Below are 113,851 nucleotides of genomic sequence, written 5' to 3'. Positions count from 1 at the left end.
CTGAAGGAATTCGTGGCCGCCCATGGCGAACGTCAGGCATGGACAGATCAAATCGCGCTACTGGATGGACGACAGGTTGAATGCCAATTCGTGCCCATGGTCCGCGGCGCCACGATGGCGCGCTTCCACGTACGTCCCGCCCAGCGCAATCTTCAGCCTGCGCCGAATTCCGCCCTGTCTTTGACCCCCTGACACCAGGAGGGGTGATCCGGTCTTGCACCGACGCTCAGGGCGTCTAAAACTCGTGCCATGACGCACGCCTTTCACCTTGATCTTGCATTTCCAACCCCGGATCACACAACCACGTTTGCCGCCGCGTTGGCCCACCAGCTGACGCCGGGCGACGTGATCCTGTTGTCCGGCGGGATCGGGGCCGGCAAGACGCATTTTGCCCGTTCGGTGATCCAATCCCGTCTTGCCGCGCATGGGCTGGCCGAAGACGTCCCGTCGCCGACCTTTACGCTGGTCCAAACCTATGACGACACGACCTGCGAGATTTGGCATTCCGACCTCTACCGCCTGACCCATCCGGACGAAATCGAAGAGCTTGGCCTGATCGACGCGTTCGAGACCGCCATATGCCTTGTCGAATGGCCTGATCGCTTGGGCGATCTGATCCCTCAGAGCGCTCTGTCCCTAGAGTTTTCCACGGGCGATGCGTCAGATGACCCCGATCTAAGGCATGTTCAGATCTCAGGCCCCGCGGAAAACTGGGAAGCCCGCATTCAAAAGGCGCTGCCATGAGCGATGATCGCGCGCAGGATCGCCGCAGATTTCTGACCTCGACCGACTGGGCCGATGCACCCTTCCTGCCTCTGACCGGGGACGCTTCGTCCCGCCGCTATTTCCGCGCTCAGGGCACACATCCCGCGATCCTGATGGACGCCCCGCCATCGACCTGTGGCTCTATGCAATCCTTCGTCAGTATCGCGCAGCATCTGTCAGGGCTTGGCCTGTCCGCCCCGGCGATCTATGCGGCAGATCTTCAAAGCGGCTTCCTGCTGCTTGAGGATTTCGGAGACGACGACTTCGCGTCCATGATCGACGACGACGCATCACTTGAAAATAGTCTCTATTCCACCGCTATTGATGCTGTTCACGCGATTTTGGATGCCACACCCGCGCAGGTCGCCAACTATGGCATTCAGGAAATGGCGCAAGCCTGTGACATGGCCTTCCTGCACTATGCGCCCCAGCCCACTAATGTGATGAACGATGCACTGGGGGCCATCGAAAAGGCGCTTGCCCCGTTCGACACTGACCTGCGCACATCCCTGCGCGACTTCCATGCCCAGAACCTGCATTGGCTGCCGGAACGGTCTGGCAGCGCGCGTGTTGGGCTTCTGGATTTTCAGGACGCAGTGAACACCCTGCCGAGCTATGATTTGGTGTCGCTTTTACGAGATGTCCGACGCGACGTCTCGGACGAACTGGCCCGCTCAGCACTGAATGAGTTCGCCAAGCGACGCGGGATTGATCAACTCGCCTTTCAGGACGAGTTTCACATTGTCGCCGTCCAGCGCAACCTCCGCATCCTTGGCATTTTCGCCCGCTTGTCACAGCAGATGGGCAAGCCGCATTATGTGGACCTGATCCCAAGGGTCTGGACTCTGCTGCAAGCCGATCTCAGCCACCCGCCACTTGCGAAACTGCGCGATCAACTGAACGCGATCCTGCCCGAACCGACATCGACCCATCTTGAAAGGCTCAGACAGCCATGCCCGACACAGTGATGATCTTTGCCGCCGGGCGCGGCACCCGCATGGGCGCGCTGACTGAGGCACAGCCGAAACCGATGATTCCTGTCGCCGGAAAACCCCTTTTGGACCACGCGTTAGACATTGTGGACGGGGCCAATAGCGTCTCGCAGATCATCGTGAACACCCATTATCTGGCAGACCAGATCCACGCGCACCTGGCGGGCCGGGACATCCTTTTCTCGCACGAGGATACGCTTCTTGAAACGGGCGGAGGATTAAAACAGGCTCTAACCTTGCATGAAGCGGCCTCTCTGTTCACGCTCAATGCCGATGCGGTTTGGTCTGGGCCCAATCCGATGCAGAGCCTTCTGCAGGCCTGGGATCCCGATCGGATGGATGCCCTCATGCTTCTTGTTCCGCCGGAAAATGCCATCGGCCACTTGGGACAAGGTGACTTCACGATGGCCCCCGACGGTCAACTGACGCGCGGGCCGGGGCTGGTCTATACCGGGTGCCAGATCATCAAAACGCCCCCGGTGGCGCAGGTTGATGAGGATGTCTTCTCGTTGAACGTCGCGTGGGACGCCATTCGCCAAGCAGACCGCCTTTTTGGACTGCCGTATCAAGGCGCTTGGTGTGATGTTGGGCATCCTGACGGAATCACATTGGCGGAACAGATGTTAGGTGGTGCTGATGTTTAACCATTCGCCCACGGCGCGCGTCTTTGGTGTCCCACTGGGGGTCGACTTCCCCAAGGCGCTGGTCCACGGCCTGCGCTGCCGCATGGAAGGCCGCCCGCCACATGACATGGCGCGGGTCGAGCTGTTCGTGAACTCTCGTCGTATGTTGAACCGGGTACAGGGCCTGTTTGACGATCAGCCGGGCTTTGTTCCTCGACTAAGGCTGATCACCGACCTAGCACAGATGCCGCTCGACAGCTCGATCCCAACCGCGGTTGCGCCTTTGCGCCGTCAGTTGGAATTGCACCAATTGATCCTTGCCCTGCTTGAGCAAGAGCCCGATTTGGCCCCGAAAAGCGCCGCCTTTGATCTGGCCGACAGCGTGGCAACGCTGATGGATGAAATGCACGGCGAAGGCGTAAATCCTGCCGCGTTAGAGACGCTTGATGTCCAGGATATGTCCGAACATTGGGCACGCAGCCTGCGCTTTCTGTCGCTGATCAATCCGTTCTTCGATCCCGACGCTGGGCATGCCCCGGATGCGGAAACCCGGCAGCGGATGGTGGTCTCGAAGATCATCGAGGGCTGGCGGCAATCCCCCCCGGATCACCCGATCCTGATTGCTGGCTCAACAGGTTCGCGCGGCACCACCGCGCTTCTAATGCAGGCTGTGGCGCATCTTCCGCAAGGCGGTTTGATACTTCCTGGGATCGACACCGACCTGCCAAACCAGACATGGCACGCTTTGGAAGACGCCTTGTCAGCCGAGGATCACCCGCAATACCGCTTCGCAGCGCTTTTAAAGCGGTTGGATATCTCTAAAAGCGATGTTCAGGGCTGGTCGGACCTGACCCCCGTCGCGCCCGTGCGAAACAAACTGATCTCGCTTGCCTTGCGACCTGCCCCAGTGACCGATCAGTGGCAAATTGAAGGTCGCCAGTTTGAAAATGTCACCAAGGCCACCGAGGGCCTGACATTGGTTGAAGCCCAGAAACCCCGTGACGAGGCGCAGGCTATTGCCGCGCTTTTGCGACGCTCGGTCGAAGATGGGGTCAGTGTTGCTTTGATCACGCCCGATCGAAATCTGACGCGTCAGGTGTCGGCGGCATTGGATCGGTGGAGCATCGAACCAGATGACAGCGCGGGTCGACCGCTGGCCTTGTCGGCGCCGGGTCGATTCCTGCGCCAAATCACTGTCATGATGTGCGAGGCACCGGCAGCTGATCGATTGTTGGCGCTTTTGAAACATCCACTTACCAACACAGGCGGCGAGGCCCGCGGCGACCACCTGCGCTGGACCCGTGATCTGGAGCTTCAGGTGCTTCGCGGATCCGCATCGGTCCCGGATCGACAGGCGCTTTTGGACTGGGCACACAAGTTCGAAGAAGAACCTGACCGCGCAATCTGGGCGGATTGGGTGGCCAAGTTCTGTCTGGCCCCAGCCCTTGAAGGTGAGCTGCCGCTTCCCGACCTTCTGGCCCACCACCTAGATCTGACCCACGAAGTTGCGCGTGGTCCCAGCGGCGACGGAACAGGTGAGCTGTGGAACCGCGCCGCAGGACAGATGTGTCAAGAAATCGTCTCTAATCTTACTGAAAACGCGTCGCACGGCGGGGATCTGTCGCCCCTCGCCTATCGTGATCTGTTCCGCTCTATCTTGTCTAAGGGCGAGGTACGCGACCCAAACACACCCCATTCCGGCGTGATGTTCTGGGGTACGCTTGAAGCGCGTGTGCAAGGGGCGGAACGCGTCATCTTGGCGGGGCTGAATGATGGTATCTGGCCAGAACTGCCCGGCCCGGATCCGTGGTTAAACCGCCAGATGCGGATGCAGGTGGGTCTTCCGCTTCCGGAGCGCCGCGTGGGTCTGTCAGCCCATGACTTCCAACAGGCGATCGCCACGAAAGAGGTGATCCTGACCCGATCCGTCAAAGATGAAGACAGCGAAACCATCCCGTCCCGTTGGCTGAACCGCATCTGCAACTTGATGGCTGGAATGTCGTCAGAAGGCGAGCAGGCGCTGAAGGATATGCGCGAACGTGGGGCGCAATGGCTGGAGTTTGCGCGCCAGATTGATCAACCCAACGCGACTATTCCGCCTGAAAAGCGCCCCTCACCGTCCCCGCCCTTGTCCACGCGTCCCCGCCAACTTTCGGCGACCGGCGTAACCAAGCTTATCCGCGACCCCTTTGCCGTTTATGCAGACAAAGTGCTGCATCTGCGTGCGCTGGATCCGCTGTTGCGCGGATCGGATGCATTGATGCGCGGGACGGTATTGCACGATGTGTTCGAGAACTATGTGGCGTCTTTGCCAGACGTGCCGGACCCCGAACAGGAACAGGATCGCTTGCGCCAGATCGCGGATGAGATTCTGGCCGAGCACGTGCCAAACCTTGCGACGCGCATCCTTTGGAAAGCGCGGATTGACCGAATCGCGCCGTGGTTTGTTCAGCAAGAACTGTTGCGCCGCGATTTCTCGCATAATCTAGAGAACGAAATCTGGGGGCGCACGAAGTTTGATGACCCGGATTTCACCCTTGTGGCCAAGGCTGATCGGATTGACCGGCATCAGGACGGGTCGCTTCGGATCTATGACTATAAAACCGGTGCGCCTCCGAACGAGAAACAGCAAAAACACTTCGACAAGCAGTTGTTGCTTGAAGCTGTGATTGCCCATGCTGGCGGCTTTGAAAACATCAATGCCTCATCTGTTTCCCTTGTCAGCTATATCGGCCTGACGCCCCAGAAAGAGGTCTCGACCGATCTGGCGACCGCCGATATCGAGAGCACCAAAGAAGAGCTTTTGAGCCTGATTAGAGCCTATAATGACGATGCGCAGGGCTATACCTCGCGCCGTGCCATGCATATGCAGCGCTTCGCGGGCGACTATGATCATCTTGCTCGCTACGGCGAATGGGATGACAGCGACACCCCCGTGGTGAAGGAGGTCGGGCGATGAAGTTTGACGACGCAACCCTTGCCCAGATCCGGGCGGCGGACCCCACGGCCTCGACCTGGTTGTCCGCCAACGCGGGGTCAGGAAAAACCCGCGTTCTGACCGACCGCGTGGCGCGCCTGCTGCTGGACGGAGTATCCCCGCAGAACATCCTGTGCCTGACCTATACAAAGGCCGCCGCAAGCGAGATGCAGAACCGTCTGTTCAAACGTTTGGGCGAATGGGCGATGAAGGATGACGAGAGCCTGACCAAGGCTCTGGCCGAGCTTGGCGTCGAAGGCGCGCGTGATCTGTCGTTGGCGCGCCAATTGTTCGCCCGCGCAATTGAGGCGCCCGGCGGGCTGAAAATTCAGACAATTCACGCCTACTGTGCCTCGCTTTTGCGGCGCTTCCCAACCGAAGCGGGCGTATCCCCCCAGTTCACCGAGATGGACGACCGCGCCGCCAACGATCTGCGCGCCACCATTTTGGAACAGATGAGCGACGGCCCACATAAGGGCTTGGTGCAGAATCTCGCCCAATTGTTCACCGGTGAGGACCTGATGCGACTGTCGGCAGGCATCACTTCGGCCCGGATGTTGTTTGCTGAAGACAAGGACATGGCGCAGATCAATGGCTGGTTTGGGCTAGCTGCTGGGGATGAATTGAACGTGGTGCTTGAGAGGTGCTTTGCGCCCGAGGATTTGGATGTGTTGGCGAAGTTCCGTGCAGGATCCGCCACTGGCAGCGCACAAGATCAGAAACGCGCCGAAGCGCTTCAGGGGGCGGATCTTTCCCTGCCCAATCTGGATCTGCTCCAACGGCTCGAAAAAATGTTTCTGCTACAGAAATCGCCGTTTTCCGCCAAGATAGGCTCTGTTCCTACCAAATCTCTGCAGTCAGGGGCCTGCGCGCCCATCATGGATCAACTGAACGATCTGATGACCCGGGTCGAGGATGCGCGGCACAGGCGGTTGGCTCTGCACAATGCGCGACGCACGCAGGCTCTCTACCAGTTTGCCCATGTTTTCGTGCAGGAGTACGAGGCCGCCAAACTGGCCCGTGGGTGGCTGGACTTTGACGACCTGATCCTGAAAGCAGGCGGGCTTTTGACCGATCCGTCCGTGGCTGCTTGGGTGCTATTCAAGCTGGATGGCGGCATCGACCACATTCTGGTGGACGAGGCGCAGGATACCAGTCCCGTTCAATGGCGCGTGATCGACAGCCTCGCGCGTGAGTTTACCACCGGATCGGGCGCGCGGGATGATGTAGAGCGCACGATTTTCGTGGTGGGCGACCCAAAACAGTCGATTTATTCGTTCCAAGGCGCCGAACCGGCCGAGTTCCAGCGCATGCAACACAGCTTCGCAGATCGCTTGCAGCAGGTTGGGCGCGCCTTGGCGGTTCAGCCGTTGGAATACTCGTTCCGATCCTCGCCTGCGGTGCTCGGCTTTGTGGATATGGCGCTGGAGGGGCGGTCTGGCCTTGGTGGCGGATTCAAACACCGATCATTTTTCAACGACAAACCGGGACGCGTGGACCTTTGGCCGTCGATCGAGCCCGTGAAACACGAGGAAGACCGCGACTGGAACGATCCCGTTGATCGCCCGTCGCCGCGCGATCATCGCGTGCAGTTGGCGGATAATTTGGCGGATGAAATCCAACGGATGATCCACGAGGAGCGCCTGCCCGACGACAAAGGCGGGTCGCGCCCCGTTGACCCGGGCGACATTCTGGTGCTGGTCCGGTCTAGGAGCGAGCTGTTTCACGAGCTGATCCGCGCCTGCAAAGCGCGGGACATTCCGATTGCCGGGGCCGACCAACTGCGCATCGGGGCAGAGCTTGCGGTAAAAGATCTGACCGCGCTTTTGTCCTTCCTTGCGACACCCGAGGATGACCTGTCGCTGGCCGCTACGTTGCGCTCGCCCTTGTTTGGCTGGAGCGAGGATGATCTGTTCCGGCTGGCGCATTATCGCGGCAAGAAAACATTCCTGTGGCGGGCGCTGTCTGACCAGCCCGAGCGATATTCTGCAACGTTAGAGACGCTTCATGACTTGCGGGACCGTGCGGATTTTGTACGACCCTACGAGCTTTTGGAACGCATTCTGACCCGTCATGGCGGTCGCAGAAAGCTGCTGGCGCGGCTGGGCCAAGAAGCCGAAGACGGCATCGATGCACTGCTTCATCAGGCGATGAGCTATGAGCGGCTCGAGATCCCCAGCCTGACGGGCTTTATCACTTGGTTGGAAACCGGGGACATCACGATCAAGCGGCAAGTCGACAGCAAAGGGCATCTGGTGCGGGTCATGACGATCCACGGCTCAAAAGGGCTTGAGGCGCCAATCGTACTGCTTCCGGATTTGGCCGCGCGTCGGGCCTCGGACCCGCCTCAGGTTGGCAAGCTACCGTCGGATCGCCCGTTCTGGTTCCCCTCGAAAGCGGACCGGACCGAGGCGATTGACGAGGTGGCCGAGGGCCTAAAAGAGGCAGAGATCGAAGAGCGCACAAGGCTGCTTTACGTCGCAATGACCCGCGCCGAGCAGTGGTTGATCCTGACGGCCGCCGGAGACCTTGGGAAGGCCGATACCGGCTGGTATCGCGTTTGCGAGGCAGCAATGGAGCGTGCTGGTGGTGCGGATTATGTGTTCCCGACCGGCACTGGCAAGCGCTATGCCATGGGCGATTGGCCCGATCCGGGTGTAAACGACCCCACCGCGCAGGATGATCAGCAAAACAAACTGCCGGATTGGCTGGCCACAATTGCCACCCCTCCTGTCAGCGCGCCAAAACCCTTGTCGCCCTCCGATCTGGGTGGCGCAAAGGCACTTCCAGGCGAAGCCGAGTTGGCAGATGGGCAGGATCCGTTGATCCGCGGGCGACAAATCCATCTGTTGCTGGAGCATCTACCAAGTATCGCCCCAGAAAACTGGGACAGAGTCGCCCAGCATCTGCTGTCCAGCGGGCCAGATGCGGCAGACCCTAGTGTGATCCGTAACCTGACCGATGAGGTATCAGCGCTTCTGACCGACGCAGCGCTATCGCATCTATTCGATGCAAACAGCATCGCAGAAGCCCCCATCACCGGGCATGTGCCAAATGATCCGGGGCAGATCTTGCACGGATTCATCGACAGGCTGATTGTCACCGACGAACACGTGTTGGCCGTGGATTTCAAATCGAACCGTGCCATACCGGATCATCCCGCCCGAACCCCCGAAGGGCTGTTGCGTCAGTTGGGGGCCTATCGCTGGATGTTGCGCACCATTTACCCGGATCGACCGGTGCACACCGCAATCCTATGGACACAAGCGCGTGAGCTGATGCCGCTGGACGACCAACTTGTCGATGACGCATTTGGTCGCCTTGACGCTGGGGGTCTAGCTACCTAGGTTCTGAACAACCAAAAATTCAGGAGAATGCTAATGGCAACCGTCGCTGTCACCGATGCCACCTTTGATGAAGAAGTCCGCAACGCGGATGTTCCCGTTGTTGTAGATTTCTGGGCCGAATGGTGTGGCCCCTGCAAACAGATCGGCCCAGCTTTGGAAGAGCTGTCGACCGAATATGAAGGCAAGGTCAAAATCGTGAAGGTGAACGTGGACGAAAACCCGAACTCGCCGGCTCAGATGGGCGTGCGCGGCATTCCGGCGCTGTTCATGTTCAAAGACGGTCAAGTGATCTCGAACAAAGTTGGCGCCGCTCCGAAAGCGGCCCTGCAAAGCTGGATCGAAGAAAGCGTCTGATCCCGGCTTACTGCCAAAAGAAAAGCCCCGCAAATTGCGGGGCTTTTTCGTTCCTTCTGTGATCTTCGTTCAGATCAGTAGAACCTGCGCGCCGTTCTTCGTCAGCGCGAAAAGCTCGGCGATGTGTTCGTTATACAGTCCGATACAACCGTTCGACGACTGGCGCCCGATCTTGCGCGTGTCGTGGGTGCCGTGGATCCGATAGTATTTCCACCCCAGATACAGCGCGTGAGTACCCAGCGGGTTGTCCGGACCCGGGCCAACAAATGAGGGCCACTCCGGGTTGCGCTTGCGCATCGCAGGGGTTGGCGCCCAAGACGGGCCTTCGACCTTGCGGACCACACTTGTGCGGCCACGGCGGGTCAAATCTTCGCTCAGCGGGACGGATGTCGGGTACAGGCGATATGTCGCCTGATCCTCGGACCAATAGTGCAAACAGCGCGAGCTGATATCCACCAAGATCACACCCTTCTTGGTGTTGCTGAAATAGGGTCGCCAATCCAGCGTGCGGAAGCTGGAAATATTGCGCTTCACCACCTCGGTCAGGTCGCGCTCGACCGCGGTCGAGTTGTCAAACTGCGCAATTGCAGGCGATGCCACACCGCCCGCAGCAGCGGCGATGCCTGTCAGAAATGTACGACGGCCAAACTTTGTGCTGGGGGTGTCACTCATATTGCCACTCCAATGAACTTACTTTGTTAACGTAACCTATATTGCGCGACCGCATCAGTCGCAAATCAAACCGGCGTGAATCGGCAATATCGCGCACCCGTTATTTGAATTCGCCACATACTGTCTATAGTGAGGCGCTAGAACAAGATTATATTGATGAGAGTATCCATGCGCGCGATTTTGTTGGCATTGGCCACAGCAACCACTCTGGCAGCTTGTACGACCAGCACGACAACGACTGGTGGTGGCGTCAAAGTGTATCGGATTTCGGCGGCGAAGACCTCGTCCATCCAATACCGGATGCTGGATTCCGTGAATGAGCTGCGGGCCGCTGCGGGCGCAGGCCCAATGCAGCTGAACAGCAAACTGAACGCAGCTGCCAAGACGCATGCTCAGGACATGTCTCTTCAGAACCGCCCATGGCATTTCGGCTCGGACGGGTCGTCACCTGTCGATCGTGCGCGCCGGGTTGGGTATACTGGTCTCTATCTGGGTGAAACGATCTCCGAGACCTTCGAAAGCGAACTTCAAACCCTGTCCGCCTGGATGGCAAACCACGACACGCGCCGCATCATCATGGATCCACGAGCACGGAATCTGGGGTTCTCGTGGCATCAGGAATCCAACGGTAAAATCTGGTGGGTGCTGGAAGTCGGCGCTTAGGCCCAGATCACAGACCAAAACGAAAGACCCGCCTGAATTGGCGGGTCTTCCTGTTTATGGGTTGATGTCAATGACCGTGCCCAACCGCACCATCGTATAGATTTCAAGCATTTCGCGGTTCTTGACCGAGATACAGCCAGCCGTCCAATCAGGCCGCTTGGGATCTTTCGGTCGACGCCCGCCATGGATGAAAATCTCGCCGCCGGGTTTCTCACCCTGAGCCTTGGCGTACTCTACATCCGCGCGGTTGGGGTAAGACACCCCGATTGAAAGATAGAAAGCGCTGTTCGGGTTGCGACGGTCAATCACATAGCGCCCTTCGGGGGTCTTCCCGTCGCCTTCAAACTGCTTGTGGCCCTCCGGAGCGAAGCCCAGCTCGATGTTATAGCTTTTCAGGATCTCGGTCCCGTGAAGCAGGTACATCTTTCGATCTTCTTTATTCACGATAATCCGCGTGACCTCGGGCCCGTCATACTGATGACGCTTTGGCCCACACGAGGCGGTAAATAAAAGGGCAAGCACTGCTGCGATTGCGACGACGGTTCTCATATTACACCCGTACTTTTTGTTTGGCACATGGTATCGTGCGCGTCAGCCAACTCAAACCACATCGGATCTGACGGATCAATTGGTGCAAATTCCGCTTACCGGCGCTGGAACTTGGCCACCTGTTCGGTGTGAGCTGACCAGCGGAACTGATCCACAACTTGTATCCAATCCATTTCAAACCCTGCATCAAGCAAAATCTTGGCATCACGCGCAAAACTGACTGCGTTGCACGACACCATTGCCACAACTGACAGGTCCGACGCCGCAATCTGCTCGATCTGCGCCTCGGCCCCGGCACGCGGGGGGTCGATGACCGCAGCGTCAAAGCGTTTCAGGTCCTCGGCATAAAGCGGATTTCGAAACAGGTCGCGTGTTTCGGTCGTCACTTCGTGTAGGCCCTGGGCATGACGCCACCCGGCATCAAGCGCCTTCAGCATGCTATCCACGCCCTCGACCGCGTGAACAGAGGCGTTTTCCGCCAACGGCAGCGCAAAGGTGCCGCAGCCTGCAAACAGATCAATGATCCGCTCCGAATTGCCGATCGCTTCGCGTACCGCAGCCAGAAGGGCGGCTTCGCCTTCGCGCGTGGCTTGCAGGAACGCCCCGGGCGGGGGCGTGACGGCGGCCGCTCCAAAGCTCTGCGCAGGCGGGGTTTCCATCGCGATCACTTCGCCATCCCACGACAAGCGGGCGAAACCGAAGCGGTTTACCGCCTGACCAAGCTCGGCTTGAAGCGCGCGATCCAAAGGCTTGCCCCCGGTGACCGAGACATCTGGCCCCGCATCCGAGACCGTTGCGTTGATCGACAGCTCGCCCTTGCGCGAAGCGCCAAGTGTGGTCAGCTCGCCCAGCGCAGGCAAGGCTTGCAGGATCTCGGGGTGGATAAGGTGACAATTCGTGATTTCGGTGATGGTGCCAGACCGGCGGCCATGAAATCCAACAATCGGTGCTTTCTTCCCCCGACGCGCCGACAGCACAGCGCGTCGTCTGGACCGGGCAGGAGACGTATGGATCGGCCGAAATTCAGTCTCTATCCCGTGGTAATTTAGCGCATTTCGAACAATCTCGGTCTTCCAATTCGCCACGAACTCGTCCGAGGCATGCATCAAAGAACAACCCCCACACGTGTTGTAATGGGGGCAAGCGGGTTTGATCCGATCGGACGAGGGCGTGACAATCTTTGGCGTTTCGATCCGATCGCCCGCGACGTCACCGCGAACAACCTCGCCCGGCAGGGTGCGGGCCGCAAAGATTGGCCCATCGGCGATCCCATCGCCCAAATGGCCCAGACGGGTGATTGTGTGGGTAATATCGCTCATTTCAACAGTTCCTCGCGCGTCAGGATGAAGCCCGATGCGATCCAACGGGTTTCGAGTTCGCGCAGCTTGTCGCCCAGCGCGGGGCCGGTGATGCCGGGCATCAGGTCAACGGGCTTGATTGGGAATTTGGCGGCGGCTCCGGCGTCGATCTGGCGTTCCAGCCCATCGGGTACCGGCGTTTCAAACATCACAGCGCGCAGAATTGCGATGTTGCGCGCCTGATCGGCCCCCAGCCTGTAAGCCAGCTCTCCAATGGTGGCGGAGGAGCCCATTCCATCACGCAAGTTCTCAAGCTGCTTTGCCTGCTTCTTTGACAGGCGCAGAGCCACGGCAACATCTTGACCGCCCAGAAGCGCCAGACGTCGCAAGGAATCCACAGCCAGATCGGCTTCCAGATGCACAAGAACCGCCAGCTTCGACGCATCCCCACCCGGCAGAATACGTGTCAGAACGCCTGACTGCGCCATGGCGGCCATAGCGGGTGCGGGATCGGGCGCCGAGAGAATTTTCAGCATCTCCAGCCCGACACGTTCCTTAGAAAGCGTCTCTAACCCATCCAAATTTGCTGAACAGGCGGCAAGACCCTCGGGATCAATCCCGGCTGCGACATCGCCGTACCAGGCATGAAACCGGAAGAACCGTAGCGTCCGAAGATAGTCCTCGCGGATGCGCGCGTCCGCATCGTCGATAAAGCGCACACGACGCGCCTGAAGATCTGGAAGTCCGTCAAGCGGGTCTAAAATTTGCCCCGTCGGGTCGGCGTACAAAGCGTTCATGGTAAAGTCGCGCCGACGTGCATCATCCTCGATCCGGTCCGAGAACGCCACAACCGCGCGTCGGCCATCTGTCTGGACGTCTTTGCGATAGGTCGTGATTTCGTAGGGCTCATGATCAATGACAATCGTCACCGTACCGTGGTCAATCCCGGTAGGCAGCGCGCGCAGGCCCGCGGCCTCGGCCAGCTCCATCACGCGGGCAGGCAGGGCATCCGTGCACATATCCAGATCCGAGATCCCGACCCCCAAAAGGTCGTTGCGCACGCATCCCCCCACAAAATAGACCTGATACCCGGCATCAGACAGCAAAGCACAGACACGCTGCGCACCATGGTCGTTGATCCAGTCGCCCTGAATACAGGTCATTGCGCCAGCCTTTCGGCCAATCCGCGCAGCATCCGCGCCGTCGCGCCCCAGATGTAATAGGGGCCAAGAGGTACGGTTTCGTACCATCGCATTTGCCCCTGCCAGAACCGCCCCTGTCGACTGAAATTCGCAAGGCGGGTGACGTGATCAAACGGGACGCGGAAAGCCTCTTCAACTTCGCCAGGTTCGACAATTGGGGTGAACTCGGAGGTCACCAAACCCAAGACCGGCGTCACCGTAAAGCCAGTGACCGTCTCGTGTTCGGGAAGCTGGCCCAGAACCTCGACATGGGTCGGGTTCAGGCCAATTTCCTCATGCGCCTCGCGCAGGGCTGTCGCGCGAATATCAGTGTCTAATGCATCACGTTTACCGCCCGGAAAGGCAATCTGACCCGGGTGGTGCTTCAAGGCCGAGGACCGTTTGGTCAGGACCAGCTCAAGCCCTGTTCGGGTTTCGACAAAAGGCATCAATACGCCAGCCGGGCGCAGTTTTCGTCCGGCGGGCAGAACCACGCCGGGCGAAAGATCAAAGTCCGAGCTTCCCGTCCCCGTCAGGGACAGGGCAACCCGAAGGCGCGAGATTTGATCAGGCGCTGTCACCATCCGCGCCCTTTGCATCCTTACCCACTGTGCCTGGATCCAGATCGTAATGCGCGCCGCAGAACTGACAATCAGCGGTCACGCGACCTTCGTCATTGGTCATGTGGCCAATGTCACGATCAGAATAGATCGACAGGCTTTCGCGCACGCGTTCCTCGGAACAGGGGCAGCCGAAGCTAAGCGGCTGCGGATCATAGACGCGCGGCGCTTCTTCGTGGAACAGGCGCACCAACAGCTCGGTCGGCTGAACGGATGGTCCGACCAGCTCCAGCTCTTCCACCGAATCCAGAAGGATGTTGGCGCGGCTCCAGTTTTCGCTGTCGTCTTCCGTCAGCAAATCGGCAGGTGCCAGCAATCCGCCCTCGCCCGAACCACCTTCGCCCGTCACATGCGGCGAGGCTTTCGGCATATGTTGCAGCATCACGCCACCCGCGCGCCAGCCTTCCTGGCCGCCTGCCCAGACCGATTTTCCAAAGGTCAGGTGGAAGCGGGTCGGCAGCTGTTCAGACTGCGCGAAATAGGCTTGTGCACAATCGGACAGTGAATTGCCAGCGATCGGCGTTATACCCTTATAGGGTTGCTTGCCTTCGTTTTGCTGGATCAGGATCGCGAACATGCCCTTACCAATCTGCGGAAAGCTGGGCCCAGTGGGGTCCAGACGCTCTTCGTCAAAGCTGGCATAGGCGCGGATTTCAGCGGGTTCACCTGCCACCTTCGGCGCATAATAGTCGGTGGCAATCAAGCGCGCGGGGCCATCACCGCGGATCTGCAGCGACAGCTTCCAGCTTTGCTTGATCGTCTGCCCGATCATTGCGGTCAGCATGGCGGCTTCGGCCACCAGCGCTTCGATCGCGGGCGGGTAATTGTGTTGGGACAGGATCGCGTCCAGCGCTCCGTCAAGGCGCAGAAGGCGCCCACGGATGTCGCTGTTGTCCAGTTGGAATGGCAGAATGGTGTCATCCCATGCGATTTGAGATCCAAGAGTCATTGGGGTTTCCTATCGGCGTTCAGCTTGGCATACCGCGTCTATATGGTGGCAGCAACCGAATGGAAAAGGGATGATCCGAAGATTTGGCGCGCCAAAGCATAGAAATCGGACCTATACCCCGCGTCCGGGCGCTTATGCGATCCTTTTGCGTGGGCAGGACATACTGCTAACCCATCAGGGTGGAGGCTTCGACGAATACCAGTTGCCCGGCGGTGGCATTGATCCCGGTGAAAGCCCAATTGCGGCCCTGCATCGCGAAGTTATGGAAGAAACCGGCTGGACCATCCGCAATCCCGTACGCTTGGGCGCGTATCGCCGCTTCACCTTCATGCCAGAGTATGACCTGTGGGCCGAAAAGATCTGTCACATCTTTCTGGCAGTCCCGGTTCGGCAGATCAGTGCCCCGATCGAACCGGATCACGATGCGGTTTGGAGCGGCGCGCGCACCGCTGCAAGTCTCCTCGCCAGCGCAGGCGACCGGCATTTTGTCCAAACCTATGTCTGGGACTTGTAGGTCAGCATTACGCAGGACAGATCATCGCCGAACTCTTGCCCACCTGCGAACCGATCCAGATCCCAAACCATCGCATCGAACAGCATCTCGTTCGTCAGCCCGCTGTTCTTCTCAAGAATTTCGCCAAACCCTTGTTCTTCAATCTGATCTTTCTGAACATTCTCACATTCTGTGAAGCCGTCCGAATAGAAGATTAGCCGTTCTCCGAGCTGTAAATTCAGAGTTTGACGTTCAAATTCAGCATCCGAGATCAAGCCGATCGGCATACCGCCTTCCCCAATGAAATGCGCCCGGCCGGATCGGTTCAGCACCACGGCGTTTGGATGCCCGCATTGTGTAAACTCCACCCGGCCGGTGGTCATATCCAGATAGCCAAACAGCATAGTAAAATAGTGCTCGGACAGCATGTCCTTGGTCAAAAGCGTATTCAGCTGGGCCGCAACTATTTCCGGTGGTTGCCGTCGGTGATCGCCGTCATTGCGCTCGATCAGTGCGATGTTGTGTGTGGGCGATCCCTCGGACAGGTACGACGCCAGCCGTGCGGTCAGCAGGGCCGATGCAATCCCATGCCCAGACACATCAATCGAGTAGAAAGCGATGTGATCTTTTCCGGCATCGAAGAACCCAACCAGATCACCGCCCACATGTCCGCAAGGCTTCAATAGCAAGGACACTTCCGCCCGACCCCAATCGCGGAACGATTCACGCACCAAAGATTGCTGCATCTTCCGTGCCTCGACCAAGTCGCGATCCAGCGAATCATATAGTGTCTTCAGCTCGGCCAGAGCAGATGACACCAGCCGGTTTGTTTCCTGAAGCTCACGCTCCATCGACAGAATGCGCCCACCCGCAGAAATCCGCGCGCGCAACTCGTCCGGGTTAAAGGGTTTGGCCAGAAAATCGTCAGCCCCGACATTCAAACCGCGGGACACCGCGTCTTTATCCGATTTTGACGTCAACAGAATGAAATAGACATAGCCATTCGCGGTTTGTGAGCGGATGGCTTTGCACAGTTCCAGCCCGTCCATGCCGGGCATCATCCAGTCGCTGAGGATCAAGTCGAACTCTTGCGCGGCAAACAGCTTGATCGCTTCAAGCCCTGATCCCGCTTCGGTAACCTGATAGCCCTGCTTCGCCAGTGATCTCGACATCAAGCTGCGTTGGGCGCGGCTGTCATCAACGACCAAAATACGCTGAATCGAATCAGGTCTGGCCGCATCCTTCTGCGCGGCGCCTGTGCTGATCACCTCAGTATTATTTTGTTTTGCTACACCCAAGATTGCCCCAAGACTCATAAAATACACGATATCTCGGATCATCATTAGGGCGCGCGATTTAACAGGTCTTTAAAGCTAAAATTCGTCTTTATCTGTATTTATAACAGCATGTTAACCAGCGTCGTGGAAGATCACGCCAGACAAACAGGAAATACCCATGATCGACTGGCGCCGCGTAAACGAACTGAAAGATGAAATCGGAGAAGAGGATTTCGGCGAAGTGGCCGAGATCTTTTTGGAAGAAGTGGACGAGGTGATCGCTCGGCTGAGATCCAGCCCCGATCCTGCGCTTTACGAACAGGACATGCATTTCCTGAAGGGCTCGGCCCTGAACCTGGGGTTTCGGGGCCTATCCGAGATCTGCGGACAGAATGAAACAGACGCAGCCAATGGTCAGGGCCACCAGATCCAGCTTGAGCCCGTCTTCACCACCTACGAACAGTCAAAACTCGAATTTATGACGAAGTGCTAGACCACGAACTCGGCAATGGTTTCGTCATCCGTGATGTCCGAGAAGGCGAAACCGTGCTCTTCCAACCGCTGCTCCAGCAAGTCGAAGTTCTCGGGCTGGCTGGTTTCTATGCCCAGCAGAACAGAGCCGAAGTTACGCGCGCTTTTCTTCATGTACTCAAACCGGGCGATGTTGTCGTCCGGGCCCAAGATTTGAAGAAAGTCTTTCAAGGCGCCGGGTCGTTGCGGCAACCGCAATAGGAAATACTTCTTCAGCCCGGCAAAGCGCTGCGCGCGCTCTTTGACATCGGGAAGGCGTTCGAAGTCGAAATTCCCGCCGGACGTCACACAGATCACCGTCTTCCCACGAATGTCGTCCTGAAGATCTTTCAGGGCGTCGATCGACATTGCGCCGGCAGGCTCAAGCACGACACCTTCGACATTCAGCATGTCCAAGATGGTCAGGCAAATCCGGTCCTCGGGCACCGTTAGCAGATGTGCTGGGTCGATTTCTTTCAGCACGTCGAATGTCATCGCGCCGATCCGGGCCACGGCGGCGCCGTCTACAAAGTTATCTACGCGATCCAGAGTCACCGGATGCCCGGCGTCCAATGCGGCGCGAAGGCTGGCGCCCCCGGCAGGCTCGACATAGCGCAAAGCCGTTTCCGGCGCAGTTGCGCCCAGATACTTGGTGACGCCTGACGACAGCCCGCCACCGCCAACAGGCAGAATGACCAGATCCGGCGCGCGCCCAAGTTGAGACACGATCTCGGCGGCGACGCTGGCCTGTCCTTCGATCACATCGGTGTCGTCGAAAGGCGACAGGAAATGGCCGCCCTCGGCCTCGCAATACTCTTGCGCGGCTTTCAGCGTGTCGTCGAAATAGTCCCCAACCAAACGAATCTCGATATTGTCCCCGCCGAAAATGCGGGTTTTCTCGATTTTCTGCTGAGGTGTTGTGACCGGCATGAAGATCACGCCACGCACGCCGAAGTGGCGGCTGGTGAAGGCAACGCCCTGCGCGTGATTGCCTGCAGACGCACAGACGAACAGATCCCGCGATGGATCCGCGGCCAGTGCCTTGCCCATCGCATTCAACGCGCCACGGATTTTATAACTGCGTACAGGGCTGAGGTCTTCGCGTTTCAACCAAATATCAGCGCCATACATCGCGGACAGGTGGTCATTGCGCTGCAAGGGCGTCGCGGGGAACAATGCCCGCATCTGCTGCTCGGCCACACGGGCTCTTTTCAGAAAATCGCTCATGCCTGATCTCTCCATCAAGACGTGGTTCTTGGCAAGGGCGTCCCGGATGCGGCCCACACAGAAGATGTGCATTTTGGAAACAGTTTTTGCCAAAAGGGTATATTTTTCAAATACTGTGCATAATTATCTTGCCAGACACCGTTGTTCGGCTAGCGTTACGCTCAACCATAACTAGGCACAATTGTCCGAAAAACACGGAGAGCGTACAAATGCGAACACTCACCAAGGCCGTAATGACCGCCCTTGTCACCACCCTTGCTGTACCGGCAGCGAGCACTGCAATCATGATCGCATCGGCAGAGCCCGCATTTGCGAAGGGCAAAGACAAGGACCGTGGCGGAAGCAAGGATCGTGGCAGCAAGCCGGATCGCGGGTCGAAACCGGATCGTGGCAGCAAGCCCGAAAAGGGATCGAACGGCAATGGTTCGACAAGAAGCTCACTCAAATCCGCCAACGCATCGAACGCAAGTGCGCGCGCCCTTGAAGTCGCCAATGCCAAAAGCCGCGTCGGCAAGGCAGCCGCCTATCGTGATGCGACAGTCAATGTAGGCGAGGCTGATGGAAAAGCTGTGGCAGCCACAGCAGCCGTTGAAACCCACAAAGAGAACGACCCAGGGTTCACGGCGGCCGATACTCAGACCAAGATCGATGGTTTGAACGGTCAGTTGACCAACCTGAATACCGAGAAATCTGCACTGCAGACAGAACTTGATGCCCTCAACGCCAAGACTGATCTGACGGATGACGAGCTTGCGCGTATCGACGAGCTGAATACGGCTATCGCCGACAAGGATACTCAGATTTCCGCGGTAAATGATGATCTGGCGTCCGCACAGGGCGATCTTGATGTCGCCACCGCCTATGAAGACGAGCTTGCGCGCCTTGAGGACGAAGCGGCAGCGGCAATCGCCGCGGCAGCAGCGGCGGCTCAGGGGCAACAGGATGCCCTGCTGGCCCTGACCAATGGCCGCGATATTTCAGATGACGAAGCCGCCATGGACGAGCTGCACGGCAACCTCGGTCTCTGATACGCTGCAACGTAGCGCTTGAATTTGTGAAGGGCGGTCCATTGGGCTGCCCTTTTACATTCAGAACACGCCTGCGCATCCTTGCTCTTTCCCTTAAAAACATATAATCGCCGCGCGATACGCTCGTGAAAGGGAAACCGATGATTTCGTCCAATACCGCGCCCCAGTCTGCGCCGAAGAAAGTTGTTCTGGCCTATTCCGGTGGCCTCGACACCTCGATCATTCTGAAGTGGCTACAAACCGAATACGGCTGCGAAGTGATTACCTTCACCGCTGACCTCGGTCAGGGCGAAGAACTGGAACCCGCGCGCAAGAAAGCCGAAATGATGGGCATCAAGCCCGAGAACATCCACATCGAAGACCTGCGCGAAGAATTCGTGCGCGATTATGTCTTCCCGATGTTCCGCGCCAATGCGCAATACGAAGGCCTGTACCTGCTGGGCACCTCGATCGCACGTCCGCTGATCTCGAAGCGTCTGGTGGAAATCGCCGCCGAGCATGGCGCAGATGCGGTTAGCCACGGCGCAACCGGCAAAGGCAACGACCAGGTTCGTTTCGAACTGGCCGCCTATGCGCTAAACCCCGAAATCGTCGTGATCGCCCCGTGGCGTGAATGGGATCTTGGTTCGCGCACCAAACTGCTGGATTTCGCCGAAAAGAACCAGATTCCGATCGCTAAGGACAAGCGCGGCGAGGCTCCGTTCTCGGTCGATGCAAACCTGCTGCACACCTCGTCGGAAGGCAAAGTTCTGGAAGACCCCGCCGAGGATGCACCGGATTACGTCTATCAGCGCACCGTGCACCCAGAAGATGCGCCGGACACGCCCGAATTCATCGAGATTGAGTTCGAAAAAGGCGATCCCATTGCCATCAACGGCGAGAAGATGTCGCCCGCGACCATCCTGACCGAACTGAACGAATACGGTCGCAAGCACGGCATTGGCCGTCTGGATCTGGTTGAAGGCCGCTATGTCGGTATGAAATCGCGCGGGATCTACGAGACCCCCGGCGGCACGATCCTTCTGGATGCGCACCGTGGCATCGAGTCGATCACCATGGACCGCGGCGCGATGCACCTGAAAGACGAGCTGATGCCGAAATATGCAGAGCTTCTGTACAACGGCTATTGGTTCTCGCCCGAGCGCGAAATGCTTCAGGCGGCCATCGACCTGAGCCAAGAGCACGTGACCGGCACCGTCCGCATGAAGCTGTACAAAGGTCTGGCCCGTGTGGTTGGCCGTTGGTCGGATCACTCGCTGTACTCGGAAGAGCACGTGACCTTTGAAGAGGACATGGGCGCTTACGATCAGACCGACGCCGCTGGCTTCATCCAGCTGAACGCGCTGCGCCTGAAACTGATCGCGATGCGCAACAAACGCGTCAAGTAAGCTCGCGCCACGTCACTGTGGACCGCGTTCAAACGCCCCCGTATCACACGGGGGCGTTTTTACATGAGGACCCCCAATGCCCCTGACCCACATCGCCGAAAAGATCGAACGCGGTCTGACAAAAGTTCCGTTCGAGGAAAGCCTGAAGCTGGATTGCGGCGAGGACGGCGTGATTGTTCTGCAGGACGGGATGTTGTCGCGCGATGACGTCGACACGGATTGCACCATCGCAATGTCCCACGCCAATCTTGAGAAACTGATGAAGGGCGATTTGAACCCAATGACCGCCTTCATGATGGGCAAAATCAAAGTCTCGGGTGATGTGTCAATTGCAATGCGTCTGGGGCAGCTTCTGAAGGGCTAGAAGTCTCTAACCCTGCAGAAAGTGGTCTACTTCGTCCCGCGACGGGATAGCGTCTGCGGTTCCGAAGCGGGTGACTTTAATGGCAGATGCTGCCGCCCCAAGCCGCATGGCTTCTTCGGGTGACATCCCCTGATCCAAACCGGCGGCGACATAGCCGATAAAGCAATCCCCCGCGCCGGTCGTATCAACAGGCGTGACCGGGAAAGCCGGAACCTGTGCAGTCTCCACACCATTCTCGATCCAGACGGCCCCGTCGGCACCTTTGGTAATCAGAACCACGGGCACCTCAAGATCTGCCAATCCCACGCCCAGCGCGTCGGTCAGTTGCTGCGCCTCAACCTCGTTCAGCACCAGCATATCGATGACGGGCAGCATCGCTTTGGCATCTGCGGCCACGAAGGGCGCCGCGGAGTAGATGACACGCAGGCCTTTCGCCTTGGCAAGCGTTGCGGCTTCGACCGTCATTTCGGTTTCGTTTTGCAAGATCAGCGTGTCACCGGGCCCGGCGGTGGACAGAGCGCCAGCGACATGACCCGACGCGAAAGCACGATTGGCGCCGGGGAAAAGAACGATCTGGTTCTCGCCTTCGGGGTCCACCAGTATATTGGCGTGGCCCGTTGCCACCTCTGCCCGCGCGATGTGGCGCGTATCCACCCCGGCGTGCGTCAGCACTTCGACACACCAATCACCCTCGGGACCGACAGCGCCGATATGACTCACCTGCGCCCCGGCCCGCGCGCTTGCGACCGACTGGTTCGCGCCCTTGCCACCCAGCCCAACGGAATGTTCGTTCGCTGCCAAGGTTTCGCCCGGCGCGGGCATGTGCGGCACGCGATAGAAGTTGTCGATATTGATGGATCCGAGGTTGTATATGGTCACGCGGCACCTCCTTGCCTGTCCACGTTAGCGCGCTTGCCCGCAGGTGCAAGTCGCGCGTAACATTACGGGGAAACGCCTTGTTTTATTCACCTTTCTGAATATCACTTCCCTATTGTATTCCATTGTATACCGTTTATATCAGACGCACACGCGCGCATCACCATGGAGACCACCATGACTAAGATCCAAGCCACTTTGATCCCGGGCGACGGGATTGGCCCCGAAATCACCGAAGCCGTTACAGCCATCCTCGACCATATGGGCAGCCCGTTTGAGTGGGACGTGCAACAGGCAGGCATGACCGCGTTCGATACGGTCGGCACACCGTTGCCCGAAGCGACGCTGGACAGCATCCGCAAAACCAAACTGGCGCTGAAAGGTCCGCTGACCACGCCCGTTGGCGGTGGTTTCAAGTCAATCAACCTGCAACTGCGTCAGGCGTTCAACCTTTATGCCAATGTGCGCCCGACCAAGACGATCAAGGCGGATGGGCGCTATGACAACGTTGATATGGTGATCTTCCGCGAGAACCTGGAAGGGTACTATATCTCGGACGAAGGCTATATGGAGCACAATGGCGATCCCGAGGGCAAAGTCTTCTCGACCGGCTATAACACCAAAGAAGGTGCCCAGCGCATCACCCGCGCTGCTTTCGAATACGCGCTGGCAAATGGCCGCAAGAAAGTCTCGATCGTGCACAAGGCCAACATCCTGAAGCTGCTCTCTGGCATGTTTTTGGAAGAGGCCCGCAAGATCGCCAAGGAATACGAAGGTCGCGTCGAGTGCGATGAGCGCATCGTCGATGCCTGCGCCATGCAGATGGTCATGTACCCCGATGCGTTCGACGTGATCGTCACAACCAACCTGTTTGGCGACATCCTGTCGGACTTGGCAGCCGGTCTGGTTGGCGGTCTGGGTCTGGCGCCGGGCGCCAACATCGGTGAAGACGCCGCGATTTTCGAAGCTGTCCACGGATCAGCCCCCGACATCGCGGGCCAGCAAAAAGCCAACCCCTGTGCATTCCTTATGGCGGCGGGCCTGATGCTTGAACATGTTGGCAAGCCCGAAGACGCACAGCGCTTGAAGAAAGCCGTCGTCGACACGGTGCAGGCCAAAGACCGCGTGACTCCGGATCTTGGTGGCACAGGCAACACAATGTCGATTGCCGAGGCCATCATGGATCGCCTCTGACTCGAATTCGTCGGGTCGCGGCTTAGGCTGCGACCCTTTTTCTCGGGGCTGTTAGCGCTCCGCCCTTTTTTTCTTCACGATCTTTGTGTATGGGAAAGGGGAAATCCCACCTTTCGCCGATCAGGACATTGATCCCTAGGCGAAGTTTCCCGCGAAAAAAGAGGTGTTCTAAGATGACCGATAAATCGCAAGCAGACATTCTGTATACCATTGTAGACGAAGCACCCGAGCTGGCCTCGGCTTCGTTCCTGCCAATCATCCGCAAATTCGTTTCCAGCGCTGGAATCACCGTTGGTACGCCGGACATTTCGCTGGCTGGCCGCATCATCGCGACCTTCCCCGAGAACCTGACCGACGATCAGCGCCAGTCGGACGACCTGGCCGCACTGGGCGAGCTGGTGAAAACCCCCAGCGCAAACGTGATCAAGCTTCCGAACATCTCGGCTTCTGTCCCTCAGCTGGTTGCGGCCATCGAAGAGCTGCAAGCGCAGGGTTATGACATCCCGGCCTACCCGGAAGATCCGTCCAGCGACGAAGAAAAAGCCATCCGCGCACGCTTTGACGCCATCAAGGGCTCGGCTGTGAACCCGGTTCTGCGCGAAGGCAACTCGGACCGCCGTTCGGCCCGCGCCGTGAAAAACTTCGCCCAGAACAACCCGCATTCGATGGGTGCTTGGGAATCGTCCTCGAAGACCAAAGTGTCGTCGATGTCGGGCAACGACTTCTACGCGAACGAAGTATCGGCCACCATCACCGCCGCTCAGGCGGGTGACGCGAAAATCGAATTCGTCGGCAAAGACGGTTCGACCACCGTTCTGAAAGACGGCTGGTCGCTGGAAGAAGGCACCATCGCGGATGCGACCTTCATGTCGGCGAAAGCCCTGGGTGCTTTCCTGGCAGACGCCATCGAAGACACCAAAAAAGACGGCACCATGTTCTCGCTTCACATGAAAGCGACCATGATGAAAGTGTCGGACCCGATCATCTTCGGCCACGCTGTCAAAGCATGGCTTGGTCCGGTTTGGGACAAGCACGGCGAGGCGATTGCCGCTGCCGGCGGTTCGCCGAACTCGGGTCTGGGTGCTGTTCTGGACGCCATCGACAGCCTGGACAACGCAGACGAGATCAAAGCGGAAATCGCTGCCTTGGATCGTCCGTCGATGTACATGGTCGACAGCGACAAAGGTATCACCAACCTGCACGTACCGTCGGACGTAATCATCGATGCTTCGATGCCCGCAGTGATCCGCGCTGGCGGTAAAGGCTGGGATGAAGCTGGCAACAAGGGCGACACCAACTGCGTGATCCCCGACCGCTGCTATGCCACCATCTATGACGAAAGCATCAACTTCTTCAAAGCCAATGGCGCGCTTGACGTGACCACCGCTGGCTCGGTGGCGAACGTTGGCCTGATGGCTCAGAAAGCTGAAGAATACGGCTCGCACCCGACCACTTTTGAAGCCCCCGCAGACGGCACCATTCGCATCGTGACCGCCAATGGCGACACGCTGCACTCGCATGAAGTCGAGGCCGGTGACATCTGGCGTTCGTGCACTGTGAAGAAGGCTCCGATCGAGAACTGGATCGAGCTGGCCCTTGACCGTCAGCGCCTGACCGGTTCGGAAGCCATCTTCTGGCTGGACGCAAACCGCGGCCACGATGCCGAGCTGATCAAATACGTGACGCCCGCGCTGGAAGCTGCCGGCAAAGCCGACCTGTTCCAGATCATGGCCCCGCGTGAAGCAACAGCTCAGTCGCTGAAAACCATCACGGCTGGCAATGACAGCATCGCCATCACCGGCAATGTGCTGCGTGACTATCTGACCGACCTGTTCCCGATCCTGGAACTGGGCACCTCGGCCAAGATGCTGTCGATCGTGAAGCTGATGAAAGGTGGCGGTCTGTTTGAAACCGGCGCTGGTGGATCTGCTCCGAAGCACGTTCAGCAGCTGGTTGAGCAAAACCACCTGCGTTGGGACTCGATGGGCGAGTTCTGTGCACTGGGTGAAAGCCTGAACTTCCTGGCTGACGTCAAAGGCAACGCCAAAGCTGGTGTTCTGGGCGCAGCAGCCGAAGCTGCAACACAGGGCATTCTGGACAACAACAACTCGCCGTCGCGCAAAGTTGGCGAGCCGGACAACCGCGACAGCCACTATTGGTTCGCCCGCTACTGGGCAGACGCTCTGGCTGCTCAGTCGGACGATGCTGATCTGGCGGCCGAGTTCGCTCCGGTTGCGAAGGCTCTGGCCGAAGGCGAAGAAGCCATCCTGGCAGAGTTCGCCGCAGCTCAAGGCCCAGCAGCTGACATCGGCGGCTACTTCCGCCCGTCGGTCGAGCTGAAAGCCAAAGTGATGCGCCCCTCGGCCACGCTGAACGCGATCATCGACTAAGATACGTCTCTAAATCACCTGAAAACCCCGTCCCAGTGGCGGGGTTTTCTGTTTTCAGCTGCCCTGCGTCACGACACCCGATAGGCGCAAAAGATCCCGCTCCGGGAACCAGATGCCGCTGGAGGGCGTGTCATATACACGCGCGATAAACCCAGCCGAAACACCCTGCCCCAACATGAATTCCCGATCGCGCGCCTGTTCGGCCTCGATATCAAACCCCGGCAACCGCTGTGCGTCTTCCAGCGAGTAGCTGTGAAACCCCAGGCGTGCGTTTGGTCCAAGTTGCCGCTGGCTTCCGGCGATGAACATCAATGTGCAAGCCGAGCTGCACGCATCGTCCACTTGGGTATGAAGGCCATGCGTCGTGATCAGTTTGGCAAGGCCGCGCGCTTCAAACACATTACCGCCTTCGCTGCTGAGGGTAATGCGTTTAGGGGCTGGCCCTTGCGCCAATTCCTTGCCCAGCGCTTTGGTCACACCCAATACGATCTGCCCCTGAAACAGAAGGCTGCCATCAGGCTGGCGAATGATTTGATACTGCGCCTGCCGCTCTTGCGCCTTGCGTTCGGCGAAGCTGGGTCCGTCATCAACTGGACGCGTCGCCAACCCCAGCGCCCACCACTGTGATCCCACGACAAACACCGCGATAATCAGGGCAATCATCCCGCCCCAGGTGGGCAACATCGAACCGGTATCGCGCAACCGCCCTTCCGCCGCGCGGAAATAGCCCACGCTTTGCCACAACAGGCACAACGCATCGGCGCCTACTAGTACCACAGCCGCCCAAATCGCAATCGGAGCGTCGCGCAAAACCATCAAAATCAAGGCATAGACAGCCAGCCGCACCCCAACGCCGTTGAGCCAGAAGCTTTGCCAAAGCGGATGCTTTCCGCGCAGATGGTCCACAGCATATCCCATGGGCAACCCTAGGGCCGTCCCGTGAAACAAGTCAAACCGGGTCAGAAGCGATCCCGGTCATGGGGGCGATCAAAGTTCAGCGCCGGACCTTTAGGTACAACGCGCGTCGGATTGATCGTCTCGTGCGAATAGTAGTAGTGCGACTTGATGTGCTCCATGTTCACCGTGTCGGCCACGCCGGGATGTTGATACAGCTCGCGCAGATAGTTCGAGATGTTCGGGAAATCCTCGATCCGTTTCAGGTTGGTTTTGAAGTGCCCATGATAGACCGCATCAAATCGGATTAGCGTTGTGAACAGACGCCAATCTGCCTCGGTCAGCTGGCTGCCAACCAGATAACGGGTTTCTGACAGGATGCTCTCGACCCTATCCAGCGCGTCGAAAAGGGCGTCGAACGCCTGCTCATATGCCTCTTGCGTGGTGGCAAATCCGCAGCGATAGACACCATTATTGATGTTTTGATAGATGTCGTCGTTGATCGCGTCGATCTGATCGCGCAGCGCTTGAGGGTAGAAGTCCTGCGTATTCCCAGTCAGGCCGTTAAAGGCGGAATTGAACATCCGGATGATCTCGGAGCTTTCGTTGCTGGCAATGCGATTTTGCACTTTGTCCCACAGAACAGGCACAGTCACCCGGCCCGAGTAATCGGCTTTGTCCGTGGTATAGATCTGATGCATAAAACTGTGCCCGAACAACGGATCTGGGTCGGCGGCATCAAACTCCCACCCGTTTGACAACATATGCGGATGCACGGCGGTCACGCCGATCAGATCTTCCAGCCCCTTCAGCTTGCGAAAGATCAGGGTGCGGTGTGCCCAGGGACAGGCAAGTGAGACATACAGATGATAGCGACCAGCCTCGGCCTTGAACCCGCCATCACCCGTTGGGCCGGCGGCACCATCTTCCGTGACCCAATTGCGAAAGCGTGCGTCTTCGCGTCTGAATTTCCCGCCGGTTTTCTTGGTGTCGTACCAAACGTCGTGCCAGACGCCATCCACAAGCTGACCCATCGGAGCCTCCTATCTTCTGCAGAAAAGATAACAGCCTCCGGTCATCAAACAACTCAGCGCAATACGCGTCAGACCTGTTCAAACCTGCACAGAACGCAAACGGCCCGCGGGAATCCCACGGGCCGAAAACGTCTCTAACTAAGCTGAATTAGCGCTTGCCCAACCGGGTGGCCGCCAACATCGCCATGTTCAGAATGTCGTTCGAGGTCGAGTTGGTCGAACAAATCTGGATCGGCTGGTCGATGCCCGACAGGATCGGACCGATGACCGTGGCGCCGGCCAGTTCCTGCATCATCTTGACCGAGATCGACGCCGAGTGACGGGCCGGAACCACCAGAATGTTGGCTGGGCCAGACAGGCGGCAGAACGGATATTGCGCCATCACGTCAGCGTTCAGGGCCACGTCTGCAGTCATTTCGCCTTCAAACTCGAAGTCTACGCCGCGCGCTTCCAGAATGGCCGGTGCTTCGTGCAGTTTCGAGGCGCGTTCCGAGACCGGATAGCCGAAGGTCGAGAAGCTTACGAAGGCGACACGCGGCTCAAGGCCTAGACCGCGCGCGACGGCGGCGGCACGTTCAGCAATATTTGCCAGATCTTCGGTTTCGGGCCATTCATGCACCAAGGTATCTGCCATCAGGACGATGCGCCCCTTGTGCAAAATCGCGGTCACACCCACAGCACCATCGCTGGCGCGGGCGTCAAATACGTGGTTGATCCGATCCAGAACATAGGCCGATTTCCGGGTCGCGCCGGTGATCAGGCCGTCACCATGACCGTGCGCCAGCATAAGCGACGCGAACACGTGGCGATCCCGTGCGGCCAGACGGTGAATGTCGTGATGGTCGAAGCCCTGACGCTGAAGGCGCTCGTACAGGAAATCCTTGTAGGTCTCCAAATGCTCGGTGTTTGCAGCGTTCACAATGCGCAGCTCGCGCACGGCGTCGCCCAAACCATCGGCGGTTAGCTTGGCTTTCACATCTTCTTCGCGCCCAACAACCAGCGCCTGACCATAGCCATTTCGCTGATACTGAACGGCAGCCCGCAGAACTTGCGAATTATCACCTTCGGCAAAGATCATCGTTGCCTGGTTCTTACGCGCCCGCGCCGTGATACCGCGCAGGATCGAGGCCGTCGGGTCCATCCGTGCCTTCAGGCTTTGTTCGTACCCGTCCATATCAATGATCGGACGGCGCGCGACGCCCGTGTCCATCCCGGCCCGTGCAACTGCTGGCGGGATCACGTGGATCAAGCGCGGATCAAACGGGGTCGGAATGATGTAGTCGCGACCAAAGGTCAGCTTCTTGCCATAGGCCATGGCAACTTCATCCGGCACATCTTCGCGGGCGAGCTCGGCCAGTGCCTGCGCACAAGCAATCTTCATCTCGTCATTAATGGCGCGTGCGTTGATGTCCAGCGCACCGCGGAACAGATACGGGAAGCCAAGCACGTTGTTCACCTGGTTCGGATAGTCCGAACGACCGGTCGCAACGATCGCATCATTGCGTACTTCGTGGGCTTCTTCGGGCGTGATTTCCGGATCGGGGTTCGCCATGGCGAAGATGACCGGGTTATCCGCCATCGAGGCAACCATGTCCTGCGTCACCGCGCCTTTGACCGACACGCCAAGGAATACGTCTGCGCCGTCCATTGCTTCTTCCAAGGTACGCAGTTCGGTGTTGGCGGCGTGGGCCGACTTCCACTGGTTCATACCTTCGGTACGACCCTGATAGATCACACCCTTGGTGTCACAAACGATGCAATTGTCATGTTGCGCGCCCATTGACTTGATCAACTCGATACAGGCAATGCCCGCAGCGCCCGCGCCGTTCAAAACGATGCGACAATCCTCGATCTTCTTGCCCGATAGATGCAGTGCGTTCAAAAGGCCAGCCGCACAAATCACCGCCGTGCCGTGCTGGTCGTCGTGGAAGACCGGGATGTCCATTTCTTCCTTCAAGCGCTGCTCGATGATGAAGCACTCGGGCGCTTTGATGTCTTCCAGATTGATGCCGCCAAAGGTCGGGCCCATCAGCTTGACCGCGCTGATAAACGCTTCGGGGTCTTCGGTGTCCAGCTCGATATCGATCGAGTTTACGTCAGCAAAGCGTTTGAACAGAACCGCCTTACCCTCCATCACCGGCTTCGAGGCCAAAGCGCCCAGATTGCCCAGTCCCAGAACTGCGGTCCCGTTGGAAATCACCGCAACAAGGTTGCCCTTGTTGGTATAGTCATAAGCCGTCTGCGGGTTCTCGGCGATCGCTTCACAGGGAACTGCAACACCCGGCGAATAGGCCAGGGAAAGGTCGCGCTGCGTGGTCATCGGGACGGACGGCGTGATCTCGAACTTGCCCGGCGTGGGGTCAATATGGAAGGCTAGCGCCTCTGCATCAGTGATCTTGGCTTTGGGCATGGTTCGGGCCTTTGTCATCTTCTTACGAAGCCAAACCCTTACAGGGGGAAAATCCGGGCCTCAACCGGTATTCAGCTATTAATCTGTCTTTTATTGGGGGTTTTTAGGTAATTGTTGGAAATTATTTCCGAAGATCGCCGCAACAATCGCAATCTGACGCCCCAAATTCATTCGCACGTGCCTTTCGGCCCGATCCATCCTATATCTCGATCAACAGATTTGGAGGCATCTCGTGGCACAAAAAGTCCTTTTGACCGGCGGCGCAGGGTTCATTGGCTCTCATACCTTTGTCGAGCTGACCAAGGCCGGGTATCAGGTTGTGATCCTTGACAACTTCTCGAACGCGGATCGGGGCGTGCTGGACAGGCTTGAAGTGATCAGTGGCGAAAAAGTCGTCCACGTTGATGGAAACGTGCTGGATGAATCCCTTTTGACCCGCGTGTTTGCCGAGCACACGTTTGACGCCGTCATCCACTTCGCCGCGCTGAAAGCTGTGGGTGAAAGCACCGAAAAGCCGCTGGACTATCTGACCACCAACATCTCGGGTCTCTATACGCTTTTGAACGTGATGAAGGCGGCGGGTGTGTTCCGTCTGGTCTTCTCATCCTCGGCCACCGTCTATGGCCAGCCGGATCAACTGCCCGTACCGGAAACCGCCCCGCGCAGCTTCAACAATCCCTATGGCTATACCAAGCTGGTCTGCGAACAGTCCCTAGAACAGGTCGCAACTGCGGACGACCGCTGGGCCTTCGGGATCCTGCGCTATTTCAATCCGGCAGGTGCGCATGAAACGGGCCTGATCGGAGAAGATCCGAACGACATTCCCAACAACCTGATGCCCTATATCGCCAAAGTCGCCACTGGCGAGCTTGAGAAGCTTTCAGTCTTCGGAGACGACTATGACACGCCCGATGGCACCGGCGTGCGCGACTATATCCACGTGATGGATCTGGCGCGCGGGCATGTGCAGTCGGTGGATGCGCTGTTGAACACCAACGAAGGTCACACTGTGAACCTCGGCACAGGCACCGGATACTCGGTGATGGATATGCTCCGCGCTTATGAGCAAGCCGCCGGGAAAGAGCTTCCCTATCAAATGTGCCCGCGTCGCGCGGGCGACGTGGCCAGCGTTTACGGCGACCCAACCAAAGCCCGCGATGTATTGGGTTTTGAGGCAGAGCGCGGGTTGGATGACATGTGCGAAAGCAGCTGGAACTGGGTCTCGCGCCGCAAAAATACCTGACCCCTCTTTCACCCCGACGCACGACGCCCTAGTCTGTCGCAAAGCAAAACGCCGGGGGGCAGCAGGTGAGCGATAAACCAGCCAAGATCACGCCAATGATGGCGCAGTTTCTTGAGATCAAACAGGGCTATCAGGATGCCCTTTTGTTCTATCGCATGGGCGATTTTTACGAGCTTTTCTTTGATGACGCCGTCGCCGCGGCCGCCGCCCTGGATATTGCACTGACCAAACGCGGCAAGCATCTGGGCGAAGACATTCCCATGTGCGGCGTGCCCTTTCACGCAGCCGAAGGCTATTTGCTGACACTGATCCGCAAAGGATTTCGCGTCGCAGTCTGCGAACAGTTAGAGAACCCGGCCGAAGCGAAGAAGCGCGGCTCGAAATCTGTCGTGCGGCGTGACGTCGTACGGCTGGTCACACCCGGCACGTTGACAGAAGAAAGCTTGCTGGACGCGCGCCGCCACAATTTCTTGGCCGCTTATAATGTCGTGCGCGACGAAGCCGCGCTGGCGTGGGTCGACATTTCGACCGGCGCGTTCCGTGTCATGCCCTGCCCGCCTGTGCGTTTTGGTCCGGAACTTGCCCGCCTTGCCCCGCGCGAGGTGGTGTTGTCCGAGGCTGATTACTCAGATTGTGCTGTAATAGTCACTGAGTCGGGTGCATCCCCCACCGAGCTGGGACGCGCAGCTTTTGACAGCACCGGGGCAGAAAAGCGTCTTCTGGATCTCTATAAAATCGGATCGCTTGATGCATTTGGCAACTTCTCACGGGCCGAACTTGGCGCAATGGGTGCCATCGTCGAGTATCTGGACATTACTCAGAAGGGCAAACTGCCCCTTCTGCGGCCGCCGGTAAAAGAACTGGCGCAAGGCGCGATGCAGATCGATGCCGCCACGCGCCGCAATCTAGAACTGACGCACAGCCTGTCGGGCGGACGTGACGGGTCGCTGATATCTGTGATTGACCGCACTGTGACCGCAGGCGGTGGGCGCTTGCTCGAACGACGGATCTCCAGCCCCTCTCGCACCTTATCCGAAATCAACGCCCGCCTTGATGCGGTGCGTTTTCTGGTGGAACAGAGACTGATTTGTGAAAACACGCGCGAGTTCCTGCGCAATGTGCCGGATATCGACCGCGCCCTGTCTCGATTAGGGTTAGAGCGCGGAGGCCCACGTGATCTGGGCGCCATCCGCAACGGGCTTGCCGCTGCGGGTGATCTGTCTGACGGCCTGACGCAATCCGATCTTCCCGCCAAGCTGGCCGAGGCTTCGGCAAATCTGCGCGGGCATGACGATTTGATCGAGCTTCTGGATCAAGCGCTGGTCGCAGAACCCCCGCTTCTCGCCCGCGACGGCGGCTTTGTCGCACCCGGGTATGACGAAGATCTCGACGAAGCGCGGCAGCTGCGTGACGAGGGCCGCAGCGTAATCGCCGCAATGCAGGCGCAATATGCCGAGCATACCGGGATCGGCTCGCTGAAAGTGAAGCACAACAATGTGCTGGGCTATTTCATCGAAACCACAGCGACCCACGCCGAGAAGATGCTGAACCCGCCGTTGTCGGAAACCTATATTCACCGACAAACCACAGCGAATGCGGTGCGGTTCACCACTGTCGCGCTGAGCGATATGGAAACCAAGATCCTGAATGCGGGCAATCGGGCGTTAGAGATTGAAAAACGTCTCTATTCCAGCCTAGTTGGTGCAATTCTGGATCAGGTGGCGGCTGTGTCTGACACCGCCCGCGCCCTGTCCGAAATCGACGTGGCAACCGGTTTCGCCGATTTGGCACGCTCCGACAACTGGTCCGCCCCGGTGGTAGATGACAGCCGCGTGTTTCACGTAGAAGGCGGCCGCCACCCAGTGGTCGAGGCCGCGCTGCGCAGATCAGGTGAGGCCTTCGTCGCAAACGATTGCGATCTTGCCGATGGGGCCCGCGCCGCTGATGTCTGGCTTCTGACCGGACCAAACATGGCCGGTAAGTCGACCTTCCTGCGCCAGAACGCGCTGATTGCCCTGCTGGCACAGGCCGGCAGCTTTGTTCCAGCAAAATCCGCGCATATCGGTTTGGTCTCGCAATTGTTCAGCCGCGTCGGCGCGTCGGACGATCTGGCGCGGGGTCGATCGACCTTCATGGTCGAAATGGTCGAAACTGCTGCCATTCTGAACCAAGCAGACGACCGGGCTTTGGTCATTTTGGATGAAATCGGGCGCGGCACGGCAACCTATGACGGCTTGTCCATCGCTTGGGCCACGCTGGAACACCTGCACGACGTCAACAAATCCCGCGCGCTCTTCGCCACGCATTACCACGAGATGACGCAGCTGTCCGACAAGTTGGACGGTGTCGAGAACGCCACGATTGCCGTGAAAGAATGGGATGGCGAGGTCATTTTCCTGCACGAAGTCCGCAAAGGCGCGGCTGATCGGTCTTACGGTGTGCAAGTCGCGAAGCTGGCCGGCCTTCCCGACAGCGTTGTCGCCCGCGCAAATGTGGTGCTGGAAGCGTTGGAAAAAGGTGAACGCGAAGGATCGGGCCAGAAGGCTATCATTGATGATCTTCCGCTGTTTTCAGCCATTTCCGAACCTGCCCAAAGCGCACCAACCGGCCCCAGTGACTTGGATCTAGCGCTGAAAGATATCCATCCGGACGACCTGAAGCCGATTGACGCCCTGAACCTGCTTTATGAATTGAAAGAGCTGGCGGCGGAAAAGTAAACGCCCCCGGAAATCCGAGGGCGTTTAGCCAAATTCAGCTGCGTTAGAGCCGCTTACTTCGGTGTCGACGACACGCCAACCTGCGCCGGGCGCAGCAATCGGTCATGCAGCATGAAGCCTTCAGCCATTACCTGAATGATATCGCCAGCTCTGGTGCCGGGCACCGGGGCTTCGAACATGGCTTCGTGAACTTCCGGGTCAAACTCATCGCCAATTTCGGGTGACAGCAGGTGAATGCCGTGCTTGTCAAAGATGCCCAACAAGGCGCGCATGGTTAGCTGAACGCCCTCCAGCAGAGCCTTATCCGCTTCACCAGCATCGCTGGATGCCTCAAGCGCGCGTTTCATGTTGTCGTAGACCGGCAGCATGTCGCGCGCCAACTTCGATCCGCCATAGTTCTCGGCCTCGCGACGGTCACGTTCGCCACGTTTGCGGGAATTCTCTGCATCCGCCAGCGCACGCATGAAACGATCTTTCATCTCGTCACGCTCTGCACGCGCGGCAATCAGCTCGTCTTCGAGGTTCACCTCGTCCTCAAGGGTCACTTCTTCGGTCATCAGCTTGTCGATGCCCGGTTCCAGTTCCTCTGCGCGTTCGGTTTTCGCGTCCGTCATAATCTTTGCCTCTATCCTCGGCCTTTATCCTCGATCCGAGATCATTTTGCCGATCAATTGCGCGGTATAGTCCACAACAGGAACAATCCGCCCATAGTTCAGCCGCGTCGGGCCAATCACACCCACAGCACCAATGATCTTTCGATCAGCGTTCATATAAGGGGAAACCACCAAAGAGGAACCCGAAAGTGAGAAAAGTTTGTTCTCGGACCCAATAAAAATGCGCACGCCTTCGCCCTGATCGGCCAGATCAAGGAATTCGGCGATATCACGCTTACGTTCAAGGTCATCAAACAGCGTTCGGATGCGCTCCAAATCAATCTCGGGCCCGTCTTCTGTTAGAAGATTCGAGCGTCCGCGCACGATTAGCCGTTCATAGGTCTGGCCCTCGTTCTCCCAAATCGCAGCGCCGCTTTCGATCAAGGCCTGCGCCAGCGTGTCGAGTTCTTGCCGCCGATTTGTGATTTCGGATGAAATAATCCGCTGAAGCTCGGAAATCGTACGGCCTTCGGCCAAAGCGTTCAGGAAGTTCGCCGCCTCTCGCATCGAGCTTGGGGTTTGCCCCACGGGCGGTTCGAACACGCGGTTTTCCACGTGACCATCCGCAAAGACCAGCACCGCCAAGGCCCGGTCGGGTCCAAGCGACACGAACTCGATATGTTTGATCGGCGCTTCGTGTTTGGGCGTCAGAACCAAACTGGCCCCCGCCGTGATCCCGGACAAAGCCGCGCCCACCCGATCCATCATCGAGTTGATATTGCTTTCATTTCCGACAGTTGCATCAATTTTCTGTCGGTCATCCATCGTCAGATCCGACACTTCAAGCAGCCCATCCACAAACATCCGCAAGCCAAGTTCCGTCGGGATGCGCCCAGCCGAGACATGTGGACTGTCCAACAACCCCATGTACTCTAGGTCTTGCATCACATTGCGAATGGTTGCCGCGCTGACATTTTCCGTCAGGCTGCGGGTCAGGCTGCGCGATCCAACCGGCGCGCCCGTTTCAAGATAGCTTTCTACGATGCACCGGAAGACCTCGCGCGAGCGATCATTCATGTCTCCGATCAAATCAGAAGCGTCTGCCATCAGCTTAGCCTTGCCTTTTTGCCGGACCCATGGCTATCACGCTTTCAAAGCGGAAACAAAGGAAGAAGCCATGCGCCCCTCAGCTCGAGATTTAGATCAAATGCGCCCGATTTCAATCGAGACCGGGGTAACAAAACACGCCGAAGGATCTTGCATGATCCGGGTAGGCGATACGCATGTGCTGTGCACCGCCTCGCTGGAAGCGCGCGTTCCCCCGTTTCTTCGCAATACCGGCAAGGGCTGGGTGACTGCGGAATACGGCATGCTGCCCCGTTCGACCGGTTCGCGCATGCGTCGCGAGGCCGCTGCCGGCAAACAGGGCGGCCGTACTGTTGAAATTCAACGCCTGATCGGCCGTTCGCTGCGTGCAGGCATCGATCTGGTGGCCCTGGGCGAACGTCAGATCACCGTGGATTGCGACGTGATCCAAGCCGATGGCGGCACCCGCTGTGCTGCGATCACTGGCGGTTGGGTTGCGCTGCGTTTGGCGGTGAACAAGCTGCTGAAAGCTGGCGACATCACCACCGATCCGCTGATGGATCCGGTCGCTGCCGTTTCCTGCGGTATTTATGCTGGTCAGCCAGTGCTGGATCTGGACTATCCGGAAGACAGCGAAGCCGGTGTTGATGGCAACTTTGTTCTCTGCGGCCCGAAACTGATCGAAGTGCAGATGTCCGCTGAAGGCTCGACCTTCACCCGCGATCAAATGAACCAGTTGATGGATCTGGCCGACAAAGGCGTGTCCGAGCTGGTCGCAGCACAACTTCAGGCGACAGCATAATGCGGAAGTTTGACGGCGATAAACTGGTAGTAGCCACCCACAATGCGGGCAAATTACGCGAGATTTCCGCCTTGTTAGAGCCTTTTGGCATCGCCGTCACCTCTGCTGGCGCTCTGGGATTGGAAGAACCGGAAGAAACCGAAGACACCTTCATCGGCAACGCCCAGATCAAAGCTCATTTCGCCGCCAAAGAAAGCGGATTGCCCGCCCTGTCGGATGACAGCGGCATCATGGTTGACGCGCTGGACGGCGCGCCGGGCGTTTACACCGCAGATTGGGCCGAAACGCCGAACGGGCGTGATTTTCCCATGGCGATGGAAAAAACCTGGACGCTTCTGGAAGAAAAGAACGCGCCCCTGCCCCGCACCGCTCGGTTTTGCTGCACGCTGTGCCTTGCCTGGCCCGACGGACATGACGAGGTTTTCGAAGGCAAAGTCGAAGGATCGCTGACGTGGCCCATGCGCGGCGATCAAGGCTTTGGGTATGACCCGATTTTCGTGCCTGAAGGCTTCGACATCACCTTTGGCGAAATGGATCCAGACAAGAAGCACCAGATGAGCCATCGCGCCGACGCGTTTGCCAAGCTGGTGAAGGGCGCCTTTGCCTGAGAACTGGCAAATCGGCGGCTTCGGGCTGTATGTGCATTGGCCGTTCTGCGCCTCGAAATGCCCCTATTGCGATTTCAACAGCCATGTGGCGACGACAATCGATCAATCCGCGTGGCTTGAGGCCTATCTTGCCGAGTTGCGCCGCGTTGGGGCTGAAACTGAAGGCCGCGTACTGGATTCGATCTATTTCGGTGGCGGCACGCCCAGCCTGATGGCCCCGGAAACCGTGGCCGCGATCATTGATGAGGCAAAGCAACACTGGACCTTTGCCAACGATATCGAGATCACACTAGAGGCCAACCCCAGCTCGATCGAAGCGCAAAACTTCGCTGGATACCGCGATGGCGGCGTAAATCGCGTGTCGATGGGCATTCAGGCTTTGAACAATGACGACCTGCGGAAACTTGGTCGCCTGCACAGTGTGGATGAGGCGAAACAGGCTCTAACGCTGGCGAAATCGCTGTTTTCTCGGGTTAACTTCGACCTGATCTATGCCCGTCAGGATCAAAGTATTGAAGCCTGGGATGAAGAATTGCGCGAAGCGCTCAGCTTCGAGCCGTCACACCTGTCGATGTACCAGCTGACTATCGAACCCGGCACCGCATTCGGCGCACGACATGAAGCTGGAAAGCTTCTGGGCCTTCCGCTTGATGAACAAGCCACTGAAATGTTCTTCCTGACTCAGCGCATTACGCGCGATGCCGGAATTCCGGCCTACGAGGTCTCGAACCACGCGCGACCTGGCGATGAAAGCCGACATAACTTGATTTATTGGCGATCTGGCGACTGGCTGGGGATTGGACCCGGCGCGCATGGGCGCATCACGCTTAACGGAACGCGCTATGCGACGGAAACCGCGCTGGCGCCGAATGAATGGCTGAAAACTGTGTCGCAAGGCAGTGGTGAAAGCCTGCGTGACGTCATTCCGGCCGACGAATGGGCAGCGGAATTCTTGCTGATGGGCCTTCGCACCGCCGAGGGTATCGATCTTGCCCGTCTGAACAAGATCCACGAGAACCCGATTAACGTTAATAAATTCAAAGACTTGATTGAGCTTGATCTGATCGACCTGGACGGGAATACACTTCGGGCGACCGAAAATGGCCGCCCGGTGCTAAATGGTATTCTACGAGAGCTTTTGCCGGATTAAACCGACAACTTGCTGCAAATATCGTCCAGCTGATCCAGATTTTGATAGCGAATGGTGACGGTCCCCGCCTCTCCGCCCGCTTTGTGGTCAATCTGAACCTTCATACCCATCGTCGCCGACAGATCGCCTTCCAGCGCCTTGGTGTCGGCGTCTTTCTCGGCCTTCGGGCTTGCTGGGCGCGGCTTGCTTGGTGCAGATCCCTTCGCCAGCTTCTCGGCAGCGCGCACCGACAGACCTTTATTGATGATCTCGCGCGCCAAGGCCGAGGGATTAACTGCGGTAACCAGTGTCCGCGCGTGTCCGGCTGTCAGTTTTCCGTCGCGCACAAAGGCCTGAACATCATCTGGCAAGTTCAAAAGGCGCAGCAAGTTGGCAATGTGGCTGCGGCTTTTGCCCAGAGCTTCCGAAACTTTTTCCTGCGTATGCCCAAACCGGTCCATCAGATCGCGATAGCCGGCTGCCTCTTCAATAGCATTCAGATCAGCGCGTTGAATGTTCTCGATAATCGCGACTTCCAACGCCTCGGTGTCGGAATATTCTCGAATGATTACAGGAAGTTGGTGAAGTTTCGCCATCTGTGACGCGCGCCAACGGCGTTCGCCCGCGACAATCTCGTACTCATCGTCACTTCCGGGGCGCGGACGCACAATAAGGGGCTGGATAACCCCCTTTTCCTTCACCGAGGCCGCCAGATCATCTAGCTGCTCTGGCGTAAAGGTGCGGCGCGGCTGTTCCGGGTTCGGCTTAACCTTCTCAATCGGAACCATCATATCTGCGCGGCGTGGCTCTGGCGAAGATCCTTTAGGCATTTCTTCGACAGCAACATCCGCCATCAGGGCCGACAAGCCACGTCCCAAGCCGCGATTTTTCTTTGATTTGCTCATTACTCGCCTCCGATCATCGTTTAATCAGTTCCGCCGCCAGATTTCGATAGGCTCGGCTACCTTTGGACGTCGGATCATACATCAAGACCGGCAGCGCGAAAGAGGGCGCCTCGCTGACGCGCACATTGCGCGGAATCATGGTCTTGAAGACCAGTTCGCCCAGGTTCTCGCGCGCGTCGGCCTCGACCTGGCGAGACAGGTTGTTGCGGCTGTCATACATGGTCAACACAACGCCTTCGATTCTGAGCTGCTGATTGGCGGCTTGGCGGACTTCGCGAACGGTCAGAAGAAGCTGTGACAAGCCTTCCAGTGCAAAGAACTCACTTTGAAGCGGGATCAAAACGCTGTCTGCTGCGACCAGTGCATTTACAGTCAGAAGGTTCAAAGAAGGGGGGCAATCAATCAAGATATAGTCGAGGTCGAGCTTAGACAACGCAACATCTCGCAGTGCGTCCCGCAACAGGTGGCTGCGCTTTTCATTCGATACCAGCTCGATATCAGCTGAAGACAGATCAGTTGTCGCCGGTGAAATCAGCAAATGTTCGACGGTGGTTTTGGTAATGACGTCCAGCACGGACGCCTCTTCCAACAAAAGATCGTAAGTGCTCATATCGCGATCATCGGCCGAGACACCCAACCCAGTCGACGCATTGCCCTGCGGGTCCAGATCAATCAAAAGAACACGTTTTCCAGCTTCAGCCAGCCCCGCGCCCAGGTTGATCGTTGTTGTCGTCTTCCCGACGCCGCCTTTCTGATTGGTGATGGCAATAATCTTCGGCCCGCGTTCTTGGAATTGGTCAGACACGTGAGATTTCTCCGATCTTCAGAATAACGGCATTTGGATGGGTCTTGCTGGGATATGTATCAAGCTGAAACGACCAGTTTTCAAGGGCTTCGTGTACTTCCTGGCGATAGTTTTCGCCCTTTGGGAAAATCGCAACGCCGCCGGGCCTTAAGTGGCGCTTGGCAAAGCCACAAAGTGCGTTAAGCGGCGCCAAGGCGCGTGCAGACAGGATATCAGCACTCTGAGGCTCGGCTTTCTCGATTCGTTCTGACCGGACGGTCAATTTAAGATCCAATTCGCGCGCGACGGTCCGCAAGAAGGTCGCCTTACGCAGATCGCTTTCAATACAAGTCATCGAAAGGCCGGGACGAATGTCCTTCGCCATGATCGAAACGACTAGCGCTGGAAGCCCCCCGCCCGATCCGAGGTCACACCATATATTGGGGTTTTCTGGCGCAAGCCCATATATCTGGGCCGAATCAAGAATGTGCCGCGACCAAATCTGCGAAATCGTACTGGGCGAAACCAGATTAATTGCGGTGTTCCACTTGGTCAGCAATGCGACATAGGCCTCGAGTCGCTCGAATGTTTCACGTGAAACATCGACCTGGCTCTGAAATTCGGCGTGATTCATGCTGTGCGCTTCCGCTCGAACTGGCGAATCTTCGACAAAAGAAGCGTCAGCGCTGCAGGGGTCATACCCTCGACCCGGCTGGCATGCGCCAAAGTCCGCGGTCGTGAGGCCTGAAGCTTCGATGCAAGCTCGTTCGAAAGCCCGCTAAACGCTGAATAATCGAAATCTTCCGGAATTACGTGCGCTTCGTCCCGCTTTAGGGCCTCAACATCCTTCTGCTGACGTTCAATATAGTTCGCATAAAGCGCATCCCGGGCGACTTGGAGCTTCACCTCATCATCTATCTGATCAAGAGATTCATCCAACTGAACCAGCTTTTCAAAACTCATGTCGGGGAAGGCAAGAAGCTCGTAAGCGGTGCGTCTTGTACCATCCTTACGTACATTCAGGTCCAAGCCTACTAGATCTTGTGGTGTATAGGTGACTTGCGTCAGCTTGTCTTTCGCTTGCTCCAACGCTTCGCGCTTGGCTTCAAACGCCGTTTTCCGCATTTGCTTTACAAGTCCGAGGTCAATTCCCAAGGGCGTCAGGCGCTGATCCGCATTATCCGCACGAAGCGACAGGCGGTACTCGGCGCGTGATGTGAACATGCGGTAAGGCTCGGTGACGCCGCGCGTGATCAAATCGTCGACCATGACGCCGATATAAGAGTTCGAACGCGAAAAAATCACAGGATCCCTGCCCTGCACCGCAAGCGCTGCATTGGTGCCGGCGACCAGACCTTGCGCTGCAGCTTCTTCGTACCCAGTGGTTCCGTTGATCTGACCAGCAAGATAAAGCCCGGGCACATCCCGAAGCGACAGAGTTTCGGTCAACGAGCGCGGGTCGACGTAGTCATACTCGATGGCATAACCAGGCTGAAGAATCTCAACATTCTCAAGCCCAACGATCGAACGCACGTAATCTTCCTGAACCTCGACCGGTAAAGAGGTGCTGATCCCGTTGGGATACACCGTATCATCGTCCAGCCCCTCTGGTTCGAGGAAAATCTGATGGCTGTCTTTGTCTGCAAAGCGCACGATTTTATCTTCGATTGACGGGCAATATCGCGGCCCAACACCGTCGATGTGGCCGCCATACATGGCCGAGCGGTCCAGATTGGCGCGAATAATGTCATGCGTTTGCATGTTCGTATGCGTGATCCCGCAGGAAATCTGCCGTGCGATTGGCGCCTTATTCATAAAGGAAAACATCGCGGGATCATCGTCGCCCGGCTGCGACGCCAGAATGTCCCAATTGATGGTTTTCCCATTCAGTCGCGGAGGGGTTCCTGTTTTCAGGCGCCCAAGCGGAAGCCCAAAGGAATCAATACGTTCCGCCAGTTTGACCGACGGGCGATCCCCCATGCGGCCGCCTTGGCTTTGCTTGTCGCCGATATGGATAATCCCACGCAAAAACGTGCCTGTAGTCAGCACCACAGCGCCCGCATGCAGCTGCGATCCGTCTTCAAGCACGACACCGCCTACACGGTTTCCGTCCATGATCAGGTCAGTCGTTTCACCTTCGATCAGGGTCAGGCCTTTGGTCGACAGGATCTCGGCAGACATGGCTTTGCGATAGATCGCACGGTCTGCCTGCGCACGCGGGCCTTGTACGGCGGGCCCTTTACGGCGATTCAGCAGACGGAATTGAATGCCCGCTTGGTCAGAAACGCGCCCCATCAAGCCATCAAGCGCATCAATCTCGCGCACCAAATGGCCTTTTCCAAGCCCACCGATAGCGGGGTTACAGGACATCACACCCAGATCTTCTTTACGCAAAGTGATCAATGCGGTGTTTGCACCCATACGCGCAGCAGCGTGGGCAGCGTCGGCACCAGCGTGCCCGCCCCCAACAACAATCACATCGAAATCCAAATGTTTCACGTGAAACACTCCTTCGCTACGCACACGCTATTTTCCCAGACAAAAGCTCGAGAAGATCTCGTCCAGCAGATGCTCTACATCGACATGCCCGACAAGACTATCAAGGGCACGAATGGCAGTTCTGATCTCTTCTGCGGCAAATTCAGCGCGTTCGGGGCCGTGTTGTACCTCGATTCGCGCATCTTCCAAAGAGAACAGGGCACGTTCCATCGCGATACGGTGCCGCTCGCGCGTCGCGATCCCCGCCCCCTGAACACGGGTTTCTAGAACGGACGAGATCTTTTGCACCAGCTGATCCATGCCCTGCCCGGTTTTACCCGAGACAACCAAGTCGCCAGACGCACCCAGATCGGCCTTTCCGTGCACCACAAGATCATCTTTCAACGGGTCCATCGCGGGCCGATCATCGGCCCCTTCCAGCAGGAAGACGCGAATATCCGCAGCCTTTGCGCGCTCAAGCGCCCTAGCCACACCGATGGCTTCAACCTGATCTTGGGTGTCGCGGACACCTGCCGTGTCCAGCACCGTCACAGGAAGCCCTGCAAGCTCCATATGGACCTCAATCACGTCGCGGGTGGTCCCAGCAATATCCGAGGTGATCGCCGCCTCACGCCCTGCCAGCGTGTTTAGAAGCGTGGATTTCCCGGCATTCGGACGACCTACAATCGCCACCTCAAACCCATCACGGATCCGTTCGGCAATGCGCGTACCCGCGGTTTCGCGTTCAAGGCTTTCCAGCGTGGTGTCCAGCAGCGCGTTCACTTCGGGCGAGACATCAACGGGCACGTCTTCATCCGCGAAATCAATGGTGGCTTCCAGCAGTGCAGCCGCACGGATCAGGTCGGTGCGCCACGCCCCAGCGAGGGCGCCCAGAGCGCCAGACAGCACGCCTACGGCCTGCTTGCGCTGTGCCTCGGTCTCGGCATCCAGAAGGTCCGCCAGCCCCTCTACCTGCGCCAGGTCGAGGCATTCGTTTTCAAGCGCGCGGCGGGTGAATTCTCCGGGCTCTGCGGGGCGCAAGCCGTCTTGCTTTGATAGCTCGGCCAGCACGGCACGGACCACAGCCGTCGATCCATGCAATTGAAGCTCGGCTACGTCTTCACCGGTAAAGCTGGAACCTGCTTCGAACAGCAGCACCAAGGCTTCGTCCAGCAACGCCCCGTCCGCATTTACCAGACGGCGCAATCCCGCACGACGCAGTGCAGGTAGATTGCCCGCAAGTGCGCGGACCGCAGAAAACGCGTGTGGCCCGGAAATCCGGACCACCGCGACGCCCGCTTTCCCGCGAGCACTGGCAAGAGCATAGATCGTGTCCATTGGACTAACCTATTGATTTAGTTACATATTAGGTGTTCATCGAGTCGAAGAATTCCGAATTCGACTTGGTCTGCTTCAGCTTAGAAAGCAGGAATTCAACAGCATCCGTGGTACCCATCGGGTTCAGAATGCGGCGCAGAACATAGGTTTTCTGCAGGTCTTTCGGATCGACCAGAAGGTCCTCTTTCCGGGTGCCGGATTTCAGAATGTCGATGGCCGGGAAGACGCGCTTGTCAGCGATCTTGCGATCCAGCACGATCTCGCTGTTGCCGGTGCCTTTGAATTCTTCAAAGATCACTTCGTCCATGCGCGATCCGGTATCGATCAGCGCGGTCGCGATGATGGTCAGCGAGCCGCCCTCTTCGATGTTACGTGCCGCACCAAAGAAACGCTTCGGACGCTGCAGGGCGTTGGCATCTACACCACCGGTCAGAACCTTACCCGATGACGGGACGGTCGTGTTGAACGCACGGCCCAGACGGGTGATCGAGTCCAGCAGGATCACGACGTCGCGCTTGTGTTCGACAAGACGCTTGGCTTTTTCGATCACCATTTCCGACACGGCTACGTGACGCGTTGCAGGTTCGTCGAAGGTCGAGGACACAACCTCGCCTTTCACGGACCGCTGCATGTCCGTCACCTCTTCCGGGCGTTCGTCGATCAGAAGAACGATCAGATAGCACTCGGGGTGGTTCTTTTCGATCGAGTGGGCGATGTTTTGCAGGATCACCGTCTTACCCGTACGCGGCGGCGCCACGATAAGCGAACGCTGGCCTTTCCCGATCGGCGCGACCAGATCGATCACACGGGCCGAGCGGTCTTTGATGGTGGGATCTTCGATCTCCATCTTCAGGCGTTCATCGGGATACAGAGGCGTCAGGTTGTCGAACGCAACCTTGTGTTTTGCATCTTCGGGATCGGCGAAGTTAATCCGTTCGACCTTTGTGATGGCAAAGTAATTCTCGTTGTCACCCGGCGCTTCAATGACAGCTTCGACAGTGTCACCGGTACGCAGCGAGTATTGGCGGATCATGTCAGGCGAAACATAGATGTCATCGGGGCCCGGCAGATAGTTTGCCTCGGGCGAACGCAGGAAGCCAAAGCCGTCTTGCAGCACTTCCAGCACCCCGTCCCCGCCGATGATCCATTCTTCATCAGCACGTTCACGCAGGATCGAGAACATGATGTCCCCTTTGCGCATGGTCGAGGCGTTTTCGATCTCGAGCTCTTCAGCCATAGTAACCAGCTCTTTCGGGCTTTTGGCTTTAAGATCGGCTAGGTTCAGACGGTATTCAGACATGCAAATGCTCGGAAATGGATCATGACGGCGTTTACACGCGGTCTATGTCAAGTTGGGAAAAGGGCATGGCCGGACGGCCTGCTTAGCAGGTCAGATACGCGCTGCACGTCGGCGAGTCAACAAAATCAGTATTTGAACACGACCGAGAAGACGATGACGATCATCAAAAGCGTCGGCAATTCGTTCATCATACGATATCGACGACCGGTCAGCGTGTTGGTACCCGACATGAAATCCTTACGCCGTCCAGCCAGCCACATGTGAAACCATGTCATCGCCAGGATCGAGAACCCCTTGGTCCACGGCCAAATCAGCGACCAGTCGACCACTCCAGGCGTTAGGACAAGGCAAAGACCAAAGATCCACGAGCTGATCATCGCCGGGTTCATGATCGCTTTCAGAAGCCGACGTTCCATCGTCTGGAACAGATCGTCGGTTTCATTGCCCGATCCCACGACCTCGACGTGATAGACGAACAGGCGCGGCAAATAGAACAGACCCGCCATCCAAGCGATCACGGATACGATGTGAAGCGACTTTGTCCAGAAATACGCATCTGACAGAAATTCACCCATTCTAAGCCTCTTATCTGAGTATCCGCTTCGATCTTCATAAATAAAATAAAGAAGAAGAAAAGATGATGTTGTTGTTAGTCCTGTGGATAACGGGGATTATTGATCCATCCCGTGACTTGTTCACAGGTGGACAACTGAAGAACCGGAATCTGGACGGAATCCTTTAAGCCATGTTTCACAGGGTTCTGCAAGAAAACGTCTTGGGGATAAGTACTGGGATGAAATAGCAGGAAATAGATTCGCCCACGGGTGGCGTTTGGCAAAAACCAACAGTGGAAGAATTGTGAAAAGCATCTTAGTAAAGGTCGGACTTATCCAGCTGTTCCGGTGAGGGCCGAGTTATCTGCCGATTCCAGAACAGGATTACACAGAGTTTTTCCACAGGGTTATCACATGACAGCTTCCCTGATCCTGGCGTCCGCTTCGCAGATCCGCGCTGATCTGTTGCGAAACGCAGGTATTGATTTCGACATCATCCCCGCCCGCATCGATGAAGAGATGATCCGCGCCTCGCTTGAGGCTGAAGGCGCCAGCCCGCGCGACCTTGCTGACGCACTGGCCGAGTTCAAAGCCCGTAAGATCAGCGAGAAACACCCGGGGTCTCTGGTGCTGGGCTGTGATCAGGTGGCCGAGCTGGACCAGAACGTGTTGTCCAAGCCAAAAGACCCGGAAGATGCGCGTGCGCAGTTGGCGGCGATGTCCGGCAAAGTGCATCGGCTGCTTTCTGCCGCAGTGCTTTATGAAGATGGCAAGCCAATCTGGCGGCATGTTGGGCTTGTTCGATTGAAAATGCGTGAATTATCAATAACTTACATAGATGACTATGTAGATCGGAACTGGGATAGCATCCGCCATTCCGTTGGTGCGTATAAGCTGGAAGAAGAAGGCGTCCGCCTGTTTGCCAAGGTGGACGGCGACTATTTCAATGTGTTGGGTTTGCCCCTGACCGAGCTTCTGTCATATCTGATCGTGCGAGGAGATCTGAAGATATGAGCGACACACGAATTCCCCTGGCGGGCGTCATTGGAAACCCGATCGAGCACTCTCTGTCCCCAAGGCTGCATGGTCATTGGCTGCACACTATGGGGATCGCGGGCCACTACATTCCGATGCGGGTCGAGGTTGATGAACTGGAAACAGTCATTCGGACGCTGCCAAAGGCCGGGTTTGTTGGTCTGAACGTCACCATTCCGCATAAAGAAACCGTATTGAAGATGGCCGACATCGTTACAGACCGCGCGGCGCTGATCGGGGCGGCGAATACGCTGATCTTCCGCGATGATGGCAAGATCCACGCAGACAACACCGATGGCTACGGGTTTACACAGAACCTGCGCCAATCCGCGCCGGAATGGGCGCCGGAAACTGGACCGGCCGCCGTTTTCGGCGCTGGCGGCGCGGCGCGTGCCATTTTGGCATCGCTGATCGAGCTTGGCGTGCCCGAAATTCGCCTGTCCAACCGCACCCGTGCCCGTGCGGATGCCTTGCGTGCCGAATTCGGTGCGCGGATCGTTGTCTATGACTGGGTCAAGGCGGGCAACATGCTGGATGGCGCGGTGACGGTGGTGAACACCTCGTCGTTGGGTATGACCGGAAAACCCGAGTTTCGCGTGCCGCTGGATGGGCTGATGCCCGGCGCTGTCGTGAATGATCTGGTCTATTCGCCGCTGAAAACCGATTTCTTGCAACAGGCCGAGGCCGCTGGCTGTCACGTGGTCGATGGTCTTGGAATGTTGCTGCATCAGGCGGTTCCGGGGTTCGAGCGCTGGTTCGGCACGCGCCCCGCCGTCGATGATGCCCTCCGCCACGCGGTTTTGGGCGCATGAGCGGGCCGTATATCATCGGGCTGACGGGCTCGATTGGGATGGGAAAGTCCACCACCGCGAAAATGTTCGATGACGCTGGCGTTCCGATCTGGGACGCGGATGCGGCCGTACATCGGATCTATGACGTAGGCGGCGCGGCGGTCGAGCCGATCCGGGCAGTTTGTCCTGACGCGATCCTTGATGGCGCGGTCAGCCGTGACGCGCTGAAAAACTGGATGTCGAAAGACACAAATGCGCTGAAAAAACTGGAAGAGATCGTGCATCCGCTGGTTGCTCAGGATCGGGCAGAGTTTCTAGCCGATAGCTCCTCCCCCATTGTCCTTCTGGACATGCCGCTTCTGTTTGAAATCGGCGCGCATGAACATGTGGATCTGGTCGTCGTCGTCTCGGCCCCTGCAGAACTTCAGCGCGCCCGCGTTCTGGAACGTGGCACCATGACAGAAGCTCAATTCGAGACTATTCTGGCCAAACAGGTGCCCGATGCCGACAAACGTGCCCGCGCGGATGTGATCATCCCGACCGAAACATTGGACGGCGCGCGAGCCGCGGTGGATCAGGTCATCGCACATGTGAAGGAACAGTTGGATGCGTGAGATCGTCCTTGATACTGAAACCACTGGTTTTGACCCGGTAAGCGGTGACCGGATTGTGGAAATCGGGTGTCTTGAGCTGATGAATCACATGCCCACCGGGCAGACATATCACCAGTATATCAATCCCGAACGCGGTATGCCGGACGAGGCATTTGGCGTTCACGGCATTGGTCCGGACCTTCTGGCCAGCCCCCGCCCCGCCGAACCGGGCGAAGTGATCCTGAGGGATAAACCTGTTTTCAAAGAGGTCGGACAAGCGTTTTTGGATTTCATCGGCGACGCCAAATTGGTGATCCACAATGCCAGCTTCGACATGAAATTCCTAAATGCCGAGCTGAAATGGATGGGCCTTCCGCAAATCCCGTGGGAGCGCGCATTGGACACGCTTGCCATGGCCCGCAGCAAGTTTCCCGGCGCGCCCGCGTCGTTGGACGCGTTGTGCCGCCGTTATGCGATCGACAACTCGTCACGAACGCTTCACGGCGCGCTATTGGACAGTGAAATTCTGGCTGAAGTCTATTTGGAACTGATCGGCGGACGGCAGCCCGACCTTGTTCTGGCCGGTAATCAGGCGTCTTCGGGTGATGGCGGCGCAAATGACGATTGGCGCCCACGCCCGCGTCCTGAACCTCTGCCCTTGCGGATCAGCGAAAAAGAAACCGCCGCCCATGATGCTTTTGTGGAAAAGCTGGGCGACGGCGCAATTTGGAAGAAGTTTCAGTAACTTCTTGGCACGTTAGCTTACAGGCGAGTTTGCCTGCTCGGCTGCGGCGCGGCGTTCGATTTCCTGACGGTACAGGGCCAGGAAGTCGACGGTGTCCAGGTTCAGCGGCGGGAAGCCACCGTCACGGGTGACGTCCGACACGATGCGGCGCACAAACGGGAACAGCATGCGCGGGCATTCGATCATCAGGAACGGGTGCAGCTGCTCTTCCGGTACGTTTTCAACGTGGAAGATGCCCGAATATTCCAGCTCCATCAGGAACAGCTGGTCGCCGTTTGCCTTGTTTTTCGAGCCGATCGTGTATTTCGTGATCACTTCATACTGGTGATCCGTCGGGCGCTTTTTGGCGTCCAGCGCAACTTCGACGTTGATGTCGGGCTGAACTTCACCCTGAACGCCTTTTTGCGCCAGAATGTTTTCAAACGACATATCGCGAATGAACTGACCCAGAACCTGCATTTTGGGTTGAACGGGGGGCGTCTGCGTTGTGGCTTCGTCGGCCATGGTTGTCTCCTTCGGGAAAAACTGTCGGAAATGTCCTTAGCAGGTTGGGCGGGGACCCTCAACAAAGGGTTTCGTCAGATGAAATTTGAGGCTATCAGCGCCGCATGACGACGATGATCCCCACTTGGGTGGACGGCACCCTGACCCCGGTCGAAAAGCTTGAAGCACATGTGAAAGGGCTTCGGCACAAAGCAGTGTCAGTATTTCTGATTTGCGAGGATCAGGTGCTGATCCAGCAGCGCGCGGCCGAGAAATATCACACGCCGAACCTGTGGGCGAACACCTGCTGCACCCATCCGCATTGGGACGAAGATCCGCGTGAATGCGCAATTCGACGGCTGGATGAGGAACTTGGGATCAAGGGCGTCGATCCGGTATGGGTCGAAAATCTGGAATATCGTGCCGATGTAGGCGGCGGATTGATCGAACACGAGGTCGTCGATCTGTTCATCATTCACTGCGAAACCCGCCCAGATCTGGACCTGAACCCGGACGAGGTTCAGGCTGTGGACTGGCTGGATCGCGCCGAACTAGAGACGAAAATCGCGGAGAACCCCGATCAATTCACCCCGTGGCTGAAGATCTATATGGCGAAGCATTCGACTTCAGTGTTTGGTCCAGCCTGACGGCCCCTCTACGCCGGGGCGGGTCGGACGCTTCTCGGGTGTCACATCGGTGAAATCCCCGTCAATCACGTCTTCTTCCTGTCCGGGCCGGCGGCGCACATCTTGATCAGCCATTCCCCCCATCGAGAACGTTTGAACTTGCACACGTGATCGCGCCCATTTGAACACAGCGCTGCGCACACCGGGGATCAGCAGGGCAAACCCGACGAAATCGGTGAAAAATCCGGGCGTCAGCAGCAATGCGCCTGAGAATAGGATCATTGCGCCGTGGGCCAAAGGCTCGGTCGGATCATTCAACTGCCCGAAACTGTCACGCAGTTGTGACATCGCAAGCGCCCCCTGCGCGCGCATCAACTGGGTTCCGACAATTGCGGTCAAAACAACGATAGCAAGGGTCCACCATAGACCAATCGCACCGCCCACCTGTATGAACAGGGCGATCTCGATCAGGGGTACGGCGATGAACAACGCAAAAAGCCACATGGCAAAAGATCTCCTTTTCGTGTGACCGGTGGACTTGGCCCGGTACTGCACCTACATATGTCACCGATGAACGCGTTTCCATATGGCGCTTGAAATGAGGTATCCATGAGCTCTTCCCTGATCCAGCTTCTTGTACTGGCCGGTATTGCCCTGTTTTTGATTTTGCGCCTGCGCGATGTGCTAGGCACGCGCGAGGGGTTCGAGAAACCCGTCGTGCCGCGTCAGGATGATCGACGGCTGGATCGCAACAGCCTTGAAGTGATCGAAGGTGGCCCGGATCGGGACATTCTTGACCACGCCGAAGAAGGCAGCCCGTCGGCCTTGGCGCTGGCCGCCATGAAAACAAACGAACCCAGCTTTAATGTTGGCGAGTTTCTGGGCGGTGCGCGCGGTGCTTACGAAATGATCCTGATGGGTTTCGAAGCCGGCGACATGTCAAAGATCAAGCCGTTCCTGTCGGATGATGTTTATGAAACCTTCGCCAGCGTTGTTGAAGCGCGTGAAGAGCAAGGCCTGTCGGTTGAAGCCAACTTTGTCGGTATTCGCGAGCTAAAGCTGGAAGAAGCCGCTTTTGACACCACCACGCGCGAAGGCGAGATCACTGTGCGGTTTGTGGGCGAACTGACGTCGGTTGTGCGCGACAAGGGTGGCGACATCATCGAAGGCAACCCCAACGAAGTGAAGCGCCAGAAAGACATCTGGACTTTCGCCCGCATCATGGGGTCGGACAACCCGAACTGGCAACTTGTCGCCACGGGTGGCTGATGCTTCGGGGGCTGGCATGTGCGCTGGCCCTTTTGGCCGTGCCCGCCTATGCGGGTCTTGATGACGCGCGCATCACTTTGGTTCCATTTGAAGAGCTTGATGGTTGGGAAGATGACAACCATCAAGACGCACTGCGCGTGTTTCTGGATACCTGCCGGGATCTGGATGAACCGCAATGGCGCCCGATCTGTGCCTTGGCGCAGACGCAGGACGACGGAAAAGCCTTTTTCGAACTGTTCTTCCGCCCCCTGCTGATCGAAGACGGCAACGCCCCCCTATTCACCGCATATTTTGAACCCGAGCTGAAAGGCTCGCGGCATGAGACATCGGTCTATCGTTATCCGGTCTATGCCAAACCTGCCGAAGCCACCGGCCAAGTCTGGCTGCCACGTCGCGATATCGAAGAAGGCGGCGCCATAAAGGGTCGCGGGCTCGAGATCGCTTGGGTTGCCGATCCGGTGGACCTTCAATTCCTGCAAATTCAGGGATCCGGGCGCATTCGCTTGCCAGATGGCGGCAGTATTCGTCTGGGCTATGGCGGATCAAACGGGCACAGCTTCAAATCGCTTGGGAAAGAGCTGGTCCGGCGCGGTGTGTATAACGAACACCAAGTCTCGCAGGCGGTGATCCGCAACTGGGTGCGACGTAACCCAGAGGCCGGGCACGATCTTTTGATGTCGAACCCCTCGTATGTGTTCTTTCGCAAGATCGGTGATGTTTCGGCCAGTAAGGGTCCGCTTGGGGCGATGAACCGGTCGATTACGGCGCATCGGTCGTTGGCAGTTGATCCGAAATATACTCCACTGGGCGCCCCGATCTGGTTGGAAAAAGACGGGGCCGAGCCGTTCCGCCGTTTGATGGTGGCACAGGACACGGGGTCTCGGGTCAAGGGCGCGCAGCGGGCTGACATCTTCTGGGGCACCGGGGATCAGGCCGGAAAGCTGGCGGGCAAGATCAAAGACGACGGGCGCATGTTTGTACTGCTTCCCATCCAGCGCGCCTATGCGCTGCTGCCCGAGGATCAGTGATATGGCGAAGCGACCCAAAAAACTGAGCGATGACGACAAAGCCCTGTGGCAGAAGGTGACGGAAAGCACGATACGGTTGCGCCCACCGAAGCCCTCGGTTGGAAAAATAGACACTATTCCAGCTGAACCCATTCGACAGCCACCCAAGCCTGTCAAAGTAACGCATCCGAAGTTCCGCGTGGGTGAAAGGGTAAAGAAGCCCGGAAACCCCAACGATCTGGCCCCCTCGATGCGCGACCAGGTCGCCACGCATCCTGTGGCGATGGATCGCAACACCTTTGGTAAAATGAAAAAGGGCCGCCTTGCCCCCGAGGCGCGGATCGACCTTCACGGTATGACCATCGCGCAGGCGCACCCGGTGCTAACTCGATTTATCCTGAACGCGATTGATGCCGACCGACGGCTTGTTCTGGTGATCACCGGAAAAGGAAAACACAAGGATGACGGAGGGCCGATCCCGGTGCGTCACGGCGTTCTGCGTCATCAAGTGCCGCATTGGCTGAACACTGTACCGCTGCGCCAACACGTCCTGCAGATTACAGAAGCCCACCTGAAACATGGCGGGCAAGGCGCGTACTACGTCTATCTGCGCAGGCGGCGTTAGGGTGTGCCGTTCGGGATCACCAAGCGGGTTGCGTTCTGAACCACCAGGACAGTACCGGGCAATAGTCCCGGCTGAACGGTTGGGCTGGCACTGATTGCGGCCGACAGGTTTGGAATGCTGTTGATCAGACGCAAGAACGCGGGCGAAGCGAAGGCGACGCTGTGGTCAGCCTCGCCGTCGCTGAAGGCCGACAGGTCAACAAGGGTTACATCCAATTCCGCCAGTTCTGCCACGTCTGTGGTGTTGCCAAGCCGAGTTGTCTGGCCGGTCAGTCGTGCAGAGAGCTGCAACGCGCGGTCGCGCGATGAGGTGAAGATAAAGAAGGGCTGAGGCAGCTTTCCGATGCGCTTTGCCTGCTGTCTGAACAGGTCCAAATCGATATCTGGCGAGATCAGGACCACGCCGCCAATTTTGCTAAGCCCTTTCTGACCATCGGCAATCGCCATTTGGCGCAAGGCCTCCATCGACAACAGCGCGCCCATTGAGTGACCGACCAGCAAAACCTCATCCACGCCGGACCGCGAGACGGATCGTAATGTCGCCTCAAGCCCATCGCGCGCATAGAGCATCGAGTCGCGGTCATATCCATAGCCCAGAGGGTGCCCGGCGCTGGGCCAAGAATAGTGGACAGGTAGGAAGGGCAGATCGAGATCCGCGTTTAGCTGTGCAAAACGATACAGCCCTTCTGAAAAACGGTTGTTGAAGCCGTGCACAAATACTGTCGCGGTACGTTCCTCGCCACGCCGTCCCCGCAAGGTGCGTGACATTGCAGCCTCAAACGCGCGCCGCGATGCGAAGCGCTCGTAATTGTCGACAAGGAAGTGTTCTGAGGGGTCCGGGGTCGCGCGATGCGGCCAGTTTATCTCGCCGGGCTCGCGGTTTTCCGGGATTGAAACACCAACATGCCCGAACAACAGCTCACCACCTCGGTTGCTGGTCGGCGCACCATCTTCGTCAAGCTCACGGGTGGAAGCGACAAAGATGTTTTGAACGTCACCAGTTTGTCCGGCACCGGGAAAATAGGTAATTGTGCCGCGCGGGGCACAGGCGGAAAGGGCTAAAACAACAGATAGAACAAGAAAGCGCACGGGGCAGTCCTTTGAAACACAGCTAATGGATAGCCGACCGAACTGCCCCTGCCTAGCCCGTCAAAGCACGTAACGGCTGATGTCGGTCGATGTTATGAGCGCACCCAGATGCTTGTCGACAAAGGCATTGTCCACGACAACCTCGTCGCCGCCGCGGTCGGGGGCCGTAAAGCTGAGCTCTTCGAAAACGCGTTCCAGCACGGTGTAAAGACGTCGCGCCCCGATGTTTTCAACACTTTGGTTCACCTCAGCTGCGATCTTGGCCAGAGCCGCGATGCCGTCATCGGTGAAGCTGACCGTCACATCTTCGGTTCCCATCAGGGCGGTATACTGACGGGTCAGCGCGTTGTCGGTTTCGGTTAGGATGCGGACGAAATCTTCTTCGGTCAGGGCGCGCAGTTCGACGCGGATTGGCAGACGGCCCTGAAGTTCCGGCAGCAGGTCCGAGGGTTTGGCGACATGGAATGCGCCAGAGGCGATGAACAGGATGTGGTCCGTTTTCACAGCGCCGTGTTTGGTCGAAACCGTAGTCCCTTCGATCAGCGGCAGAAGATCACGTTGCACACCTTCGCGGCTGACATCGCCGCCGCGGTTTTCGGTACGCGCACAGACCTTGTCGATCTCGTCCAGAAAGACGATGCCGTTCTGTTCAACTGCTTCCAGCGCTGATTTAGTGACTGTTTCATCGTCCAGAAGCTTGTCGGCCTCGTCGGAAATCAGCACTGCATAGCTGTCACGCACCGTCAGCTTCTTTGTCACGGTGCGCTGTCCGAATGCTTTGCCAAACATGTCGCCCAGATTCAGCATTCCCATGCCCTGCCCCGGCTGCCCCGGCACATCCATCATTTGCATCGGGTTCGAGGTATCGGCGACCTCTAGTTCGATCTCGTGGTCGTCCAATTCACCGGTACGCAGCTTCTTGCGAAACATTTCGCGGGTGGCGTCGCGGGCATCAGAGCCGGCGATGGCCTCGATCACGCGATCCTCGGCGGCTTCTTCGGCGCGGGTTTTCACGTCTTCGCGCATATGCTCGCGGGTTTGGATGATCGCCGCATCGACCAGATCACGCACGATCTGCTCGACATCACGGCCGACATAGCCGACCTCGGTGAACTTGGTGGCCTCGACCTTCAGAAACGGAGCACGGGCGAGTTTCGCCAAACGGCGGCTGATCTCGGTTTTGCCGACACCGGTGGGTCCGATCATCAGGATATTCTTGGGATAGACTTCGTCACGCAGGTCGTCCGCCAGCTGCTTGCGACGCCAGCGATTGCGCAGGGCTACGGCGACGGCGCGCTTGGCGTCGTTCTGGCCGATGATGAAGCGATCAAGCTCGGATACAATCTCGCGGGGGGTCAGATCGGTCATTGGTTGATCTCCTCAACCGTCAGGTTTCCGTTGGTATAGACACAGATATCGGCGGCGATCGCCATGGCCTTACGCGCGACGGTTTCGGCGTCTAGGTCGCCTTCCATCAAGCCGCGTGCGGCGGCCAAAGCGAAGTTTCCACCCGACCCGATGGCGGCTACGTCATGTTCGGGTTCCAGCACGTCGCCCGCGCCAGTGATCACGAACAGATCCTTGCCGTCGGTGACGATCAGCATGGCTTCCAGCTTTTGCAGATACTTGTCGGTGCGCCAGTCTTTTGCCAGCTCGACCGAGGCGCGGGCCAATTGACCGGGCGTCGCTTCAAGTTTGGTTTCCAGCCGTTCCAGCAGCGTGAACGCATCCGCAGTCGATCCCGCAAACCCGGCCACAACATCAAACCCGCCGGGGGACAAACGCCGCACTTTACGCGCAGTGCCCTTGATCACGGTTTGGCCCAAACTGACCTGCCCGTCACCTGCAACAACCACTTTGCCACCTTTGCGCACGCCGATGATCGTCGTGCCATGCCAGCCGGGAAATTCGCTATCCGCCATATCGCCTCCAAATTCGGTTTCATCCTATATGGACATGGGGAAAGCGGCGCACAAGCATTGGCCTGTGCGAAGCAGCAGTTCTAGCAGATTTACGGTGGTTTAGGTGTTTTCAGGTTCGATTGAGGCCGCATTCGCTGCCTCTCGCCTTCGGCTCGAATGCGATTGCGTCCCCGTGCGATTCAGTGAATCCTGAATACACTTAGCCCAGCCAGCCGCCCAGATTGCGTTCGGCCACACCTATCAGCGCGTCGATATGAGCGTCGTCGTCATTCAGGCAGGGAATGTAGGTGAAGCTTTCGCCCCCGGCCTCTATGAAGGCCTCTTGGATTTCTTCCTGAATTTCTTCCAGCGTCTCGATGCAATCGGCGGAAAACGCTGGCGCGATAACGGCGATGTTCTTCTTGCCGCTTTCGGCCAGACGGGCGACTTCTTCGACCGTATAGGGTTTCAGCCATTCTTCCGGGCCAAAGACTGACTGGAAGGTCGTGGTAATTTCGCTTTCATCCCAGCCAAGACGTTCCTTCAGCAGGCGAGTGCTTTTCTGGCACTGGCAGTGGTAGGGATCGCCCTGCATCAAATAGCGTTTCGGCATCCCGTGATAGGACACGACCAGCAAGTCTGGCTTCTTGTCCATCGCGGCATAGCCTTTTTCCACGGACTGCGCCAAAGCATCGACATAGGCGGGATCGTCGAAATAGGGTTCGATCGTGCGGGCGGCGGGCTGCCAGGTTTCGTCCATCAGCGCGCGGAAAAACTGGTCGTTTGCAGTGCCCATCGTGGCGCCAGCATATTGCGGATAAAGCGGGAAGAAGAGGATACGGTCACAGCCCGCAGCCACCATTTCTTGAACCTTCGACTTGGTCGACGGATTGCCATAGCGCATGCAGAAATCCACCATGACCTCGGCGCCGTGTTTGGATTCCAATGCGGCGCGAAGCTTGGTGATTTGCGCCTTGGTGATGGTCATCAAGGGGCTTTCGTTCAGCTCTTCATTCCAGATCGACTTGTACGCTTCGCCCGAAGATTTCGGACGCTTCGTCAGGATGATGGCTTGAAGGATCGGCTGCCATTTCCATGCGGGATAGTCGATGACGCGCTTGTCCGACAGGAATTCATTCAGATAGCGGCGCATCGGCCAATAGTCATATCCATCGGGCGTGCCGAGGTTGGCAAACAGAACGCCGACTTTGCGGGCGGGGAGTGTGGGATGATCCGTGGGCTTTTGCATAATCATGGCTACGTCCTTGTTCGCGTCTCAGATCACTTAAACAGAATATATTTCAGGTCAATCGGACAATTTGGTCTCGGCTGTGCCCAATGCGTCAGACAGACGGGCGGCGGCGGAACCGGGGCGCAGGGGTTTTTGCTGGCTTTCATCGGGCGCCCAGCCGGTCAGAAAGATCATTTCGAAGCTGGCGGTGATGCGGTTGTCATCTGCTGGGAAGTGCTGGGCATAGCGGGTTTTGACATCGTCAAAGAAGGCGCGGTTCAGGGGAGACATCAGTCTCTGATCCAGCGCATTTCGCTCTCCCATCGTTTTCAGGTCGCGCATGAGGGCGTAAGCGTCAGCATAGGTCACCTGCCGCACAGCGCTGTCGGCGACGGGCAACGCAAGTCCCGAACGCTGAAGCAACGCACCAAGATCGCGGATCTCGCCCATCGGGACCACGCGCGGGGACAGACCTCCGGTGCGAGCGACCTCGACCTCGGACAAAATGGCGCGGAGTTCGGACAGGGTTTGCCCACCAAACATCACGCCCATGAACATCCCGTCATTGATCAACGCGCGGCGGGATTGGATGATCTGCCCCACCGGGTCGTTCGCCCAATGGAGCGACAGTCCGTGGATCACCAGATCATGCGCGCCCTGCTCCAGCGACAGGATGTCATCATCGGGCACGATCACCGCGTCGGGGAAGCTTTCGGCCCACACCTCGGGGAAACCGGTGACAATCGCGGGCCTGGTAAACGTTCTGTTAACCTCTGTCAGGCGATCCTTCACCTCATCCGCGGCCAGTTCTTGCAGGAACATGCCGTCTGCCGTCGCGCGGCGGCGGTTTTGCGCCAGTTGGGCGCGGTTGGTCAGCTTGGGCGGTGTGTCGTCAGGCAATCTCATGGCGGCGGACCATAGTTGGAAAGGGCGAAAATGCAATCAGCGCTGCATCTGATTTATCCACCGCAATGCGTCAGTTGTGATGCGCCGACGGATACGGATTTTGCGCTGTGCCCGGAATGCTGGCGCGACACGCCGTTTGTCAGTGGCTTGTCCTGTGACCTGTGTGGCGAGCCGCTGCCGGGTGAAGGTGATGGAAGCATCGTGCATTGCGATGCGTGCATGACGCGGCAACGCCCGTGGAAACAGGGGCGATCCGCTCTGCTCTATCGTGGCAATGCGCGCCGTATGATCCTTGCCCTGAAACACGGCGATCGTCCCGAGCTTGCCCGTAGTTTTGCCCCGTGGCTGGCCCGCGCGGCCGAGGACATTCTGCAAGATGGGATGCTGATCTTGCCCATCCCCATCCATTGGACCCGTCGGTTAAAGCGGCGCTACAATCAAGCGGCCGAGCTTGGGCGGGCTTTATCTCGGGAAACCGGATTGGAGCATGCGCCTCAGGCTCTGGTCCGCCTACGCCGGACCGCCATGCATGATGGGATGAGTGTTGAGGATCGCTTTACCAACATGGATCACGCCATCAGTGCGCACCCTAAACACGGCGCGGTTTTGCAGGATCGGGATGTGCTGTTGCTGGACGACGTCATGACTTCGGGCGCGACATTTCACGCGACGGCGCATGCGGCAATTCGTGCCGGTGCCGCATCCGTGAAGGTTCTGTCCCTTGCGCGCGTTGCGCGCGATGCATAACTGGCTGTAACCTATTCACAGATCCCTCGTACGGAGCCCCTGATGCAGCCTGTCACCATCTATTCCTCGCCGCTTTGCGGGTTTTGCCATGCGGCCAAGCGCCTTTTGAACAGCAAGAACGTCGAGTTTGACGAGATCAATGTGCTGATGCACCCCACCAAACGGCAGGAAATGATGTCGCGCGCCAATGGCCGCCACACTGTGCCGCAGATCTTTATCGGCGACATCCATGTGGGCGGATGCGATGATCTGTTTGATCTAGAACGCGGCGGCAAGCTTGATCCGCTGCTGGCGGGCTGACCGGTGCGTGTCGCGCTGATCCAGTTTACGGCCGGGGATGATCCGGCCGCGAACCTTGGGCCTTTGCGCGACATGGTGCGACAGGCGGCACAGGATGGGGCCGAGTTTGTTCTGACCCCCGAAGTGTCGAACATCATCTCGACCAGCCGCCGCCATCAACAGAATGTTCTGCATCACGAGGCTGAAGACCCGACGCTTGCCGCCTTGCGATACGAGGCGCACGCGCTGGGCGTTTGGCTGCTGATCGGATCCTTGGCGCTGAAGACTGATGATCCGGATGGGCGCTTTGCCAATCGGTCATTCATGATTTCTCCGCTGGGGGACATTGTCGCGCGCTATGACAAGATCCACATGTTTGATGTGCAGATCGACGCGACTGAAAGCTATCGCGAAAGCGCAGGCTATCGCCCCGGCGACCGCGCCGCTGTGGCCCAGACCGAGTTCTGCCCGATTGGCATGACCATCTGCTATGACATGCGCTTTCCGCATCTTTATCGCGTGTTAGCCAAGGCTGGCGCGCAAATCATCACGGTGCCCGCCGCGTTTTCTCCGGTCACGGGGGCGGCGCATTGGGAAAGCCTGCTGCGCGCCCGCGCGATTGAAAACGGCGTGTTTATTCTGGCCCCGGCGATGTGTGGGCAGCATGGGCCGAAGCGCGCGACCTATGGGCATTCCTTGGTTGTATCGCCGTGGGGCGAGGTATTGGCCGACGCAGGTGTCGCACCCGGCATCACAATGGTTGATCTTGACCTTGCAGACGTGGGAAGGTCGCGCCAACGCGTCCCGTCTCTGACGCATGATCGAGAATTCAAAGGCCCCTGATGTCCGAAAGCTCTGCCGAAACCCTGTCCGTCGCCCTGTTCAGCGAGATGTTCATGGCCGACCAACTGGCGCGCAACCGCCTGTCTAAGGCGCTGCCAAAGGGGATGGAGTTGAGCCATTTCTCGGTCCTGAATCACTTGGCCCGCGTGGGCGAAGAAAAAAGCCCTGCGCAGTTGGCCAAGTCGTTTCACGTCACACGCGGCGCGATGACCAACACGCTGAACAAGTTGGAATGGGCGGGGCATGTGCATATTCGGCCCGATTGGGATGATGCGCGGCGCAAATTCGTCACGATCTCGCCCTCGGGCAAGGCTGCGAGAGATGCGGCGCTGGCGGCGATCACGCCGATTATTTCAAACATGGTGAAGCAGATCGGGGCTGACAACGTCCGCAATGTACTGCCCGTCCTGCGTGAAATGCGCCAAATTCTAAGCGAAGTCGAATGAGATCTCTTGAGTTCGCGACCGACCTGATGGTTCAGGACGGTCAGACCGAGATTCAGAGGTTTGATGATCGGTTTGTTCAGCGCACCCCAGACGAGCCCAACTATTGGTTTGGAAACCGTGTCGTTTTTTACGAACCGCCGAAATCCGCAGACAATCTGATCGCACAGTTCCATTCGGATATCCCGGAAGCCAAGCACATCTGCATAAGTTGGGATGTTCCAAACCTGAGCATTCAGTCTGTGAAGGACGTATTTGAATCAACCGGGCTGCGCTTGGAGCAAGGCGATGTGCTTGCGTTGCGACAGGATCTGAGGCGCGCTGACGTGCCAGAGGGGATCAACATCCGCCCTTTGGTGTCTGCATCTGATTGGCAACAAAGCGAGGCCATTGGTCGTGCAGACTTGCTGAAGAACGATGCGCCCGAGGCCGGGTTAGACACTTTCTTGAAGAACAAAACGGTCGCGCGACAAGAGCAGATTGCGAAAGGGTTGGGCCAGTGGTTTGGCGCTTTCGATGGCGACACACTTGCGGGTGACATGGGCATTTTTAATGACGACCGGCTGATCCGGTATCAATCCGTGCAAACACACGAGGCATATCGCCGACGTGGGATATGCTCGGCGCTTCTTTGTACCTGTCTGGATTGGGCCAAATCCCGCGCACCAGATGCGCTTCCGGTGATCGTGGCGAATGCGGATACCGACGCCGGGCGGCTGTATCGCCGCGCCGGGTTTAGCTTGGTTGAAACCACGATTGCTGCCTATAGAGCGCCGGAATAGAGCCTATTTTGGCTTCACCGAAGTCATGGCGTAATTCACCGACAGGTCTTGTGCGGACAGCGACCAGCTCCAACCCAGCGGGTTGAAAACCATGCCCATGCGATCCACCACGCTCAGACCTGCAGTGGCGATCAAGTCGGCCAGCTCGTCCGGGGTGATGAATTTCGACCATTCATGTGTGCCCTTGGGCAACCAGCGCATGATGTGTTCGGCACCGATGATGGCCACAAAGTAGCTTTTCGGATTGCGGTTCATGGTCGAGGCGACCATCAGCCCGCCCGGCCGCAACAGTTGCTGGCAGGCGGTCAGATAGGCCAACGGATCAGCAACGTGTTCGACCACTTCCATGTTCAGAACCACGTCAAATTGCTCGCCCGCGTCAGCAAGGCTTTCGGCGGTGCAATTGCGGTAGTCGATCTCCAGCCCCATTTGCTCGGCATGGACCTGCGCGACCGGGATGTTACCCGCTGCAGCGTCCGCACCAATGACGGTGGCGCCCAGACGCGCCATCGGCTCTGACAGAAGCCCGCCGCCACAACCGATGTCCAGCAAGCGCAGACCCTTGAAGGGCTCGACATCGTTCAGATCTCGGCCAAATTCGGCAGCGATCTGGTTTGTGATATAATCCAGACGCACCGGGTTCATCATGTGAAGCGGTTTGAACTTGCCTGTGGGATCCCACCACTCGGCGGCCATTGCCTCGAACTTGGCGACTTCGGCAGGATCGACGGTGGTCTGGTTTTCGGCAGTCATCGGATACCTTCTTTCTGATGGCGGGCGCGTTGTGGTCATTATATAGAGGTCATATGGATAAGGCCGCAGGAAAAAACAACGCAGCCGCAAGGTTGTATCCTCCGATCGACCCGTTTGACCGGCATATGCTGGATGTGGGCGACGGCCACAAGATCTATGTCGAACAATCCGGCAATCCTAAGGGCATTCCCGTAGTGGTCCTGCATGGCGGACCCGGCGGTGGCTCATCCCCCGCGATGCGGCGGTTCTTTAACCCCAAGCTTTATCACATCATCCTGTTTGACCAGCGCGGCTGCGGGCGCTCGCGGCCTCATGCCAGCATCGACCACAACACCACGTGGCATCTGGTTCGTGACATCGAACAGATCCGCTCCACGCTGGGGATTGATCGCTGGATTGTGTTTGGTGGAAGCTGGGGGGCGACGCTGTCCCTGATTTATGCGCAGGCGCATCCCAAGCGCGTGGCGCATCTGGTGTTGCGCGGTGTTTTCCTTGCCACCAAATCCGAGCTTGAATGGTTCTATGGTGGTGGCGCTGGGCGGTTCTGGCCCGAGCTTTGGGACCGTTTCGAAACCCTGATCCCCGAGGCCGAGCGTCACGATATGATCTCTGCCTATCATCGCCGCCTGTTCTCTGGAAACTACGCCGAAGAAGCCCGCTTTGCCCGTGCTTGGACCGGATGGGAAAACGCGTTGGCTTCGATCCACAATATCGGCGTGTCGATCGACAGCCCGGCGGAATACGCCCGCGCCTTTGCCCGGTTAGAGAACCATTATTTCCGGCATGGCGCGTTTCTGGACGAAGACGGCAAGATCCTGCGTGACATGGAGCGGATCGCACACATCCCCGGCACCATCGTGCAGGGGCGTCACGATATGATCTGCCCACCGAAGATGTCATGGGAACTGCACCGCCGCTGGCCTGCGTCCGATCTGCGGATGATCCATCTGGCTGGACACGCCCTGTCTGAACGCGGCATCGCGGACGAACTGGTGACCACGATGGAGAAACTGTCGACCATGCGCGAGGCGTTGGCGCTGTAGCTTTGGCCCGCCAAGGCGCGTCACAAAGGACCGCATCGATGCAAAAAGCCAAGTTCTGGAACAAGATCGCAGACAAGTATGCCAAGGGACCGATCTCGGACATGGCATCTTATGAACACAAGCTGAAGCTGACCCAAGATCTGTTTCATTCAGATATGTCTGTGCTGGAAATCGCCTGTGGGACGGGCAGCACCGCGATCCTGCATGCCCCGCATGTCGCGAAGTATCTGGCGGTCGATATCTCGGAGCGGATGATCGAAATCGCGCGGGCGAAAGATGGACCGCCAAACCTGAGCTTTCAGGTCGCTGATGTTGAAGATATGCCGCTTGAGCCCGGCAGCTTCGATATGGTTCAGGCCCATTCCGCACTGCATTTATTAAGCGATCCAAATGCGGCGGTTGAAAAGATGTATGATGCTTTGAAGCCCGGCGGCTTGTTTGTCAGCTCGACCACCTGCGTCGGCGGTATCTGGTGGCTCAAGTTCATTGCGCCGATTGGTCAGGCGCTGGGCAAGGTCCCGCACCTTGCGTGGTTCACCGAAAATGGCCTGCGCGAAATGGTGCAGGATGCGGGGTTCGAGATCATCGAAGACTGGCGACCCGAGGGCAAGATCACGGCGCTTTTTCTGATCGCAAGGAAGCCTGACTCCTAAGGGTTGCAGACTCACCAGCTTTCCCCTATATCCCTTTTCAACAGCGGCGCTTCGGCCTCCACCCCCGAAGCTCCACCGGAAAATTCCGACGGGCCCGCTGGCCCGTTTTTTTGTTTTGGAGATGCGAGTGAGCAACCTTGTTGCGAAATCCGCGATTGACCGTCGTCTGGCCGAAATAGTCGGCCCCGTGATCGAAGACATGGGGTTCGAATTGGTACGTCTGCGCCTGATGGGCGGCAATACGCCAACATTGCAGATCATGGCCGAGCGTCCTGATGGCGGAATCGAAGTTGATGACTGCGCCCAGATCTCGACCGCGCTGAGCGCGATCCTTGATGTGGAAGACCCGATTGAAGAGAACTATGCGCTTGAAGTCGGCTCGCCCGGCATCGACCGCCCGCTGACCCGCCTGAAAGATTTCAGCGCGTGGTCGGGCTATGTTGCCAAGATCGAGACGTCTGAACTGATCGACGGGCGCAAGCGCTTCAAGGGAAACCTTGCAGGCGTGGAAGGAAACGAGGTTCTGATCGAGATCGAGAACCAGGGCGAAGAGGTCACCATTGGCCTTGATTTTGACTGGCTGGCCGACGCCAAGCTGATCCTGACCGACGAACTGGTCCGCGAGGCGCTGCGTCAGCGCAAAGATGCGGGTCAGATCGACGAAGCTCAATTTGATGAAATTCAAGAAATCACCGGTTCCGAGGAGGACTGACCATGGCAATTACTTCTGCAAACCAGCTTGAGCTTTTGCAAACCGCCGAGGCCGTTGCCCGCGAAAAGATGATCGACCCTGCGCTGGTCATCGAAGCGATGGAAGAAAGCCTGGCCCGTGCAGCCAAGTCGCGTTACGGCGCGGAAATGGACATCCGTGTCACGATCGACCGCAAAACGGGTCGCGCAGCGTTCACCCGCGTGCGCACCGTGGTTGAGGATGAAGAGCTGGAAAACTATCAGGCCGAGTTCACTGTTGAGCAAGCCAAGCAGTACATGGAAAACCCGGCTGTCGGCGACACCTTCGTTGAAGAAGTCCCGCCGGTGGAAATGGGCCGTATCGCTGCTCAGTCCGCCAAGCAGGTGATCTTGCAGAAGGTGCGCGAAGCTGAGCGTGATCGTCAGTACGAAGAGTTCAAAGATCGTGCCGGCACCATCATCAACGGTCAGGTTAAGCGCGAAGAATACGGCAACGTTATCGTGGACGTGGGCGCTGGCGAAGCCATCCTGCGTCGCAACGAAAAGATCGGCCGCGAAAGCTATCGCCCGAACGACCGTATCCGTTGCTACATCAAGGATGTGCGCCGCGAAGCCCGTGGCCCGCAGATCTTCTTGTCGCGTACCGCTCCGGAATTCATGGCCGAGCTCTTCAAAATGGAAGTGCCCGAGATCTATGACAACATCATCGAGATCAAGGCCGTTGCCCGTGACCCGGGTTCGCGCGCCAAGATTGCCGTGATTTCCTATGACAACTCGATCGATCCGGTTGGTGCCTGTGTTGGTATGCGTGGTTCGCGCGTGCAGGCCGTCGTGAACGAGCTTCAGGGCGAGAAGATCGACATCATTCCGTGGAATGAAGATCAGCCGACTTTCCTTGTAAATGCGCTTCAGCCTGCTGAAGTGTCCAAGGTTGTTCTGGACGAAGAAGCTGGCAAGATCGAAGTCGTTGTGCCTGATGAGCAGCTGTCGCTGGCCATTGGCCGTCGCGGTCAGAACGTACGTCTGGCCTCGCAGCTGACGAACCTTGATATCGACATCATGACTGAAGCTGAAGAAAGCGAACGTCGTCAGAAAGAGTTCGCTGAACGCACTGCGCTGTTCATGGAGACTCTGGATCTGGACGAGTTCTTTGCCCAGCTTCTGGTGTCCGAAGGCTTCACCAATCTGGAAGAAGTCGCCTATGTCGAAGTGGACGAACTGCTGGTCATCGACGGTGTCGACGAAGGCACTGCCACCGAACTGCAGACCCGCGCCCGCGAACATCTGGAAGCTCAGGCCGCCAAGGCGCTGGAAAACGCCCGTGCAATGGGTGTCGAAGACAGCCTGATCGCCTTCGAAGGTCTGACCGCGCAAATGGTCGAAGCTTTGGCCGAAGATGGCGTGAAGTCTCTGGAAGACTTCGCAACCTGCGCCGACTGGGAACTGGCTGGTGGCTGGACAACCGTGGATGGCGAGCGCGTCAAAGACGATGGCTCGCTTGAGAAGTTCGGCATGACGCTGGAAGAGGCTCAGGACATGGTCATGACCGCCCGCATCATTCTGGGCTGGGTCGATCCGGCTGAACTGGAAGCAGAAGCTGCTGAAGGCGAAGAAGCCGAAGAAGCCGCTGAAGAAGGGGCCGAGGCCTGATCTCAGGTCTCAGAGGGCAACGCATGACGCGTGGTGGACATAATAAGCGGCCGGAAGAGCCCGAACGGCGTTGCATCGTAACCGGTGAAACTCAGCCAAAGGCGGGGTTGATCCGCTTTGTGGTGGGGCCGGACGACATGGCGGTGCCTGACCTGTTGGGCAAACTGCCGGGTCGAGGGATCTATGTCGCGGCAAACCGCGCGGCGATTGCAACGGCGATTAAAAAGGGCCTGTTTTCGCGCGCTGCGCGCAAGCCGGTTACCGTGCCAGACGGACTGCTCGATCTGCTCGAGCGTAGCTATGTAGATCGGGTGACGCACCTGATCGCAATGGCGCGCAAAGCGGGGCAAGCGGTCGCCGGGTATGAGAAAGTTAAAGACTGGCTGGTGAAAGATCAGGCCCACGTTTTGATTCAGGCCTCGGATGGGTCCGAGCGCGGAAAATCAAAACTCCGACCGCCCCGCGAAGAGGGACGGTTTATTGAATGTCTAACCGGCGACGAGCTGGGTTTGGCGTTTGGACGTGAAAATGTGATACATGGCGCGCTTGCGTCTGGCGGTTTGGCCTCTCGTGTTGTAGAGGAAGCCCAGAAACTGACAGCGATGCGCGTGCAAGATAGTGACGGCGGGAAGGCTCGCCGGAAAGGTACGAAGACCAGATGAGCGATAATGACGGCAAAAAGACCCTTGGCCTAAGCGGAAGCCGCCCCGGCCAGGTGAAGCAGAGCTTCAGCCACGGGCGCACCAAGAACGTCGTGGTCGAAACGAAACGCAAGCGCGTTGTCGTGCCCAAGCCGGGTGCGGCAGCTGGTGGTTCGGGCAAGTCGCCCGCAGGTGGTGATCCGCGCAGACGTCCCGCCGGGATTTCGGATGCCGAAATGGAACGCCGCATGAAGGCGCTTCAGGCCGCGAAAGCCCGCGAGGCCGAGGAAGCCGTAACCCGTGCTGCTGAAGAAAAAGCACGCGAAGAAGAGCGTAAGCGTCGTCGCGAAGAAGCCGAAGCCAAGGAACGCGCCGAGCGCGAGCGTGAAGAAGCGCTGAAAGCCAAGGCCGAGGAAGAAACCCGCAAAAAACGCGAAGCTGAAGAAGCTAAGACCCGTGCAAAAGCGCCCCCTGCTCCGGCAGCGGATCCGGCTGCGGCACAGGCGGCTGAACAGCGTGGCCCCGGCAAAACATCGTCCGCCCCGCGTAAGAAAGACGATCGTGGTGGCGCGAATGACCGCCAGAACCGTGGCAAAGGCAGCCGCGATGACGGTCGCCGTTCGGGCAAGCTGACTGTGAACCAAGCGATGCGTGGTGGCGATGGTCGCCAGCGCTCGGTTGCTTCGATGCGCCGTAAGCAAGAACGTGCCCGTCAGAAAGCCATGGGTGAGAATGTCGAGCGGGAAAAGGTAATCCGCGACGTTCAGGTCCCCGAAGCCATTGTCGTTTCGGAACTGGCCAACCGTATGGCTGAACGTGTTGCAGATGTGGTTAAGTCGCTCATGAAAATGGGCATGATGGTCACTCAGAACCAAGCCATCGACGCTGATACTGCGGAACTGATCATTGAAGAATTCGGTCACAAGATCGTTCGCGTTTCGGATGCGGATGTTGAAGACGTGATCGACTCGGTTGAAGACAAAGAGGAAGACCTGGAAGACCGCGCTCCGATCATCACGATCATGGGCCACGTTGACCACGGTAAAACCTCGCTTCTGGATGCGATCCGCGATGCGAAAGTGACCGCCGGCGAAGCTGGTGGCATCACGCAGCACATCGGTGCTTACCAGGTGACCACCGACAGCGGCGCTAAGCTGAGCTTCCTTGATACGCCCGGCCACGCGGCATTTACCTCGATGCGCGCCCGTGGTGCACAGGTAACGGATATCGTTGTTCTGGTTGTGGCTGCTGACGACAGCGTCATGCCGCAGACCATCGAAGCCATCAACCACGCCAAGGCTGCTGGTGTTCCGATGATTGTTGCGATCAACAAATGTGACAAGCCGGACGCCAACCCCGATACAGTTCGCGCTGAACTTCTTCAGCACGAAGTGATCGTCGAGAAGATGTCGGGTGAAGTGCAGGACGTCGAAGTTTCGGCCATCACCGGTGCTGGTCTGGATGAACTGCTGGAAGCCATTGCGCTGCAGTCCGAAATCCTCGAGCTGAAAGCCAACCCGACGCGCTCCGCTTCTGGTGCCGTGATTGAAGCCCAACTTGATGTGGGTCGTGGTCCTGTTGCGACCGTTCTGGTTCAGAATGGTACGCTGAAGCAAGGCGACATCTTCGTTGTCGGCGAGCAGTGGGGTAAAGTCCGCGCGTTGGTTAACGATCATGGCGATCGCGTGACAGAAGCAGGTCCTTCGGTTCCGGTCGAGGTTCTGGGTCTGAACGGCACACCCGAAGCAGGCGACGTTCTGAACGTGGTTGATACCGAGGCTCAGGCACGTGAGATTGCCGAGTATCGCGAGCAAGCCGCCAAGGACAAGCGCGCCGCTGCCGGTGCTGCGACCACGCTGGAACAGATGATGGCCAAGGCGAAAGCCGACAAAGAAGTGGCCGAGCTGCCCATTCTGGTCAAAGCCGACGTACAAGGTTCCGCCGAAGCCATCGTTCAGGCGATGGACAAGATCGGCAACGACGAAGTCCGCGTTCGTGTGCTGCACTATGGTGTGGGCGCGATCACTGAAACCGATGTGGGTCTGGCGGAAGCGTCGGGTGCACCGGTTATCGGCTTCAACGTACGTGCGAACGCTTCGGCCCGTAACTCGGCCAACCAGAAAGGCGTCGAGATCCGTTACTACTCGGTCATCTATGACCTTGTGGATGATGTGAAAGCGGCGGCTTCGGGTCTGTTGTCTGCCGAGGTTCGCGAGAACTTCATCGGCTACGCAGAAATCCGCGAAGTCTTCAAAGTGTCGGGCGTTGGCAAGGTTGCCGGCTGTCTGGTTACCGAAGGCGTTGCCCGTCGTTCGGCTGGTGTACGCCTGCTGCGCGACAACGTGGTTATCCACGAAGGCACACTGAAGACGCTGAAGCGCTTCAAGGACGAAGTCAAAGAAGTCATCTCGGGTCAGGAATGCGGTATGGCGTTCGAAAACTATGACGACATCCGCCCAAGCGACGTGATCGAGATCTTCGAACGTGAAGAAGTTGAGCGTTCGCTGGACTAAGGCGCTAACTGCCTGATAAAATTACAAAAGGGGACGATTTTTCGTCCCCTTTTTTATTGGAAGAAGTGTGGCGGTTCAGGCAGCCATATCGCCAGTCACAGGCCATCCGATATGAAGACGGTGCCCGACGCGGACAACGATACGTCCATCCGAGAGCGTCTTAACGTATCTGCCCTGCACCATGCTGTAGTTGCCGATCATGATGGTTCTGAGCATGAGATTCCTCCAAAATAAGGATTCTGAACACGTTCAGGATATCATGTCTGGGGTAAACCACGGGTAAACTTTCCGCGCTTTACAGGAGGTCTCGCAGGATCGGGATCAGCGGCACGTCGGCAGGCGGCATCGGAAAGTCGCGCAATTGGTTCACGCGCGCCCATTTCAGCACCTGCCCTTCGCGCGGGGTCGGTGTTCCGTTCCACTTTCGACAGGCAAACAGCGGCATCAGCAGATGAAAGTCATCATAGCTGTGGCTTGCGAAGGACAGGGGCGCAAGGCAAGACGACCAAGTGTCGATGCCCAGCTCTTCGTGCAATTCGCGCACCAAGGCTGCCTCAGGGGTTTCGCCGGGCTCGATCTTGCCGCCCGGAAACTCCCACAGTCCCGCCATGGATTTGCCCTCGGGGCGTTGCGCCAGCAGGACACGCCCGTCCGGGTCAATCAGCGCGACGGCGGAAACAAGGATAGTTTTCACGAGCGATAATCCGCGTTGATCTGGATGTAGGCGTGGGTCAGGTCGCAGGTCCAGACGGTTGCTTGGCCGTCACCGACGCCAAGATCCACGTCGATCAGCAGATCGTCCTGCTTCATGTAGGTCGCGCCAGCCTCTTCCTGATAATCGGGCGAAACCCAACCTTTTTCCGCAACCAGAATATCTCCGAACCGGATCGTTAGAAGATCGCGATCAGCATAGGCGCCGGACTTGCCGATCGCCATGACGACGCGACCCCAATTGGGATCCTCACCCGCAACTGCGGTTTTCACCAAGGGTGAGTTGGCGATTGAAAGCGCATGAATTTTCGCCTCCGCATCGGATTTCGCACCGGTCACGCGGACCTCGACAAACTTCGTGGCGCCCTCGCCGTCGCGCACGACCTGATGGGCCAGATCCAGCATCACGTCGTTCAAGGCCGTCCGGAAGGCAGTGTTGTTCTGATCGACGTCAACACCCGAGGCACCCGTCGCCGCCAGAAGCAGCGTGTCCGAGGTCGAGGTATCGCTGTCAACGGTGATGGCGTTGAAGCTGTCTTCGTTCAGGTCGGACAGCATGGCCTGCAAGTCTTCCTGGGCGATTTTTGCATCAGTGAAGATGAACACCAGCATCGTCGCCATATCCGGGGCAATCATGCCCGAGCCCTTGGCAAACCCTGCGATATGCACGATCCGGTCGCCGATCTTGACCTCGGCCTTTGCGCCTTTAGGGAAGGTGTCGGTGGTTCGGATCGCCTGTGCGGCGTCCTGCATCGCATCGGGGACCAAAAGGCCCTTCAGCTCGTCGATCTTGGCGGTGATGCGATCATGGGGCAGTGGTTCGCCAATCACACCAGTCGAGGCGGTGAAAACACGATCCTGCGGCACATCCAGCGCACCCGCAACCGCCGAGGTAATGGCGGCTACCGATCCGTCTCCGGTGGCGCCTGTGAAGGCGTTCGAGTTGCCGGCGTTGACCAGGAATGCCGCGCCCTTGTCCGAGGCACCGCCCAGTTTTGCCTGACAATCCAGAACGGGCGCAGACCGCGTGGCGGACTTGGTGAACACACCAGCCACAGTGCTGCCCGCCTGAAGCTCGGCCAGCATCACATCCAGCCGATCTTTGTACTTCACACCCGCCTTAACCGCCGAGAACCGCGCCCCGGCAATCACGGGAAGGTCGGGAAAGCTTGCAGGCGCAAGCGGCGAAACCTTATGCGTGTGGTCCTGCGCCGCAGCCAGCTTGGCCTTCAGCTTGGATACCTTCTTTTTCAGCTTTTTGATCTTCGCCGTCTTGCCCATCTTTGTCCCCTGAGGTCAGTTGTCCAGAAGTGTCATATCACGCGAGACAGCAGGGTCGATCCCCTCCAGCTCGGTGCGTTCAATTGTTGCGCCGTCCAGAAGCGCCTGCAGGGCTGTATCGACCGCATCATTCTCGATCTGAGTGGCCAATTCGGCGCGCACGTCGTCCAGTTCTGGGGCGCCGACCATGCGGGTGTCGTTCAGCTTGACCACGTGCCAACCGAATTGGGTCTGCACAGGGGCGGAAACGGCACCTGTCTCAAGCGCGAAAACGGCGTCTTCAAATGGCTTCACCATCATACCGGGACCAAACCAGCCAAGATCGCCGCCGCCAGGACCAGAAGGACCGGTCGAAAACTCTTTCGCCAGCTCGGCAAAGTCCGCGCCGCCTTCCAGTTTGGTGATCAGGTCTTTCGCTTCATCTTCGGTGGCCACCAGAATATGCGCTGCGCTGAACTCTTTCGACGGTTCCGCATCTGCATATTGTGCGTCATAGGCAGCTTGCAGGGCTTCGTCCGTTACCGCATCCGCGACGATATCGTCGACCTTTTCAGCGGCGGCCATTTCGCGGCGGGTGTTTTCCAGAATGACTGCGTTCCGGCGGCTGACCTCATCAACGGCCTGACCCAGAACGGTTTGCTGGATCAGCTGCTCGACCAGACCCGGAAACAGAACGTCATCGGGCAATTGCTGAAACTGTTGCGCCAAGCCCTGACGGGCGGCGATGACATGCGCAACGGTAATTTGTTCTCCGTTCACAGTCGCCAAAACGGTGTCTGCCTGAACCTCGACCTTGGGCATGGCGTCGTCGGTCGCGGTTTCCTGCGCGAATGCCGGAGCACCCAAAGTCAGCGAGAGGGCAAAGCCAAAGGCCGCCGCGTGGCGATAAATCATAAAAATATCCTTCAAAACAGGCCGGTTTCCCCGGCAACATTGACAGTTTTACACCCGACGCTTACATCGCTAGGGGCTTGAGAGCGTGGGTTCTTGAGCACTTAGATAGGTGGCTGGATCAGGACGGGCAAGTTTCCTCTGGTCAAACCAGCGTTAAACCGCATTGAGGCACAAAAAACATGCTTGGAAAAATCGCGCGCGCAGTCTTTGGCACCCCGAATGATCGCTTGATCAAAGCCACGAGACCCATCGTCGAAAAGATTAACGCGCTTGAGGACGAATTCGCCGGCCTGACGGATGACGGCATCGTCGCCAAGACCGAAGAATTGAAAAGCCGAGTGGCCGGCGGCGAGAAGCTGGACGCCATTCTGCCCGAGGCATTTGCCAACTGTCGCGAAGCCGCCAAGCGCGCTTTGGGTCTGCGGGCCTTTGACACGCAGCTGATGGGCGGGATTTTCCTGCACCAAGGCAACATTGCCGAAATGAAAACCGGCGAGGGTAAGACCCTTGTGGCGACCTTCCCAGCCTATCTGAACGCGCTGTCCGGCAAGGGCGTGCATATCGTCACCGTGAACGACTATCTGGCCAAGCGTGACGCGGAATGGATGGGCAAGGTTTATGGCGCTTTGGGCATGACGACCGGTGTCGTTTATCCCCACCAGGCCGATGACGAAAAGCGTGAGGCCTATGCCTGCGACGTCACCTATGCCACCAACAACGAACTTGGGTTTGATTACCTGCGCGACAACATGAAGTCCGAGCTGAAGGACATGTCCCAGCGTGGCCATAACTTCGCGATCGTGGACGAGGTCGACTCGATCCTGATCGACGAGGCGCGGACTCCGCTGATCATCTCGGGTCCGTCCGAAGATCGCTCGGAGCTTTATGTCACCGTGGATGCGCTGATCCCCGAGCTGACGGAAGAGCACTACACCATCGACGAAAAGGCCCGCGGCGCCACCTTCACCGAGGAAGGCAACGAGTTCCTGGAAGAGCTTCTGCACGCCCGTGGTTTGCTGCCGGAAGGTCAGTCGCTTTATGACCCAGAAAGCACCACCATCGTGCACCACATGAACCAAGGTATGCGGGCGCATAAGCTGTTCACACGCGACAAGGACTATATCGTTCGCGATGGTGAAGTGGTGCTGATTGATGAATTCACTGGCCGTATGATGGCGGGTCGCCGTCTGTCGGAAGGTCTGCATCAGGCGATTGAAGCCAAGGAAGGCTGCAAGACGCAGCCAGAGAACGTCACCTTGGCGTCAGTTACGTTCCAGAACTATTTCCGCCTGTACAACACGCTGGGCGGCATGACCGGTACAGCGCTGACTGAAGCCGAAGAATTTGCCGAGATCTATGGCCTTGGCGTGGTCGAAGTGCCCACCAACCGCCCCATCGCCCGGATTGACGACCATGACGCCGTCTACCGCACCCAGCGCGAGAAAAGCGAAGCCATCGTCAAAGAAATCCGCGAGTCAAACGAGAAGGGCCAACCTATTCTGGTCGGTACGACTTCGATCGAGAAGTCGGAAGAGCTGTCGCAGCTGTTGACCAAAGCCAAGATCAAACATGACGTCTTGAACGCCCGCCAGCACGAACGCGAGGCGCAGATCGTTGCAGATGCCGGCAAGCTGGGCGCAGTGACCATCGCCACCAACATGGCTGGTCGTGGTACCGATATTAAGCTGGGCGGCAATGTCGAGTTCAAGGTGATGGAAGCCATCGCCGCCAACCCCGACGCGCACCCTGATGACATCCGCGCCAAGATCGAGGCCGAACACGAAGCCGACGAGCAAGCCGTGAAAGATGCAGGCGGTCTGTTTGTTCTGGCTACCGAACGCCACGAAAGCCGCCGGATCGACAACCAGCTGCGCGGCCGTTCTGGCCGTCAGGGCGACCCCGGTCGCTCGGCCTTCTTCCTGTCGCTGGAAGACGATTTGATGCGCATTTTCGGCTCGGAACGGTTGGAAAAAGTGCTGTCGACACTTGGCATGCAGGAAGGCGAAGCCATCGTGCACCCGTGGGTGAACAAATCGCTAGAGCGTGCGCAGGCAAAAGTCGAAGGCCGCAACTTTGACATTCGTAAGCAGCTTCTGAAATTCGATGACGTGATGAACGATCAGCGTAAAGCGATCTTTGGTCAGCGTCTGGAGATTATGGAAGCCGAAGATCTGTCCGAGATTGCTGGCGACATGCGCCATCAGGTGATCGACGATCTGGTCGATCAGTATATGCCGCCGAAAACCTATGCGGATCAATGGGACACCCATGGTCTTCAGGCCGCTGTGATCGAGGATCTTGGCTTTGAAGAGCCCATCGTAGATTGGGCCGCCGAGGAAGGTGTGGATGACGATCTGATCCGCGAACGCCTGTATGATGCCTCGGATGCGTTCATGGCCAAGAAAGCCGTTGATTTCGGACCCGAGACCATGCGCTCGATCGAAAAGCAGTTGATCCTGCAAACGATCGACTCGAAGTGGCGTGAACACCTGCTGACGCTGGATCACCTGCGCTCGGTTGTTGGGTTCCGTGGCTATGCGCAGCGCGATCCGTTGAACGAATACAAGACGGAAGCCTTCCAGCTGTTTGAAAGTCTGCTGGATGGTCTGCGGTCTGACGTGACTAAGAAACTGTCTCAGATCCGTCCGATGTCGGAAGAAGAGCAGCAGGCCATGATGCAGCAAATGCTTCAACAGCAGCAGGCGTTGGCACAAGCCGCCGAGGTGTCCGAGAACGCCGCGGAAGGCTTTGACGAAAGCGACCCCACCACTTGGGGTAAACCGTCGCGCAACGACCCCTGCCCTTGTGGGTCTGGCAAGAAGTTCAAGCACTGCCACGGCAGGCTGGCCTAAACGGCGTCGCGTCGCTGTGTGGCGCGACATCCCCTGACGACAACAATATCTTGCAGGACTGCCGATAGCTAACCTATCGTAAAGCGGTATTTGACAGGATATTGTTGGTTTATGATCTATCGGCCAGAGATTGATGGCTTGCGGGCGGTTGCAGTTTTGCCCGTCATATTCTTTCACGCGGGCATTGGCCTGTTTGAGGGTGGATTTGTCGGGGTCGACGTCTTTTTTGTGATCAGTGGATATCTGATCACCTCGATCCTGATCGAAGACATCGAGCGTGGCCGCTTCAGCCTTCTTAAATTCTATGAACGTCGTGCACGCCGCATCTTACCCGCGCTGTTCTTCGTGGTGCTCTGCACCATTCCGTTTGCGGTCTTGTGGATGCTTCCCGCGCAATTGCGCGACTATTCCCAAAGCGTTGTGGCCGTCAGCCTGTTTTCCTCGAATTTCCTGTTCTGGATGGAAAGCGGCTATTTCGAGGCCGGGGCAGATCTGAAACCGCTGCTCCATACCTGGAGTTTGGCGATTGAAGAGCAGTTCTATGTGGTCTTTCCCGTCTTGCTGTTCGTGCTGTGGAAGCTGGGCCGGCGTGCTGTGATCTGGATCCTAGCGCTGATGGCACTGGTCAGTCTTGGCTTGGCTGAATGGGGCTGGCGCGACCACCCTGCTGCAAATTTCTTTCTGGCGCCCGGCCGCGTGTGGGAGCTTTTGGCCGGGTCCTTCTGCGCCTTCGCCCTGCAGCGTCGCGCCCTGCCCGGCAATGATGCCGCCGCCGCGCTTGGTATTCTTGCCATCGCGCTGTCAGTCTTTCTGTTTGACGATACGACCCCGTTCCCCAGTCTCTATACCCTGTTGCCGGTTACCGGTGTGTTGTTGATCATCCTGTTCGGACAGCAAGGCACGCGGGTTGCTGCCCTGTTATCCGCTAAACCCATCGTGGGGATCGGGCTGATCAGCTACAGCGCCTATCTTTGGCACCAACCCCTTTTTGCATTCGCACGCATTCGCAGCCTGACCGAACCCAGCCTTGGCTTGATGCTGGGTCTGGCAGCACTGTCCCTGATCCTTGCCGCGTTCAGTTGGCGCTATGTGGAACAGCCTTTCCGCGCGGGACCGAGCACGCGGTTGAAAACGCAGTCCGGTGTCTTTGCAACCAGCATTGCGGGACTGGTTTTGATCGCTGGAATCGGCGTTTTGGGCCATGTGAACAAGGGCCTTCCTGACCGGTTCTCACCCAAAGCGCGCGCGGTTCTGAAACTAAATACCGACCAGATCGACCGAACCTGCCATTTTGACGAGAAGAAGCCATGGCACGTGCCGAAGCCGGACTGTCACTTCACCACGCCGGCCGCGTCGGGCTCTGTCCTTTTGCTGGGGGACAGTCATGTCGCGGCGATTTCCGGACCGGTGGTTGCGGCCCTGAATGCAAGCGGGCGAGATGTATATGTCGGGTCATATGGCGGATGCATCCCCCTGCTGGATATGGAGCGCGTGCATAAATCCACCGCCCATGAATGTTCCGAATTCGTTGAGGCCATCCTGACTCATGCAAATGATATCGGCATTGATACGCTGGTTTTGACCGCGCGGTTCCCGGCCTATTTGTACGGCACGCGATTTAGCAATGGCGAAGGTGGCGTCGAACATGGGATCCGCATGGATGTGCGGGATCAGATGGCCGATCCGCTGGCCGCATCTCAGATGCCGCAGATTGATCTTCTGCGGACCAAGCTTGAAGAGTTGAGTAAGCGCTTCAATCTGGTTTTGGTCGACCCCATTCCCGAAGCCGGTTGGAACGTGCCCGAGCTGATCGCGAAGCGCATGTATTTCGAAGGGCGCGCTGATCAGACCCTAACAACGCCCTATTCCGTCTATGTCGAGCGCACGAAGCTTCTGGCGAAGATGTTCTCCATGCTTGAGGACCAATCGAAGCATGTTGCGGTTGCGCCGATCCATGCAAGGTTTTGCGATGCTACGTCGTCGCGGTGCATGAACTCGGAACCGGAAAGCATCCTCTATCTTGACGACGATCATCTTAGTCCCGCCGGGGCGAAACTGATCGCACCTGACATTGTGGATGCAGTTTTGTCGCTGCCGCCCCGCTAGCGATTGACGTTGAAGGATTGCCACGCCCGCGTCTGGAAAATCCTTCATCCAAGCTGGAAGCTCTGGCGCTGAGCGTGGAAAACCCTATGGTCCCCCTGTGACTCGAATTCTTCAGGATATCCTTGCGCGCCTGCTTGGTGCAGTCTGTGCGATCTCGCTGATTGGCAGTTTTGCGGCCCAGGCGCAGGATGTCACGTTGACCTCTCGTGATGGATCCATCGAACTGACTGGTCATCTTCTGACGTTCGATGGCGAGTTTTACCGCGTGGATACCGAATTCGGCATTCTGACCGTCGACAGTTCGGGCGTAAGCTGTGAAGGACCGGGCTGCCCAAGCCTTGGCCCGTTTGTGGCAGAGCTAACAATCTCGGGCGCGCACAATATGGGCGCGGTCTTGTTCCCCGCGCTGGTCGAAGGTTTTGCCTTGCGCAATGGCTATGCCCTGAAACGCGAAGAAGTTCAGGGGGTTGGGACGCTCTATACCCTTCTGGAAGGCGGCACTGGGCAAGAGGTCGCACGCTTTACCATCAAGCTGACCACCAGTTCCGAAGGCTTTGCGGATCTTCTGAGCCAGCAAGCCGATATGGTGCTGTCGATGCGGCAAGCCACCATCCGCGAGCGCGGTCTTGCGCGGGATGCCGGATTTGGTGATCTGCGTGTGGCGCGCCAAAGTCGGGTTGCGGCGCTGGATGCGTTGGTGCCCATTGTGTCGCCGGGTAATCCAGTGACGCGGATCTCGATCTCGCAACTGGCAGCGATCTTTTCAGGTAAGATCAGCAACTGGTCTGAACTGGGCGGCGAAGACGCGCCAATCACGCCCTATATGATGGATGTCGAAGAAGGGTTTGGCCCGGTTTTTATGCAAGACGTCATTGCGGCACAGGGCGTCACCCTGTCTGACCGCGTGGTGATTCACCCGAACAGCCGTACCCTTGCCGATGCCATTGCGCGTGATCCGTATGGCATCGCCATGACCACCTATACCCAGCGCGGAAGCGGTGAAGTGGTCGAGCTTTCGGGAAGTTGTGGGTTTTCGGTTCACGCCTCGCGCGCGTCGATCAAGTCCGAGGACTATCCACTGACCATGCCGATGTTTCTGTATTTGCCGGAACGTCGATTGCCTCAGATCGGGCGCGAGTTTCTGTCCTATCTGCGCACAGACAGCGCACAGTTTGTCACGCGTCGCGCGGGCTTTGTGGATCAGGCGCTGACACGTCAGCCGATCCGCGCGCAGGGGGACCGAATGGCAAATGCGATCTTTTCTGCCGGAGAAGAAGTCGCACTGTCCGAGCTTCAGCGCATGATCAACACTCTTTCCGGGTCCGAACGCCTGTCGATCAGCTTCCGTTTCCAAGGCGGCTCGACCCTTCTGGATGCGCCATCGCGATCAAACGTGGCCTTGCTGGCCGAGGCACTGGAAAGCGGACGGTTTGACGGTAATCGTTTGTCTTTCATAGGTTTTTCTGATGGTCAGGGCGCAGCAGAGCAGAACAGAACCCTATCCGAACGTCGCGCACGCGCGGTCCGGGATTTGGTTCTGGCTCAGTTGGAAGCTTTTGATCTTTCGCGTGTCGACATGCACATAGATGCCTTTGGCGAGGCGATGCCGATGGCCTGCGACGACAGCGCTTGGGGCCGCAGTGTGAACCGACGGGTCGAGATTTGGGTGGACTAAGGCGTATTCAGTTTCAGCTAAAACATTTGGATCACCAACGTCCCGACAACGCCGTAAGCGTGGCAGCGAATTGATGATGCCCCTGAACCAGAAACACCTGAACCTACAAATAGCCCTCTGAACGAAAGCTCAGCTCGGTCGATTTCCCGATGATCAAGTGATCGTGCAGCGCAATTCCCAAAGCCTTCGCCGCGTCATTCACCTGCGCCGTCATCTGAATATCGCTGTCTGATGGCGTCGGATCCCCAGATGGATGGTTGTGCACCAAAATAAGGGCCGAGGCATTCAGCTCCAAAGCGCGCTTTACGACTTCGCGTGGGTACACCGGCACGTGATCAACTGTGCCTTTTGCCTGTTCCTCGTCTGCGATCAACACATTCTTGCGGTCCAGAAACAGCACTCGGAACTGTTCGGTGTCACGATGTGCCATAGTGGTGTGACAATAGTCTAGCACTGCATCCCAGCTGGAAATCACATGGCGCTGGATCACCTTGGATCGTGCCATGCGATGGGCGGCGGCCTCGATGATCTTCAGGTCCGTGATGACAGTGTCGCCAATCCCCGCCACGGCGCGCAACCGATCGGCTGGTGCTGTGACCACGCGGTTAAAGTCCCCAAAAATCTCCAAAAGCTCGCGCGCTATGGGCTTCACATCGCGGCGCGGAATAGAGCGGAACAGCAAAAGCTCTAGCAATTCATAATCCGGCATCGCCTGTGCGCCGCCTTCGTTAAAACGCGCGCGCAATCGTTGACGGTGATCTTTGATATAGGACGGCATTTTGCCGGCCTTCATATCAATCGGCACGATCGGAGCCTCGTCCGTTTCGAACAGGCTTTGCGGCATTTCGGCGAATTGAAATTCACTGTGTTCAGTCATGGGCTTAGCCTGCCCCAAAACTGGTGAATGAAAGGTTAATGCCGCCCAGAAACAAAAACGCCCCGGCGTTTATGCAACACCGGGGCGTCTAGATTTCTGATCGGGCAATCAGCCCTTCATGCTGTCCCAGAAGCTTCTGACTTTCGTAAAGAAGCTTGAGCTTTCAGGGTTGTTCTCTTCCGACAGCTTCTCGAACTCGCGCAGCAGTTCTTTCTGCTGCGAGGTCAAGTTGACCGGCGTTTCCACGGCAAGCTCGATATACATGTCACCATTCGGACCACCGCGCAGACCGGGCATACCCTTCGAACGCAGACGCATCTGACGACCTGATTGGCTGCCTGACGGGATCTTCACGCGCGAGCGGCCACCATCGATGGTCGGAACCTCGATGTCTCCGCCAAGCGCTGCTGCGCTCATCGATACGGGAACGCGGCAATGCAAGTGTGTGCCTTCGCGGTCGAAAATGGCGTGATCGGCCACTTCGATGAAGATATACAGATCGCCCGAGGGCCCGCCGCGCATTCCAGCTTCGCCTTCGCCAGCCAGACGAATGCGGGTGCCGGTTTCAACGCCAGCCGGGATGTTCACCGACAGCGAGCGTTCCTTTTCCTTACGCCCTGCGCCGTGGCAGGATTTGCAAGGGTTCTGGATCATCTGGCCGGTGCCCTGACAGGTCGGACAGGCGCGTTCAACGGTAAAGAAACCCTGCTGCGCACGAACCTTGCCCATGCCCTGACAGGTTGGGCAGATTGTTGGTTCGGCCCCAGATTCGGACCCGGTGCCGCTGCATTCATCACACGCGACCGAGGTCGGCACGTTAATGGTTTTCTGCAGACCCGAGAACGCCTCTTCCAGCGTGACACGCAGGTTATAGCGCAGGTCCGACCCACGCTGAGCACGCGCGCGGCCACTGCCGGGACGTCCACCCATGAAGTCACCGAACAGATCGTCGAACACGTCCGAAAACGCGCTGGCGAAATCGCCTTGGCCGGGATGGCCGCCGCCGGGACGTCCGCCCATGCCGCCTTCAAAGGCTGCATGACCAAAGCGGTCATAGGCCGCCTTCTTCTCGGCGTCCTTCAGGACTTCGTAGGCCTCGTTCACTTCTTTGAACTGGGACTCGGCGTCGGGATTGTCGGAATTCCGATCTGGATGAAGCTCTTTGGCCTTCTTGCGATAGGCTTTCTTCAGCTCGTCCGCCGAAGCACCTTTGTCGGCGCCAAGAACGTCATAGTAATCACGTTTTGCCATGATGGGGTCTTCTCCCTTTGGGAGGGAGGCAGGGCCAACCTGTGGCCCCGCCATTCACCTAAGCGACTTAGCGTTTGCTGTCGTCAAGGTCTTCGAAGTCAGCGTCAACGATGTCATCGTCAACGGCCGAGGGGCCATCAGCTTCTTCCGAGGCTTCCCCCGCAGCTTCTTCTTGCTGCGACTTATAGATCGCTTCGCCCAGCTTCATGGCCGCTTCGGTCACGTTCTGAACGCCGCCTTTGATCTTGTCAGCCGACGCGTCTTCCTTGGCCAGATCGTCCTTCAGAGCAGCAATTGCCAGCTCGATGGCTTCGATCGTGGTCGGGTCGACCTTGTCGTTGTGCTCTTCCATCGACTTTTCGGTCGAGTGGATCAGGCTTTCGGCCTGGTTGCGAGCTTCGACAAGCTCTTTACGCTCTTTATCGGCCTCGGCGTTGGCTTCAGCGTCTTTCACCATTGCGTCGATGTCGTCATCCGACAGACCGCCCGACGCTTGGATGGTGATTTTGTGCTCTTTGCCGGTGCCTTTGTCTTTGGCGCCCACTTCAACGATGCCGTTGGCGTCGATGTCGAAGGTCACCTCGATCTGAGGCAGGCCACGCGGTGCGGGCGGGATGTCTTCAAGGTTGAACTGGCCCAGGATCTTGTTGTCCGCAGCCATTTCACGTTCGCCTTGGAACACACGCAGGGTTACGGCGTTCTGGTTGTCTTCCGCGGTCGAGAAGATCTGCGACTTCTTAGTCGGGATCGTCGTGTTGCGGTCGATCAGGCGGGTGAAAACACCACCCAGCGTTTCGATGCCCAGCGACAGCGGGGTTACGTCCAGAAGAACAACGTCTTTAACGTCGCCCTGCAGAACACCAGCCTGAATGGCAGCACCCATGGCAACCACTTCGTCCGGGTTCACACCCTTGTGGGGTTCCTTGCCGAAGAACTTCGAGACCTCTTCCATCACGCGCGGCATACGGGTCATACCACCGACCAGAACCACTTCGTCGATGTCGCCGGTCGACAGACCAGCGTCTTTCAGAGCAGCCTGACACGGCTTGATCGAACGCTTGATCAGGTCCGACACAAGGCTTTCCAGCTTGGCGCGGGTCAGTTTCATAACCATGTGCAGCGGCGCACCATCAGCGCCCATCGAGATGAAGGGTTGGTTGATTTCGGTCTGCGAGGCCGACGACAGTTCGATCTTGGCTTTCTCAGCGGCTTCTTTCAGGCGCTGCAGAGCCATCTTGTCTTTCGACAGATCGACCTGGTTTTCTTTTTTGAACTCATCGACCAGATACTGAACGATGCGCATGTCGAAGTCTTCACCACCAAGGAACGTGTCACCGTTGGTCGATTTCACTTCAAACAGGCCGTCGTCGATTTCCAGAATGGTCACGTCGAAGGTACCACCACCAAGGTCATAAACCGCGATGGTTTGGGTTTCCGACTTGTCCAGACCATAGGCCAGAGCAGCTGCGGTCGGTTCGTTGATGATCCGCAGCACTTCCAGGCCAGCGATCTTGCCGGCGTCTTTGGTGGCCTGACGCTGAGCGTCGTTGAAATATGCGGGCACGGTGATCACGGCCTGAGTGACTTCTTCACCCAGATAGCTTTCTGCCGTCTCTTTCATCTTGCCCAGAATGAAGGCCGAGATCTGCGAGGGCGAATACTTTTCGCCGGCAGCTTCAACCCATGCGTCGCCGTTGCCGCCATCCACGATCGAATAGGGAACCAGCTTCTTGTCTTTTTCGACAGCCGGATCGTTCATGTTGCGTCCGATCAGACGCTTCACGGCGAAGACAGTGTTGTCGGGGTTGGTGACAGCCTGACGTTTAGCCGGCTGGCCTACCAGTCGCTCTTCATCTTTGAAGGCGACGATCGAAGGCGTGGTACGTGCGCCTTCTGCGTTTTCGATGACTCGCGGTTGCGAGCCGTCCATGATGGCAACACACGAGTTGGTGGTGCCGAGGTCGATACCGATGACTTTGGCCATGCGTAATATCCTCTCTATAGGCGATGTTGTCAGGACCGACCTTGCAAAGCATCGGCCCCGGATCCCAGATTTTTACCGGTTCAGGAGTGATCCATCTCCGGCGTCTCGGCGTATATAAGTAGGCAAAATCGGCCCTGCAAGCGGTCCCGTGCCCCTATTGGAGTAAAAAGCCGAGTCATTTTGAGGATTTGCGTGCTTTTCGCCATTTTCGGACCGTCAAAGTGCCAATTCGGGATTATTGGCGTGCGGCCCAACTGGCTGAAACGTGTCTGCGCGAAAAGTTTTCTGCCATAAGACCCACCAACGTAAACACGACCGAGAAAATCAGCGGATACATCCAGTTTGTATAGTGGGGGTTGTAGTTGAGAAAAGTGAACCCGCGCGTTTGGTCGACGATATGGAACAATGGGTTCCAGCTGAACATCGCAATCACATAGAACGGAAGGGCGTTCGCCACGAACATCTTGCCGGAAGCGATCATATTCGCCCGCGAATAGATCGTTTGTGCGATGCCGGTGAATTGGGGAAGCCACGGTTTCAGTGCAAGAAAGACCAGACCGATCGCGGCACCGTTGAACCACGCCAACAAGATCATAAGAAACGCTTCGATTGGCTGATGTATTTCGATGGGCGTGAAGCCGATGTGATAGACCGTCAGAACAACAAAGATGGTCAAGATCTGAATATAGAGGGACCCCAATGCTGCCGAGATCATGGCGATCAAGGTATTCATTGGCGCGTGTTGCATCATTGGATGCGACGGACCGGATGATCCAGCCACGGCGCCCATCGCTTTGACGTTCGTTATGAAAACAAAGATGCCTGACATGAGATAGAGCAGGAAGTCGCCCCTCAGCGCAGCGCCACGCAGTCCGATTACGGTGAACATCGCATAGAACACGGCCACCATGATCACCATTTGCAACATGTTGATGGCAATTGCCGCCAGTGCGTTGGTGTGCGTGCTGCGAATGCTGTGCGCGGTCATGTGGAAAATGACCTCGAACATCGAAAGCGCTGCAGACAGCCGCGATTGTTTCTTCTTTGCCTCGAACATAGCGCTACCTTGAACGGTGATGCAGTGCTTTTTAAAAGGGAATTCTTGCTGATCCTTTACTGGTTGATCATAAGGGGGCTGCAAAATGTTATCAACAGGGCCGGATCTGGCCTTATTTAAGGAGTTTCGTTTTGGATTTTGAGCGTCTGGAAACCGTAATGCGCACGCTGGCCCTGGAAGCGGGTGACGTGATCATGGAGATCTACAACTCGGACGATTTCGATGTGCGCGCCAAGTCAGACGACAGCCCTGTGACTGCAGCGGACGAAGCTGCAGATGCGCTGATTTCTGCCGGGCTGCGGGCAGCGTTCCCGGATGTACTTTTGGTCACGGAAGAACAGGCGGACAGCCACAGCGAACAGGCGGACGCATTCCTGATCGTGGACCCGCTGGACGGCACCAAAGAATTCATTCACCGTCGCGGCGATTTCACTGTGAACATTGCATATGTCAAAGACGGAACCCCTGTGCGCGGCGTGGTTTACGCCCCCGCAAAGGGCCGCATGTTCTTTACCCGCGCCGGCGGCGAAACTGTGGAAGAGCAAGGACCGTTCCAGAAGGACACTGTGGGCGCTCTGACCCCGATCAGCGTGTCAAAGCCTGACAATGATGCTCTGTTCATCGTTGCCTCGAAATCGCACCGCGATCAGGCGACCGAGGACTACATCAACAAATACAGCGTTAGAGACAGCAAATCGGCGGGCAGCTCGTTGAAGTTCTGCCTTGTCGCCACCGGTGAAGCGGATCTGTATCCCCGCGTGGGCCGCACGATGGAGTGGGACACCGCCGCAGGCCACGCTGTTCTGAAAGGTGCCGGCGGAGATGTTGTACGCTTCGACGATCACACGCCTCTGACCTATGGCAAGCCGATCTATGAAAACCCGTTCTTCATTGCCTATGCGCCGGGTGTCGAGCTGAAGAAAGCCTGATCACGAATGGCGACGCTGATTGTCATCCCGGCGCGATACGCCTCGACCCGGTTTCTGGGCAAGGCGCTTGCGCCACTGCGGGGGGCGACGGGGCAGAAAAAGACCCTAATCCACCGCAGTTGGGACGCCGCGCAGGCTGTGCGCGGCGTCGACCGGGTTGTGGTTGCCACCGATGATGACCGCATTCGGGACGAGGCCGAAGGGTTTGGCGCCGAAGTCGTAATGACCTCGCAGACCTGCGAAAACGGAACCGAACGGTGCGCCGAAGCCCTGACCGCGCTGGGCGAAGATTTCGACGTCATCGTCAACCTGCAGGGCGACGCCCCTTTGACGCCTCCGTGGTTCGTCGAGGAACTGGTCGCCGCACTAAAGACCCATCCTGCCGCCGAGGTCGCCACGCCGGTCTTGCGCTGCGATGGCCGTGCACTTTCCGGATTTCTGGAAGACCGCAAGGCAGGGCGTGTCGGCGGGACCACTGCGGTTTTCGGGGCAGAGGGCCATGCGCTTTATTTCTCGAAAGAAGTGATCCCGTATACGCAGGGAAATGGCTGGTCAGACCACGATCAGACGCCCGTATTTCACCATGTGGGCGTTTATGCCTACCGCCCGTCTGCACTTGCCGCCTACCCGCTTTGGTCGGCAGGGCCGCTGGAGCAGCTGGAAGGGTTAGAGCAGCTTCGTTTTCTAGAGCGCGAGAAGCCCATTCAGTGCGTTGAAGTCGACGCCCGATCCCGCCAGTTCTGGGAGCTGAACAACCCAGAAGACGTTCCGCGGATCGAGTCGATTTTGCAAGAGCTTGGAGTAGAGTAGCTTTTAGGGTGCCCACGACACCCTTTGGAAAAGAATCGAGAAATGTTCTGTCTTGCCTTAGAATGGCAAAAAAAGACCATGAAGTTTTCAAACTTATCAATTAGAGAGTGAACAAATAAGCGCTACCCCCTGACGTAATGTTGTCTACTTTTCATCGGACGATAACTGCCCAATGGGACTGCCGCGAAAAGCACAAAGGTGATGTTAATGAAGCGTAAGGTTACCAAAGCGATCTTCCCTGTGGCCGGACTTGGAACACGGTTTCTTCCTGCCACGAAATCAATCCCGAAAGAGATCATGACGCTGGTTGACCGGCCCCTGATCCAATACGCGATTGACGAAGCCCGCGCCGCTGGCATCAAGGAATTCATCTTCGTGACATCGCGCGGCAAGGGCGCGCTAGAAGACTATTTCGACAACTCTCCAGTGTTGGAGCAGGAACTGCGCAAGAAGGGGAAAACCCAGCTTCTTGAGGTCCTTAAAGACACCAATATGGAATCCGGTGCCATCGCCTATATGCGCCAGCACAAGGCGCTGGGCCTGGGTCACGCGGTCTGGTGTGCCCGCCGTTTGATTGCCAATGAACCCTTCGCTGTGATCTTGCCTGATGACGTGATCGCTGCGGAAAAGCCCTGCTTGCAGCAGATGGTCGAAGCCTACGAGGAAACCGGCGGCTGCATGGTCGCAGCGATGGAAGTTCCGCCCGAAAAGGCAAGCGCATACGGCGTTCTGGATGTGAAAGAGGATATGGGCGATCTGGTGTCGACCCGCGGCATGGTCGAGAAACCCTCGATCGACGAGGCCCCATCCAACTTGGCCGTGATTGGCCGCTATATCCTGACCCCGGACGTGTTGCGCAGCCTGAACCAGATCAAAACCGGTGCTGGTGGCGAAATTCAGCTGACGGACGCGATTGCAGAAGAGCTGGCACAAGGGCGCGATGTCTTTGGTTATCGCTTCCGCGGACAGCGTTTCGACTGCGGATCCAAGGCCGGGTTCCTGCAGGCCACGGTGGCCTTCGGAATGGCCCGCGAAGAACTTCGGGACGAGTTCACTGGCTATCTGCACGATCTGATGGCCCAGAACAAAGCTGCCGAGTAATTCTGCGTGACGGGTGGCGTTTCCGGTCTGTGGTCCTTGTATCGGATGCGCCTGAAACGTCGACGCCTGCTTTGGCGTTCGATCCGATCCCGGCGACAGCTGACCCAAGTTGCGGACCGCACCGCCCAGATTGAACAAGATCAGGTTCTGGCGTTTGTCGTGTTGCGCAACGAAATGCAGCGCCTGCCCAATTTTCTGACGCATTACCGTCGTCTGGGTGTTGAGCATTTCCTGATCGTGGCCAACGATTGCACGGACGGCAGTGCCGAGTATCTGGCCCAGCAGCCCGATGTTTCCCTGTGGAGCACCGATGCCAGCTATAAATCCGCGCGGTTTGGCGTAGATTGGCTGACGTGGCTCCAGTTTCGATATGGCCACGGCCACTGGTGCCTGACGGTCGATGTCGACGAGCTGTTGATCTATCCGCATCATGACCAGCGGCCCCTGCCCGCGCTGACACAGAGGTTGGAGGCCACAGGCGCGCAAGCGCTGGGCGCGCTGATGTTGGATCTTTATCCCAAAGGTCCGCTGGGTTCGGTGTCGGTGGGTGCTGATGCTGATCCCATCGACGCTCTCCCTTGGTTTGATGCTGGATCGTATCGTGCGGTGCGGCAGGCTCCGATGCAAAATCTGTGGCTTCAGGGTGGCGCGCGCGAACGCGTGTTTTTTCCAGAGAACCCATCACGTGGTCCGACCTTGAACAAGTTGCCTCTGGTCAAGTGGTCGCGTCGCTTCGCCTATGCAAATTCCACCCATTCCATTCTGCCGCCACACCTGAACAACGAATGGGATGGCCCGCCCGTAATCAGCGGCAAGGACCAGCTTTCGGGCGTTTTGCTGCACACCAAGTTCCTTCCCGGCGTGATCGAGCGTTCCGAGGAAGAGAAGACGCGGCGCGAGCATTTCGGGCAGCCCGACCAGTTCGATGCCTATTATGACGCGATCGGGGATGCGCCAGACCTGTGGCACCCGGACGCGCACCATTTCGAAGACTGGCAACAGTTGGCGCGTCTGGGATTGATGTCGACAGGGGGCTGGGCCTGATCTGCATCGGGGCTGTGTGCGTGAAAGGACTTACGCGATGTATGGAAGAAGTTTAGGATTTGGATATAAAGCAATAGTGGGTCGCGCGCAGCTCGTGCCTAAAACGGGTTATGGGCGCACACACATGCAGATACAGGTGCAAACAGACAGGGTATGATTTGGGCGCTTTGACTTCATATCGTCTAAGGCTGAAGCGCAAGCGCCACCAAATCCGCGCGTTTCGCAAGCGGCGTGAACTGACCTCTGTTCAGAACCGCACCGCGCAGATCGCGCCTTCTGACATCCTTGTCTTTTCGACCCTTCGCAATGAATTGGTCCGGCTACCTTATTTTCTGAAGTATTACCGAGACTTGGGCGTAAACCACTTCGTGATCGTGGATAATGGCTCGGATGATGGGTCGCGGGAATACTTGGCACAGCAAGATGATGTGTCACTTTGGACCACGCAGGCCAGCTATAAACGGGCGAAGTTCGGTGTGGATTGGCTGAACTGGCTACAACGCAAATATGGACATGATCACTGGTGCCTTGTGGTCGATACGGACGAGTTTTTGGTCTATCCCTTCTGCGATACGCGCCCGTTGCGTGCGCTGACTGATTGGTTGGACGCAAGCGAGATCAGAAGTTTTGGCGCCATGCTTATGGATATGTACCCAGAAGGCCCGATCGGGGCCGAGACGTACGAGGCAGGCCAAAACCCGCTTGAAATCACCAAGTGGTTCGACAGCGGTAACTACACCATCCAAAAGAACGCACGATATCGGAACCTGTGGATCCAAGGCGGCGTACGCGCCCGTGTCTTTTTCGACGACAATCCAGAGCGCGCTCCGGCGTTGAACAAGATCCCATTGGTCAAGTGGCACCGGTCGTTTGCGTATACCAGCTCGACCCACATGCTTTTGCCGCGCGGGTTGAACTTGGTGTATGATGAAACCGGTGGCGAGAAGGCCTCGGGCTGTCTTTTGCACACCAAATTCCTGGACACGTTCGAGACGAAATCCAAGGAAGAGCTGCAACGCCGCCAGCACTATGCCAACAGCCAAGAATATCGTGCCTACAGCACCCGGATCTCAGAAGACCCGATCCTGTGGTGTAAATGGAGCGAAGAGTACATCAATTGGCGGCAGCTTGAGGTGTTGGGCCTAATGTCCAAGGGGAACTGGGCATGAGCTTGGGCGTCGTCATGATCGTGCACGAGGCCCTGCACCGCGCGACCCAACTGGCGCGTCACTGGGCCGATCATGGCTGTCCCGTGGTGCTTCACGTCGATCAGCGCGTGGGTCGCGATGCCTATAATCGTTTTGTCGAAAGCCTGTCTGACTGTGACAATATCCTGTTTTGCGATCGGCACCGCTGCGAATGGGGTACTTGGTCCCTTGTGGAAGCAAGCCAAACTGCGTCCGAGCTGATGTTGGCGCGCTTTCCAGACGTCCAGCATGTGCTGTTGGCTTCGGGCAGTTGCCTGCCTTTGCGCCCCGTCGCTGAATTGACGGCCTATCTGCGCGCCCGGCCCTCGACCGATTTCATTGAAAGCGTCACAACCGAAGACGTGCCTTGGGCCATTGGTGGGCTGAACACAGAACGGTTCACGCTGCGGTTTCCGTTCTCGTGGAAGCGCCGGCGCCGGCTGTTTGATGCGTATGTGCGGCTTCAGCGACGGGTTGGGTATAAGCGTCGTATTCCATTGGGGGTATTGCCGCATTTGGGCAGCCAATGGTGGTGCCTGACACGACACACTTTGTCGGCCATCCTGAACGATCCGCGACGCGCGGTGAATGATGCCTATTTCCGACGGGTGTGGATCCCGGATGAAAGCTATTATCAGACCCTATCCCGCCAGCATTCGAAGAAAATCGAAAGCCGATCCCTGACCCTGTCGAAGTTTGATTTTCAGGGAAAACCGCATGTGTTCTATGACGATCATCTGCAGCTTCTTCGGCGGTCGGACTGTTTTGTTGCGCGCAAAATCTGGCCGCATGCGAACAGGCTCTATACCAGCTTTTTGTCGGACAGCCCCAGTCTCAGCGCCGAGGCCGAGCCGAATCCGGGCAAGATTGACCGGATTTTCGCTAACGCTGTTGATCGGCGGACCAAGGGTCGGCCCGGCTTGTTGATGCAAAGCCGTTATCCTCATCAGCGGTGGGGCAATAGCCTGACAGCTGAACCCTATGTGGTTCTGGAAGGATTTACCGAACTGTTCCGCGGGTTCGAGCCCTGGCTGTCCAGTTTTGGCAAAGTGCGGGTGCATGGGCATCTTTTCGCCCCTGATCGTGTGCATTTCGAAGGCGGCGAAACCGAGTTTTTTGGGACTCTCTCATCCTCGGCCGCGTTGCGCGACTATGATGCCAGTGGATTTCTGACCAACCTAATTTGGAACACGCGGGGGGAACGGCAGTGTTTCCAGTTTGGCGCGGCGGACAATCAGGACATCACATGGGACATCACACGTGACGCCAATGCGCGGATCCATGTCATCACGGGCGCGTGGGCTGTGCCTTTGTTCCTTTCTGACGGCAAGTTTTCCGACATTCGCCGCGAGGCTGCCCGCCTTCAGAGGATCGAAAGCGAACACCTTCGCGTCCTACGATCTGGTCACGCCCGTGCACGCATCAAAATCCAAACCCTGTCCGACTTTGTTCTAAACCCGATCGAGCCGCTTCAGGATGTTGTGGACCAGCTTGCGATCCGGGAACGGCCCAAGCTTACCGAACCACCCGAGATGGTGCATCTGGGCGGGTTTGGGCAGTTTTTGCAAAACCTGAAAAACCAGGGGATGCATCCGCATCTTGTGGGTGATTTCCCAACCGACTATTCGCCCGAGCCAATTCAGCCCGAGCGAGCCATGCCCTATTTGGTGACAAAGTAATATGACCAAGAAATTCGACTGTTTTATCATCCTCGCCGAGATGCGCACGGGGTCCAATTTTCTGGAAAGCAATCTGGATCAGTTCGATGGTCTTCAATGCTATGGGGAAGCGTTCAATCCCTATTTCATGGTGAATCCCGAGCTGAAAGACCTGTTTGGCGTGACCGTAAAGCAGCGGGACAAGAACCCGGTGCGTTTGCTTGATCAGATGAAAGAGAACACCGATGGTATTCCCGGTTTCAGGTTCTTTCACGACCATGACATGCGGATTTTCGAGCATGTGATCGACGATCCGCGCTGCGCCAAGGTGGTCCTGACGCGCAATCAGGTTGAAAGCTATGTGAGCCGCCGGATTGCCTGGGCAACACAGCAGTGGGCGCTGACCAACGGCAAAGATGCCAAGAAGTTTCGCGTTCGATTTGATTCAAGCGAGTTCGAGAATTTCTTCTACGAATACAAAGCCTTCCAGCTGAAGATCAAAAACCGGCTACAGAAGACCGGCCAAACAGCGTTCTATATCGACTATGAAGACACTCAGGACATCGAGTGCGTCAATGGTCTGGGCAAGTTTCTGGGGGCAGAGCACGAGATCACCAAGTTCTCGGGCAAGTTCAAAAAGCAAAACCCCGAGAGCCTTGCAGATAAAGTCCGCAACATGGACGAACTGGTTGAAACGGTCCGCAATATTGATCTGTTTGACCTCGGCAAGGTGCCCAACTTTGAACCAAGCCGCCCACCCGCAGTACCGACCTATATGACCGCGGGAAATGCTCCGCTGATGTTCCTGCCGATCAAAGGTGGCCCGGTCGAGCGCGTGCAAGGCTGGATGCAGGGCTTCGGGGAACTGTCTTCGGAATTTACGCAGAAGTCTCTGCGCCAGTGGAAGAATAGAAACAAAGGGCATCGCACTTTCACCGTACTGCGCCATCCCGTTGCGCGGCTTCATGCAGCCTTTTGCACGCACTTCCTGCAAGATGGTCCCGAGACATACTGGGAGATCAAGACCGCGCTACGCGAGAATTACGATGTTCCCCTTCCCGAGCATCTACCCGATTCCAACTGGGATAAAGCAGCCCACCGCACAGCGTTTATCGCCTTCGCAGATTTTGTAAGTCGAAATCTGGTGGGCCAGACCGGCATTCGTGTTGATGCAGCTTGGGCGACCCAATCTGCTGTTATCAAGGGATTCTCCGAGTTTCAGCTGCCGGATCGGATCCTTCGGGAAGACGAACTTAAGGACGGATTGTTGGCGCTTGCACAGGATGTGGGTCTTGGTGCACCTAAAGTGCCCGCGCAACAAAGCGACACGCCGTTCGAGCTTGGCCAGATTTATGATGACGAGGTCGAAGCCGCGGTGAAAGCGGCCCATCAGCGCGACTATATGATGTTCGGCTTCAAGCCCTGGGGCAAAACCTGACAGGCCGCGATCAAGCAGCCTTGTTCGACAGGTTGTCCGTCAAAAGAGCATGCAGGGCTGCCGTATCCGTATTTGCGCGCAGCTTTGCACAGATCGACGCGTCGCGCATCGAGCGCGATACCAGCGCCAGCGCTTTCAGGTGGTCCACGCCCGAGTCCTCGGGTGCGAACAGCGCAAAGATCAGGTCAACGGGCTGACGGTCTACAGCGTCGAAATCAAACGGCTTCTCAACACGTACAAAGCACCCGGTCACTTCGGTGACACCAGCCAGACGGGCATGGGGCAGGGCGACGCCGCGTCCTACACCTGTCGGGCCAAGGTTTTCACGCTCGGACAGTGCGGAAAAGGCGTCTTCCGAGTTGATGCCATAGCAATCAAAGGCGATGTCGCCCAAGTCCTGAAAAAGGCGTTTCTTGGACGACACCGTCGAGATGACCTTTACGGCGGACGGCGCCAAAATGCTCGCTAGTTCCATTTTTGACCAATTTCCCGCCCGCCAAGGCGGGGGGCCTACGCTTCGTTGTTTACCGGGTCGATCCAGCCGACATTTCCGTCTTCACGACGGTAGACGACATTCATACCCTGAGTTTTCTCATTCTTGAAAACCAGTACGGGGGCGTGGGCCAACTCCATCTGCATGACAGCCTCGCCAACGGAAAGCGACGGGATGCGCGTTTCCATTTCGGCGATGATCATGGGCTGGAGTGTTGCGTCCTCTGCCTCGTCCTGGCCTTCTTCTTTGGCGAGGATATACGAGGATCCTCCGAAAACTTCAACCGGATCGACGCGTTCACGGTGATGGTCCTTCAACCGGCGCTTATAACGGCGCAGTTGCTTTTCCATTTTTTCGGCACATTGGTCGAATGCCGCATAGATTTCGGTCGCGTGACCCTTGGCCTGAGCCGTCAGCCCAGTGGACAGGTGAACAATGGTTTCACAGACATATTCATGTGCGCTTTTCGAGAAAATGACCTGCGCATCGGTGGGGCGTTCAGCATACTTTTGAACAATGCCACCAAGTTCTTCTTTCACGTGAACCTGAAGGGCTTCACCAATGTCGATCTGCTTGCCACTGATTTGATATTGCATCCTATCTCCTTTGATCGCTGTAGGAATTTGGCCCTATGCCACGGGGGCACAAAGCGGGAAAAACGTTTTAAAACATAGGGTTGTTTTGTCTTTGCAGAGATTTGTCCGCCCGATGAAGTCCGGGGCGATCAAATGTGCGAGCCCGTGTTGGGCACGGCACGAACGAAGGTTTGCGTGTTCATGCATCACCTTCATTTGGCGACGAGTCGGTGGGGATTGTCAAGCGACCCGGTGTCACTTTCGTCAGTTGATCGAGAAATTCTGACCCAGATAGACCCGGCGCACGTTCTCGTCCTTCACCACTTCATCGGTGGTTCCGCTCATCAGAACATGGCCATCATGCAGGATATAAGCGCGGTCGACGATTTCCAGCGTCTCGCGCACGTTGTGGTCGGTGATCAACACGCCGATACCACGGTTTTTCAGGTCATGAACCAGTGTGCGAATTTCGCCGACCGCAATCGGGTCGACGCCCGCGAAGGGTTCATCCAGCAGCAAATACTTGGGATTCGAGGCCAGAAGGCGCGCGATTTCGCAGCGACGACGCTCGCCGCCCGACAGGGCCATCGCGGGTGTGCGGCGCAGGTGACTGATCGAAAACTCGTTCAGAAGTTCTTCCAGCCGTTCACGGCGCTTGTGCCGGTCCTTGGTTGAAATCTCGAGGATCGACAGAATATTGTCTTCGACGCTCATGCCCCGGAAGATTGACATCTCTTGCGGCAAATAGCCGATGCCACGGCGCGCACGGCGATACATCGGCAAAAGCGTCACGTCACGCCCGTCGATGATGACCTGCCCGGCTTCCGGAGTAATCAGCCCAGCGATCGCATAGAACGTCGTGGATTTACCGCAGCCATTCGGGCCAAGAAGGGCGACGACTTCGCCCCTGTGAAGCTCGAGGTTCACCTCGCGGATCACCGGCTTCTTGCGATAGCTTTTACGCAATCCAATGATGCGCAGCCCGGCATCGCCTTGCTCAACTGTCAGATCAGGGGCGGCCATCAGTTTTCCCCGGTCTGGATGATCGATTTGACCCGCCCATCCATCTGACCCGTGCCTGTACGCAGGTTTACGGTCAGCTTGTCTGACGACAGCGCATTCTGGCCCTGCGTCAGGATCACACCGCCAGTCATCACAACCATGCCCGTCGCGATGGTATAAACCGCCTCGCGTGCTTCGGCAGCTTCAGCGCCGTTCACAAGGGTTACGCCGTTTGTGGCATGCAGGCGAGAAATCTCGCCCGTCGTGTCAGTTCCGGTTGCGTATTCGACGCGGACCTTGCCGGCACTTAGCCGCATGTCGCCCTGTCCGATGGTAACGTTGCCTTGAAACGTCGCCGCCCCGCTGGCTTGATCCACGGTCAGTTGATCAGCCGAGATCTCGATCGGAAGGCTGCTGTCGTGCTTCAACCCGCCAAACGCCACATTGGACTGCGCGAAAGCCGCGACAGGCAAACAAAGCGCTACCAGAAGCGCATAGAAAGAGCTGCGTTTGATCACCGGGTTTCCCCCTTATCTTTCGGATCATATACCAGCTTCACCCCGTCCTTGAAAACAAGAACATAGCCGCCGCCTTCACCTTCTGCGCGGGAAATGACCGCATCGCCCGCGGAAAGGTCGCCCATAGGGCCTGTGGCTTCGACCGGTCCGTTGCTGGCAACATAGGTGCTGTCCATCGCCGTGGTCAGCGTTTCGGTCGAGATCCAGTAATCCGTTGAGGTGTGCAACGACACGCCACCGGAAAGATTGATTTGGTTCTTTGCGCCATCAATATCCGCCCGAGCTGCCCTGATATTCACCTGCGCACCGTCCGGAGTTTCGATGTCGGCCTCAAGCTCTAACGCTTTGAAATAGTTGGCGCGTTCTTCATCCGGCGCAGCGCTTGCCGCCCGGAACTGGATCGCCGCGCCATCTTCGGTCACGCTTGAGAACTGAGGGTTGGTGATCTTCTGTTCGCCCGTCAGCTCGTCCAGATTGATCCGCGCATAGGTCAGCGACGTGGTTGGATCGACAGATTTCGACACCAGAAACATCAAGGACAGCAGCACAAGCGCGGTGGCTGGCAGAATGATTTTCAGCCAGTTCACAAGACGCGTATATGTAATGCCGGTGCCGGACATGCGGGGCCTTCCGTTGGGGTTGTTTGTTATCTAGCGCGGATGCGCCGGATTCCAAGACACCCTTTAGTGCGCAAAGATGTCCTGTTCGGGCCAACCGGCCAGATCCAGCTGAGCGCGCATCGGCAGGAAGTCGAAACAGGCCTGTGCCATTTCGGTCCGGCCTTCACGGTCCAAGCGCATGTTCAGCTCTTCCCGCAGGCGGTGCAGATGCAATACGTCGGATGCTGCATAGTCCAGCTGCGCCTCGGTCAGCTCTACCGCGCCCCAATCGCTCATTTGCTGTTGTTTCGAGATATCCACCTTCAAAAGCTGATCCAGCAGGTTCCGCAGCCCGTGGCGATCCGTATAGGTGCGTATCAGTTTCGAGGCGATCTTGGTGCAATAGACAGGCGCCGTGACCACGCCGAATGCGTTCAGCATGGCGGCGATGTCGAACCGGCCAAAGTGGAAAATCTTCAGCACGTTGGGATCAACCAGCATCTTTTCCAAGTTCGGCGCGCTGGTCTGGCCTTTCTCGACCTGCACCATATGGGCATTGCCGTCTCCGCCCGACATCTGCACCACGCACAGGCGGTCGCGATGCGGGTTCAGACCCATGGTTTCACAGTCGATGGCTACGACAGGACCAAGGTCCAGCCCATCGGGAAGGTCGCGCTTGTAAAGATGGTTGGCCATGTCGCCCTCATTAATGCTTTTCCCCGTGATAGGCCCACGGGGATGAAGGTTCAATGAAAAGGGTTATTTGCCGTAATAAAGCCCCACAACATGCTCGGCTTCGGCGAAGAACAGCCAACGGCCGACGATGGCGCCCGCGATATGCATGGCAAGCGCGATGAAGGCGGTGACATGACCCGCTGGGGTGAGCAGTAGGATCGCAGCAGGCAGAACCGCGGCAAGACCCAGCGCGATCATGCGCAGTTTTTGCGCGTGTTTGCGGCCAACGCGATAGACCATCTCGTCCAGTACATAGTTGCCGCCGGTATGGCCGCTTTCGAACATCCGGACCTCGCCCAGATGACCCAGTCCGGTGGCATCGCCCAGCGTGCCGCGATTGGCCGCCCGTGCGTCACCTTGTTGCCAGTGCAGCCACATGACCACGGCAAGTGCGGCCAGCAGGACGCCAGCAATCTTCGCCTCGCCCGCCAGAAGGGCTCCGCCGCCAATGGCGTGAAGCAGAAACAGCACTGGGGTAAGCGGTTGGTTCCAGCGCGAAATCGTCTTGAGCTGGGTGTAAATCATCGAGGTCGTGAAGACGGTGATGATTGCTAAGATAGAGCCTATTGCGCCCGAAAAGGCCATTTTAGCACCAAGGAATACTTGCCCCAAAGCGACCAAGCCAAACAGGGTGAGCGTCACGACAGCAGCCACGCCCTCGCGGCTCAGCCAAGATGTTCGCCATTGGCTGAAGGCGTAGATTGCGTTCTTCTTGTTGCCCAGATGGAAGGTCGAGGCCAGAAGCCCCCCTGCCGCCAGCACAAAGGCAATCACGAAAAACGCCAGCAGCGTCATGCCGCCGACATCAGGAATGCCAAGACCCATCCAGGCCAAAAGCCCGAAGCCAAGCCCGGAAAAGGTGGTGAAGATGATAACACTGGGTGCGGGATGCATCCGTTTCCTCCGTCAGAGCTTGTCGAGCGCTTTGTCCAGCCAACCAAGGAACCCTTTGGGTTCATCCGCGACCTTGTTCAGCGGCGCGGTGTCCAGCTGATCCTTGGGGCGGGGCGGCAGGTATTTGTTTACGGGCTTTGTGCCCAGATCCGGCATCAGGTCAAACCCGCCGCGATCGGCGACCAGTTTTGATACATCGCTGTCTGGGTCGCCCAGGTCTCCGAAATGACGCGCGCCGGACGGGCAGGTGCGTACGCAAGCAGGCACGCGGTCTTCTTCCGGCAGGTTCTCGTTATAGATCCGGTCCACGCAGAGGGTGCATTTCTTCATGACACCCGCTTCGCGATCCAGTTCCCGCGCACCATAGGGGCAGGACCATGCGCACAGGCCGCAGCCGATACAGCGATCCTCGTTCACCAGAACGATCCCGTCTTCTTCGCGCTTATAGCTTGCGCCGGTTGGGCAAACGGTCACGCAGGGCGCGTCTTCGCAATGCAGACAGGACCGGGGCATGTGCACGGTTTGCGAGGTACAGCCCTCTTTCTGCGCTTCATAGCTGAACACACGGTTCAGGAACGTGCCGGACGGATCCGCGCCATAGGCATCCTGGTCGGACAGCGGCGCGCCATAGTTCTGCGTGTTCCAGCCCTTACAGGCGGTCACGCAGCCATGGCAGCCCACGCAGGTATCAAGGTCGATGACCAGACCCAGCTTCTTGTCAGTTTTCGAAGGCAAAGCAGTCATCAGATCTTCCTCGCCACAGTTTTGGGGCCTTTGCCCACGGGGGACTTGATCGGTGGGTACGCAGGCTGGCTTTCCGCAGGTTTAGTCTCTGCTTTCTCGATTTTCACGCGCAAATCGAACCACGCGGCTTGCCCAGTAATCGGGTCCGAATTCGACCAGCGGAGGCCGTCACCTTTCGGCGGCTGAAGCTCGCTGATCAGGTGGTTCAGAAGGAAGCCATCTTTGGCCTCGGGCGCGTCTTCATCTAGCGCCCAAGCGCCCTTGCGCTTGCCGATGGCGTTCCACGTCCAGATCGTATCGCCGTTCAGCCCTGCGTGATGTGCGACAGGTACGGTGATCTGTCCATGCACGGATGACACGGTTGCGAAATCCCCATCTTTGAACCCGTGCTCTTCCCAGATCTTGGTGGGCAGATACAGGTAGTTCTTCCCGGTGATCTGACGCAGCCACGCGTTCTGCGTGCCCCACGAGTGATACATATGCATCGGGCGCTGGGTTAGGGCGTGGATCGGATACTCATCCGTGTCGACATTGCTGTTCTCGAAGGGCTCGTACCAAATGGGCAGCGGGTCCATCGTTTGCCCGATCTGTTCGCGCAGATTGTCGGGGGGCTGGCGGTCTCCGAACCCTTCGGCGGCCAGCTGGAACTTGCGCATCGGTTCGACATAGAGGCTGAAGACATAGGGCGATTCCACATCGAAAATCCCGCGCTTCACTGCCCACTCCTGATAGTGCTTGTTCCACGGCTTATAGAAGCTTGCGTTCTCGGGAACGTGGTTAACCCAGAAGCCGCCATTCTCGATATATTTATCAAGTTGGGCCGGATTAGGCTCTCCTCGGCCCTTTCCATTGCCGTCTTCACCGCGCCAGCCGGCCAGCGGACCGACGCCCGGACGGCGTTCGTGATTGACGATGTAATCGGCATAATCTTCATACTTGGCAGACCCGTCTTCGTTCACGAAACCGGGCAGTCCCATTTTGACGCCCAGTTGGATCAGAACCGTCTGGAACCCGCGCACATCGCGGTCAGGCTCGACCACCGGCCAGCGGATCGCATCAGCCGCGCCGTCTGCTTCACAGATCGGGCGATCAAGCAGAGAGATACAGTCGTGACGCTCCAAATAGGTCGTGTCCGGAAGGATCAGGTCCGCATAGGCGACCATTTCCGAACTATAGGCATCCGAGTAGATGATGTGCGGGATAACGTAGTCGCCGTTGTCGTCTTTGTCGGTGAGCATCCGCATCACCTCGGACGAGTTCATCGACGAGTTCCACGCCATGTTAGCCATATACAGGAACAGCGTGTCGATTTTATAGGGATCGCCGGCATGTGCGTTCGAGATCACCATATGCATCAGCCCATGGCTGGACATCGGGTTCTCCCATGTGAACGCTTTGTCGATCCGCGCTGGGCTGCCGTCTTCCTTCAAGGCCAGATGCTCGGGCCCTCGGACGAACCCCAGATGCGGCCCGTCCAGCGGCCCGCCAACGGTCACCCCGACATGCGGGGTGGGGTGGGCGTCATAGGGTTTGGGATAGGGCGGTTTAAAGCGGAATCCGCCCGGTACCTCGACCGATCCCAGCAGGATCTGTAGCACATGCAGCGCGCGGCAGGTCTGGAAGCCGTTCGAATGCGCCGAGATCCCGCGCATCGCGTGGAAGCTGACCGGACGGCCGATCATCTTGTCGTGCTTTTCACCCTTCCAATCGGTCCAAGGCTGATCCAGAACGATCTCTTCCTCGAAGGCCACATGGGCAAGTTCTGCTGCAATAGAGCGTATTCTGTCTGCCGAAACACCAGTGCGATCGGCCACGGCATCAGGGGCATATTCGTCCGAAAGATAGCGTTCCGCCATCAGCTGGAACACGGGGCGATGGCTTTGGCCCGCGTGGCGATAGGTGGCGGCAAGATCGGGCATTACGCCGGGCGTGTCATAGTCCGCCAGCTTTCCGGTCTCGCGGCAGATGACCTGCGGTTTGCCAGTTGCGCCACGCAGGAAAAGGCCGGTTTCCGCTGTGTTAGGCTCTTCATTTACGATGAAGCCCGCGTTGGTATAGCGCGACAAATAGTTCAGATCGACCTGACCTGCGCGGAACAGCTCGTGCACCAGCGCAAGGATAAACAACCCGTCCGTGCCGGGCGTGATCCCCACCCATTCATCTGCAATCGCGTTATAACCCGAGCGGATCGGGTTCACGCCAATCACGCGCGCGCCGCGCTCTTTCAGCTTGCCCAGACCGATCTTGATCGGGTTTGAATCGTGGTCTTCCGCGACACCGAACAACATGAACAGTTTGGTACGGTCCCAGTCGGGCTGGCCGAACTCCCAAAACGCGCCGCCCATCGTGTAGATGCCTGCCGCCGCCATGTTGACGGAACAGAACCCACCATGTGCGGCGTAGTTCGGCGTGCCATAGCTTTGGGCAAACCACGAGGTGAAGCTTTGGCTTTGATCACGTCCGGTGAAGAACGCCAGCTTTGACGGATCTTCGTTGCGCAGCGGTCCCATCCAGCCGACGGCCATCTCTAGCGCTTCGTCCCAGGAAATCTCCTCGAACTCGCCCGATCCGCGCGGACCGACTCGTTTCAGCGGCGCCCGCAGACGCGATGGCGCGTAATGCTGCATGATCCCGGCCGATCCCTTGCCGCACAAAACGCCTTTGTTCACAGGGTGATCGCGGTTGCCCTCGATATAGGCGACCTTGCCGTCTTTCATATGCACGTTGATCCCACATCGGCAGGCACACATATAGCACGTCGTTTTCCGTACCTCGTCCGAGACAGGAGGGGAGGTGTCGATCTGGATGTTTTCCGGTTTACTCATCACGTGTTGCTGGTCCTATGGCCGCTTTTGCGGTTCGGTTGACGGACGCATCTTTGCGCGACCCTGTTGGTCTTGTTCCTAAAGTGCCGATTTCGACGGGGGGTCCGGTAGGTCCAGAAGCTCTTGCGATTATATCCAGAATTCAAGCGCTGGCGACTCGACCATTACGGCGTAAGCACCACGAAATTGGACTAGATAGTTCACCGATTTTAGAACAACGACCCTCGGAAGGTTGTCACGGGGGCGTTCTGTCCTTTTCGAATGGTCGCAATTGGCGAATCTATGGAAATATTTCCCGATCATGTGCATATCACATGCAACTCATCAGAGGTGCGACATGGATCATCTACCAATATTTCTGGATATAAAGGGCCGGAAAGTGGTCATAGACGGCGGCGGTACAACCGCCGCTCGACGTGTTGAACGTGCCTTGGATGCGGGTGCTTTGGTTCATGTGTTCGAGAGCGAGCCTCAGGCCGAGTTGCTGGGACTGCTTCAGCGACCGGGTGTGACACATCATGCGCGCCTGCCGAAAAAGGAAGATTTCAAAGGCTGTATCATCGCATATGGCGCATCCGACATCCCCGAGCGAGACGAGTTCCTGTACGCCGCCGCCAAGGCTGAAGGCGCGCTGGTGAACGTCGCGGATGTGAAGCCGCTCTGCGATTTTATTACGCCGTCGATTGTCGATCGCAGCCCCGTCACCATCGCTATCTCGACCGGGGGCGCCGCGCCTGTCATCGCGCGCATTTTGCGTGCCCGGATCGAGTCGCTTTTGCCGTCTGGCTATGGCCGCCTTGCCAGTTTCCTCAGCGGGTTTCGCGGCAAAGTAGAGACACATATTACCAGCGGCCGCGCCCGCCGTCGCTTTTGGGAACAGATGATCGAGGGCCCGATTGGCGATGCCTTCCTAGCGGGCGACGAGGTCCGCGCCGAAGAGCTGATCGACCAATCCCTTACCGGTGAAGACCCGGATCAGAAGGGTGGGATCTGGCTGGTGGGCATCGGATCGGGCGCTCAGGATCTGCTGACCTTCCGCGCCCTGTCTGTCATGCAGCGTGCTGATGTGATTGTGCACGATGCGTCGGCCAATTCCGACATTCTGGCACTGACCCGCCGTGACGCAACTCGGATGACTGCGGATGACGCCGCGTTGGCCGACTATGCCGGGATGGCGAATAGCGGGCGCCGCGTGGTTTGGCTGGTTTCGGGTGACCCGGCAAGTCGGGCAGATGCGAAGTCTTGGATTGCGCGTCTGACGGGGCAGGGGGCCGAGGTTCAGGTGGTTCCAGGTGTATCAAACGCCGGTTATGCCACCCATTCTCAGGGTAATATCATATCGTTGAATCAGACCTCGGAAACCGCATCGCATGCGATGAGCTTGGCTCCGCGCGCCTCGCTTTGACCCCATTGTTTGCGACGTCATAAATCTGTTACGCCTTCGACATATCCCGCAAGAACGGGATCCATCGAAAGGGGCATGACATGACACGTATCGCAATCAACGGACTTGGCCGCATGGGCAAACTGGTTCTGCGGGACCTGATCGACAACGGTGCCCCCGGAGAAATCGTGCAGCTGAACGACCCTGTGGGCAACGCTGAACAGCATGCGCATCTGCTGGAATGGGACACCGTGCATGGCCGCTGGCCGGCCGAGTTCTCGGCGGGTGAAGACAGCATCACGATCAACGGCCAAGAAATGAAGCTGACCGGATCTTGGACGCTGGACGCGCTTCCGCTGGAAGAGCTGGGCGTTGATATGGTGATCGACTGCACCGGCGCATTCAAAACCAACGAAAAGCTGGCCCCGTATTATGCCGCTGGTGTGAAAAAGGTAATCGTGTCCGCCCCGGTCAAGGAAGAGAACGCCCTGAACATCGTCTATGGCGTCAATGACGACCTCTATGACGGGCATGACCTTGTGACTGCGGCGTCCTGCACGACGAACTGTCTGGCCCCGGTGGTGAAGGTGCTGCTGGATCGGATCGGCATCAAGCACGGCTCGATGACCACGATCCACGACGTGACCAACACGCAAACCATCGTGGACCGCCCCGCCAAAGATCTGCGTCGTGCGCGGTCTGCGCTGAACTCGCTGATCCCGACCTCGACTGGATCGGCCAAGGCAATCACCCAGATTTTCCCCGAGCTGACCGGGCGCCTGAACGGCCACGCCGTGCGCGTGCCGCTTCTGAATGCCTCGCTGACGGACTGCGTGTTCGAGGTCGAGCGGGAAACCACCGCCGAAGAGATCAACGGCTTCTTTAAAGAGGCCGCCGAGGGCGATCTGAAAGACATTCTCGGCTACGAGGAGCGTCCGCTGGTCTCGGCGGATTATACCAACGATCCCCGCAGCTCGATCATCGACGCGCTATCGACAATGGTGATCAATGGCACGCAGGTAAAGATCTATGCCTGGTACGACAACGAATGGGGTTACGCCTGCCGTCTGGCCGATGTCACCCGCATGGTCGGAGCCACAATGTGACCCTAACCGAGCCCAAACAGGGGCTTGCCGCATATGTTGCCGTCACAGCCGCCTATTGGGCGTTCATGCTGTCGGACGGTGCGTTGCGGATGCTGGTGCTGCTGCATTTCCATACGCTCGGCTTCTCGCCCTTCACGCTGGCGTGGCTGTTCCTGCTGTATGAGTTCATGGGTGTTGTCACCAACCTGTCTGCCGGCTGGATCGCCGCGCGGTTTGGCCTGACCTCGACGCTGTATGCGGGTCTAACATTGCAAATTGTGGCCCTTATTGCCTTGTCGCAGCTATCGGCAGATTGGGCGGTCGTGACTTCAGTTATCTATGTGATGGTGGTGCAGGGCATGTCCGGAGTCGCCAAGGACCTGTCCAAGATGTCATCCAAAAGCGCGGTGAAGCTGCTGGCGCCCGAGGGCGACGGGCTGTTCCGCTGGGTGGCAATCCTGACCGGATCGAAAAACGCCGTGAAGGGCTTTGGCTTCCTGCTAGGGGCCGCATTGCTGGCGTTGATCGGCTTTACGCCATCCGTCATCGCAATGGCGATTGTGCTGGGCGCGATCCTGATCGGCGTGGTGGCTTTCATGCCATCCGGGCTTCCGAAGGGTTCTAAATCAGCCAAATTCTCGCAAGTTTGGTCAAAGGACGTGCGGATCAACCGGCTGTCTGTGGCGCGGATGTTCCTGTTCGGTGCGCGTGACGTGTGGTTCGTGGTCGGCATACCTGTCTACTTCCATGCCGTCGTATCAGACGGCACACATGCAGGCGATCGGAGCGCATTCTTCCTGATTGGCAGCTTTATGGCACTATGGATCATCGCCTATGGAGCCGTTCAAGCTTGGGCGCCGAAGCTTTTGAAAGCCGCCGAACGCGACGCGCACGACTTCCCCCGCCTTGCCACGCTTTGGGTTGGCATTCTGACAATCGTGATCGGCGCCTTGGCAGTTGCAGCCTTGTTCCCCGGGCCCTGGCTGACCCCGGTTCTGGTTGCGGGTCTTCTGGTGTTTGGCTTTGTCTTTGCGGTGAACAGCTCGCTTCATTCCTATCTAATCCTCGCCTTCACCAAGGCCGAGCGTGTGACGATGGATGTGGGCTTCTATTATATGTCCAACGCAGCAGGTCGGCTGATCGGCACGCTTCTGTCCGGCCTGTCCTACCAGCTCGGAGGTCTGTCCTTGTGCCTTGGGACCGCCGCCGCAATGTCCGCTGCCAGTTGGGTGTCCGCACGCCAGCTTGCCAAGCTGGATCATGCCGCCTAGCGTGCGGGTATGGACTATTCAAAACTGATCGACGATGAAATCTGGCGCTTTATTCGCGAGACGGACGCACATTACCCCCCCGACGCGGTGAACCGATCTGCGGCCCAGCAGCGCGAGGTTTACAACAACATGTGCCGTGCCTTCTTCGCGGGCTATCCCGAAGGGCTGGAGGTGCGGGATCAGACCATCGAAACTGTCCCAACACGTATCTATGAACCAAACGACCCCAAGGGCACCGTGGCCTATTTCCATGGCGGAGGGTTCGTGGTCGGAGGGCTGGAAAGCCACGATGATGTCTGCGCTGAAATTGCCCACGAAACCGGGCTGCGTGTGGTCAGTGTTGACTACCGGTTGTGCCCAGAACATCCCCACCCTGCTGCGTTCGATGATGCGCTGGCTGTTGTGAAATATGTGTCTCTAACATGGCCCAAACCGCTTGTTTTGGTTGGGGACAGCGCCGGCGGTAATCTGGCCGCAGCGTCTTGCCACGCATTGCGTGGGCAGGTGCAGATCGCAGGTCAGGTTCTGATCTATCCCGGTCTGGGCGGTGACTTGACCAAAGGCTCGTATATCGACCACGCCAAGGCACCTATGTTGTCGATGGAGGATCTGAAGTTCTACAACGCGATCCGATATGCGAGCCCGCCCGATCGGCCAGATCCAACCGCCGCTCCGCTCGAGGATACGGACTTTAGCAATCTGCCGCCAACAGTCTCTATTACGGCGGAATGTGATCCCTTGGCGGATGATGGGCGCACCTATCGTGACGCTATTCTCAACGCCGGCGGAAAAGCCGTTTGGTTCAATGAAACGGGGTTGGTGCATGGCTATCTGCGGGCACGCCATCAGTCCACGCGCGCGCGTCGCAGTTTCGAGCGCATCACCCAGCAAATCACTATGTTGGCGCGCGGCGAATGGCATCACTGATCGCGGCTTTCCCCCCGCCTTCGATTCCCTTAGTCTGACAAACGGAATTTGCGCCTGATGGCGTCATTGAAAGAAGGCAGGTCATGTCGCTGATCAGATCATCGCTGTTGCGACGCTTGCAGGCTTTGCAAGGCAAGAAACCTACTGAACGGCTTACGCCGTCAGATAGGGCGCAGGATGAAGCGACGCAGGCGATCAAGCAGGCGCGGCAGGGCAAATCTGAACATGTGCGCCCAGAGGGGCTGGTTGTCTGGGCCTGTCTGCCCGATTTGACGGAAAGCGAAGCGCTGATGTCGCTGATCCCGCCGCTGCGCGCTGAAATGGGTGACGTGACGCTTTTGCTTACCACACAAGACCGACATCCCAATGACGCCGCACCGCCTGACGGCATCTATCATGTCGGCCCTAAGTTCGAACCTGCTCCGATCCGCAACTTTCTGGATCATTGGCAACCGGATGTGGTCATTTGGGTGCATCCTGAAATTGATCTGGTAGTCTTAGATGCGTTGAAAAAAAGGGGCGTCTCGGTCATCTGGATGGGGGCAAAGATCCCGCAGGATCGAGGTCTGACTCAGCGCTTCAAGCTATCTGCCTTGCGCGATGCTGCGGCGGAAATAGACTCTATTATTGCCAAAGACGGCGCGTCTCGGCGCGAACTTCTGCGCCTTGGCATCCCGGTCGAGAAGATGCGCGTCACAGGCCTTCTTCAACCTCTCAGTCAGGTGCCCGGATGTGACATTGAAGAACGAGATCGCATCGCGCAGAAACTAGATGCGCGCCCTGTCTGGTTGGCCGCAGGCGTAGACCCGAGCGAGGAGAATGCCATCCTGAATGCGCATCGCATTCTTATCCGCAAGTCTCATCGTCTTTTACTGGTTTTGATTCCCGAAGACCCAGCCCGCTCGACTGGTCTGACCGAGCAGCTTGAGCGTGACAGTTGGATCATTTCCACCCGCACGAACGATGACTGCCCGCATCGGGATGATCAGATATTTGTCGTCGATCGCGCTGATGAATGCGAGCTTTGGATGCATTTGGCGTCGATCACATGGATCGGCGGAACCCTGGCAGGTGGGGCCAACAGAAATCCACTGGATCCCGCTGCTTTGGGGTCTGTCGTGCTTTTTGGCCCCGAGGGGGGAAGGCACGCAGCTTCCTTGGATCGTCTTGCCAGCGCCGGGGCAGCGCGCCGGGTGCGCGACGCCTCAACTCTGGCGGTCGAGATCGAGCACCTTCTGGCACCGGACAAAGCCGCAGAAATGGCGATGGCCGCGTGGGACGTCACCACCAAGGGCGCAGATGTCAGTGAGTTCTTGATGCAGCGGCTTCTGGATCTTCTGGATGAAGCTGAAAGTCGAAAGGTTTTTTAATGCGTACACCCAGTTATTGGTTCACCGATCCTGACAAGCCGGATTGGCGCGCGCGCCTTTTGTCACCATTGGGCTGGCTTTACGGATTTGGCACCGCCCGACGCGTTGCGGGTGCAAACGACGCCTATCGTGCCTCGGTTCCTGTGGTTTGCATCGGCAATATCAATGCCGGAGGAACTGGAAAGACCCCGACGACCATTGCGCTGGCGCAAAGACTAATATCGCAAGGCAAGGTGGTGCATATCGTGTCGCGTGGTCACCGTGGCAGTGAAGAAGGCCCGCTGCGTGTGGACGAACGTCAACATGGGGCGGATCAGGTCGGGGATGAGCCGCTTCTGATGGCTGCTTTTGCGCCCACCTGGATTGCCCGGGATCGTGTGAAGGGGGTGCAAGCCGCCGAAGCGGCCGGTGCCGAGATCATTCTGATGGATGACGGCTTTCAAAACCCGAGTGTACACAAGACGCTGTCCATCGTGGTTGTCGACGCGGTGAAAGGGTTCGGAAACGCTCGTTGTATTCCGGCCGGCCCCCTACGCGAACCCGTCCGCGCCGGGATGAAACGCGCGGACCTTCTGCTGTCAGTCGGTCATGCCCGCGCACAGACCCTATTCCAGCAGAAATGGGACAAAGTGATTACCTGCCCGCATGCCACTGGACAGCTTGAACCGCTTCAAACCGGTATGGACTGGGAGGGGATGAATGTGCTTGCCTTTGCCGGGATCGGCCTGCCCGAAAAGTTCTTTGCCACCGTCAGTGATTTGGGCGCAAATCTTCTAAGGGCCGAGGCGCTGGCCGATCATCAACCGCTGACCGATGCGCTGATGAAACGGCTTGAGATCGAAGCCGCAGCACTCGGTGCCCAGTTGGTGACCACAGAAAAGGACGCGGTACGCCTGCCTGACGGGTTTCGCCGCAAGGTGTTGACCGTGCCAGTTCGATTAGAGCTAGAGGATTGGAGCGCAGTTGACGCGGCGCTTGCGCGTATCTTAGCGGGTTAACGCGTTTCGAGAAATCGTTAGATATTCAGATCGCCAATGTCCTGAGAGCGCGAAGCGCGACAAGGTATTGGCGATACTGTTTTTCTCGAAACGCGTGGACTGATTGCCCCTAATCAAATCGGTTTACGATCCCAGTTTTTCGTCCAGAATGGCCGCGAACTCGCTGTAGTTCATGTTCGAATACTTGGTGCCGTCGATGATGAAGGACGGGGTGCCCGTGATCTCATCCGCGCCAGCGTTTTGCTGATAGGCGGCAACCAGACTGCGCGCTGAATCTTCGTCCTGCAGGCAGACATCCATCTGCTCGTCCGTCATCCCGGCGGTGCGGCCCAATTTCTTCAGGTTGGCCACGATGGTGGTCGGCGATCCGTCCGCGATCCAGTCTTTCTGGCCGCCATAGACCAGGTCAATCAGGCCGAAATAGCGCGTATCGCCACCGCAACGCGAGATCATGCCAGCCCACAGGCCAAACTGATCGAAATAGACCTCGCGGTGGATGAATTTAACCTTCCCGGTGTCGATATAGTTCTGCTTCAGCTTCTTGAAGGTGTCTTTGTGGAAGTTGGCACAGTGGGGGCACGTGAACGACGCGTATTCGATCACGGTAACCGGAGCGTTTTCATCGCCCAGAACCATATCGGCTGCCGGTTCCACAGCGGCGTCATTGCTTTGTGCTTCGGCCACGGACACGCCGGGAAGCGAGCCGTTGTTCTGCGTCATATAGAACGCGCCGCCAATGGCGATCACCGCTGCGATCAGGATCGGAAGGATGCGATTCATCTGTTTTAAGCCTTGTGTTTGTTTTTTGTTATGACGTTCCGCGCCAAAAGCTCTAGCGCGGATCGAAGCCCATCATCACCTATGTCTTTGGCCGCGTCCGTTGCGCGTGCCAAGTCTTTGGGGTCAGGTTGGGTGTGTTTCTTCGGGGCGTGGACGAACTGGGCTTGCCCCTCGGCGAAACCGGTCGCCGCTGTTTGCGTAATCCGAATGCGCGAAATAGCGTTATAGCCATAAACCGCGTTCACCTTTTCGCGCAGCTGGTCCTTTTGCATGTCAAGCATCGGCGCTTGTGCCCCGGTTGTCAGTACGGTCAGCGTCGCGCCCATCCCGCCACGCCCATAGGAAATGTCCACAGGGCGCGAGATACCGGCCGTCGCCTCGCCCACGATCTCCGCCCAATGGGTTAACACACGCGTCACCGCAAAGCCGCGGGTCTCGCTCGCTTTGCGAATCCGGGCCGACAAAAGGGACGAGGTACGCTCGAAGCCTTTTTTGCGGCGGGGATATGTGGTGGGCTTTTCCATCTGACAGATACGTGTGACTCGTTTCTTTTCACTTATTCTAGGCGGTTCACTTTGCTATGCCAGAACAAACGACGGATAGGAGATAACACGTGCGTGACGCGCCGAAAACTGCCGATCTTCTGGACTGGTACGATCGCCATGCGCGCGATCTGCCATGGCGCGTCAGTCCGGGCGACCGGGCGCAGGGCGTGGTCCCGGACCCGTACGCCGTGTGGTTGTCCGAGATTATGCTGCAGCAGACCACCGTCGCCGCAGTAAGAGACTATTTCACCCGATTTATGGGTATTTGGCCCACGGTGCAGGATCTGGCCGGGGCCGAAGATGATCGAGTTATGGGGGAATGGGCCGGGCTTGGGTACTATGCCCGGGCACGCAATTTGTTGAAATGCGCGCGCGAAGTTTCCCAGTTGGGCGCTTTTCCCAAGACACGCGATGGTCTTCAATCGCTTCCGGGGATCGGGCCCTATACCTCGGCTGCGATCTCGGCGATTGCGTATGATTTGCCGGAAACGGTTGTGGACGGGAATGTCGAACGGGTGATGTCGCGGGTGTTCCACGTCGAAACGCCTTTGCCAGATGCCAAGGGAGAGCTGACGCAACTGGCCGAAACCCTGACGCCCCAAAACCGGGCAGGTGATTACGCCCAGGCCGTGATGGATCTGGGGGCCACGATCTGCACACCGAAATCGCCCGCATGCGGTATTTGCCCCTGGAATAGAGACTGTTTAGCGCGGAAATCTGGCGTTCAGGCAGAGCTTCCCAAGAAGAAGCCGAAGGCCAAGAAACCCACGCGGCTTGGGATGGCGTATCTGGCCCGGAACGAAGCTGGCGAGTGGCTGATGGAACGTCGACCAGAAAAAGGATTGCTTGGCGGTATGCTGGGGTGGCCGGGCGCAGATTGGGGGGACGCGGTGGTCGAGCAGCCGCCATTTGACGCCGAGTGGCAGGACCCCGGCGTGGAAGTTCGTCACGTTTTTACGCATTTCAACCTGCACCTCTCGCTGCGGGTCGTGCAGATAGAAGGCCTAGTTCAGCCGAAACAGGGTCTATTTATGGATATCAAGCGCTCGGATCTGCCGACCGTGATGCGCAAAGCCTTTGACGTGGCGGTATTGCATCTGTCGCATTGAGCGCGCGCGCATTCGACGTTAGCCTGTGCTGGAACAGAAGGACAAAAATCCATGCTTCCTGCGTCCACGATCTCGCGCTTTCGCAATGCCGCGCCATTCGGCATCTCGATTGCCCTGCCAATTTTGGTGCTTGTCGCGGTGACGCAAGGTGGGTGGTTTCTAATTCTACCGCCGCTGGGCACGTGGTGGCTTTATACCGCGCTTGACGCGATCACCGGGCGCTATACCGAGAACGCGGACCCGATGATCGAGGACGCGGATCTGTTCTGGTATCGTTTGGTCACGATGATCTGGTTCCCGATTCAACTCGTGATGATCTATGGCGTGATCTGGTACGTGACCGGGACCGAGCATCTGTCGACCGCCGAGAAATTCGGGGCATTCTTCGGCGTTGGTGTGCTGTCCGGCACGGTTGGGATCGTCTATAGCCACGAGTTGATGCATCAATCCAACCGGTTCGAGCGCTGGTTGGGCGATCTGCTGTTGGCCACCGTGCTTTACAGTCATTTCCGCACCGAACACCTGCTTGTCCATCATCCATATGTGGGCACAACCCGCGATGCAGTCACCGCACGATACAACGAGGGCTTCCACCGCTTTTTCATTCGGGTGCTGTTTGAGGCACCGGTGTCGGCTTGGCGGGCGGAGAAGGCGATGTTGGCGCGGCGCGGCCTGTCTGCCTTTGATCGCGCCAATCCGTTCTGGCGCTATGGCACGCTGCAGTTCGCGGCGATCATTCTGGCGGTCTGGATTGGTGGCTGGTTGGGACTTGCGCTGTTTGCGTTTCAGGCCTTTGTCGCCGTTTGGCAGTTGGAGCTGGTGAACTATGTCGAGCATTACGGCCTGACCCGCAAACATCTGGGCGACGGTAAGTATGAACGCGTGATGCCGCACCACAGTTGGAACGCGGATCACAAGGCGTCGAATTGGCTGCTGATCAATCTACAGCGCCACTCGGATCACCATTATAAACCGGCCCGCCGTTTCCCGCTGTTGCAGACCTATCCCGACAATGAGGCGCCTCAATTGCCCTATGGCTATCCGATCATGACGATGGCTGCGATCGTCCCGCCCATCTGGCGGCGCGTGATGAACCCGCGCGTGCGTGCGTGGCGCAAGCAGCATTATCCCGAGGTAACCGATTGGAGCGCGTATAAGGCGGGTACTCTGCCGCCGCCGGTGGTCCGTTAAGGGAACAGAAGCGGGGCGTCGCCTTCCGCCCAGACCGGGTTCTTTTTCATCACGAATGCCAGGCGGTCACTGGATAAAAACGTCTCTAACCATGCAGAGACGTGGGGTGTGACCTCGCTGTCAAAGCGTGATTTGTCGATATTCGCAAACTGACGCACGAAGGGCAGGGTGGCCAAATCAGCTAGCGTTGGATGGGCGCCAAATAGCCAACCTTCGGTAAGCTGATCTTCCAACCCAGCCAGTATTTCCATTGCCTCGGCCCGCGTTGCTTCGGGGTCGCTTTCGGGATGGCGCACCGCGTATTTCGTCAAGTCCAACGCGCGCTTGAACGGGCCGTCGAAACGCTCGATCAGATCGTGCCCGGCCTCGGGCATTTGCAGTAATCCTTCAGGGTCGGATTGACCTAAAGCCCATGTCATCACGTCCAAACTTTCGTCCAAAACCCCCGAAATAGAGACCAAACACGGCACTGTCGCGCTGGGCGAGGCTTCAAGGAACGCGGCAGGTTTGTCGCGCAACAGGATCTCGCGCAGTTCAACTTGAACATCGGCGCTGGCAATCGCCAGACGGGCGCGGATCGCATAGGGGCAGCGGCGGAATGAATAAAGGATCGCGGTCATACCCCCACAAATCAAAAAAAACCCTGCCTAACAAGTAGGCAGGGTCAGTCAGGTTGTGCTGTGGCGGCGGGCCACAGGCACAGGCGGTACCTGATGATGCGGGCGCGTCTGATGCGCGCCACGCAAATTCTGTTGTTTTTGGAAGACTGCTTAGTTCATTTCCGCGCGGATCTGCTGGCGCAGCAGGTCGATCGGAGCTTTCTTTCCGTCCTGCTTGAAGTGCCAGTAGGTCCAGCCATTGCAGCTGGGCGCGCTTTCCAACGCAGCGCCAACCTGGTGGATCGAGCCACGGGCATCACCGGAAATCAGAGTGCCGTCAGCGCGGACCTTTGCGGTTTTGCCGCGCGGGCTGGTCAGAACTTCGCCCGGACGCAGCATGCCGCGCTCTACCAACTGGCCGAAGGGGACGCGCGGTTCGGCGCGCTTCGACGGCGTGGTGGTCAGGGCTTCTTTGTCGAACTTGCGCACTTTCGAGATGCGTTTCTCGGCAACCTTGCGATAGGCCGCTTCGCGTTCGATACCAATGAAGTCACGGCCCAGCATCTTCGCAACCGCACCAGTGGTGCCGGTACCAAAGAACGGATCAAGGATCACGTCTCCGGGGTTGGTGGCGCCGACCAGAACGCGATGCAGAAGGCTTTCGGGTTTTTGTGTCGGGTGCGCTTTGTCGCCGTTTTCGTCTTTCAGGCGCTCGTGGCCCGTGCAAATCGGCAGAACCCAGTCCGAACGCATCTGAACACCTTCGTTCAGCGCTTTCAGGGCTTCATAGTTAAACGTGTACTTGGCGCCTTCGGATTTCGAGGCCCAGATCATCGTTTCGTGCGCATTGGTAAAGCGCTTACCGCGGAAATTCGGCATCGGGTTCGATTTGCGCCAAATGACGTCGTTCAGGATCCAATAGCCTTGGTTCTGAAGCTCGGCACCCATGCGGAACACGTTGTGATACGAGCCGATGACCCAAATCGCGCCATTCGGTTTCAGAATGCGGCGCGCGGCCTTCAGCCAGGCGCGGGTGAACTGGTCATATGCCTTGAAGCTGTCGAACTGGTCCCAATCGTCATCGACGGCGTCGACTTTCGAGTTGTCCGGGCGGTGAAGTTCACCTTTCAGCTGCAAGTTATAGGGGGGATCCGCGAAGATCATATCGACCGAGTTCTCTGGAAGACTGTTCATCACTTCGATGCAGTCGCCATCAAGAATCTGGTTCAGGGGCAGCTCTACAGCCGCCTTTGTTTTGGTTTTGGTTACCATTTCTGCCTCATGTACCGGCGCTTTAGCGCTCTATCAGTGGCGTGTTTTCACGCTCGTTTTGATGAGTACAGGATGAGTCAAAGATGATTCGTCGTCAAATTCTTTTTTGAATCAGTCACTTACATTTTCTTGTTGATACAAGATATTGTGTACCGGTTTGAATGAACGTCTATGGTGTGGGGTCACCCCAAGATTTTGGAGTGCCGACCTGTGGCTTTTCGACGGGTATCCGGCGTTCGTCTCCCAGCCATAGCCGGGGAACTGTTGCGCCAAATCCACCATGATCCGATCGCGGGCAATTTTTGCCACGATCGAGGCGGCGGAAATCGACACGGATCGCGCGTCACCTTTCACGATGGTTTCCAAAGGCCCGGTCAGACCGCGCGGAATCTGGTTTCCGTCGATCAGCAAGTAGTCCGCCTGTTGGGACAGACCCGCCACAGCACGTTCCATCGCCAGATGGCTGGCACGCAGAATGTTCAGCTCGTCAATCTCTTCAACCGAGGCATGGGCGATGCACACACAAGCCTTTTCATGGATCGCGTCCCACAGCGCCTCGCGCCGTTTGGCCGACAGCTTCTTGGAATCGTTCAGCCCTTCAGGGATGTCATCGGGGTTCAGGATGACGGCGGCGGCGGTGACAGGACCGGCAAGCGGACCGCGCCCAACCTCGTCCACCCCGGCGATAAGGCGAAAGCCACGATCCATCGCGGCGGCTTCAAAGCTGAAATCAGGAACAGTTTTTGTCATTCCCTTGGGGTGACCCAATCCGTCCGGCCCCGCAAGTAAAAAGGGCAGAGGCCGAAGCCTCTGCCAAGTTTAACGGCGCGTGAAGTGAAAGGGACCGCTGCGCCGCTGCTCGATATTTCTTAATAGGCGCGTGTCGCGCGGTAGCCGCGTTTGCTAAGGCAATCTGGCTTGTACCCCCGACGCGTCACGTAAACGCCCTTGCGGTTCTTCACGACCACGGTGCTTTCACAGCTGCGTGGCAGATCGCGGGCGTATTTGAACTCCTTGCTCAGACAGTGGTTGCTGAACATGATCTTGCGACCGGTTTGCGTACGGTATTCGCGCAGGCAGCTGGACGGCAGTTCGCGGTATTTGCTGATCCCACGGGGACGATGGGGGCGA

The 113,851-nt window shown here is 57.8% G+C and carries 109 protein-coding genes (2 of these 109 running past the window's edge); 57 read left to right on the top strand and 52 right to left on the bottom strand.

Translation table 11 applies throughout. From position 1 onward, the window contains the following. The 7 genes in view from ALP8811_RS14915 to trxA are tightly spaced (at most 57 nt apart) and all read left to right on the top strand, a layout consistent with a single transcriptional unit that may run on beyond the window. On the top strand, nt 1-192 hold the 3' portion of the coding sequence (locus ALP8811_RS14915) for a PAS-domain containing protein (RefSeq protein WP_108858052.1). Its footprint begins 1,392 nt before the window's first position; the window shows 192 of its 1,584 coding nt (coding positions 1,393-1,584); its start codon lies off the left edge, out of view; the stop codon is at nt 190-192. Between the two features lie 57 nt (nt 193-249). Next, entirely contained in the window at nt 250-744 is a 495-nt protein-coding gene (gene tsaE / locus ALP8811_RS14910; protein WP_108858051.1) for a tRNA (adenosine(37)-N6)-threonylcarbamoyltransferase complex ATPase subunit type 1 TsaE, read from the top strand. Beyond that, nucleotides 741-1,733, top strand: a complete 993-nt coding sequence (locus ALP8811_RS14905) for an aminoglycoside phosphotransferase family protein (RefSeq protein ID WP_108858050.1) — start codon at nt 741-743, stop codon at nt 1,731-1,733. The genes tsaE and ALP8811_RS14905 overlap by 4 nt, the downstream gene beginning before the upstream one ends. Further along, nucleotides 1,718-2,401, top strand: coding sequence for a nucleotidyltransferase family protein (locus ALP8811_RS14900; RefSeq protein ID WP_108858049.1), 684 nt, complete (start codon nt 1,718-1,720; stop codon nt 2,399-2,401). The genes ALP8811_RS14905 and ALP8811_RS14900 overlap by 16 nt, the downstream gene beginning before the upstream one ends. Beyond that, nucleotides 2,394-5,339: a double-strand break repair protein AddB gene (addB, locus tag ALP8811_RS14895; RefSeq protein ID WP_108858048.1), complete on the top strand. Its 2,946-nt coding sequence runs from the start codon at nt 2,394-2,396 to the stop codon at nt 5,337-5,339. The genes ALP8811_RS14900 and addB overlap by 8 nt, the downstream gene beginning before the upstream one ends. Further along, on the top strand, nt 5,336-8,704 hold the full coding sequence (gene addA, locus ALP8811_RS14890; protein WP_108858047.1) for a double-strand break repair helicase AddA: 3,369 nt from the start codon (nt 5,336-5,338) through the stop codon (nt 8,702-8,704). The genes addB and addA overlap by 4 nt, the downstream gene beginning before the upstream one ends. Before the next feature lie 33 nt (nt 8,705-8,737). Then, nucleotides 8,738-9,058: a thioredoxin gene (trxA, locus tag ALP8811_RS14885; RefSeq protein ID WP_108858046.1), complete on the top strand. Its 321-nt coding sequence runs from the start codon at nt 8,738-8,740 to the stop codon at nt 9,056-9,058. Between the two features lie 69 nt (nt 9,059-9,127). Here trxA and ALP8811_RS14880 read toward each other — a convergent pair whose 3' ends face one another. Next, complete coding sequence (locus ALP8811_RS14880; RefSeq protein WP_108858045.1) at nt 9,128-9,730, bottom strand: L,D-transpeptidase; 603 nt, start codon at nt 9,728-9,730, stop codon at nt 9,128-9,130. A 168-nt stretch (nt 9,731-9,898) separates the two neighbouring features. On the opposite strand from ALP8811_RS14880, the gene dalA reads away from it, so the two are divergent. After that, nucleotides 9,899-10,393, top strand: coding sequence for a divisome-associated lipoprotein DalA (dalA, locus tag ALP8811_RS14875; protein WP_108858044.1), 495 nt, complete (start codon nt 9,899-9,901; stop codon nt 10,391-10,393). A 54-nt stretch (nt 10,394-10,447) separates the two neighbouring features. Here the strand turns inward: dalA and ALP8811_RS14870 are convergent, their stop codons facing one another. The 5 genes from ALP8811_RS14870 to hslO form a co-directional block, all read right to left on the bottom strand. After that, nucleotides 10,448-10,942: a L,D-transpeptidase family protein gene (locus tag ALP8811_RS14870; RefSeq protein ID WP_108858043.1), complete on the bottom strand. Its 495-nt coding sequence runs from the start codon at nt 10,940-10,942 to the stop codon at nt 10,448-10,450. Nucleotides 10,943-11,037: 95 nt separating this feature from the next. Then, nucleotides 11,038-12,261 (bottom strand): class I SAM-dependent RNA methyltransferase, encoded by a 1,224-nt coding sequence (locus tag ALP8811_RS14865; protein WP_108858042.1) that lies wholly within the window; start codon nt 12,259-12,261, stop codon nt 11,038-11,040. Beyond that, nucleotides 12,258-13,403, bottom strand: a complete 1,146-nt coding sequence (locus ALP8811_RS14860; protein WP_108858041.1) for a CCA tRNA nucleotidyltransferase — start codon at nt 13,401-13,403, stop codon at nt 12,258-12,260. The genes ALP8811_RS14865 and ALP8811_RS14860 overlap by 4 nt, the downstream gene beginning before the upstream one ends. Next, nucleotides 13,400-14,005, bottom strand: a complete 606-nt coding sequence (locus ALP8811_RS14855) for a CoA pyrophosphatase (RefSeq protein WP_108858040.1) — start codon at nt 14,003-14,005, stop codon at nt 13,400-13,402. The genes ALP8811_RS14860 and ALP8811_RS14855 overlap by 4 nt, the downstream gene beginning before the upstream one ends. Continuing rightward, nucleotides 13,989-14,990 (bottom strand): Hsp33 family molecular chaperone HslO, encoded by a 1,002-nt coding sequence (hslO, locus tag ALP8811_RS14850; RefSeq protein WP_108858039.1) that lies wholly within the window; start codon nt 14,988-14,990, stop codon nt 13,989-13,991. The genes ALP8811_RS14855 and hslO overlap by 17 nt, the downstream gene beginning before the upstream one ends. A gap of 70 nt (nt 14,991-15,060) precedes the next feature. Here hslO and ALP8811_RS14845 point away from each other — a divergent pair, with 70 nt between their 5' ends. After that, nucleotides 15,061-15,504 (top strand): NUDIX hydrolase, encoded by a 444-nt coding sequence (locus ALP8811_RS14845; RefSeq protein WP_108858038.1) that lies wholly within the window; start codon nt 15,061-15,063, stop codon nt 15,502-15,504. Here the strand turns inward: ALP8811_RS14845 and ALP8811_RS14840 are convergent. Then, nucleotides 15,486-16,799 (bottom strand): PP2C family protein-serine/threonine phosphatase, encoded by a 1,314-nt coding sequence (locus ALP8811_RS14840; RefSeq protein ID WP_108858304.1) that lies wholly within the window; start codon nt 16,797-16,799, stop codon nt 15,486-15,488. The two genes, ALP8811_RS14845 and ALP8811_RS14840, sit on opposite strands and share 19 nt — an antisense overlap. Before the next feature lie 139 nt (nt 16,800-16,938). On the opposite strand from ALP8811_RS14840, the gene ALP8811_RS14835 reads away from it, so the two are divergent. Beyond that, nucleotides 16,939-17,253: an Hpt domain-containing protein gene (locus ALP8811_RS14835; RefSeq protein WP_108858037.1), complete on the top strand. Its 315-nt coding sequence runs from the start codon at nt 16,939-16,941 to the stop codon at nt 17,251-17,253. Here ALP8811_RS14835 and ilvA read toward each other — a convergent pair. Next, nucleotides 17,250-18,497 carry a threonine ammonia-lyase IlvA gene (gene ilvA / locus ALP8811_RS14830; RefSeq protein WP_108858036.1) on the bottom strand — a complete coding sequence of 416 codons (1,248 nt, stop codon included), beginning with the start codon at nt 18,495-18,497 and terminating at the stop codon, nt 17,250-17,252. The genes ALP8811_RS14835 and ilvA overlap by 4 nt on opposite strands. A gap of 209 nt (nt 18,498-18,706) precedes the next feature. On the opposite strand from ilvA, the gene ALP8811_RS14825 reads away from it, so the two are divergent. The 3 genes from ALP8811_RS14825 (at nt 18,707) to ALP8811_RS14815 (ending at nt 21,277) form a co-directional block, all read left to right on the top strand. After that, the gene (locus ALP8811_RS14825; protein ID WP_146184034.1) at nt 18,707-19,525 is read left to right on the top strand and encodes a hypothetical protein; all 819 of its coding nucleotides are present in this window, start codon (nt 18,707-18,709) and stop codon (nt 19,523-19,525) included. A gap of 140 nt (nt 19,526-19,665) precedes the next feature. Then, nucleotides 19,666-20,913, top strand: coding sequence for an argininosuccinate synthase (locus tag ALP8811_RS14820; protein ID WP_108858034.1), 1,248 nt, complete (start codon nt 19,666-19,668; stop codon nt 20,911-20,913). A 76-nt stretch (nt 20,914-20,989) separates the two neighbouring features. After that, complete coding sequence (locus tag ALP8811_RS14815; protein ID WP_108858033.1) at nt 20,990-21,277, top strand: SCP2 sterol-binding domain-containing protein; 288 nt, start codon at nt 20,990-20,992, stop codon at nt 21,275-21,277. Nucleotides 21,278-21,283: 6 nt separating this feature from the next. Here the strand turns inward: ALP8811_RS14815 and ALP8811_RS14810 are convergent, their stop codons facing one another. Next, nucleotides 21,284-22,156, bottom strand: coding sequence for a ribokinase (locus tag ALP8811_RS14810; RefSeq protein ID WP_108858032.1), 873 nt, complete (start codon nt 22,154-22,156; stop codon nt 21,284-21,286). Nucleotides 22,157-22,330: 174 nt separating this feature from the next. On the opposite strand from ALP8811_RS14810, the gene ALP8811_RS14805 reads away from it, so the two are divergent. Further along, nucleotides 22,331-23,347, top strand: a complete 1,017-nt coding sequence (locus ALP8811_RS14805; RefSeq protein ID WP_219928736.1) for an isocitrate/isopropylmalate dehydrogenase family protein — start codon at nt 22,331-22,333, stop codon at nt 23,345-23,347. Between the two features lie 173 nt (nt 23,348-23,520). Further along, the gene (locus ALP8811_RS14800; RefSeq protein WP_108858030.1) at nt 23,521-25,737 is read left to right on the top strand and encodes an NADP-dependent isocitrate dehydrogenase; all 2,217 of its coding nucleotides are present in this window, start codon (nt 23,521-23,523) and stop codon (nt 25,735-25,737) included. A 54-nt stretch (nt 25,738-25,791) separates the two neighbouring features. On the opposite strand, the gene ALP8811_RS14795 is transcribed toward ALP8811_RS14800, so the two are convergent. From ALP8811_RS14795 to ALP8811_RS14785, 3 genes are all read right to left on the bottom strand, one after another. Continuing rightward, on the bottom strand, nt 25,792-26,655 hold the full coding sequence (locus ALP8811_RS14795; RefSeq protein WP_108858029.1) for a COG3904 family protein: 864 nt from the start codon (nt 26,653-26,655) through the stop codon (nt 25,792-25,794). A 41-nt stretch (nt 26,656-26,696) separates the two neighbouring features. Further along, a complete protein-coding gene (locus ALP8811_RS14790) occupies nt 26,697-27,665 on the bottom strand; it encodes a glutathione S-transferase family protein (RefSeq protein ID WP_108858028.1) in 969 nt (322 codons plus the stop codon). A gap of 148 nt (nt 27,666-27,813) precedes the next feature. Then, the gene (locus ALP8811_RS14785; protein ID WP_108858027.1) at nt 27,814-30,075 is read right to left on the bottom strand and encodes an NADP-dependent malic enzyme; all 2,262 of its coding nucleotides are present in this window, start codon (nt 30,073-30,075) and stop codon (nt 27,814-27,816) included. A gap of 232 nt (nt 30,076-30,307) precedes the next feature. On the opposite strand from ALP8811_RS14785, the gene galE reads away from it, so the two are divergent. Together galE and mutS are read left to right on the top strand one after the other, a co-directional pair. Next, entirely contained in the window at nt 30,308-31,318 is a 1,011-nt protein-coding gene (gene galE, locus ALP8811_RS14780) for a UDP-glucose 4-epimerase GalE (protein WP_108858026.1), read from the top strand. A gap of 95 nt (nt 31,319-31,413) precedes the next feature. Beyond that, the gene (mutS, locus tag ALP8811_RS14775) at nt 31,414-34,035 is read left to right on the top strand and encodes a DNA mismatch repair protein MutS (RefSeq protein WP_108858025.1); all 2,622 of its coding nucleotides are present in this window, start codon (nt 31,414-31,416) and stop codon (nt 34,033-34,035) included. 53 nt (nt 34,036-34,088) lie between these two features. Here the strand turns inward: mutS and ALP8811_RS14770 are convergent, their stop codons facing one another. Continuing rightward, nucleotides 34,089-34,649, bottom strand: a complete 561-nt coding sequence (locus ALP8811_RS14770) for a nucleotide exchange factor GrpE (protein WP_108858024.1) — start codon at nt 34,647-34,649, stop codon at nt 34,089-34,091. Nucleotides 34,650-34,673: 24 nt separating this feature from the next. Further along, on the bottom strand, nt 34,674-35,735 hold the full coding sequence (gene hrcA, locus ALP8811_RS14765) for a heat-inducible transcriptional repressor HrcA (RefSeq protein WP_108858023.1): 1,062 nt from the start codon (nt 35,733-35,735) through the stop codon (nt 34,674-34,676). A 70-nt stretch (nt 35,736-35,805) separates the two neighbouring features. On the opposite strand from hrcA, the gene rph reads away from it, so the two are divergent. The 3 genes from rph to hemW are packed head-to-tail and all read left to right on the top strand — an operon-like array spanning nt 35,806 to nt 38,274. Beyond that, nucleotides 35,806-36,516 carry a ribonuclease PH gene (rph, locus tag ALP8811_RS14760; protein WP_108858022.1) on the top strand — a complete coding sequence of 237 codons (711 nt, stop codon included), beginning with the start codon at nt 35,806-35,808 and terminating at the stop codon, nt 36,514-36,516. Further along, nucleotides 36,516-37,124, top strand: a complete 609-nt coding sequence (gene rdgB, locus ALP8811_RS14755; RefSeq protein WP_181363783.1) for an RdgB/HAM1 family non-canonical purine NTP pyrophosphatase — start codon at nt 36,516-36,518, stop codon at nt 37,122-37,124. Before rph ends, rdgB begins: the two co-directional genes overlap by 1 nt. Beyond that, nucleotides 37,117-38,274 (top strand): radical SAM family heme chaperone HemW, encoded by a 1,158-nt coding sequence (gene hemW, locus ALP8811_RS14750; RefSeq protein WP_108858020.1) that lies wholly within the window; start codon nt 37,117-37,119, stop codon nt 38,272-38,274. Before rdgB ends, hemW begins: the two co-directional genes overlap by 8 nt. Here hemW and ALP8811_RS14745 read toward each other — a convergent pair. From ALP8811_RS14745 to ALP8811_RS14715, 7 genes are all read right to left on the bottom strand, one after another. Further along, entirely contained in the window at nt 38,271-39,158 is an 888-nt protein-coding gene (locus ALP8811_RS14745) for a ParB/RepB/Spo0J family partition protein (protein ID WP_108858019.1), read from the bottom strand. The two genes, hemW and ALP8811_RS14745, sit on opposite strands and share 4 nt — an antisense overlap. A gap of 13 nt (nt 39,159-39,171) precedes the next feature. Further along, nucleotides 39,172-39,963 carry a ParA family protein gene (locus ALP8811_RS14740; RefSeq protein ID WP_108858018.1) on the bottom strand — a complete coding sequence of 264 codons (792 nt, stop codon included), beginning with the start codon at nt 39,961-39,963 and terminating at the stop codon, nt 39,172-39,174. Further along, complete coding sequence (gene rsmG / locus ALP8811_RS14735) at nt 39,956-40,576, bottom strand: 16S rRNA (guanine(527)-N(7))-methyltransferase RsmG (protein WP_108858017.1); 621 nt, start codon at nt 40,574-40,576, stop codon at nt 39,956-39,958. Before rsmG ends, ALP8811_RS14740 begins: the two co-directional genes overlap by 8 nt. Beyond that, entirely contained in the window at nt 40,573-42,441 is a 1,869-nt protein-coding gene (gene mnmG, locus ALP8811_RS14730; protein ID WP_108858016.1) for a tRNA uridine-5-carboxymethylaminomethyl(34) synthesis enzyme MnmG, read from the bottom strand. The genes rsmG and mnmG overlap by 4 nt, the downstream gene beginning before the upstream one ends. Nucleotides 42,442-42,468: 27 nt before the next feature. Continuing rightward, a complete protein-coding gene (mnmE, locus tag ALP8811_RS14725; RefSeq protein WP_108858015.1) occupies nt 42,469-43,758 on the bottom strand; it encodes a tRNA uridine-5-carboxymethylaminomethyl(34) synthesis GTPase MnmE in 1,290 nt (429 codons plus the stop codon). Between the two features lie 28 nt (nt 43,759-43,786). Continuing rightward, the gene (rho, locus tag ALP8811_RS14720; RefSeq protein ID WP_108858014.1) at nt 43,787-45,058 is read right to left on the bottom strand and encodes a transcription termination factor Rho; all 1,272 of its coding nucleotides are present in this window, start codon (nt 45,056-45,058) and stop codon (nt 43,787-43,789) included. A gap of 125 nt (nt 45,059-45,183) precedes the next feature. Further along, a complete protein-coding gene (locus ALP8811_RS14715; protein ID WP_108858013.1) occupies nt 45,184-45,633 on the bottom strand; it encodes a CopD family protein in 450 nt (149 codons plus the stop codon). Between the two features lie 393 nt (nt 45,634-46,026). Between ALP8811_RS14715 and ALP8811_RS14710 the strand changes: the two genes are divergently transcribed. Genes ALP8811_RS14710 through dnaQ form a run of 4 tightly spaced genes read left to right on the top strand, consistent with a single transcriptional unit; the run spans nt 46,027 to nt 48,776 of the window. After that, nucleotides 46,027-46,626: a Maf family protein gene (locus ALP8811_RS14710; RefSeq protein ID WP_108858012.1), complete on the top strand. Its 600-nt coding sequence runs from the start codon at nt 46,027-46,029 to the stop codon at nt 46,624-46,626. Next, on the top strand, nt 46,623-47,459 hold the full coding sequence (locus ALP8811_RS14705; RefSeq protein WP_108858011.1) for a shikimate dehydrogenase: 837 nt from the start codon (nt 46,623-46,625) through the stop codon (nt 47,457-47,459). The genes ALP8811_RS14710 and ALP8811_RS14705 overlap by 4 nt, the downstream gene beginning before the upstream one ends. Beyond that, entirely contained in the window at nt 47,456-48,052 is a 597-nt protein-coding gene (gene coaE / locus ALP8811_RS14700) for a dephospho-CoA kinase (protein WP_108858010.1), read from the top strand. Before ALP8811_RS14705 ends, coaE begins: the two co-directional genes overlap by 4 nt. After that, entirely contained in the window at nt 48,045-48,776 is a 732-nt protein-coding gene (dnaQ, locus tag ALP8811_RS14695; RefSeq protein ID WP_108858009.1) for a DNA polymerase III subunit epsilon, read from the top strand. Before coaE ends, dnaQ begins: the two co-directional genes overlap by 8 nt. 12 nt (nt 48,777-48,788) lie before the next feature. Here dnaQ and secB read toward each other — a convergent pair whose 3' ends face one another. Then, nucleotides 48,789-49,280, bottom strand: coding sequence for a protein-export chaperone SecB (gene secB, locus ALP8811_RS14690; RefSeq protein ID WP_108858008.1), 492 nt, complete (start codon nt 49,278-49,280; stop codon nt 48,789-48,791). Nucleotides 49,281-49,384: 104 nt separating this feature from the next. Here secB and idi point away from each other — a divergent pair, with 104 nt between their 5' ends. Beyond that, nucleotides 49,385-49,906 (top strand): isopentenyl-diphosphate delta-isomerase, encoded by a 522-nt coding sequence (gene idi, locus ALP8811_RS14685; protein ID WP_108858007.1) that lies wholly within the window; start codon nt 49,385-49,387, stop codon nt 49,904-49,906. On the opposite strand, the gene ALP8811_RS14680 is transcribed toward idi, so the two are convergent. Further along, nucleotides 49,886-50,389, bottom strand: a complete 504-nt coding sequence (locus tag ALP8811_RS14680) for an FxsA family protein (RefSeq protein ID WP_108858006.1) — start codon at nt 50,387-50,389, stop codon at nt 49,886-49,888. The genes idi and ALP8811_RS14680 overlap by 21 nt on opposite strands. A 105-nt stretch (nt 50,390-50,494) precedes the next feature. On the opposite strand from ALP8811_RS14680, the gene ALP8811_RS14675 reads away from it, so the two are divergent. From ALP8811_RS14675 to ALP8811_RS14665, 3 genes are read left to right on the top strand one after another with little or no spacing between them, the layout of a single operon-like run. Further along, nucleotides 50,495-51,154, top strand: coding sequence for a Tim44/TimA family putative adaptor protein (locus tag ALP8811_RS14675; RefSeq protein WP_108858005.1), 660 nt, complete (start codon nt 50,495-50,497; stop codon nt 51,152-51,154). After that, a complete protein-coding gene (gene mltA / locus ALP8811_RS14670) occupies nt 51,154-52,182 on the top strand; it encodes a murein transglycosylase A (protein ID WP_108858004.1) in 1,029 nt (342 codons plus the stop codon). The genes ALP8811_RS14675 and mltA overlap by 1 nt, the downstream gene beginning before the upstream one ends. A gap of 1 nt (nt 52,183) precedes the next feature. Beyond that, nucleotides 52,184-52,786 (top strand): Smr/MutS family protein, encoded by a 603-nt coding sequence (locus tag ALP8811_RS14665; protein ID WP_108858003.1) that lies wholly within the window; start codon nt 52,184-52,186, stop codon nt 52,784-52,786. On the opposite strand, the gene ALP8811_RS14660 is transcribed toward ALP8811_RS14665, so the two are convergent. The 5 genes from ALP8811_RS14660 to ALP8811_RS14640 form a co-directional block, all read right to left on the bottom strand. Then, nucleotides 52,783-53,874: an alpha/beta hydrolase gene (locus ALP8811_RS14660; RefSeq protein ID WP_108858002.1), complete on the bottom strand. Its 1,092-nt coding sequence runs from the start codon at nt 53,872-53,874 to the stop codon at nt 52,783-52,785. The genes ALP8811_RS14665 and ALP8811_RS14660 overlap by 4 nt on opposite strands. A 60-nt stretch (nt 53,875-53,934) precedes the next feature. After that, entirely contained in the window at nt 53,935-55,242 is a 1,308-nt protein-coding gene (gene hslU, locus ALP8811_RS14655) for an ATP-dependent protease ATPase subunit HslU (protein ID WP_108858001.1), read from the bottom strand. Further along, on the bottom strand, nt 55,239-55,796 hold the full coding sequence (gene hslV, locus ALP8811_RS14650) for an ATP-dependent protease subunit HslV (protein ID WP_108858000.1): 558 nt from the start codon (nt 55,794-55,796) through the stop codon (nt 55,239-55,241). Before hslV ends, hslU begins: the two co-directional genes overlap by 4 nt. Nucleotides 55,797-55,995: 199 nt before the next feature. Beyond that, on the bottom strand, nt 55,996-57,030 hold the full coding sequence (gene hemH, locus ALP8811_RS14645) for a ferrochelatase (RefSeq protein WP_108857999.1): 1,035 nt from the start codon (nt 57,028-57,030) through the stop codon (nt 55,996-55,998). Nucleotides 57,031-57,081: 51 nt separating this feature from the next. Then, entirely contained in the window at nt 57,082-57,912 is an 831-nt protein-coding gene (locus ALP8811_RS14640; protein ID WP_108857998.1) for a methyltransferase domain-containing protein, read from the bottom strand. A gap of 30 nt (nt 57,913-57,942) precedes the next feature. Between ALP8811_RS14640 and ALP8811_RS14635 the strand changes: the two genes are divergently transcribed. From ALP8811_RS14635 to ALP8811_RS14615, 5 genes are read left to right on the top strand one after another with little or no spacing between them, the layout of a single operon-like run. After that, on the top strand, nt 57,943-58,659 hold the full coding sequence (locus tag ALP8811_RS14635; RefSeq protein WP_108857997.1) for a ComF family protein: 717 nt from the start codon (nt 57,943-57,945) through the stop codon (nt 58,657-58,659). 42 nt (nt 58,660-58,701) lie between these two features. Continuing rightward, the gene (gene grxC, locus ALP8811_RS14630) at nt 58,702-58,959 is read left to right on the top strand and encodes a glutaredoxin 3 (RefSeq protein WP_108857996.1); all 258 of its coding nucleotides are present in this window, start codon (nt 58,702-58,704) and stop codon (nt 58,957-58,959) included. 3 nt (nt 58,960-58,962) lie between these two features. Beyond that, on the top strand, nt 58,963-59,781 hold the full coding sequence (locus ALP8811_RS14625; protein ID WP_108857995.1) for a carbon-nitrogen hydrolase family protein: 819 nt from the start codon (nt 58,963-58,965) through the stop codon (nt 59,779-59,781). Beyond that, nucleotides 59,781-60,227 carry a MarR family winged helix-turn-helix transcriptional regulator gene (locus ALP8811_RS14620; RefSeq protein ID WP_108857994.1) on the top strand — a complete coding sequence of 149 codons (447 nt, stop codon included), beginning with the start codon at nt 59,781-59,783 and terminating at the stop codon, nt 60,225-60,227. The genes ALP8811_RS14625 and ALP8811_RS14620 overlap by 1 nt, the downstream gene beginning before the upstream one ends. After that, nucleotides 60,224-61,006 carry a GNAT family N-acetyltransferase gene (locus tag ALP8811_RS14615; RefSeq protein WP_108857993.1) on the top strand — a complete coding sequence of 261 codons (783 nt, stop codon included), beginning with the start codon at nt 60,224-60,226 and terminating at the stop codon, nt 61,004-61,006. The genes ALP8811_RS14620 and ALP8811_RS14615 overlap by 4 nt, the downstream gene beginning before the upstream one ends. Before the next feature lie 3 nt (nt 61,007-61,009). On the opposite strand, the gene ubiG is transcribed toward ALP8811_RS14615, so the two are convergent. Beyond that, complete coding sequence (ubiG, locus tag ALP8811_RS14610) at nt 61,010-61,759, bottom strand: bifunctional 2-polyprenyl-6-hydroxyphenol methylase/3-demethylubiquinol 3-O-methyltransferase UbiG (RefSeq protein ID WP_108857992.1); 750 nt, start codon at nt 61,757-61,759, stop codon at nt 61,010-61,012. Between the two features lie 53 nt (nt 61,760-61,812). Between ubiG and pip the strand changes: the two genes are divergently transcribed. From pip to infB, 6 genes are all read left to right on the top strand, one after another. Then, nucleotides 61,813-62,802: a prolyl aminopeptidase gene (gene pip, locus ALP8811_RS14605; RefSeq protein WP_108857991.1), complete on the top strand. Its 990-nt coding sequence runs from the start codon at nt 61,813-61,815 to the stop codon at nt 62,800-62,802. Nucleotides 62,803-62,840: 38 nt separating this feature from the next. Next, complete coding sequence (locus ALP8811_RS14600) at nt 62,841-63,455, top strand: class I SAM-dependent methyltransferase (protein ID WP_108857990.1); 615 nt, start codon at nt 62,841-62,843, stop codon at nt 63,453-63,455. A gap of 127 nt (nt 63,456-63,582) precedes the next feature. Next, nucleotides 63,583-64,167: a ribosome maturation factor RimP gene (gene rimP / locus ALP8811_RS14595; RefSeq protein WP_108857989.1), complete on the top strand. Its 585-nt coding sequence runs from the start codon at nt 63,583-63,585 to the stop codon at nt 64,165-64,167. A gap of 2 nt (nt 64,168-64,169) precedes the next feature. Further along, the gene (gene nusA, locus ALP8811_RS14590; protein WP_108857988.1) at nt 64,170-65,795 is read left to right on the top strand and encodes a transcription termination factor NusA; all 1,626 of its coding nucleotides are present in this window, start codon (nt 64,170-64,172) and stop codon (nt 65,793-65,795) included. A 23-nt stretch (nt 65,796-65,818) separates the two neighbouring features. Beyond that, nucleotides 65,819-66,457 carry an RNA-binding protein gene (locus ALP8811_RS14585; protein WP_108857987.1) on the top strand — a complete coding sequence of 213 codons (639 nt, stop codon included), beginning with the start codon at nt 65,819-65,821 and terminating at the stop codon, nt 66,455-66,457. Next, the gene (gene infB / locus ALP8811_RS14580; protein ID WP_108857986.1) at nt 66,454-68,949 is read left to right on the top strand and encodes a translation initiation factor IF-2; all 2,496 of its coding nucleotides are present in this window, start codon (nt 66,454-66,456) and stop codon (nt 68,947-68,949) included. Before ALP8811_RS14585 ends, infB begins: the two co-directional genes overlap by 4 nt. Before the next feature lie 75 nt (nt 68,950-69,024). On the opposite strand, the gene ALP8811_RS16405 is transcribed toward infB, so the two are convergent. The 4 genes from ALP8811_RS16405 to ALP8811_RS14565 all read right to left on the bottom strand — a co-directional run bounded on the left by ALP8811_RS16405 (nt 69,025) and on the right by ALP8811_RS14565 (nt 71,835). Continuing rightward, entirely contained in the window at nt 69,025-69,165 is a 141-nt protein-coding gene (locus tag ALP8811_RS16405) for a hypothetical protein (protein ID WP_181363782.1), read from the bottom strand. Between the two features lie 79 nt (nt 69,166-69,244). Further along, complete coding sequence (mutT, locus tag ALP8811_RS14575) at nt 69,245-69,643, bottom strand: 8-oxo-dGTP diphosphatase MutT (protein WP_108857985.1); 399 nt, start codon at nt 69,641-69,643, stop codon at nt 69,245-69,247. Continuing rightward, nucleotides 69,640-70,941, bottom strand: coding sequence for a bifunctional glutamate N-acetyltransferase/amino-acid acetyltransferase ArgJ (gene argJ, locus ALP8811_RS14570; RefSeq protein ID WP_108857984.1), 1,302 nt, complete (start codon nt 70,939-70,941; stop codon nt 69,640-69,642). Before argJ ends, mutT begins: the two co-directional genes overlap by 4 nt. 15 nt (nt 70,942-70,956) lie before the next feature. Further along, nucleotides 70,957-71,835 carry a peptidylprolyl isomerase gene (locus tag ALP8811_RS14565; protein ID WP_108857983.1) on the bottom strand — a complete coding sequence of 293 codons (879 nt, stop codon included), beginning with the start codon at nt 71,833-71,835 and terminating at the stop codon, nt 70,957-70,959. Nucleotides 71,836-72,014: 179 nt separating this feature from the next. Between ALP8811_RS14565 and secA the strand changes: the two genes are divergently transcribed. The 3 genes from secA (at nt 72,015) to ALP8811_RS14550 (ending at nt 78,468) form a co-directional block, all read left to right on the top strand. Beyond that, nucleotides 72,015-74,687: a preprotein translocase subunit SecA gene (gene secA, locus ALP8811_RS14560; RefSeq protein ID WP_108857982.1), complete on the top strand. Its 2,673-nt coding sequence runs from the start codon at nt 72,015-72,017 to the stop codon at nt 74,685-74,687. Between the two features lie 111 nt (nt 74,688-74,798). Further along, nucleotides 74,799-76,793, top strand: a complete 1,995-nt coding sequence (locus ALP8811_RS14555) for an acyltransferase family protein (protein WP_108857981.1) — start codon at nt 74,799-74,801, stop codon at nt 76,791-76,793. Between the two features lie 97 nt (nt 76,794-76,890). Next, on the top strand, nt 76,891-78,468 hold the full coding sequence (locus ALP8811_RS14550; protein WP_245924671.1) for a phosphate ABC transporter substrate-binding/OmpA family protein: 1,578 nt from the start codon (nt 76,891-76,893) through the stop codon (nt 78,466-78,468). Between the two features lie 103 nt (nt 78,469-78,571). Here ALP8811_RS14550 and radC read toward each other — a convergent pair whose 3' ends face one another. The 4 genes from radC to ALP8811_RS14530 form a co-directional block, all read right to left on the bottom strand. Next, nucleotides 78,572-79,345: a RadC family protein gene (gene radC, locus ALP8811_RS14545; RefSeq protein WP_108857980.1), complete on the bottom strand. Its 774-nt coding sequence runs from the start codon at nt 79,343-79,345 to the stop codon at nt 78,572-78,574. Nucleotides 79,346-79,453: 108 nt separating this feature from the next. Beyond that, a complete protein-coding gene (gene dnaJ / locus ALP8811_RS14540; RefSeq protein WP_108857979.1) occupies nt 79,454-80,596 on the bottom strand; it encodes a molecular chaperone DnaJ in 1,143 nt (380 codons plus the stop codon). Nucleotides 80,597-80,663: 67 nt separating this feature from the next. Further along, complete coding sequence (gene dnaK / locus ALP8811_RS14535; RefSeq protein ID WP_108857978.1) at nt 80,664-82,580, bottom strand: molecular chaperone DnaK; 1,917 nt, start codon at nt 82,578-82,580, stop codon at nt 80,664-80,666. Between the two features lie 235 nt (nt 82,581-82,815). Further along, the gene (locus ALP8811_RS14530) at nt 82,816-83,637 is read right to left on the bottom strand and encodes an ABC transporter permease (RefSeq protein WP_108857977.1); all 822 of its coding nucleotides are present in this window, start codon (nt 83,635-83,637) and stop codon (nt 82,816-82,818) included. A gap of 131 nt (nt 83,638-83,768) precedes the next feature. On the opposite strand from ALP8811_RS14530, the gene cysQ reads away from it, so the two are divergent. The 7 genes from cysQ to ALP8811_RS14495 all read left to right on the top strand — a co-directional run bounded on the left by cysQ (nt 83,769) and on the right by ALP8811_RS14495 (nt 91,804). After that, a complete protein-coding gene (gene cysQ / locus ALP8811_RS14525) occupies nt 83,769-84,566 on the top strand; it encodes a 3'(2'),5'-bisphosphate nucleotidase CysQ (protein WP_108857976.1) in 798 nt (265 codons plus the stop codon). A gap of 6 nt (nt 84,567-84,572) precedes the next feature. After that, nucleotides 84,573-85,376 (top strand): 3-deoxy-manno-octulosonate cytidylyltransferase, encoded by an 804-nt coding sequence (locus tag ALP8811_RS14520; protein WP_108857975.1) that lies wholly within the window; start codon nt 84,573-84,575, stop codon nt 85,374-85,376. Between the two features lie 207 nt (nt 85,377-85,583). Next, on the top strand, nt 85,584-86,477 hold the full coding sequence (gene galU, locus ALP8811_RS14515; protein ID WP_108857974.1) for a UTP--glucose-1-phosphate uridylyltransferase GalU: 894 nt from the start codon (nt 85,584-85,586) through the stop codon (nt 86,475-86,477). 6 nt (nt 86,478-86,483) lie between these two features. Beyond that, the gene (locus tag ALP8811_RS14510) at nt 86,484-87,521 is read left to right on the top strand and encodes a glycosyltransferase family 2 protein (RefSeq protein WP_306418714.1); all 1,038 of its coding nucleotides are present in this window, start codon (nt 86,484-86,486) and stop codon (nt 87,519-87,521) included. Between the two features lie 158 nt (nt 87,522-87,679). Further along, nucleotides 87,680-88,690, top strand: a complete 1,011-nt coding sequence (locus ALP8811_RS14505; RefSeq protein ID WP_108857972.1) for a glycosyltransferase family 2 protein — start codon at nt 87,680-87,682, stop codon at nt 88,688-88,690. Beyond that, nucleotides 88,687-90,387, top strand: a complete 1,701-nt coding sequence (locus tag ALP8811_RS14500) for a DUF5927 domain-containing protein (RefSeq protein ID WP_108857971.1) — start codon at nt 88,687-88,689, stop codon at nt 90,385-90,387. The genes ALP8811_RS14505 and ALP8811_RS14500 overlap by 4 nt, the downstream gene beginning before the upstream one ends. Nucleotide 90,388: 1 nt before the next feature. Further along, nucleotides 90,389-91,804 carry a nodulation protein NodH gene (locus tag ALP8811_RS14495; RefSeq protein WP_108857970.1) on the top strand — a complete coding sequence of 472 codons (1,416 nt, stop codon included), beginning with the start codon at nt 90,389-90,391 and terminating at the stop codon, nt 91,802-91,804. A 10-nt stretch (nt 91,805-91,814) separates the two neighbouring features. On the opposite strand, the gene ALP8811_RS14490 is transcribed toward ALP8811_RS14495, so the two are convergent. The 9 genes from ALP8811_RS14490 to ALP8811_RS14450 form a co-directional block, all read right to left on the bottom strand. Further along, a complete protein-coding gene (locus tag ALP8811_RS14490; RefSeq protein WP_108857969.1) occupies nt 91,815-92,279 on the bottom strand; it encodes a PTS sugar transporter subunit IIA in 465 nt (154 codons plus the stop codon). 35 nt (nt 92,280-92,314) lie between these two features. Beyond that, the gene (hpf, locus tag ALP8811_RS14485; protein WP_108857968.1) at nt 92,315-92,893 is read right to left on the bottom strand and encodes a ribosome hibernation-promoting factor, HPF/YfiA family; all 579 of its coding nucleotides are present in this window, start codon (nt 92,891-92,893) and stop codon (nt 92,315-92,317) included. A gap of 243 nt (nt 92,894-93,136) precedes the next feature. Then, complete coding sequence (gene lptB, locus ALP8811_RS14480) at nt 93,137-93,895, bottom strand: LPS export ABC transporter ATP-binding protein (protein WP_108857967.1); 759 nt, start codon at nt 93,893-93,895, stop codon at nt 93,137-93,139. Further along, entirely contained in the window at nt 93,895-94,389 is a 495-nt protein-coding gene (locus ALP8811_RS14475; protein ID WP_108858302.1) for an LptA/OstA family protein, read from the bottom strand. Before ALP8811_RS14475 ends, lptB begins: the two co-directional genes overlap by 1 nt. Next, nucleotides 94,389-95,012, bottom strand: a complete 624-nt coding sequence (gene lptC / locus ALP8811_RS14470) for an LPS export ABC transporter periplasmic protein LptC (RefSeq protein WP_108857966.1) — start codon at nt 95,010-95,012, stop codon at nt 94,389-94,391. Before lptC ends, ALP8811_RS14475 begins: the two co-directional genes overlap by 1 nt. Before the next feature lie 63 nt (nt 95,013-95,075). Next, nucleotides 95,076-95,687 (bottom strand): ribonuclease D, encoded by a 612-nt coding sequence (locus ALP8811_RS14465; RefSeq protein ID WP_108857965.1) that lies wholly within the window; start codon nt 95,685-95,687, stop codon nt 95,076-95,078. Between the two features lie 63 nt (nt 95,688-95,750). After that, nucleotides 95,751-96,620 carry a dimethyl sulfoxide reductase anchor subunit family protein gene (locus ALP8811_RS14460; RefSeq protein WP_108857964.1) on the bottom strand — a complete coding sequence of 290 codons (870 nt, stop codon included), beginning with the start codon at nt 96,618-96,620 and terminating at the stop codon, nt 95,751-95,753. A gap of 12 nt (nt 96,621-96,632) precedes the next feature. Continuing rightward, nucleotides 96,633-97,364, bottom strand: a complete 732-nt coding sequence (locus tag ALP8811_RS14455) for a 4Fe-4S dicluster domain-containing protein (RefSeq protein WP_108857963.1) — start codon at nt 97,362-97,364, stop codon at nt 96,633-96,635. Beyond that, the gene (locus ALP8811_RS14450; protein WP_108857962.1) at nt 97,364-100,189 is read right to left on the bottom strand and encodes a molybdopterin oxidoreductase family protein; all 2,826 of its coding nucleotides are present in this window, start codon (nt 100,187-100,189) and stop codon (nt 97,364-97,366) included. Before ALP8811_RS14450 ends, ALP8811_RS14455 begins: the two co-directional genes overlap by 1 nt. A gap of 337 nt (nt 100,190-100,526) precedes the next feature. On the opposite strand from ALP8811_RS14450, the gene ALP8811_RS14445 reads away from it, so the two are divergent. The 6 genes from ALP8811_RS14445 to lpxK all read left to right on the top strand — a co-directional run bounded on the left by ALP8811_RS14445 (nt 100,527) and on the right by lpxK (nt 107,224). After that, nucleotides 100,527-101,594, top strand: coding sequence for an NAD(P)-dependent oxidoreductase (locus ALP8811_RS14445; protein ID WP_181363781.1), 1,068 nt, complete (start codon nt 100,527-100,529; stop codon nt 101,592-101,594). An 80-nt stretch (nt 101,595-101,674) separates the two neighbouring features. Further along, nucleotides 101,675-102,679 (top strand): ArsJ-associated glyceraldehyde-3-phosphate dehydrogenase, encoded by a 1,005-nt coding sequence (locus ALP8811_RS14440; protein WP_108857960.1) that lies wholly within the window; start codon nt 101,675-101,677, stop codon nt 102,677-102,679. Further along, complete coding sequence (gene arsJ / locus ALP8811_RS14435) at nt 102,676-103,929, top strand: organoarsenical effux MFS transporter ArsJ (RefSeq protein WP_108857959.1); 1,254 nt, start codon at nt 102,676-102,678, stop codon at nt 103,927-103,929. Before ALP8811_RS14440 ends, arsJ begins: the two co-directional genes overlap by 4 nt. A 9-nt stretch (nt 103,930-103,938) precedes the next feature. Beyond that, nucleotides 103,939-104,856 carry an alpha/beta hydrolase gene (locus tag ALP8811_RS14430; protein WP_108857958.1) on the top strand — a complete coding sequence of 306 codons (918 nt, stop codon included), beginning with the start codon at nt 103,939-103,941 and terminating at the stop codon, nt 104,854-104,856. An 83-nt stretch (nt 104,857-104,939) separates the two neighbouring features. Continuing rightward, entirely contained in the window at nt 104,940-106,226 is a 1,287-nt protein-coding gene (locus tag ALP8811_RS14425) for a 3-deoxy-D-manno-octulosonic acid transferase (RefSeq protein WP_108857957.1), read from the top strand. After that, entirely contained in the window at nt 106,226-107,224 is a 999-nt protein-coding gene (gene lpxK, locus ALP8811_RS14420) for a tetraacyldisaccharide 4'-kinase (protein WP_108857956.1), read from the top strand. The genes ALP8811_RS14425 and lpxK overlap by 1 nt, the downstream gene beginning before the upstream one ends. A 123-nt stretch (nt 107,225-107,347) precedes the next feature. Here the strand turns inward: lpxK and ALP8811_RS14415 are convergent, their stop codons facing one another. Beyond that, a complete protein-coding gene (locus ALP8811_RS14415) occupies nt 107,348-108,004 on the bottom strand; it encodes a DsbA family protein (protein WP_108857955.1) in 657 nt (218 codons plus the stop codon). 5 nt (nt 108,005-108,009) lie between these two features. Further along, nucleotides 108,010-108,528: a DUF721 domain-containing protein gene (locus ALP8811_RS14410; RefSeq protein ID WP_108857954.1), complete on the bottom strand. Its 519-nt coding sequence runs from the start codon at nt 108,526-108,528 to the stop codon at nt 108,010-108,012. A gap of 89 nt (nt 108,529-108,617) precedes the next feature. Between ALP8811_RS14410 and mutY the strand changes: the two genes are divergently transcribed. Next, entirely contained in the window at nt 108,618-109,658 is a 1,041-nt protein-coding gene (gene mutY / locus ALP8811_RS14405) for an A/G-specific adenine glycosylase (protein WP_108857953.1), read from the top strand. A 51-nt stretch (nt 109,659-109,709) separates the two neighbouring features. Next, a complete protein-coding gene (locus tag ALP8811_RS14400; RefSeq protein ID WP_108857952.1) occupies nt 109,710-110,849 on the top strand; it encodes an alkane 1-monooxygenase in 1,140 nt (379 codons plus the stop codon). On the opposite strand, the gene ALP8811_RS14395 is transcribed toward ALP8811_RS14400, so the two are convergent. From ALP8811_RS14395 to ALP8811_RS14380, 4 genes are all read right to left on the bottom strand, one after another. Continuing rightward, nucleotides 110,846-111,469 carry a glutathione S-transferase gene (locus ALP8811_RS14395; RefSeq protein ID WP_108857951.1) on the bottom strand — a complete coding sequence of 208 codons (624 nt, stop codon included), beginning with the start codon at nt 111,467-111,469 and terminating at the stop codon, nt 110,846-110,848. The genes ALP8811_RS14400 and ALP8811_RS14395 overlap by 4 nt on opposite strands. 150 nt (nt 111,470-111,619) lie before the next feature. Continuing rightward, nucleotides 111,620-112,720, bottom strand: coding sequence for a site-specific DNA-methyltransferase (locus ALP8811_RS14390; protein ID WP_108857950.1), 1,101 nt, complete (start codon nt 112,718-112,720; stop codon nt 111,620-111,622). 111 nt (nt 112,721-112,831) lie between these two features. Further along, a complete protein-coding gene (gene rnhB, locus ALP8811_RS14385) occupies nt 112,832-113,470 on the bottom strand; it encodes a ribonuclease HII (protein WP_108857949.1) in 639 nt (212 codons plus the stop codon). Between the two features lie 119 nt (nt 113,471-113,589). Then, nucleotides 113,590-113,851: the 3' portion of a hypothetical protein gene (locus tag ALP8811_RS14380; protein WP_108857948.1), read on the bottom strand. Its footprint extends 251 nt past the window's final position; the window shows 262 of its 513 coding nt (coding positions 252-513); its start codon lies off the right edge, out of view — the gene reads right to left on this strand; it ends in the stop codon at nt 113,590-113,592.

The sequence above is a fragment of the Aliiroseovarius pelagivivens genome (assembly GCF_900302485.1).
Lineage (GTDB): Bacteria > Pseudomonadota > Alphaproteobacteria > Rhodobacterales > Rhodobacteraceae > Aliiroseovarius > Aliiroseovarius pelagivivens.
This window is presented reverse-complemented; position numbering and strand designations above follow the sequence as displayed.

Bases quoted from the DNA above. Each gene is read 5' to 3' on its own strand.
- tsaE (WP_108858051.1), top strand. From the start codon at position 250: ATGACGCACGCCTTTCACCTTGATCTTGCATTTCCAACCCCGGATCAC.
- ALP8811_RS14905 (WP_108858050.1), top strand. From the start codon at position 741: ATGAGCGATGATCGCGCGCAGGATCGCCGCAGATTTCTGACCTCGACC.
- ALP8811_RS14900 (WP_108858049.1), top strand. From the start codon at position 1,718: ATGCCCGACACAGTGATGATCTTTGCCGCCGGGCGCGGCACCCGCATG.
- addB (WP_108858048.1), top strand. From the start codon at position 2,394: ATGTTTAACCATTCGCCCACGGCGCGCGTCTTTGGTGTCCCACTGGGG.
- addA (WP_108858047.1), top strand. From the start codon at position 5,336: ATGAAGTTTGACGACGCAACCCTTGCCCAGATCCGGGCGGCGGACCCC.
- trxA (WP_108858046.1), top strand. From the start codon at position 8,738: ATGGCAACCGTCGCTGTCACCGATGCCACCTTTGATGAAGAAGTCCGC.
- ALP8811_RS14880 (WP_108858045.1), bottom strand. From the start codon at position 9,730: ATGAGTGACACCCCCAGCACAAAGTTTGGCCGTCGTACATTTCTGACA.
- dalA (WP_108858044.1), top strand. From the start codon at position 9,899: ATGCGCGCGATTTTGTTGGCATTGGCCACAGCAACCACTCTGGCAGCT.
- ALP8811_RS14870 (WP_108858043.1), bottom strand. From the start codon at position 10,942: ATGAGAACCGTCGTCGCAATCGCAGCAGTGCTTGCCCTTTTATTTACC.
- ALP8811_RS14865 (WP_108858042.1), bottom strand. From the start codon at position 12,261: ATGAGCGATATTACCCACACAATCACCCGTCTGGGCCATTTGGGCGAT.
- ALP8811_RS14860 (WP_108858041.1), bottom strand. From the start codon at position 13,403: ATGACCTGTATTCAGGGCGACTGGATCAACGACCATGGTGCGCAGCGT.
- ALP8811_RS14855 (WP_108858040.1), bottom strand. From the start codon at position 14,005: ATGGTGACAGCGCCTGATCAAATCTCGCGCCTTCGGGTTGCCCTGTCC.
- hslO (WP_108858039.1), bottom strand. From the start codon at position 14,990: ATGACTCTTGGATCTCAAATCGCATGGGATGACACCATTCTGCCATTC.
- ALP8811_RS14845 (WP_108858038.1), top strand. From the start codon at position 15,061: ATGATCCGAAGATTTGGCGCGCCAAAGCATAGAAATCGGACCTATACC.
- ALP8811_RS14840 (WP_108858304.1), bottom strand. From the start codon at position 16,799: ATGAGTCTTGGGGCAATCTTGGGTGTAGCAAAACAAAATAATACTGAG.
- ALP8811_RS14835 (WP_108858037.1), top strand. From the start codon at position 16,939: ATGATCGACTGGCGCCGCGTAAACGAACTGAAAGATGAAATCGGAGAA.
- ilvA (WP_108858036.1), bottom strand. From the start codon at position 18,497: ATGAGCGATTTTCTGAAAAGAGCCCGTGTGGCCGAGCAGCAGATGCGG.
- ALP8811_RS14825 (WP_146184034.1), top strand. From the start codon at position 18,707: ATGCGAACACTCACCAAGGCCGTAATGACCGCCCTTGTCACCACCCTT.
- ALP8811_RS14820 (WP_108858034.1), top strand. From the start codon at position 19,666: ATGATTTCGTCCAATACCGCGCCCCAGTCTGCGCCGAAGAAAGTTGTT.
- ALP8811_RS14815 (WP_108858033.1), top strand. From the start codon at position 20,990: ATGCCCCTGACCCACATCGCCGAAAAGATCGAACGCGGTCTGACAAAA.
- ALP8811_RS14805 (WP_219928736.1), top strand. From the start codon at position 22,331: ATGACTAAGATCCAAGCCACTTTGATCCCGGGCGACGGGATTGGCCCC.
- ALP8811_RS14800 (WP_108858030.1), top strand. From the start codon at position 23,521: ATGACCGATAAATCGCAAGCAGACATTCTGTATACCATTGTAGACGAA.
- ALP8811_RS14795 (WP_108858029.1), bottom strand. From the start codon at position 26,655: ATGGGATATGCTGTGGACCATCTGCGCGGAAAGCATCCGCTTTGGCAA.
- ALP8811_RS14790 (WP_108858028.1), bottom strand. From the start codon at position 27,665: ATGGGTCAGCTTGTGGATGGCGTCTGGCACGACGTTTGGTACGACACC.
- ALP8811_RS14785 (WP_108858027.1), bottom strand. From the start codon at position 30,075: ATGCCCAAAGCCAAGATCACTGATGCAGAGGCGCTAGCCTTCCATATT.
- mutS (WP_108858025.1), top strand. From the start codon at position 31,414: ATGATGGCGCAGTTTCTTGAGATCAAACAGGGCTATCAGGATGCCCTT.
- ALP8811_RS14770 (WP_108858024.1), bottom strand. From the start codon at position 34,649: ATGACGGACGCGAAAACCGAACGCGCAGAGGAACTGGAACCGGGCATC.
- hrcA (WP_108858023.1), bottom strand. From the start codon at position 35,735: ATGGCAGACGCTTCTGATTTGATCGGAGACATGAATGATCGCTCGCGC.
- rph (WP_108858022.1), top strand. From the start codon at position 35,806: ATGCGCCCCTCAGCTCGAGATTTAGATCAAATGCGCCCGATTTCAATC.
- rdgB (WP_181363783.1), top strand. From the start codon at position 36,516: ATGCGGAAGTTTGACGGCGATAAACTGGTAGTAGCCACCCACAATGCG.
- ALP8811_RS14745 (WP_108858019.1), bottom strand. From the start codon at position 39,158: ATGAGCAAATCAAAGAAAAATCGCGGCTTGGGACGTGGCTTGTCGGCC.
- rsmG (WP_108858017.1), bottom strand. From the start codon at position 40,576: ATGAATCACGCCGAATTTCAGAGCCAGGTCGATGTTTCACGTGAAACA.
- mnmE (WP_108858015.1), bottom strand. From the start codon at position 43,758: ATGGACACGATCTATGCTCTTGCCAGTGCTCGCGGGAAAGCGGGCGTC.
- rho (WP_108858014.1), bottom strand. From the start codon at position 45,058: ATGTCTGAATACCGTCTGAACCTAGCCGATCTTAAAGCCAAAAGCCCG.
- ALP8811_RS14715 (WP_108858013.1), bottom strand. From the start codon at position 45,633: ATGGGTGAATTTCTGTCAGATGCGTATTTCTGGACAAAGTCGCTTCAC.
- ALP8811_RS14710 (WP_108858012.1), top strand. From the start codon at position 46,027: ATGACAGCTTCCCTGATCCTGGCGTCCGCTTCGCAGATCCGCGCTGAT.
- ALP8811_RS14705 (WP_108858011.1), top strand. From the start codon at position 46,623: ATGAGCGACACACGAATTCCCCTGGCGGGCGTCATTGGAAACCCGATC.
- coaE (WP_108858010.1), top strand. From the start codon at position 47,456: ATGAGCGGGCCGTATATCATCGGGCTGACGGGCTCGATTGGGATGGGA.
- dnaQ (WP_108858009.1), top strand. From the start codon at position 48,045: ATGCGTGAGATCGTCCTTGATACTGAAACCACTGGTTTTGACCCGGTA.
- secB (WP_108858008.1), bottom strand. From the start codon at position 49,280: ATGGCCGACGAAGCCACAACGCAGACGCCCCCCGTTCAACCCAAAATG.
- idi (WP_108858007.1), top strand. From the start codon at position 49,385: ATGACGACGATGATCCCCACTTGGGTGGACGGCACCCTGACCCCGGTC.
- ALP8811_RS14680 (WP_108858006.1), bottom strand. From the start codon at position 50,389: ATGTGGCTTTTTGCGTTGTTCATCGCCGTACCCCTGATCGAGATCGCC.
- ALP8811_RS14675 (WP_108858005.1), top strand. From the start codon at position 50,495: ATGAGCTCTTCCCTGATCCAGCTTCTTGTACTGGCCGGTATTGCCCTG.
- mltA (WP_108858004.1), top strand. From the start codon at position 51,154: ATGCTTCGGGGGCTGGCATGTGCGCTGGCCCTTTTGGCCGTGCCCGCC.
- ALP8811_RS14665 (WP_108858003.1), top strand. From the start codon at position 52,184: ATGGCGAAGCGACCCAAAAAACTGAGCGATGACGACAAAGCCCTGTGG.
- hslU (WP_108858001.1), bottom strand. From the start codon at position 55,242: ATGACCGATCTGACCCCCCGCGAGATTGTATCCGAGCTTGATCGCTTC.
- hslV (WP_108858000.1), bottom strand. From the start codon at position 55,796: ATGGCGGATAGCGAATTTCCCGGCTGGCATGGCACGACGATCATCGGC.
- hemH (WP_108857999.1), bottom strand. From the start codon at position 57,030: ATGATTATGCAAAAGCCCACGGATCATCCCACACTCCCCGCCCGCAAA.
- ALP8811_RS14640 (WP_108857998.1), bottom strand. From the start codon at position 57,912: ATGAGATTGCCTGACGACACACCGCCCAAGCTGACCAACCGCGCCCAA.
- ALP8811_RS14635 (WP_108857997.1), top strand. From the start codon at position 57,943: ATGCAATCAGCGCTGCATCTGATTTATCCACCGCAATGCGTCAGTTGT.
- grxC (WP_108857996.1), top strand. From the start codon at position 58,702: ATGCAGCCTGTCACCATCTATTCCTCGCCGCTTTGCGGGTTTTGCCAT.
- ALP8811_RS14620 (WP_108857994.1), top strand. From the start codon at position 59,781: ATGTCCGAAAGCTCTGCCGAAACCCTGTCCGTCGCCCTGTTCAGCGAG.
- ALP8811_RS14615 (WP_108857993.1), top strand. From the start codon at position 60,224: ATGAGATCTCTTGAGTTCGCGACCGACCTGATGGTTCAGGACGGTCAG.
- ubiG (WP_108857992.1), bottom strand. From the start codon at position 61,759: ATGACTGCCGAAAACCAGACCACCGTCGATCCTGCCGAAGTCGCCAAG.
- pip (WP_108857991.1), top strand. From the start codon at position 61,813: ATGGATAAGGCCGCAGGAAAAAACAACGCAGCCGCAAGGTTGTATCCT.
- ALP8811_RS14600 (WP_108857990.1), top strand. From the start codon at position 62,841: ATGCAAAAAGCCAAGTTCTGGAACAAGATCGCAGACAAGTATGCCAAG.
- nusA (WP_108857988.1), top strand. From the start codon at position 64,170: ATGGCAATTACTTCTGCAAACCAGCTTGAGCTTTTGCAAACCGCCGAG.
- ALP8811_RS14585 (WP_108857987.1), top strand. From the start codon at position 65,819: ATGACGCGTGGTGGACATAATAAGCGGCCGGAAGAGCCCGAACGGCGT.
- infB (WP_108857986.1), top strand. From the start codon at position 66,454: ATGAGCGATAATGACGGCAAAAAGACCCTTGGCCTAAGCGGAAGCCGC.
- ALP8811_RS16405 (WP_181363782.1), bottom strand. From the start codon at position 69,165: ATGCTCAGAACCATCATGATCGGCAACTACAGCATGGTGCAGGGCAGA.
- argJ (WP_108857984.1), bottom strand. From the start codon at position 70,941: ATGGGCAAGACGGCGAAGATCAAAAAGCTGAAAAAGAAGGTATCCAAG.
- ALP8811_RS14565 (WP_108857983.1), bottom strand. From the start codon at position 71,835: ATGATTTATCGCCACGCGGCGGCCTTTGGCTTTGCCCTCTCGCTGACT.
- secA (WP_108857982.1), top strand. From the start codon at position 72,015: ATGCTTGGAAAAATCGCGCGCGCAGTCTTTGGCACCCCGAATGATCGC.
- ALP8811_RS14555 (WP_108857981.1), top strand. From the start codon at position 74,799: ATGATCTATCGGCCAGAGATTGATGGCTTGCGGGCGGTTGCAGTTTTG.
- radC (WP_108857980.1), bottom strand. From the start codon at position 79,345: ATGACTGAACACAGTGAATTTCAATTCGCCGAAATGCCGCAAAGCCTG.
- dnaJ (WP_108857979.1), bottom strand. From the start codon at position 80,596: ATGGCAAAACGTGATTACTATGACGTTCTTGGCGCCGACAAAGGTGCT.
- dnaK (WP_108857978.1), bottom strand. From the start codon at position 82,580: ATGGCCAAAGTCATCGGTATCGACCTCGGCACCACCAACTCGTGTGTT.
- ALP8811_RS14530 (WP_108857977.1), bottom strand. From the start codon at position 83,637: ATGTTCGAGGCAAAGAAGAAACAATCGCGGCTGTCTGCAGCGCTTTCG.
- ALP8811_RS14520 (WP_108857975.1), top strand. From the start codon at position 84,573: ATGGCGACGCTGATTGTCATCCCGGCGCGATACGCCTCGACCCGGTTT.
- galU (WP_108857974.1), top strand. From the start codon at position 85,584: ATGAAGCGTAAGGTTACCAAAGCGATCTTCCCTGTGGCCGGACTTGGA.
- ALP8811_RS14500 (WP_108857971.1), top strand. From the start codon at position 88,687: ATGAGCTTGGGCGTCGTCATGATCGTGCACGAGGCCCTGCACCGCGCG.
- ALP8811_RS14495 (WP_108857970.1), top strand. From the start codon at position 90,389: ATGACCAAGAAATTCGACTGTTTTATCATCCTCGCCGAGATGCGCACG.
- ALP8811_RS14490 (WP_108857969.1), bottom strand. From the start codon at position 92,279: ATGGAACTAGCGAGCATTTTGGCGCCGTCCGCCGTAAAGGTCATCTCG.
- hpf (WP_108857968.1), bottom strand. From the start codon at position 92,893: ATGCAATATCAAATCAGTGGCAAGCAGATCGACATTGGTGAAGCCCTT.
- lptB (WP_108857967.1), bottom strand. From the start codon at position 93,895: ATGGCCGCCCCTGATCTGACAGTTGAGCAAGGCGATGCCGGGCTGCGC.
- lptC (WP_108857966.1), bottom strand. From the start codon at position 95,012: ATGTCCGGCACCGGCATTACATATACGCGTCTTGTGAACTGGCTGAAA.
- ALP8811_RS14465 (WP_108857965.1), bottom strand. From the start codon at position 95,687: ATGGCCAACCATCTTTACAAGCGCGACCTTCCCGATGGGCTGGACCTT.
- ALP8811_RS14460 (WP_108857964.1), bottom strand. From the start codon at position 96,620: ATGCATCCCGCACCCAGTGTTATCATCTTCACCACCTTTTCCGGGCTT.
- ALP8811_RS14455 (WP_108857963.1), bottom strand. From the start codon at position 97,364: ATGACTGCTTTGCCTTCGAAAACTGACAAGAAGCTGGGTCTGGTCATC.
- ALP8811_RS14450 (WP_108857962.1), bottom strand. From the start codon at position 100,189: ATGAGTAAACCGGAAAACATCCAGATCGACACCTCCCCTCCTGTCTCG.
- ALP8811_RS14445 (WP_181363781.1), top strand. From the start codon at position 100,527: ATGGATCATCTACCAATATTTCTGGATATAAAGGGCCGGAAAGTGGTC.
- ALP8811_RS14440 (WP_108857960.1), top strand. From the start codon at position 101,675: ATGACACGTATCGCAATCAACGGACTTGGCCGCATGGGCAAACTGGTT.
- ALP8811_RS14430 (WP_108857958.1), top strand. From the start codon at position 103,939: ATGGACTATTCAAAACTGATCGACGATGAAATCTGGCGCTTTATTCGC.
- ALP8811_RS14425 (WP_108857957.1), top strand. From the start codon at position 104,940: ATGTCGCTGATCAGATCATCGCTGTTGCGACGCTTGCAGGCTTTGCAA.
- lpxK (WP_108857956.1), top strand. From the start codon at position 106,226: ATGCGTACACCCAGTTATTGGTTCACCGATCCTGACAAGCCGGATTGG.
- ALP8811_RS14415 (WP_108857955.1), bottom strand. From the start codon at position 108,004: ATGAATCGCATCCTTCCGATCCTGATCGCAGCGGTGATCGCCATTGGC.
- ALP8811_RS14410 (WP_108857954.1), bottom strand. From the start codon at position 108,528: ATGGAAAAGCCCACCACATATCCCCGCCGCAAAAAAGGCTTCGAGCGT.
- ALP8811_RS14400 (WP_108857952.1), top strand. From the start codon at position 109,710: ATGCTTCCTGCGTCCACGATCTCGCGCTTTCGCAATGCCGCGCCATTC.
- ALP8811_RS14395 (WP_108857951.1), bottom strand. From the start codon at position 111,469: ATGACCGCGATCCTTTATTCATTCCGCCGCTGCCCCTATGCGATCCGC.
- ALP8811_RS14390 (WP_108857950.1), bottom strand. From the start codon at position 112,720: ATGGTAACCAAAACCAAAACAAAGGCGGCTGTAGAGCTGCCCCTGAAC.
- rnhB (WP_108857949.1), bottom strand. From the start codon at position 113,470: ATGACAAAAACTGTTCCTGATTTCAGCTTTGAAGCCGCCGCGATGGAT.